A 112,705-nucleotide genomic window follows, 5' to 3' on the forward strand; every position below is an offset into this window, starting at 1 on the left:
TCTTAACTTGTTGTGCAATATGGCAATAAGTTAAGACTTCAATTTTGAAAATTTAACTATGAAATTTATTTCAAAAATGGCTTTTTTATGCGGAATAGGATGGGGAGTAATGATGCATAGCCAAACCGTAAACCAATTGATAAATGAAAAAGGAGCATTCAGAAAAGACACCATATTCATCATTAAAAGTGATTTAAAGGAAACTTATTTACCTGTTACTATTATTAAAGGAAAAGAAAAAGGCCCCGTTTTCAGTATTGTTGCTGGGGTTCACGGGTACGAATATCCACCAATCATTGCAGTTCAGGAATTACTAAAGGAAATCAAACAAGAAAATGTAAAAGGAACTTTAATTATTGTTCCAATTGCTAATGTTGAAGCTTTTCAAAAAAGAACGCCTTTCATCAATCCTTTAGATCAGAAAAATCTAAATACAGCTTTTCCAGGTTCGGCAAATGGCACGGTTACAGATCAGATAGCGAATATTATCACGAAAGAAATTATTTCAAATTCAACTATATTTTTAGATATTCATGGAGGGGATGCAAACGAAGATTTGTTACCCTTTGTTTGTTATTACAACAGAAAAGATATACCTGAAAATACCAAATTGGCTCATGATTTATCTGCTCAGTCACAAATCAATTATATTGTTTCCTATCCATATAATATTACACAAGCAGAGCCTGCAAAATATGCTTTCAAGCAGGCGACTCAACAAGGGGTTACGGCATTGAGTATTGAAGCCGGAAAACTAGGAACTGTTCAAAAAGAAAATGTAGAAATGATTAAAAATGCTGTTTACAACATGCTTGAATATTCCGGGAACTATGTGAAAAGTAAAGCAAAAATTAAAAATAACAATAAACCAATACTTCTTAATCAGCAGGATTACATAAAGGTTCCTGTAGAAGGGATTTTCTACAGTGATTTTAAAAGTGGTGACCCAGTAAAGAAAAACCAAGTTGTAGGATTTATTACCGATGAATTTGGAAAGAAAAAGGAAGATATTATTTCCAATTCAGACGGAATCATTTTATATAAAGTAGGTACTCCGCCTGTGAATAAAGGAGAAACGTTATTTTGTATTGGCTACACTCAACAATAATTATTGATCAGAGAAAAAGGAAATCTTAGAATAACTAAAATTTTCGTTCTCCATAATTATGTTTTTGTTTACTTTAGACTTCTTAAAATGAAATTTTAAAACAACAGATTTCGTAATAATTTAAATATGAAAAAAACAACTATACTTTACGTAATTATCCTTTTCCTAATAGGATTTACAGGAATTTCAGCACAATCAAAAGAAGTGAAATTTGAAAAAGATAAAGTGCAGATCAATGCCATGCTTGATGGTTTTAATGTAGCTGCGGCAAAGGCTGATTTCAATACGTATTTTAATTATTTTGCTGATGAATCTACATTCATCGGAACAGATGCTACCGAAGTTTGGAATAAAAAGGAATTTATGGTTTGGGCAAAACCATATTTCGACAAAAAGAAAACGTGGAATTTCACTTCATTAAAAAGAAATATCTCTTTCAGTAAAGATGGAAAGCTGGCTTGGTTTGATGAGGTATTGGATACTCAAATGAAGATCTGCCGTGGTTCCGGAGTGGTAGAAAAAATAAACGGTGATTGGAAAGTAAAACAATACGTTCTTTCTATGACGATTCCCAATGAGGTTTCGGATAAAGTGATCGCTGAAAAAGCAGCTATTGAAGATGTTTTGATCCAACAACTGAAAAAATAAAACTTTAACTATTCAAGCCATGATTTTTAGCGAAAGATTCCAGTCTTGAACTTTTGGTACTTTTGCTTCAAGGTAAAAGGACAGAGCTAAAAATATATTCAACTTTTGAACCTGACTCATGAGATATCAAAAAAATCATCAGATACATTTACAAAATTTATCATAATTATAGCAAACCATCCATCATCGGATGGTTTTTTATTTATATAATCAATTGAAAATTAATTTTTTATTAAGCTACCCCTAATTTTTAATCTCTAATTTAGATAGATCAAATTAAAAAATATGTACGACATCATCATTATAGGAAGTGGGGCAGGAGGTGCAACAATGGCTTATCAATTAGCCGATAGCGGAAAAAAAATTCTCGTTATTGAAAGAGGCGATTATGTACCTGTAGAAAAAGAAAATTGGGATTCGGTAGAAGTTTTTGAAAAAAACAGATATACCACAACAGAACTGTGGCTCGATAAAAATAATAAACCTTTTCGTCCGGGAATGCATTATAATGTAGGAGGGAATACCAAGTTTTATGGGGCTGCTTTGTTTCGTTTAAGAGAAGAAGATTTTAAAGAAATACAGCATTATGGCGGAACTTCACCTGCATGGCCTATTCAATATGAAGATTTAAAAGGCTATTACCTTGAAGCAGAAAAACTATTTCATGTTCATGGTAAAAGAGGATCAGATCCTACCGAGCCTTTTGATGCAGAGCCTTATCCAAATCCGGCTTTGCCGCATGAACCAAGAATTCAGGAAGTGGTTGATGAACTATTTAATTATGGATGGCATCCGTTTAACTTGCCAATCGGGGTTAATTTTAAACCTCACGAAAGCGCTAATGCGCCTTACACTTTAGACCGTTTTGATGGCTTTCCCGATGCTGCTGAAAGAAAAGGAGATGCGCATCTTTGTTCATTGGCAAAAGCATTGGAATCTCCAAATGTTGAATTGATGGTCAATACAAAAGTGTTGAGACTGAATACAAATGAAGAAGGAACCAAGGTCACTGAAATTGTGGTAGAACAAAACGGCGAAACAAAGACATTGACTTCTGATATCGTTATTCTTTCCGCAGGCACAATCAATTCCGCGGCACTTCTGTTAGAAAGTAAAAGTGATAAATTTCCCAATGGACTTGCCAATTCTTCAGATCAGGTAGGAAGAAATTATATGTTTCATCAAAATACAGCATTGGTGGCATTGTACACCGAATCCAATCATACAAAATTTGGAAAAACATTTGGAATTAATGATTTCTACCATGCAAACAAAGGCTATGAATTTCCTTTAGGGCATATCCAGATGTTGGGGAAATCAGATGAACATCAGATTAAGGCAGATAGTCCTGTTGCGGCGCCAGGTTTTACATTTGAATTAATGGCGGAGCATGCGGTTGATTTTTGGTTAACCTCAGAAGATTTACCCAATCCTGAAAATAGAGTGACGGTAGAAAATGGACAAATAAAGATTAGTTATAGCTCAAATAATGAAAAAGGACATGAATTGTTGAAATCGGAACTGATTAAAGCATTAAAAGCTTCCGGCAAGTTTGAATCATTTCTTTTTAAAGGAATTTATTTCAGCAAAGGAATGGATATCGCTTCACCTGCTCATCAAAACGGCACAACAAAAATGGGACTGGATCCTAAAACATCGGTGGTTGATACCAACTGTAAAGCACATGATCTTGAAAATCTATATATTGTTGACGGTGGATTTTTCGTTTCAAGTGGGGCAGTGAATCCTGCGCTGACAATTATTGCCATGGCGTTGAGAGTCGGAAACTATTTGAAAAATAAGGTTCTGACATCATGAATTCAAGAACAATCCAAATCACCATCATCTTTTTATTAGCTTTTTTTACAGGAGTTAATTTTGTGGTATTTCCTGCATTGGGAAACGCTTTTACAGATCCTTCGGTGTTTGGTCTTTCATCATCACAATTTGGAAATTTGTTTATTCCGCAGGTGATTTGTATTATCGTTTCGTGTTTAGGGGCTCCGTTTTTAGTGAATAAAGTAGGTCCTAAAATTGTTTTGGTAACCGGATTATTATTAATGATAGCATCAACGGGGATCTTATGGATGCTTCAGTTTTTTATGAAGGATACTTCTTTGCTATTTCCTGTATTAATGGTTTTGGTGGCATTCACAGGTTCAGGTTTCGGACTTTCGATTACTACTTTAAATCCTTTAGCAGCAAGCTTATTTGAAAACAATAAATCTTCCGCCATCTTAATATTGCAGTTTTTGGTGGGCTTGGGAACTTCAACTTCTCCATTAATGATGAATTTGATAGGGAATGTAAACAATTGGATGTATGTTCCGGCAAGCATCTTTGTTTTAGTTACCATCATTTTTATCCTGTTTTTATTTTTAAAACTGGAAAAAGGAACATTTTTCGAACTTCCCAATCACTTTAAAATTCCTTCCAAATTATGGATATTTTTTATTGCCATTGTTTTGTATGGATTTATTGAAGGGACTTTCGGAAGTTTTGGAGCGATCATTCTTAAAAATCAAGGATTGGATAATAATAAAGCCAGTTTAGGACTCTCTTTATTTTGGGGCGGTATTGCTTTAAATCGTTTATTGTTCGGGATTTTTTCAAAAAATAATGATCTCTCTTATGTATTCCTTTTCTCCCCTTTGGTTGTTGCAGGATTACTTCTTTTATTATTGGTTTATCCAAATATCAATATCATCATATTCATGTTATTTCTGGTCGGATTTTTCATGGGAAGTATATTTCCGGGATCTATTGGTTGGGGAACGGTAGAATTTCCAACGTTGTCCGTTTTGGTATCTGGTTTTTTAATGGCAGCCAATCAAATTGGAACAGGAATTATTACCAATGTTTTAGGGAATTTCTCTAATCAAACCAATATCATTTTTCAATTTCTTATCGGTTGTATGATTCTCATTTGCGCTTTACTTTTCTATTTAAAGCGAAATTCTAAAATCAAAGAAGCCTTTTGAAATAACAAAAGCGGATCAATTCAAATCCGCTTTTTAATTTACTATAATCAGATTGGCTTTAGCCCAAACTTAATAATCTTAACAATTTAATTCAATCTTAATGTTTAAGTTTTATCATTGATTTTAATTAAACCAATTCTGCAATTTTCGCCACCGTTTTCGCTAAATTTTCATCCTTCAACTGAGGGACCATCATTCCCTGAGATTGGAAAACTTCCACATCCGTAATCCCGATGAAACCGAACAGAGTCTTTAGATAATATTCCATGTTTTCAATCAGTCCATTATCATAAACGCCACCCACTGCAAAATTTAAATATAATTTTTTGCCTTTAATAAGACCTTTTGGAGTTCCGTCAGCATAAGAGAATGTTTTTCCGGGAATGGCAATACTATCGATCCATGATTTTAAGGTTGATGGAAAAGTGAAGTTATAAAAAGGAACACCAATCACGATAATATCTGCTTCCTGAATATCTTTCAAGGCTTGATCAGAATGTTTTGATGCTTCTTTTTGTTGTTCATTTTTTTCATCATCAGGAATAACAAAAGATGCAGAATGCTGAATTTCTAAATGCGGAATCGGGTTTGCTGCCAGATCACGAGTAACAACTTTACTGCCAGGATTCTTTTCTAATAGTTGATTGATAACAGCCTGAGAAAGTTTGTTACTTACAGAGTTTTCTCCGCTGATACTGGTTTGGATATTTAAAATGTTTGCCATTTTGTTTAAAATTTTTAGTTTTTGATACTGACAAAATTATTGTAAATTTACTTTCCAAAGTATAGTAGTTACCTAAAGGAAAGTGAAAAAATGGAAAAACAACATAATCATAAAGATTGTATGCAGGCGTTAAAGCCGGTTCGTGATACATTAGACGTCATTAATGGAAAGTGGAAACTACAGATCATCATTTCTCTAGATGCGGGAAATAAACGTTTTACGGAAATAGAAAGAAGTATTCCTAAATTGACCTCAAAAGTTTTAGCCAAAGAATTGAAAGAATTAGAACAAAATGGTTTGGTTAAAAGAGTAGTCAAAGACACGTATCCGGTAAGTATAGAATATTTTCCTACAGAACATACAAAAACTCTAGGACCTGTTGTGGAGTCGCTGAAAGATTGGGGCGAAAATCACCGCAAACATATTTTTGGAAACCCTACAGAAATAGAGAAAGGCGAATAGAAAATATTACTCATTTTTTAGGAGCCATTTCCCGCTTTTCGTTACAATCTTTTTTTTCAAAAAAGGATTTTCTCTGCAATCGGGGCTAGGGTTGTAGTCGTTTCATCAACCTAACCCCAACATTCAACACTCTGTTTGTCATCCTGAAAGGATCTCAACAACGCAATAAAAAGCTTAATCTAGATTCTTTCAGGATGACAAACACGATGTTAAACATAAACACGATAACATAAAACTAGAGCTCAAAACTCTTATTTTCTTTCTTATCCTACGTCAACATTTCTCCAACCCGCAAGCCGTAAATTTGTCCTATAAATAATCACAATATGAAAACAGTATATCATAAAGCAGATTCAAGAGGCCACGCAGATCATGGGTGGTTGAACAGCTATCATACATTCAGTTTTGCCAACTATCAAAATAATGAAAGAAGCAATTTTGGAGTGTTGAGAGTATTGAATGACGACACTGTTTCTCAGGGAATGGGCTTCGGAACGCATCCTCACAAAAACATGGAAATTATTTCAATTCCGTTGGAAGGAGATTTGGAGCATAAAGATTCTATGGGAACAACTGCTGTTATTAAGAAAGGAGAAATTCAGGTGATGAGTGCCGGAACAGGCGTAATGCACAGCGAATACAATAAAAATAAAGATGAAGCGGTGAAGTTTTTACAGATCTGGATTTTCCCGAGAGAAGTAGATGTTGAACCGAGATATAATCAGAAAAGTATTAAAGAAGGAGAAAAGATCAACGGTTTTCAACAGATTTTATCACCAAACAAAAATGATGATGGCGTTTGGATTCACCAGGATGCTTGGTTCAACTTGGCCAACTTTACCAAAGGAAATGGTAAAAATTATATGCTGAACAAAAAAGGAAATGGCGTTTATGCTTTTGTATTAAAAGGAAGCGCAAAAGTAGGCGACAGAATCTTAAACGAAAGAGACGGTTTAGGAATTTGGGATACCCAAAGTTTCAACATCGAAGCAATAGATGATTCAGAAATCCTTTTAATGGAAGTTCCAATGGAATTGCCTTCTTATCTTAAATAATACCTAAATTTGCAAACTTTAAACAGAAAAAAATATAATGAAAATTTTAGCAGTAGCAGGAAGTAATTCTGATGTATCAATCAATAGACAATTGGTAACGTATGCCACAACATTATTCGAAAACGTAGAAGTAGAAATTGTTGACATGAACGATTTTGAAATGCCAATTTACAAACATCAAAGAGAAGTAGAAAGCGGAATTCCTCAGCAAGCGCAAGATTTTGCATCGAAAATTGACAGTGCAGATGTTCTTTTGGTTGCCCTTTCTGAGCATAACGGAACGTATTCTACAGCATTTAAAAATGTGTTCGACTGGACTTCAAGAATCAAACCAAGAACAGTTTGGAACGAAGTTCCAATGTTATTGATGGCTACAGCTCCAGGAGGAAGAGGTGGATTAGGTGTTTTGGAAGCAGCAGAAAAACGTTTTCCGTCACATGGAGGAAATATCGTTGATACCTTCACACTTCCTTTCTTTAATGATAATTTTGACAAATCGGCTCAGAAGATTTCCAATGAAGAGAAAGACAGCGAATTAAGAGAAAAAATTCAGAAGATTTCGGCTATTGAATCGATCCTTGAAAAATAGGTTTGAATATTAATTTAAAATTAATATCTTTGCAAAAAGAAAAAAGATGAAAATTCAGTCTACCTTCAAAGAATGTTTCTCCATAAAAGGAAAAACTGTGGGCACTGAAATTCTGAGATAAAATAACGGCCGATAATCTACCAAGATTGTCGGCTTTTTTATTTTCTAAAATTGATATAAAAAGTATATAAATAAAAGACAAAAAGACATCGGACGTCAGATACCAGACTAATGGTCTGAAATCTGAAATCTAACATCTAATATCTAAATAAAACATGAGCAACACGTACAAATCAGCAGGAGTAGACAAAGAAGAAGGATACAAAACCGTTGACAAGATCAAAAAAGCGGTTGGTGAAACCCACAATTCCAATGTATTGAATCATTTGGGAAGTTTTGGTGCTTTCTACGAGATTGGAGGATACAAAAATCCTGTTTTGGTTTCAGGAACTGATGGAGTAGGAACGAAGCTTAAAGTAGCTTTAGATTCTAAAAAATACGATTCTATCGGGGTAGATTGTTTTGCAATGTGTGCGAATGACATTCTTTGTCACGGTGCAAAACCATTGTTCTTTTTAGATTATTTGGCTTGCGGAAAATTAGATTCTGAAATCGCTGCTGAGATTGTTTTAGGAATGGTAGCAGCTTGTAAAGACAATAACTGTGCATTGATTGGTGGTGAAACTGCTGAAATGCCGGGAATGTACAAGCCGGGAGATTATGATGTTGCAGGATTCTGTGTAGGAATTGTTGAAAAAGATCAGATTATCGACGGTTCTAAAATCAAACCGGGTGACAAAATCATTGCATTGCCAAGTTCAGGATTTCACTCAAACGGATTCTCTTTAGTAAGAAAAGTATTCCCTGATTTCAACGAAGAATTTGAGGGGAAACCTTTATATGAAACACTTTTAGTTCCAACAAGATTATATTATAAAGATATTCACAAAGTGATTGAAGAAGTACAGGTTGCCGGTATTGCTCACATCACAGGAGGTGGATTGTACGAAAACATTCCGAGAATTATCGGTGATGGATTATGTGCGACTATTGATGCTTCAACAATCAAGATTCCAAGTATTATGCTGGAATTGGAAAAAAGAGGTGGTGTAGCGCGTGAAGAAATGTTTGGAACATTCAATATGGGTGTTGGAATGATCGTTGTGGTTGATCCGGAACATGCAGAAAAAGTATTACACCTTCTGGATGATGCTTACGAAATCGGAGAAATTACAGAAGGAAGTGAAAAAATAGATTTAAAATTTTAGGAGCTTAATCCCGCTTTCCACTGTATCTTTTTTATTACGGCCTCCGCTTCGCTCCGGCCGCAACAAAAAAGGAGGCCGTTGCAATCGGGGCTAGTAAATAATATAGAAAGCTTTGTCAAGGTTTCGAATCTTGACAAGGCTCACAAAATAAACATGAAAAACATAGTTATACTTGTTTCAGGTTCAGGATCCAATCTTCAAAGAATTATTGATACCATTGATAATGGAGAAATCCAGAATGCAAAAGTATCTTTAGTTGTTGCCGACAGAGAATGTTACGGACTGGAAAGAGCTAAAAATCACAATATAGAAACCGTTCTGATTCCGAGAGGAAAAAACTTCAGCAGCGAATTGAGTACTATTATTCCTGAAAATACAGACTTAATTGTATTGGCAGGATTTTTATCCATTCTAAAACCTGAGTTTTGTGAAAACTGGAGCGGAAAAATAGTCAATATCCATCCTGCTTTGCTTCCAAAATTCGGAGGAAAAGGAATGTGGGGACATCATGTTCACCATGCGGTTATTGAAGCTAAAGAAAAAGAAAGTGGAGCAACGGTACATTTTGTAACTCCGGGAATTGATGAAGGAGAAGCTATTCTTCAAAAATCATTCGCAGTAACAGAAGACGATACTCCCGAAACGGTGGCTGAAAAAGTTCATTTAGTTGAATATGAAATTTTCCCAATAGCGATTAATAAAGTATTAGGAAACTAATTAAACCTTTACTGAGTCAAAAGCCTTTGCGAACTTAAAAATATTCAGTATTAAAAGAAAGCCTAGTGCTATTTGCGTTAAAAAAATATCATACTGTTTGTTATTCCGGAGGAATCTAAGTATAGTTGAGATGCTTTCAGCATGATAACAGGACGTAAAAAAGCAAAAATATTTAGTATTAAAGCTGTCATGCTGAGCGAAGTCGAAGCATCTCTTTAATCCAATTAAAAAACACATTTAGATTTAAAATATTTCGAAAAAAAAGCAAAAATCTAAGTAAAATAAAGTAAAATCGGAGGTGAAAGACCCGGTTTACAGTTTGAAATAGCTGTGAAAAGTAAAAAATTGAAAGTAAAATGAGTAAAAAGAGAGTTTTAATCAGTGTTTCTGACAAAGGCGGATTGATAGAATTTGCACAGTTTTTGGAAGCCCAGAATTATGAATTGATTTCTACAGGAGGGACATTCAAACATTTGAAAGATGCTGGTTTAAATCCAATTCAGATTGATGAAGTTACTAATTTCCCTGAAATGTTGGATGGTAGAGTAAAAACTTTACACCCGAAAGTTCACGGAGGTTTGTTGGCTGTTCGTTCAAATGAAGAACACATGCAGACGGTTCAGGAACATGGAATTGATTTGATTGACATGGTAATTGTAAATCTTTATCCTTTCTTTGAAAATGTTAACAAAGACATTTCATTACACGAAAAGGTAGAGTTTATTGATATCGGAGGTCCGTCAATGCTTCGTTCGGCAGCTAAGAATTTTGATTCTGTAACAGTAATTACTGATGTTGAAGATTACGCAACAGTAAAAATTGAAATGGAGCAGAATGGTGACACATACATTGAAACGCGTAAAAAATTAGCGGGTAAAGTATTCAATCTTACTTCTGCTTATGATGCGGCTATTTCAAGAATGCTTTTAGAAGAAGATTATCCAACTTATCTGAATGCATCTTACAAAAAAGTTGCTGACCTGAGATATGGTGAAAACCCACATCAGACAGCTGCTTACTATGTTTCTACTTTCGAGAACGGAGCAATGAAAGATTTCGAACAACTGGGAGGTAAAGAATTATCTTTCAATAATCTTCGTGATATGGATCTTTGTTGGAAAGTGGTAACAGAATTCAAAGAAGAAATGGCTTGTTGTGCTGTGAAACATTCTACACCTTGTGGAGTGGCAATCGGAACTTCGGCATTGGAAACGTATCAAAAAACATTTGAGTGTGATCCTATTTCTATCTTTGGCGGAATTGTTGCTACCAACTACAAAGTTGACGCTGCAACAGCTGAAGAATTAAATAAAACTTTCCTTGAAATTGTTATGGCTCCTGATTTTGATGAGGATGCTTTAGAAATTTTAAGAAAAAAGAAGAATTTAAGAATTATAAAAATCGTTAACCCTGTTTCCGACAAGCAGACTTGGGTGAAGGTTGATGGCGGAATATTGGTTCAGGATAACGATAGTATCTTCTCTGATGATATTAAAGTGGTTACTGAAACTCAGCCAACAGAAGAGCAGAAGAAAGCTTTGCTTTTCTCTCAGAGAGTTGTGAAATACGTTAAATCAAACGCAATTGTTGTTTCTAACGGAATTCAGGCTTTTGGAATCGGTGGCGGACAGGTGAACAGAATCTGGGCTACTCAACAGGCTATTGAAAGAGCGAAAGAAAAATTCACAGGAGATCTAGTATTGGCTTCTGATGCATTTTTCCCTTTCCGTGATGTGGTAGATTTCTGCCATCAGGAAGGTATTACCGCTATTATTCAGCCAGGAGGAAGTGTAAAAGACCAAGACAGCATCGAAGCAGCAAATGAGCACGGCATTCCGATGATGTTTACTGGTGTTAGACATTTTTTCCATTAATTAAAATAGAATTAAATTATAATTTTGGATTGTTTTTATACCATCCAAAATTATATATTTGTAATATTATAGACTAGTTAATTAAATAAAGTATGAGAATATTAATCATAGGTGAAGGTGGAAGAGAGTCTGCTTTGGCAGCTAAACTTCAGAATGACTCTAGAGTTACTAAAATGTTTTTTGCAAACGGAAATGCTACTACCGATGTAATAGGGGAAAATGTTCATTTATCAGAGATTGAGGAACTTAGAGATTTTGCTATTAAAGAAAGAGTAGATCTTACGATCGTAGGTCCTGAAGCTCCGCTTGTAGCTGGATTAAGGGATGAGTTTAAGAAGCATGATCTTAAGGTTTTTGGTCCAAATCAAAAAGTAGCAAGTCTTGAAGGAAGTAAGGCTTTCTCTAAAAAATTCATGCAGACCTATGATATCAAGACAGCAAAAGCTGTGGTATTTGATTCATATAACGACGCTAAAGAATATGTACAAACTCATGAATATCCTTTAGTAATCAAAGCGAGTGGTTTAGCAGGTGGAAAAGGTGTTGTTATTTGCGACACGTTGGAAGAAGCTGAAGCTACAATCCACGATTTCATGATCAGAAGGATTTATGGAGACGCTGGAATCCGTTTGGTTATTGAAGAATTCTTACAAGGTTTTGAGGCTTCAATTATTGCATTCTCAAACGGTGAAAAACTATTCCCATGTATTGCTGCAAAAGATTACAAAAAAGCTGGAAACGGTGATACAGGTCCAAACACAGGAGGTATGGGTTCAGTGGCACCAAGCCCGGAATTTACAGCAGAACATGCTGCAGACTTTGAACAAAATATTTTAGAACCTACTGTAAAAGGTCTTAAGGCTGAAGGTTTCAGTTTCAAAGGAATTATCTTCTTCGGATTGATGGTTACTAAGAATGGAACATATCTTCTTGAGTACAACATGAGATTCGGAGATCCTGAAACTCAGGTATTGATGGCTTTAATGGAAAACAATCTGTTAGACGTTATCAACGACTGTATGGATGGAAAAGATATCGAACTTACATTTAAAGATGAGAAAGCAGTTTGTCTTGTAATGTGTTCAGGAGGTTATCCTAGAAACATAGAGACAGGTTTTGAAATTGTAGGTGAAGATAAAGTAAAATATAGCCAACTATTATATGCAGGAGCTGTTAAAAAAGGCGATAAAGTAGTTTCCAATGGTGGTAGAGTGCTAAACATTGTGGCTACAGGAGCAACTTACGATGATGCCCGCAAGAAAGTATACGAAGATGCAGGACATGTACACTTCGACTATAGTTTCTACAGAGAAGACATCGGGAAGTTTTAATAAAAATCAAAAAAAAGATTTGGAACATTTCCAAGTCTTTTTTTGTAAAGCGTTTCATCAATAAGGTCTGGCTAAATAAGCAAGATATCAAGACAGTTAAGGTGAGCCCTGAAGGGGCGAAACTATAATAGCTCCGGGTGAAGCCCGGATAAAATAATTCAACAATAATTTATCAATTCAAAAAATGAATAACGGTATTATCATATTAGATTTCGGATCTCAGTACAACCAGCTTATTGGAAGAAGAATCCGTGAGATGGGAGTATATTCTGAAATTTTACCTTTCAATACACCTTTAGAAACTATTTTAGAAAAACAACCAAGAGGAATTATCCTTTCAGGTGGTCCAAGTTCTGTGAATGCAGAAAATGCTCATTTAGTTGAAAAAGAATTATACGAGCAGGGAATTCCTGTATTGGGAATTTGCTACGGAATGCAGTTAACGGCACACCTTTTAGGGGGAAAAGTAAATAAAGGTGAAAAAGGAGAGTACGGAAAAGCTCATTTAGATATCATTAAAGAAAGCTCTTTATTAAAAGGGGTTACTCAAAACTCTGTAGTTTGGATGAGTCACTTTGATGAAGTTGGAGAATTGCCAACAGGTTTTGAGTTAAATGCAAAATCTGGGGTTATTGCTTCTATTTCTAATGAAGACAAAAAAATCTATTGTGTACAGTTCCACCCTGAGGTTTCTCACACGGAAGAAGGAGGTAAGATGTTGGAGAATTTCGTTTTCTCAATCTGTGATGCAGAGAAAAACTGGAAACTAACCAATTATATCGAAAAAACAGTTGCAGAAATTAAAGAAAGAGTAGGAGAGAATAAAGTGATCCTAGGTCTTTCAGGAGGAGTAGATTCTTCTGTAGCAGCCGTTCTAATTCACAAAGCAATCGGTGATCAGTTGCAGTGTATCTTTGTTGATACAGGTTTATTGAGAAAGAATGAAGACGTAAAAGTAATGGAAAATTACGGTGAGCATTTTAATATGAATATTAAATTGGTTGACGCTTCAGAAAGATTTCTTACAAAACTAGCCGGAGTAGACGATCCTGAACAAAAAAGAAAGATTATCGGAAACGAATTTATTCATGTTTTTGATGAAGAGTCTCATAAAATTGAAGGGGCTAAATTCTTGGCACAAGGAACAATTTATCCTGACGTTATCGAAAGTCAGTCAGTAAACGGACCATCAGCAGTAATCAAGTCTCACCACAACGTTGGTGGACTTCCGGAAGAAATGGAATTTGAGCTGTTAGAGCCTTTAAGAGAGCTTTTCAAGGACGAAGTAAGAAAGGTTGGGGAAGAATTAGGGATTCCTCATCATTTGGTGCACAGACACCCTTTCCCTGGTCCAGGTTTAGGAATCAGAATTTTGGGAGCTGTAGATGCTGAAAAAGTGAAAATCCTTCAGGAAGCTGATGATATTTTCATTGAAGAATTATATAAAAATGATCTTTACGAGAAAGTTTCTCAGGCATTCGTAGTTTTACTTCCTGTAAAATCTGTTGGCGTAATGGGTGATGAAAGAACATATGAATATACTGCGGTTGTTCGTTCTGCCAACACCATCGACTTTATGACAGCAACTTGGAGCAGACTTCCTTACGAGTTTTTAGATACTGTTTCAAGCAGAATTATTAACGAAGTAAGAGGAATCAACAGAGTAGCTTACGATATTTCAAGCAAACCACCTGCAACTATTGAGTGGGAATAATCTTGATTTAATTTAAAATATAAATCCTGTTCTTATGAACAGGATTTTTTTTGTTGTTGAACTTATTTGAACTGTTACTTTAATGAAAAATAAAACAGATACTGAAGGTTTTCATTTACGACCTAGGAAAATGTAACGTTAAGAAAATTTTTTTGGTGAACGTTAAAAAAATTCTACTGTTTGAGTGCGGGGCAAATATCGTAATGAAAGAAAACAATACATCCGCACGAGTTTTAGAATTTTTAGAGAATCAAAATCATTTTTAGTGAAAGTTTCCAGTCTTGACTTTTTGTTTCTTTTTGTGTTAAGACAAAAGAAAAATTAAAGTATTAAAAATAACGATAATAAAAGGTTTAATGTTTAATGGAAAAGCATCGGTTCAAAAGCATGATAATACCCATTCTCTTTCCAAAGGAATTTTGTGGATATTTCGTCATTATCCAAAAAGTCTCTTAGTGAATATTCATCATCCTGAAAGAAAATTTCATCAACACGATCACTTTCATTATAAGTAAATTTAATATTGGGAATTGTTTCATTTTCAAATTCATAATCAAATACAGAAGAATCACCATAAAAGTTTTTAAATTTATCAGTCTTCATTCCTGTGAGGAGATCTATTGAACATCCGGCTAATTTTCTATAATTAACATCAAATACAGTAATGGCTTTACCCTGCAAATTGCCATTACGATACAAGATAGAATCCCATTGAGTTTCTCCTTTATCGTTAGTTTCTTTATTGTAATAAAAAATCCAAGGCTTGCCAAATGTTCCAATATCTATATGATTGGTAATTACTTCGGCTAAATCATCTTCCGAAGAAAGATAAACTTCTCCACCTAATTGCTCAACTTCCTTTGTTCTGTAGTTTTTTGAAAACCGCTCTATTTTTTTAAGTTCGTGGGTTGTACCGTCATAGATCAGACTGTTAAATTCTGAAAACCGATGAAGTTGTTCCTGCATGATTTCGTTGTTATTTTCATCGGTATATTTTATATAAGTATCTGCGCCCATTATATTTTTTAGGTAATTTTCCTTAAATTTAGGTAAAATTACATCAAATGCAAATAGAAACACGACCCCTGACTGTTCAGGATTACGATGAATTGGTAGTGACAATGAAGCGGGCCTACCCGCAGATGTCTGAATCCATCTGGTCAAAAAAGAGTATAGAAAAACTGACTAAAATATTTCCACAAGGTCAAATTTGTATCACCGTAGATGAGAAGTTGGCTGCGGTTGCCCTTTCTATTATCGTTAATTATAATGAATTTGGTGATGATCATACCTACGTTGATATCACAGGGAATTATACTTTCAATACCCATCTGTCAACGGGAGATGTATTGTATGGAATAGAAGTCTTTGTAGATCCTGAATATCGTGAATTACGTTTAGGAAGAAGGTTGTATGATGCCCGAAAAGAACTTTGTGAACTGCTGAATCTGAAATCTATTATTCTTGGTGGTAGAATCCCCAATTACCATAAATACAGCCATGAACTTTCAGCAAGAGATTACATCAGAAAAGTAAGAGATAAAGAGATTTATGATCCTGTGTTATCTTTTCAGTTATCCAATAATTTTCTACCGATCAGGATATTGAAAAAATATCTTCCGGAGGATGAATCTTCCAGAGAAAACGCCGTATTGTTGCAATGGAATAACGTTTATTACAGCAAGAAGCCCAATACGATGCAGGACAGTATTATTCGTCTTGGGTTGGTACAGTGGCAGATGAGGCATTTCAAAGATATCAATGCTTTTTATGAACAGGTAGAATTTTTTGTGAATGTAATGGGAGATTACAAATCGGATTTTGTTCTTTTTCCTGAACTCTTTAACACTCCTTTATTGGCGCCATTCAATAAACTTTCAGAAAGAGATAGTATGATAGAGTTGGCGAAATTATCAGAGGATATCAAAAATAAAATATCAGAATTAGCCATCAGTTATAATGTAAATATTATCTCTGGAAGTATGCCGGTTTTTGAAAATAATGATCTGTATAATGTGAGCTATCTTCTCCATAGAGATGGAAGGATTGATGAGTACCGAAAGATTCATATTACCCCAAACGAAAGAAAGTATTACGGAATGAAAGGAGGGAACGAAATAAAGGTTTTCGATACCGACTGTGGGAAAATTGGACTCGTAATTTGCTACGATGTAGAATTTCCTGAGCTTCCAAGAATACTAGCCGATCAGGGAATGAAAATCTTATTTGTGCCTTACCTTACCGATACGCAGAATGCTTACATCAGAGTACGTCATTGTGCAGCGGCAAGAGCCATAGAAAATGAATGTTATGTAGCGATTGCAGGTTGTGTAGGAAATCTTCCCGGAGTAAATAATATGGATATCCAGTTCGGGCAGGCTGCTGTATTTACGCCTTCGGACTTTGCGTTTCCATCCAATGCTGTTAAAGGGGAAGCAACTCCTAATACGGAAATGACATTAATTGTAGATGTAGATTTAAATTTATTGAAAGACCTTCATTATAACGGTTCTGTTCAGGTTATGAAAGACAGAAGAACAGATCTCTATGAAACCTATCTTAAATAAATCATTTTAGTTTATCATATCATAGTCCTGCTTTTTATAAGTGGGATTTTTTTGTTTAAAATTTAAATATTTCTCTTACTTATTACTACAAAAAAATAAGCTCCCATTTCTGAGAGCTTATTGTATGATAAAAATAATGTACTATTATTCTTTGATGAATTTCTTCTGAGCAGTGCCCTTAATATCTTCGATGTCTATTACATAAATTCCGTTGATCAATTGACTTACATTGATCTTGTTATTTAAGATAATTCCACTAGATACAATTTGTCCTGCTGCATTATAGATTTTGTATTTAGATCTTGTACTGATGTTTTTTACATTCAATACAGTACTTACCGGGTTAGGGAAGATCATGATATCATCTTGGTTAATTGCATTAGGAACTGCTGTCTTAGAAATTCTTACAGTGTAATCTTCAACTTCACCGTTCGCAAAACCTGTACAGTTTACAGGGATACCATCTCTTTGCATCGCTACTCTCATGACAACATATTTGTAATCAGTTAAGCTAACAAAGGCATCCGTTGGTACACTGAATGTTCCTTTAATAGGAGTTGTTGTGCTTGGTGCTGAAGCAAGGATTCTTTCATTAATATCGAAAGTACCGTTTCTGTCAAAGTCAATCCATACAGCAATACCTTCATTGTTATTAGCCCCTAACCAAGATTTTTCAATAGCAATCTCATTACCTGTAGAACCTTGAATTAATTCGATGAACTTAGCAGGATTACCCGTATAATCTGTGTATGTAGATGCCAATGAAGGATTATCCATTGTTGGTTTACCGTTTGGTTTCACCGTTACTTTTGAAATAAATTCATTTGCTGCACTTACTGAAGCCATTGGGCAATGGGTTACGGTAGGTGTTGTAAATAAATAGGGTACAGTAAATGTTCCTGGAGTACCAGTACATACATTCGCAACCATCATTTCATATTTCGTTAATTCTAATAGCCCTGTTAATGTAATTGTATTTGTTGATACAGCTACAGTGGTCCAACCTGGAATACCTACTTTTCTATATTTCAAGATATAAGTTGCTCCTGGGAATGGATCCCAAACTACAACCGCAGAAGTAGGGTTAAGTTGTGTAATCGTTAATCCCGGAGGAGCTAGATTACATGTTCTGTCTGTTGTAAATACTTTAGAGCTAGACCAAGGGTTAAGAACATTACCAGGTCCATCACATTTATTAGCTATCTGTACTTCATATGAAGTGTATACATCTAAATTTTGAAGTGTATACGTATTTGCAGGAGCTAATGGTAAAGGTATTTCAGCATTAGGCCATCCTGTTGTACCTACTTTTCTCCATCTTAATGTATATGATGAACTTAACGCAAGCGGATTCCAAGTAATCAATGCAGATGTTGTCGTAATATTACTTATTGTAACGTTTGGAGGAGTAGGATCACATTTTGTAGTAAATTGATTATGTGAGAATCCACCAGGTGTACTGTTACAAACCGCTGCTACTTCCACTTCATATAACGTCGCAGCTAATAAGTTGGTTAAGTTATATGTATTTGTTGGAGTAGTTACTGCGCCTACATTTGCTGTAAGCCAACCTGTGGTAGAACCTACTGGTCTGTATCTGATCTGATAAGTAGCACCACCAATATCTTGAGGCCAAGTAATTGTTGTAGTATTGTACGTTATTGAAGTTGGTATTACAGTTACTACTGGTGTCACGTTACTACAGATACGCAATACAATGTTATCAATAGCCACAGGAGGTTGGGTACCACCACTACCATCATTTGTCCATTCGAATACAATACGCATTGGTGTAGGACCTGCAAAACTGCTGATATTTAAAGTGGCATTAGAATATGACTGCCAAGTAGCTTGCTGATTATAGTTAGCTCCTAGTTGAATTCTTCCAGCACCTGCTGTAATTTGAGCGCCGGCAACTGGCATATACGTTGCCGGAACCAACCAAACTCTTAAATAGTCCCAAGTACTTTCACCAACTGCTTTCCAGTCGAAAGAGAAGCCTGCAGTCGTAGTTCCGGTAGGAACAGCTATATCTCTATATGCGTGAACAATACTAGAAGCACCAGAAATAGTGTATGCATTCGTTACGCCATTATCATTTGAAATGTAAATAGATTTCCCAGGGTTTCCTGTAGCAGTACCTTGAACCCATTTGTTTACTTGCCCAACACTTGTAAATCCGAAGTCATTAGCTCCTGTGAAATCCTGAAGATATGGAATCGTAGCAGGAATCTGTGTTGTTGTAAAACTAGGACCAGCAACCCAAATACTACGATCTGTAGTACTACAAACAGAACGTACCCACCAGTAATAAGTGGTATTTGGTGTTAATGGAGTTAGAACTGCTGTATTCGTAGCAGATGCTCCTGTAGCCGGAGTTCCAGCTGTAGGAGGAGTACTTGATGTACTTAAATAATATTGATATCCATTTCCAGGAACCTGAGTTGGAGGAGTCCAACCAATTGTAGCCGTTGTAGCACCTACAGAAGGTACATTCATTGCGGTAGGAACAAAACAAGTAGGAATAAATAAGTTAATATTATCAATAGCTATAGGAGGTTGAGTACCACCACTGCCATCATTTATCCATTCGAATACAAGACGTACTGTTCCAGATGCAACAAAGCTGCTTAGAACTAAGTTGGTATTAAGATAATTTTGCCAAGTTGTTTGTTGGTTAAAATTACCACCTACTTGGATTCTTCCGGCTCCAGCAGTAATTCCAGTTCCGGCAGCTGGCATATAAGATGTAGGGACTAGCCATACTCTTAAATAATCCCAAGTACTTTCACCAACACCTTTCCAATCGAATGTGAAAGTAGAAATAGTAGTTCCTGCAGGAACTGTAATATCTCTATATGCATGAACCGTACTTATAGCCCCTGAAATGGTGTATGCATTTGAAACCCCATTATCATTAGAAATATAAACAGATTTACCTGCATTACCTGTTGCAGAACCATACGCCCATTTATTAGTCTGTCCAGCACTTGTAAATCCTAAATCATTAGTCGTGTTGAAGTCCTGAAAATAAGGAAGAGGAGCTGGTATTTGTCCTGTTGTGAAACTAGGTCCAGCAACCCAAAGACTATTATCAGTAGGGCTACATACAGAACGTACCCACCAGTAATAAGTAGTATTAGGTGTTAATAGAGTTAAGTTAGCAGTAGTTACACCAGCTGCAGTTGTTCCTGTTGGTAGAGTACCGGCAACAGGTGGAACATTTGATGTCGTTACGTAATAAGCATATCCATTACCTGGAGCAGGTGTTGGAGCTGTCCAGTTTATGCTAGCTGTTGAAGATCCTACAGTTCCGATTCCCATTGCGGTAGGCACAAAACAAGTAGGAATATACAAGTTAATGTTATCAATGGCAATAGGAGGCTGATTACCGCCGCTTCCATCATTTCTCCATTCAAATACTAAACGCATTGTTCCCACAAAGCTGCTTAGGTTTACATTGGTATTAAGGTAATTTTGCCAAGTTGTTTGTTGGTTGAAATTACCACCTACCTGAACTCTTCCGGCTCCGGCAGTAATACCAGTTCCTGCAACAGGCATATAAGATGCAGGTACTAGCCAAACTCTTAAAAGGTCAGTAGCCCCTTCTCCATCACCTTTCCAATCGAATGTGAAAGTAGAAAGAGTAGTTCCTGCAGGGACTGTAATATCTCTGTAGGCATGAACTATACTAGTAGCACCAGCAATGGTATACGCATTTGCAGTTCCATTATTATTAGATATGTAAACAGAATTACCTGTATTACCCGTAGCAGAACCATACGTCCATCTATTAGTTTGTCCAACACTTGTAAATCCTAAATCATTACTTGTATTGAAATTTTGTGTATATGGAAGTGTTGTAGCTATTTGTCCTGTTGTAAAACTTGTACCGGTAGCCCAAATACTATTATCAGTAGCACTACATACAGAACGTATCCACCAATAATAAGTGGTATTAGGGGTTAAAGGAGTTAAGTTGATAGTAGTTACACCAGCTGCAGTTGTTCCTGTTGGTATAGTACCCGCCGTAGGAGGTACATTTGATGTGCTTAGGTAATAAGCATATCCATTGGCAGGGGCAGGAGTTGGAGCAGTCCAGCTGATAATAGCCGTCGTAGTAGCTACTGAAGATGGTGCTAATGGTGTTGGTACAAAACAAGTAGGAATAAACAAGTTAATGTTATCAATAGCAACAGGAGGTTGAGTACCGCCACTGCCATCATTTGTCCATTCGAATACTAAACGCATTTTTCCGGCTGCGGCAAAGGTGCTTATATTCAAGTTGGTATTAAGATAATTTTGCCACCCTCCTTGTTGGTTATAATTACCACCTACCTGAATTCTTCCGGCTGCGGCAGTAATTGCAGTTCCGGCAGTTGGTGTATAAGTGTCTGGTACTAGCCAAACTCTTAAATAGTCCCAAGTACTCTCTCCATTCGCTTTCCAATCAAATGCCAAAGTGGCAATGGTAGATCCGGCAGGTATAATTACTTCTTTATAAGCATGAACGATACTACTGGCACCCGCAATAGTGTAACCATTAGTAACCCCATTGTCATTTGAGATATAAAGTGAATTAGCTGGATTACCTACTGCAGATCCATAAGCCCATTTGTTGACTGCAGATCCGTTTATCAACGTAAGATCATTTGCCGTTGAAAAATTTTGAGTGTAGGGAAGCGCTACGGCCTGTCCATAGAGTTTCGATAAGAAACCTATATTAACCAGACACAGAAGAAGTACTAAAAAAGTAGAAAGTTTCTTCATAAATTATTGTTATTAATATTAATTATGCAAATCTAAATCGTTTTTTAATATATATAGTATATAATACAATGTTTTTTATAAAAAATGTATAAAAAAGAGGCAGATTTAAGGGGTGAAAATTATTATATACTTACATATTGATGAATAAACGAACAGAGTGTTGTTTTATTATTGAATTTTAAAATAAAATACAATAATTCTACTTTTTATATTTCTATTATACATTTTTAAATAACTTTTGATAGGGACTTAAATTGATGAAAAGGAATTTTTTCTAAATTAAATTCACTTGAAATATTTTGAGTGTAAAATTCTGTAGAGATTATAAAACATTATTTGGTGGAAATAGTAAGTATTAGGAATAATTTTTGGAGTTACTTTGTAACTCATTATTTTTATAAAATGTTTGATAAGCAACAAAGAAAGTTTAAAAGATCAGCAAGATTAATTTCCGTATTAAGCAAATATGGTTTTAAGGATATGCTTGCCAGAATGAACGGGAATAATAAACAGGAAGAAGATTCTGCAAATTCAGATGAAATCATATCAAAAGGCACAGTATATGAAAGGATAAGATTGGTTTTGGAAGAGCTTGGGCCTACTTTTGTGAAGCTTGGTCAGACATTCAGTAACAGGGAAGATCTTCTGCCACCGGAATTGATACAAGAGCTTCAAAAGCTTCAAGACAAGGTGGATATGGTAGAAATGAATGTAAAGGAAATTCTTGAAAATGAATTTAATATTTCCGTTAAAGACTATTTTCTTGAAGTTCAGGAAAAACCTTTGGCTACGGCTTCAATTGCACAGGTGTATAAAGCTACATTACTGAACGGTGATGAGGTAATCTTAAAAATTAAAAAAGCAGACGTACAAACCGTTATTGAAGATGATATTCTTTTGATTAAAGATTTGGAAAAATTAATTTCATCTTATTCTGAAATAGGAGAGAAGCTTAATATGAAACAGGCAATCTCTACTTTTGAAAGATCGTTACTGGAGGAAGTTTCTCTAATTAATGAAAAGAATAATATTCTACAGTTTTCCAGAAACTTTAAAAATAATAAAGAGACTTATGTTCCTAAAGTCTATGAAGAATTTTGTAATAACAATGTTCTTTGTATGGAGTTTATTGACGGAATAAAAGTAACAGATAAAGCCGGACTTTTAGCCAATAATATAGATCCTGTAAAAATTTCAGAAGTTGGTTTGAGGTTATTTGTATCTCAGATTTTAGATTACGGGTTTTTCCATGCTGATCCGCATGCCGGAAATATTTTAGTAAAAAAAGATGGCAAAGTTGTCTTTATTGATTTCGGTGCAGTCGGAAAAATTCAGGCTAATGATAAAGAAATTCTTGAAAATTTAATTGTAAGCTTCGTTGCGAAAAATGCCCATAAGATTGTAAGATCTCTCAAGAAAATGGCAATAAGCTACGAGATTCCTGATGAAAGAAGATTTGAAAACGATGTAGATGATATTCTGAATTTTGTACACAGTACTTCTTTAAAAGAGATTGATCCGCAGGCGATTATTAATAAAATGAAAGATGTTTTGAAAGATAACCGTCTTTACATGCCGGACTATTTTTATCTTTTATTCAAAGGAATTGGCTTGATTGAAGGAGTAGGGCGTACCATCAACCCAGATCTGGATATTGTTAAAAGTCTAAATCCGTACACCAAAAAAATTCTTACTAAGAAAATCAGTCCAAAGAATATTCTTAAAAACGGAATGGATAAAATGATGAATTTCACCGATAATGTAGATGAGATTCCAAAAGAACTTCGTTCTGTTCTTCAAAAATTAGATGAAAATAAATTCACTGTTTCCAGTGAAATCAAGAATATTGAAAAGACCAATCAAATTATCAAATCAAGTATTGTTAATTTGATTTTAGCCATGATTTTAGGAGCTAATATTATTGCAACAGCCATTGTTTTTGTTTCAGAATCCGGACCAAGAATTGGTGAAATATCTTTAGTTGCTTTGCTAGGATTTATTTTTTCGATATTGTTGGTAATTATTATTTTATTGAGAATTACACGTAAATAGTTTTGATAATCTACCCGTCTAAACAAGTAAATCTTAACCACAAAAGGGACAAAAGACAGAAGTTACCTTTTACTATTTTTGTTATTGAGAACACAAAGATTACAAAAAAAATCAAAGATTTTTAAAAACTGATGTGCTCTTAATTGCGTTCTAATGATTAGCTTAAGATAAACTGATGTATTAATCTTTTGCCTCTTTTGCGGTTAAATAAAAAATTACAGTGAAACAATGAAAATAGTAATATCATTCGTCCTTACATTTTACAGTTGTTTATTTTGAATTGAAGGTGGCAATTAGTGGACTTAATTAAATAGGTTAATTTTTAAAAACGTCCTTTCAATTTCTAGCTTTCATTTTCCTGTTTTTATCCTTAATATATAAATAAATTAATTGCCTATCTTTGCAAAATGGATAAAATAACTTTTGCAGATTTTGATTTACCGGTTAAAGTTCTAGATGTTTTAGCAGACCTAGAATTGTTTGAACCAACGCCTATTCAGGAAAAGAGTATAGGACCTATACTTTCCGGAAGAGATGTAATGGGAATTGCACAAACGGGTACCGGAAAAACATTAGCTTATCTGCTGCCTGTTCTTAAAACTTGGAAGTATAACAAAACTGGCAATCCAACAGTTGTTGTTTTAGTTCCTACAAGAGAATTAGTAGTTCAGGTAACTGAAATTGTTGAAAAATTAACGGAAAATCTTACTGCAAGAGTTATCGGAATTTACGGGGGGAAAAATATCAATACGCAGAAGCTTTTATTTAATAACGGCTGTGATATTTTAGTAGGTACTCCGGGAAGGATTATGGATTTAGCGATTGATAATGCGATTTCACTGAAAGAAGTTCAGAAGTTGATTATCGATGAGTTTGATGAAATGCTTAATTTAGGTTTCAGACCGCAGTTAACGCATATTTTCGAAATGATGAGGGATAAGAGACAAAATATATTGTTCTCTGCAACTATGACGGATGCTGTAGATGAAATGCTGGCGCAGTATTTTGCAGGTCCTATTGAGATCTCATTAGCGAAATCTGGAACACCACTTGAAAAAATCAATCAAACGGCTTATAAAGTTGAAAACTTCAATACGAAGATTAACTTACTTGAACATTTATTGAAATCAGACGCAGATATGTCTAAAGTCTTGATTTTTGCAAATAATAAAAAGCACTCAGATTTATTGTTTACTAAAATTGATGAACTTTTCCCTGAACAGTTTGATGTAATTCACTCTAATAAATCTCAAAACTACAGATTGAAGGCTATGAAACGCTTTGAGAATGAAGAAATCAGAGGTTTAATCACGACAGACGTAATGGCGAGAGGTTTGGATATTTCAAACATTACACATGTAATTAACTTTGAAATTTCAGAAGTTCCGGAACAGTATATTCATAGAATTGGTAGAACGGGTAGAGCAGACAAAGATGGTAAAGCTGTTTCTTTTGTTTCTAAAAAAGAAGAACGTCCAGTATTAGACATCGAATTATTGATGGATAAAGAATTAAAATTTGTTGATTTTCCTGAAGGTGTTAAAATTAATCCTAAAAAGATTGCTTCAGAAGAAGATCTTATTGTCATGAAAAATCCGGCGCAGGCAAAACTGTTTGACGGTGGAGGAGCTTTCCATGAGAAAAAAGATAAAAACAAAAAAGAAAACTGGGGAGGACCATCAAAAAGAAAAGAACCTAAAAAATTTGGAGCCAACAGAGCGCAACAAAAAGCAATCTCGAAGTCTAAAAGAAAGAAATAAAAAAAGCTCCCAATTTTGGGAGCTTTTATTTTTATTCAGAACCTATATTATTGTTTTTCAGAATTTCTTTAAATTTTTCAGTTTTACCTTTTTCTTTCATACTTTTATAAATAGAAGCAATCATAGATTCTGCATCAGATCTATAAGGAGATTTTTGATTATTATAAATTCTATAAGCTTTGCAGAGGTAGTCTAGCCCTTTTTCATCATTTTTTAAACCATTAAAATATACATTCCCGATTCCGTAATATACTTCTGGATCTCCAGGATATACTTTATCCAAATCCATATAGGAATCAATTGCTTTTTGGAATTCTTTTTTATAAATATATACGATTGGGATATTCTGTAAAGCCATTTTTCCTTTTGGATCTAGCTTTAATGATGTTTCATATGCAGAAACTGCTTTATCAAACTCTTCATTTCTTCTATAGTTTATTCCTAGAGCATCCCATGCGTAAATGAATTTCGGATCTTTTTTTACTGCTTTTTCATAATTTTCAATAGCTCCTTTCCAATCCTTCTTTTCCGTTAACTCTCGTCCTGTATGATAAAAATTCATTGCTTCTTTATCATCTGAAAATCCTTCGTCATTAGTTTCAGAAACTACTGCAATATTTTTAACACTGGCACAGTTCTTCATTAAATATCGTTCAAGTTCATTATAACTCTCTATATATTGTTTAGAATCTTTATTGGTGTCAAAGTTCAAAGCTATTTGCTTTTTGCCATTTACAACTGGTGCATTTCTTTCTAAAGTTTCTACACTTCCAAATAAGATACCCATTTGTAAACCTCCTGTTTGTTCATCAATACAATGATGTACATCTTTTAAAATATCACTTTTATTTCTATTAAGTAAACTAATTGAATCTGCACATTTACAGGCATTATCAGAAAGTTCTTGAATGAGTTTTTCTTTGTCTAATCCATCTTTCTTTTTCTGAGCAAAAAATATAGAAAAAAGAAAAATAGGAGTTAAAATGGTTAGTTGTTTTTTTATCATGGTTGAAAATATTATTTCATATAAGGGTTCATCACCTTCGCCCAGATCTGATATCCTTCCGGAGTTATATGAAGCATATCTTCCACAAAAAGATCTTTTCTAACCTTTCCGGAAGCATCTTCCATTGCTTTGGTAATATCAATGAATTCTGCATTCTTTTCTTTCTTCATGAAAGCGGCAATTTGTTGATTCGTTTCTTTCATCTGAGGCCAAAGATTTTCTCTGCTTGGCGAGTATTTTATTGAAATATAATCAACCTCAATATTCGGAAACTTGTCACGGATTTTTTTGTAGAACGTTTTGTATCGGCTGACAACTTCTTTTACTTTTAATTGAGGATTGTCTGCAAAATCATTGTCGCCGCAATAGATGATGATCTGTTTGGGTTGATAAGGGGCAAGGAGATCTTGAGCATAATAATTAAGATCGGTTAATCTAGATCCTCCAAAACCTCTGTTAATAATTGTTTTACCGGGGAAATAATCGGCAACATCAGTCCATTTTGTGAAAGATGAACTTCCGACTAAAAGAATAGCATTTTTGGGAGGGGTATTTTCCTGATCCAGCTTTTTGAAATTTTGAATGTCTTGCCAGAACATCGGTTTTTTTTCTTGCGAAAAGAAAAAGGCAAAGGTCAGCAATAGGAATGCTGATAACATCTTCTTCATTTTTAAATAATTTTTAGTTAATTAAATTTCGTTCTCATAAAAAACTCCCGAAAGAATCGAGAGTTTATGTTTTATCTTTTATAAGTAATGTATGATAAATCCTTTACACCATCTCCGTTATAATCTATGATGCTAGGAACTTCCAGCAGTTTCAATTCTGAACTGGAAAGTACGATTACTCTGTAGCTTATTTTAGTATTGTCATCGTAGGTTACTACCATATCTTTGGTGTCTGCATCATAAGTAAATTTACCATCATGTTTAGCCGTAATTTGGCAATCAGCTCCTACACCTCCGTATTCAGTGTAAGATGTGAAATAATCTGTTCTGAAAAGAGTAGTATTTTTTACTGCACACCCTGAAGGAGTATCACTATAAAGTACCGTTTTATTGTCTTTTCCAGAAATGATTTCTGATTTACTGTTTTTCCATTCTCCTCTTAGAGTATCCAGGTCATATCCCAGAACATTATCATCATCTTTACAAGAAGAAAGGGCTAAAGCGGAAAAGGCAAATAAAAGTAGTTGTTTTTTCATTTTCACAAATTTAAGAATATGCTAAAATATAAATAAATTTGAAATATTTGTAATGAAATTCAGCTTTTTTAAACGAATGTTTGTAAAAAAGATAATTTGAGGGAAGGGTTTAGGGCTTAGGTTTTAGGAATTAGTTTTTTAAAATGAAATTAATCGTAAAATTTTCATTTAAAATTCTTCTCAATATTAAAAACTAAAACCTAATTCCTATTTATCTAAGCCCTTGATTTTAATAACTCATTTCTACAATCTTGTAGGCATCCTGAGGTGTCAGTTTTTTATGTTCACCTAAGCCAACCCATTTTCTTTCTGTAAAGGCTTTTTCTACTCTTTCGGCAGTCCCTTTATAGTCTTCTGTATATTCTGAAAGTTTAGTTTTAATATCTAAGCTATGGAAAAATTCTTCCAGTTTTTTAATTCCTAATTCAGCTTTTTCTTCAAGAGTTCCTTCTGTGATTCCCCAAACTCTTTCTGCATATTGCGCTAACTTTCCTTTTTTGGAATCAAAATTATAACGGTAATGAGATGGTGCAATCACGGCTAATGTTCTTGCGTGATCAATTCCGTAATAAGCGGTTAATTCGTGTCCCATAGCATGAACTGCCCAGTCTGTAATCACTCCTTTCTGAATTAAACCGTTCAATGCCATTGTACAGCACCACATAAAGTTTCCTGCAGCATCATAATCGAAATTTTCTGCTAAAACTTTTGGGGCAGTTTCCTGTAAACTGATCAGAATGCTTTCTGCAATTCTTTCCTGTAAATCAGCAGAAGATGGAGCTGTCATGGATTGTTCTAAAACATGAGTGTAAGCATCTGTTAATCCGTTAACGATTTGTCTTTTGGGAATAGATCTTACCACTTCCGGGTCTAAAACAGAGAATTCAGGGAAAAGTCCGGGGCCTCCTGAAGATAATTTTTCGTTCGTTTCTCTTCTTGAAATCACATATCCTGAATTCATTTCAGAACCTGTTGCAGGTAAGGTTAAAATAGAACCGAAAGGCATTCCTTCTCCTTCAAAAGTTCTAACAGGTTTTGTCAAAATTTCCCAAGGCTCTCCTTCATAATTGGCAGCAGCAGAGAGGAATTTTGTTCCGTCAATCACAGAACCACCACCAACAGCCAGAAGATAGGTGATTTTTTTTTCTTTGATTACTTTTAAAGCCTCTATTAAAACTTCATATTCAGGATTGGCAGGAACTCCACCGAATTCATGTACATCATGAGCTTTTAAAGCTTCTTTTACTTGGTCGTAAACACCATTACTTTTGATGCTTCCGCCACCGTAGATCATTAATATTTTAGCATCTTGAGGGATTTCTTTTGAGATTTTAGCGATCTCACCTTTCCCGAAAAGTATTTTTGTTGGATTCTTAAATTCGAAATTAAGCATTGTTCTTAAATTTTTTGTAAATCAAATTTACGCAATGCAAAGTAAAAACTGAGTTAAGAAAGGTTTAAAATTCGTATGATTATATTTAATTTAAACTATCGAAATTTGATGTATTTATTAATCAATAACGTGTAATCAATAATATGCACGGTCATTCAGAACGAAACGAAGTATAGTGAAGAATCTCAACTTAATATTCTTAATTACTTCATCCAAGCTTAGAATCTGTTTAAATTTCTAAATTTGATTTTTTGTATACCCTTCAAATCTTTATCTAAATCATATTTATTAAGGATTTTTTGATTAAAAAAGATAATGTACTGATGACGTGTTTCTCTAACGCAAAGCTTTAGCTTCATTATGCCTATTTTCAGGGAGCAAAGGATAGAATCAACAAAGTTGATTCGTCGAAGCGTATGGATATGCATACAGCTTCATCAGTGACGAAGTCGCATCACTTTGCCCACTTAAAATAAAGCAAAATTATTCATCAACTTTGCGTTAATGTTTTTAATCAAAAAATAATTTCAAACATGATCTATTGAGTTTTGTTGGTGAAAGTGTTTGGAAGTTAGGTGTATATAAATCTCTGAGTGAAATTTACACAGGCTCTAATGGTTAAAATTAAAACATATTAGATTCTTCCTTCGTCAGAATGACAAATGCAGTCTAAATTAGTAAATTCCATTACTTTTCGCTTCTAATTTCCCTGTCTTTTTATTAACCTTCACTAAAAACGATTCTTTTTGAGTCGCATTTTTCTGTTTTGAAATATACATCGAAATATATTGGTCATCCGTTTTATAAGAACCACCTAATGGATTGGTTGAGTCAAATGTAAAACCATAAGTTTTGGCAATGAGAAGCGCTTCCGGTAAATTGTCTACAGATCCTATGAAATCTCTTAATTGTTGTTCATTATTAAAATATTCAGTCTTATTATTTTTACAGGCTAAAATATAAGAGAAACAATCACTTGTTGTACATTGCTGAAAGAAACCTTTTTCCGGAACAGGATCATTGAGTGTCATAAAATCGGGCATCTGGCTTTCGTAGATGATTGATTTATCAGGATCAGGATCTTCGATGTTGCGAAGAACGGACCAATATTGATATTTTTTATCAGGCTTGATAAAAGGGTATAGGAGATCTGTATTATCTAATATTTCGGGGATTTTTTTATAATCCGCAGAAACTGTTTTTTGCGAAAATAATAAACTTGGTAGTAAAAAAGAAATGATTAAAATAATTTTCATACTTATTATTTTATGGAATGAGATGTTACACCTGATAAGGCACTTTTTTAATACGAGCTATTTTTATTCCAATATAATTTTATAGTATCCTTTTTCATCTTTTACATCAATACCAATTCCTTTAAATGTTAATTTATTAATCTGGTAACCATCACAACCTCCTTTAAATTCAGAGGATTGAATTGAAAAATTGAAATTTTTAACATTAGAATTAAAAATATAATTTTTTGTACCATTATAAGCACCCACATTTTCTAAAATGACCTTATTATCTGATGTTTTTGTAAGTTGTATTCCCGATTGATTTTCTTCACTCACTGAAAAATTACTAAGTGTTCCATTTGTGATTAGATTTTCATCATTAGCATTAACGAATTCAAAAGCGATCGTTTGAGGAGCATTATAACAATCGTCACCACAGGCTGTAAAAATAAAAGCCATAAAAAGGAATAAAAATATTTTTTTCATTGGATGCGGATTAATTACTGTTAAAGGTAAAATTAATCATTAATGTGTTGTATTCAAAATTATTATAAACTCGAATTACTATAACGAACCCTAAATATTTTTAAAACCTGTGAAAGCTGATAATCTGTGATATCCATTTCTGATTTTATGAAAGGGTAATAATGATTTCTAGAGTCTAGTATTTTATTTGTGACAAAAAATTAATAAATAGTTCCTGACTATAAAGTTAGTTTCATCCCCAATATTTCTAAATGATTTACAAGCCTTTTCTTGATCTTTCATAACTAAATATGATATTCCTAGATTAATATAAATTTCATTTGTTATATATCGAATTCTTTCATTTGTTAAGACAGAACTATTTAAATTATTTATTTCGGTATAACTATTAGCAGCATTTTGAAAGTCATTGATTTCAAAATATTTATTTCCTTCCTGTGAGATTTTGTATAATTTTTTTTCATCCTTATTAATAAAACTATTGAACATTTTAAAGAAATTGAATTGTTGCTCAACCAGTAAATCTAACCCTGAATCATTTATGAAATATTTTTCAGCTGATAATAATGATTTTGTAAATTCTTTGTCAAAACTTTTTGAAATACTGTTTATTACTTTGATATCTGTAATTTTATTATTCTTTGTTAATATAAATTGTGCTTTAAAAATATTATTATTACTTGAATTTTCAGAATAACTGGGAATGTTTTTCATAAAATAAGCGTCAGTTCCTCCATTATAATTAAATATTGGTTTGATTACTTCATTTGAAATAAAAACTATATTATTCTCAAAATTAATTTCTTTGGGTTGGAATTCAGGATATTTTTTTAAGAACAAATTTTTAGATAAGAAATAATAATTTTTGTCGTCACCTTCTTCATTTGTTATCAGATAATCTTCTTGAAATTTGTAATTGATTTTTCTAAAATCTGTATTAATTGTTTTAGAATCAATAGAAGCTTTAAAAATCTGATTGTTAATTTTAAAATTATTCCCAATAAAAACATACTCCATAAATGATGAAAACATTTTCTGATTAACTTCTAAAGGATTACCATTTTGATATGTGATTTTATCTAATATCCAAGATCCTTGTAGTTTATTAATTTGACTAAACGAAAAAAATGATAGTAATAAAAAAGTAATAGATAATTTTTTTTTCATTTGAGATAGCTTTATTTTTTAATTAGGACCTTAATATTAAATTGAGCCCAAATTTATAGAATTATTTATATTACTTTTAAATAAATGAAACCAAAATCCATTACATTTGTTATATGATACACGACCAACGCGCAGAAAAATTCAGGCAGATCGTGGAAAATAAATTCCAGATCTACAACTCGTTATTTATGAGTTTGCCTTATGATAAAATGACAAATATCGGGATGTTACTTCCGTTTTTGTATGAAGAAAGTAAGAACGGCTACGAAGCGGGAAAGACTCCTGAAGAGATTGTCGAAGACTTCTTTAAAAGCCATACGGATCTACAATCGGAGGAGCAAAAAACCGAGCTTCTTTTCAAGATTATTCAATATATTGAAAGGCAGGTTGTTTTGTTTGACAGTATCGAAGATGCTGCTTTTCCAAGTTTGCATTCAGAAAGTGACAGCGGAACGGTAACCAATCTTTTTGAGCGTTCTCTTCAAGATCATAAACTGGAGAAAGTGCGTGAAAAGTTAAAAGACTTTACCGTAAAAGTTGTTTTCACAGCGCATCCAACACAGTTTTATCCGAGTTCGGTTCAGAGAATTATTCAGGATTTAAGAACGGCAATTACAACAGATTCTGTAACTAATATTGATACCTTGCTTCAACAGCTGGGAAAAACACCTTTCGTTAATAAACAGAAACCTACTCCAATTGACGAAGCATTAAGTATTATTTCGTATTTGAGATATGTATATTACGACACGATTGGTGAGCTATTTACAAAAATAAGAAAGACTTTTGGAAGTGATCATTTTCACCTTCACCAAGATATTATTCAGCTAGGTTTCTGGCCGGGTGGTGACAGAGATGGAAATCCTTTTGTGACGGCTGATGTTACTAAAAGAGTATCAGAAGAACTTCGTTCAGCTATTTTAAAATCGTATTACAGTCACTTAAAATTTATCAGAAGAAGATTAAGTTTCAGAGGCGTTTCAGAAGTTTTACAGCAGTTGAATGACGAGTTATATGGTGCTATTTTCAATAATGAACAGATCACGACAGAGGATATTTTGAAAAAAGCCAATGAAGCAGAAAAGATCTTGGTAGAACATCATAATTCTTTGTTTTTGGAGCTTTTACTAAACTTTAGAGATCGTGTGAAAATCTTCGGAACTCACTTTGCGACGTTGGATATTCGACAAGACAGTAGAATTCACCAACAGGTAATTAATGAAGTGTATGCTAAAGTCTACGGTGCAGAGGAGGCGAGTAATGAGGCGAAGTTTAAACGATTAATTGAAGTTTCAGATAAGGTAAACGCTGATGATTTTGAAGGAATTGTAAAAGATACTTTATTGACGGTTTCTCAAATCACAGGAATTCAACAATCGAACGGATTGAGAGGAATGAACCGTTATATTATCTCTAATTCTGATGCTGTAAAAGATGTGATGAATGTGTATGCATTTTTCAAAGTTTGCGGGTACAAAGATGAAGAGATTGATATGGATATTGTTCCCCTTTTCGAAACCATGGAAGGTCTTGCGAATGCTGAAAATGTGATGAATGAATTGTACCAAAATCCTATCTATAAAAAGCATTTGGCGAAAAGAGGAAATCAACAAACGATTATGTTGGGCTTTTCAGACGGGACAAAAGACGGTGGTTATTTAAAAGCCAACTGGGAGATTTACAAAGCAAAAGAAACCCTAACGAAACTGTCTGAAGAAAGTGGAATTAAAGTAGTATTCTTCGATGGTAGAGGTGGGCCTCCCGCAAGAGGTGGTGGGAAAACACATGATTTCTATGCTTCTCAAGGAAATACAATTGCGAATAATAAGATCGAATTAACCATTCAGGGACAGACGATCACAAGTATTTTTGGAAATAAAGAACAGGCAAAATACAACTTTGAACAGTTGCTAACGGCTGGCGTTGAAAATGATGTTTTCAAGAATTCTAAAAAAGATTTAACAGGAAAAGAGAGAAAGCTGATTATTGAATTGGCAGATATCAGTTATAAAAAATATTCAGATCTAAAGGCACATCCTATGTTCGTTCCGTATTTGCGGGAAATGAGTACATTGGAATATTACGGTAAGACAAATATCGGAAGCCGCCCATCAAAACGTGGAGGCGACAGCGAATTGAGATTTGAGGATCTAAGAGCGATACCATTTGTGGGATCATGGTCTCAATTGAAACAAAATGTGCCTGGGTTCTTCGGATTCGGATTTGCTATGGAAGAAATGAAAAAGCAAGGAAGATTTGAAGAGGTAAGAGATTTATATAAAGGTTCAGACTTCTTTAAAACTTTAGTTTTGAACTCGATGATGAGTATGAACAAATCTTATTTCCCCTTAACATATTACATTAAAAGCAATCCAAAATTCGGAGCTTTCTGGAATGTTCTTTTTGAAGAATATAATCTTTCAAAAGATATCATGTTGGAATTAACCGGCTTTAAAATGCTTCAGGAAGAGGATCCTTTATCAAGAAAATCGGTGAAAATTCGTGAAAAAATTGTTCTTCCGTTATTAAGTATTCAGCAATATGCTTTAATGAAAATTCAAAAAAGAGAAGGCAATAAAGAAGCGTATGAAAAATTGGTAACGCGTTCGTTGTTCGGGAATATTAATGCGAGTAGGAATTCGGCGTAATAAGGTGTGATGAAAAAGAGTTTTCTTATAGCAATGTTCACATTTTTAGCATTGTCGAGTTGTAAAAAAGAAGAAAAAGCTAAACCCATTTCTGAGAAAAATGATGTAATTGCTACAACTAATCCAACTGAAAATGAAGAGGTAGTAAAGGTTGATCGCATAACAAAGAAAAATCCGAAAGATTTTATCCCAAAAGGCTTTGTGTTTTTTGAGGAAGTTTATGGAGATCTGAATAAAGATGGACTGAAAGACTGTATTTTAATTATCAAAGGAACTGATAAAGATAAATTTGTTGTAGATGAAAGTCGTGGAAAATTAGATCGTAATCGTAGAGGAATTATTGTTCTTTTTAAAACTAAAAACAATGATTATGAATTAATTACTGAAAATAACACTTGCTTCTCTTCTGAAAATGAAGAAGGCGGAGCATATTATGCTCCTGAATTGATGGTGTATGAGGAAAAGGGTAATTTATTTGTTCATTATGCTCATGGCAGGTATGGATATTGGAAATATACGTTTAGATTAAAAGATTCCGATTTTCAGCTTATTGGTTATGATTCAAGTGATAATACAGGACCACGAGTTAACAACGAAACCAGTATTAATTATTTAACAATGAAAAGGCAGGATAAAACAAATATGAATAACGATGCAGAAAGCGGAGATGAAGTGTTTGAAGAAAAATGGAGTACAATTAAAGTGCAAAAGCCTATCATGCTTTCTGAAATTAAAGATTTTGATGAATTAGACAGTTCTATTTAAAATATAAGCCTCTCCATTCGAGAGGCTTTTTTTGTTATTAATCTCTGTAAACTAAATGTTTAGTAGTAATAATTTCAGGCAGCAAGCTTTTAATTAAATAATATTTCTTTACAAAATAAAAAATAAGATTCATCCTCACTCTTGGATTATCATAGATTCTAAAGAATGCCTGAATTGGATTTTAAAACATTTTAATCAATAAAAAAGAGCTGCTTAATGAGTTAGGCAGCTTTTTTTTAATTTATTCTTTTATGAATTTTTCATAATACATTTTATCTTTCGTCTGAATTTTCAGATAATAGGTTCCTTTTGGGAAATCTTCTACTTTGATAGATTTTTGATTGTTGTTTTTAGTAACCCATCTTCCTAAATTATCATAGACTTCCAATGAAAGAACATTGCTTTCTGAAGCTATATTCAAGATGCTTTTTACAGGATTTGGGAAAATAGCAACTTGTTTTTGTTTTACAATTTCGGAAGTATTTAGTGTTCCATTATAGAAGCTTCCAAAATTTAAAATTCCATATCCCATTTGATCGGTGTGGTTGGGAGATAGGGAAGCGGTTTGTTTTAATTTGCTTCTCATTTGATCCCTTCCCATTGTAGGAAAAGCCTGAAGTAAACAGGCAACTCCTCCTGCAGCAATTGGCGTTGCAATGGAAGTCCCGGAAACTGTAGTTGTAGAATTATTATTAACAGTAAAAGCTCCACTTCCTCTTGTGCTTCCATCAGGTTTTACAGCGCCAACAGAATTGGGACCATACGATGAAAACCCGGAAGAAGCTCCGGCAGAATCAACCGATCCAATCGTGAAAACTTTAGTATTATCAGCAGGCGTTGTGATATAATGCCATGCTTGTTGTCCGGAGTTTCCCACAGAAGCAAGAAGGAAAATTCCTTTGTTAACGGCAATTTCAGAACCTCTTGCGATGAAAGAAGTGGTTCCGTTCATATTGGCATAAGTATAATTGTATCTTGAATCATCAAACGTATTGTATCCTAATGAAGTTGTAATAAGATCAACACCTTTTCTGTCTGCCTCTTCAGCAGCTTCTATCCAATAGATTTCCTCTTCAGGAATTTCAACGGTTGCATTTTCACTTCGGTATAAATAAAAATTGGCATCGGGTGCAGAGCCTACAAAAGTATTTTCGATAAATCCTCCAATAGCTCCTAAAACTACAGTACCATGAGCATTCAGGGAAGGGTTATAAATATCGGTACTTTTTGCCGCAAAATCATAACCGCCTTTTATTTGATTATTGGTCCATAACCGTGCATAAGCTGAGCCTGTATCTACAGTCGGAAACCCACTGTCGATCACGGCAATCGTAACTCCGGTTCCTGTATAACCTGCAAGGTGAAGTTGCCTTAGATTGATCTGATCAATTTGGTCTGAACCTGAACCATAATCAAAGGTTGTTAATGTTTTGTTGGTAGAACTAGTTGAATTTATTTCAGGCCATTTATTAACGTTTGGTGTTTTAGGAATGCCAGATGAGTTTCGTGCAAAGCTTTCCACCGAGCCAACATAAGGCTGAGACTGAAGTGTGGTAATTTGTGAGGGAGTAGCATTTACAGCAACACCATTTAACCATTTAGAATAATCGGTTACGGTAAATCCCAGATTTTGAATGTTTTGAATGTATGATTGTTCAATGGGAGCATCCTGGTCATTCAGTGAAATACCTAATGCTGTACGTCTGTTGAGGGACTTTTGTGTTAGTTCTGATAACGGATTGGCGTAAAATGCGGCCTTATTCGGTTTGTCATTAAAATAAACAAAAACGAGCTGTGTTTGTGCAAAAACGGTGGAGTAACCCGTTAAGATACAAAAGAGTAAAAGTTTTTTCATGTATTTATTTTGTATAAAGATAAAACAAAATCAATAAAATTTTTGACAGGATTTTAAATTCCTTATTTTTACACAAATATTTATTTATGAAAAGAATTCAGATGGTTGACTTACAAAGTCAGTATTACAAAATAAAGAATGATGTAGATAATGCAGTTTTAAATGTAATGGATTCGGCGGCTTTCATCAACGGCCCCGAGGTAAAGTCTTTCCAGAATGAATTGGAGTCTTATTTAGACGTAAATCATGTGATTCCTTGTGCAAACGGAACAGATGCTTTACAGATTGCTTTGATGGCTTTAGACCTGAAAGAAGGGGATGAGGTGATCACAGCTGATTTTACTTTTGCAGCTACTGTAGAGGTTATTCATTTGCTTAAACTTAAATCTGTTTTGGTAGATGTAGATTACGATACCTTCACGATTTCAACAGAGCAAATCAGAAAAGCAATCACTCCAAAAACAAAAGCAATCATTCCTGTACATATTTTCGGACAATGTGCGAATATGGAAGAGATTTTAAAAATTGCTGAAGAGCATAATTTATATGTGATTGAAGACAATGCACAGGCAATTGGTGCAGAATTTACTTTCTCAGACGGAACAGTAAAGCAGGCAGGAACAATGTCTACAGTAGGAACAACTTCGTTCTTCCCTTCAAAAAACCTTGGATGCTACGGAGATGGTGGTGCAATTTGTACTAATAATGATGAATTAGCACATCGTTTAAGAGGAATCGTTAACCACGGAATGTACGAAAGATATTACCATGATGAGGTTGGAGTGAACTCTCGTTTAGACAGTATTCAGGCTGCCATTTTAAGAAAAAAACTTCCTAATTTGGATTCTTACAATGAGTCTAGAAGAAAAGCAGCTGATTATTATGATGAAGCTTTTGCAGGAAATGAAAATATCTTGACTCCAAAAAGAGCAGAAAATTCTACTCACGTATTTCACCAATATACGTTAAGAATTTTAAATGGAAAACGTAATGATCTTCAAAAATTCTTAACTGAAAAAGAAATTCCTGCTATGATTTATTATCCTGTGGCGTTGAGAAAACAAAAAGCGTATTTCCAGGAAAGTAACGATGCAGATTTTGTGAATACAGATAAGTTGTTGGACCAGGTTATTTCGCTTCCAATGCATACAGAATTAGATGAAGAACAGTTGAAGTATATTACGGATGCTGTGTTGGAGTTTATGGGGTAAATGAGAAAAAAAATATTTAAATATAGACTTGTATATTATTTAGCTATAATAACGAGTTTAATATTTTTTATAATATCAGTATTTTCTATTTTTGGATTATTTAAAGATTTCAATATATTAAGTTTAATATTTATATGTTGTTCTATTACAATAAACTCCTTTGCATTTGTTAATTTGGTTGAAAAATATGATAAAGCGGTTTTATTTTTAAACTTAGGTTTGTTTTTGTTTATATTTTCCTCAGGTTATCATGTTCTATTTGGGTTTTTAAGTAAAGGATTTTATGCAATATTATATTATAATCAGTTTAAATTTTTGATGTTATTTATTATAGTTTTGATAATTGTAAATAAATTTAAAATTAAAAAAGAGAATTTTGAAAACGAAATAGAAGAAATAGGAAAACACGAATAAAAATTTATTACAAAAAAAATGGCAATACTCGTAACGGGAGGTCTTGGATATATAGGTTCACATACAGTTGTAGAACTTTTAAATAACAATTTTGAAGTTGTTATTGTAGATGATTTATCCAATTCTGAAAAATTTATATTAAAAAATATTGAGGAAATTACAGGTAAAAAACCTGCTTTTTATCCTTTTGACTTAAAGAGAAAGGAACTTTTAACGCAAGTTTTTGATGCATATTCTATTGAGGGGTGTATCAATTTTGCGGCCTATAAAGCGGTTGGAGAAAGCCAGGAAAAGCCTATTGATTATTATGAAAATAATCTGTTTTCTCTAATCAATATCCTTCAGGAATTTAAAACAAGAGGATTGTCTAATTTTATTTTCAGTTCGTCTTGTACAGTGTATGGACAGGCAGATGAAATGCCAATTGACGAAAATACACCTTTGAAAATGCCTGAAAGTGTTTATGGGAAGACAAAGCAAATGGGAGAGGAAATTTTAATCGATTTTGCAAAAGCATATAATAGAAAAGTCTCTTTGTTGAGGTATTTCAATCCAATTGGAGCGCACCCATCTTCGAAATTAGGAGAACTGCCAATTGGTGTTCCTAATAACTTAGTTCCTTATGTGATGCAAACTGCAGCCGGAATCCGCGAAAAACTAAGTGTTTGGGGTAATGATTATCCAACGGTAGATGGAACAGCAGTTCGTGACTATATTTATGTTGTAGATTTGGCGAAAGCGCACGTTGCTGCTTTAAAAAGATTATTAAGTAATCAATCTGAAGAATCTACAATTGACATCTATAACTTGGGAACAGGAACAGGATCATCTGTATTAGAAGTTGTAAAAGCTTTTGAAACAGCAAATAATGTAGAGGTACCATACAAAATTTGTGATAGGAGAGAAGGTGATATTACGGTTGCTTACGCCAATGCCAATAAAGCAGAAAAAGAGCTTAATTGGAAGTCGGAAACGAGTTTGGAAGAAGCCTTAAGAACCACTTGGGAGTGGCAAAAATATTTGAACTCAAGAAATAATTAGACTTATAATAAATTAAAAAAATAACCTAAAATTAAAATAATACCTTTTGTGAATTTATGGGTTCTTATCCCTTTTTAAAAGAATTTTTAAATCAGCGAAATGTTAAATACACATTATGAAAACAGAAAGAATAGGCATTACATTTTCTTCATTTGATTTACTGCATGCCGGTCACATTAAAATGTTAGAAGAAGCAAAAACAGTTTGCGACTATTTAATCGTTGGTCTTCAGATTGACCCATCTCATGATCGTCCGACTAAAAATAAACCAACACAAACTATTGTTGAGCGTTATATTCAGTTGAAAGCAGTAAATGCTGTGGACGAAATTATTCCTTACTACACGGAACAGGATTTAGAAGATATTCTAAAATCTTTTGTGATTGATGTAAGAATCATTGGTGATGATTATATAGACAAAGACTTTACAGGTAAAAAATACTGCGAAGACAAAGGCATTGAAATTTTTTATAATAAAAGAGATCATAGGTTTTCCTCCAGTGATTTAAGAAAAAGAATTTTTGAAGCTGAAATCGCAAAAACTCAAAAATAAAAAAATCCCGAAAATATAATATTTTCGGGATTTTTTGTAATTATATTTTGTCTTACATTGGACCTTGTTCATCTCCACCTGTAGCATTGGCGTTGACGTCTTTTTTCCTTTTTGGTTGTTCTACTTTTTCTCCTTGTTTGAATCTGTAGGTTAAAGAAACTGAAACTTGTCTTGGTTGCCACTGCATATAAGAATCTCTTACACTATTTGCTGTATATGTTGTAGATCTCATAGCTCTGGTATTGAAAATGTCCTGAACATTGAAAGCTAAGGTTCCATCTCCTTTCCAGATAGTTTTTGAAGCACCTAAGCTTATAGCATACATATCTTTTCTGTCCTGGTAAGCTGTTTTTTGACCTCCTCTGTAAAATCCTTGTACTTGGAAGCTAAATGTTTTATCAACTTTAACCGTAGAAGAAAGTCTTGCTCTTGTTGAGAAACCTTTACCATTAAAGTCAGCAACAGCCTGAATAGGATTTCCATCTTTATCAAAAGTATCATATAGAGTACTTCCTTTTGTATTGTATCCAAATAAATCTACATTTCCTAGGAATTTTAACCAACTTGTTGCATCCCAGTTGAAGTTTAAATCTAGACCGAAACGATCATCAGTACCCAAGTTGATAGGTTTTGTGTGAGATTCTATACGTTTTGGATTAATAATATCTCCAGCGTCGTCTGTGGCTAAGATATTATATACCAACATTTTTGTATCATCAGTTTGATGTCTGTAGTATAAGGTAGGGTTTAGTGTGAATTTCTTTTTAGAGATACTATATCCAAATTCAAAAGAGTCAACATAAGAAGGGTTTAGATCTATATTTCCGTCAAAGATATTTTGATTATCGCTATAATTAGGGTTAGGAATCATAAAGAATGATCTTGGGCGGTCTATTCTTCTGGTATAGTTTAATAGAAGTTGATTATCTTTTGCAAATTCATAACTTAAGTAGACGCTAGGAAATAAATTATTATAATTTTTAGTAGTTACAAGTGCATTCTTCTTAGGGTCAAGACTTAGATAATTAATGTCTACATTCGACAATTCATCTCTTACCCCCACCTGATAACCTAATTTTCCGATTTTACTTTTGAATTGCAAATAGAAAGCGTTGAAAGTTTCTTTATAAGTTGCATCATAAGTATATGGCTTAAGGAAGTCTAATGGTTTTGTTGCGGTGCTTTCGCGAACATCATTACTGTAATCATTAGTATTGATATCAATTCTGTAACCTGCTTCTAATTTTGAATTTTCACCAATAGGCAATTCATAATCAACCTTACCAATAACAGATTTGTTGATTGTACTTTGATTGATGAAATCTTTCAAATCATTAATGCTATCATCAATATTGGTATCATTGTATGATCGGCTTCTTTGTAAGCTTAATGATAATGATAAATTTTGCCCTTTGTCATCAAATTTATGATCTAATCCAAAATCACCTTGAAAAGCCAGATTGTTATTTGTACCGAATGTAGTTCTGTTTGATGTATAAAAAGGGTTTTTTAAAGGAGTGTAGCTATAATCAATCTTACCGAAATTTTCACTGTCAAATGTTCTTACTGTACCAGATGCATTTACCGATGTTTTTTCATTTATGTCGTATACTATTCCGGCAGAAGCATTATAGTTATTGTTTTTACTTTTAGTTTCAGAGTTAGTATCTCTTTGTACCAAATCATCATTTAATATAGCATTGTTGAAATAATCATTATTTCTACTGGTGTTTTTTGATTCTCTGTAACCTCCGCCGCCATTTAGAAACCACGTGAAATTACCTTTTCTCCAGTTAAGATTAGCATTCAGATTGGTTTGAGGAAGGTATCCTAAAGTTCCTATAACACTACCATTAAAACCTGTTTTCTTACTTTTCTTTAAAATAATGTTCAAAATACCAGCGGTACCAGAAGCTTCAAATTTTGAAGATGGATTGGTAATAACTTCAATTTTCTCGATCTGATCAGCAGGAATACTTTGTAAAGCATTAGCTCCATCATCAATTCCTAATAAGGCAGATGGTTTACCATTGATTAAAAATTTCACATTGCTACTTCCTCTCATAGAAACAGTTCCATCAGTATCCACAGAAACGGAAGGAACATTAGTAAGTACATCCTGAAGATTTCCACCTTTACTCACAATATCCTGCGATGGATCATATGTTCTTTTATCTAATTCTACTTTATAAGGTTTTGTAGAAGGAGCTGTCAGTACAATACCTTCAATATCTTTAGTCTTGACATTGGTAGAACTTTTTTCTGGTTCTATAGATAAGGCGCCGATATTTCCTGCTGAAGTAATTTGTTTATTGATAACAACTTTCTTGTAGTCGATTGCTTCAATTGTAATATCGTAATTCCCAGGAGTAAGGTCTAGCTTATACTGACCTTTTTCATCAGTAAGGGTAGCGTCACTAAATAATTTATTGGCTTTATTACTGAAAGTCACTGAAGCATAAGGTACAGGTTGGTTACTTTTATTAACCACCGTTCCTGAAATACCTGCTTTTTCCTGTCCAAAGGCGAGCGCTGCTGCCGAAAGCACAAAAGTAAGCCCTAAAGTTCTTTTTGTGAAAATGTTGATAATTTCCGTCTGATTCATAAGGTATTGTTTGTGTAAAATCGTGAAAAATCTTTCTTAATATTGTGAAATTGTTAATTGGGTAAATTTCAAAATATTAAGGTTAATTTATTATTTATAAAGTATATGTCGCTATTTAAACCTGAATGTTAATTGTTGGATTGTTAAAATAAAGTTAAATTTATTTATTATTTTATATTTTTAGAATTCAGCCAATCCTGATACGCTTTTGCATTGATAGCATGCTCTTCAGCACTTGCTGTAAATTTATGATATCCAAATCTTGAAGGGTCTGCACACATAAAGATAAAGTTGTTATTTTCTGCATTGAGAACAGCATCTACAGAGTTTTTATCTACCACACAAATGGGTCCCGGAGGAATTCCTTTATTAGCATAGGTATTGTAAGGAGAAGGAGTTGATAAATATTTATAGAAAACCCTTTTGATAGGATTTTTAAAATTAGACTGTATATTCATTGCATAAATTACCGTTGGGTCAGATTGTAGTTTCATCCCTTTTCTGTAACGGTTTAAATACAATCCTGCAATTGTTTTCATTTCATCCTTCTTGCCTCCAGATTCTTTATAAACAATAGAAGCTAATGCATAAATTTGTTCTCTTGTTAAGCCTGATTGTTGCTCTTTAGCTTTTCTTTCACTATTCCAGAATTCGTTGTATTGACTTTCAAATTTGGTAAAGAACTCTTTTGGTGTTACCGTCCAGAAAAAGTTGTATGTATCAATAAAGAAATATTTCTTTAGATCTTCTGCGCTGTTATAGCCTTTTTCTGTTGCGATCTTATTAAAATCATTCACAAATTGTAAAGAATCAAGTTCTGTTTTCTTTGTTACTTTACCAACCATTTGATAAACATCTCCAAAATCTCCAATTCTAAAAGTATTTTCAGCTTGATTTCCCGCCTTAATCATATTGACTAAGTTGGTGTTCCCTGTTCCATTTTGAATGTGGTAACGACCTGCTTTTAAAGATTTGTCAAGATCTTTATCTTTAGCCACAGCTTCGAAAGATTCCTTATTTTTAATATACGGCGCAATAGAATCTAATACCTGTTTAAAACTTGCATTATGGGGTATCAAAAGATATCCTTCTTTTTCTACGTTGTTTCCGTAATATGTAGTATAAAATCTAAAACCAAAAAATCCTGCCACCACGATAATGAGCAGAATGATAATGAGAATAGCTTTTTTCATTATTAAAATTGATTAAAAGTTTTTTGTTTTTTTAAATAAGATCTACTTTTCCTCTGAAAACCTGTTTTGCAGGACCTTCTAGCCATATGTTCTGAAAAGAGTCTCCATTTTTTTCGGCATAAACTTTAAGGTTTCCTCCTAAAGTTTTAACTTTTACAGAGATTAGATTGTGTTTTTGTAGAAAAGTTAAAGCAGAAGCTGTAACTCCTGTTCCGCAACTGAAAGTTTCATCCTCAACGCCTCGTTCATAGGTTCTTACGAATATTTCATTATCCGTAATTTTTTCAACAAAATTTACATTGATCCCTTTTTCTTTGTAATTTTCAGAATTTCTGATGCCATTTCCTTCTGCAAAAACATTGTAATTCACTAGATCTTCAACATATTTTACATAATGAGGTGAACCTGTATTCATCACGGTATCTTCTCCGTCATTGGAAACAGTTTTTACGTCAATCATTTTTAGTTTAATAATTCCATTGTGTATTTCTGCTTCATGTTCTCCATCAATGGCAATGAATTTACATTTGTCTTCAAAAATATCAAGAAAAAAAGCAAAAGCTACCAAGCATCTCCCGCCGTTTCCACACATGGTGCTTTCTCCACCGTCAGAATTGTAGTATACCATTTTAAAATTGAAACCGTCTTCGTTTTCTAATAAAATAAGACCATCAGCTCCAATTCCGAAACGTCTGTCACATAGTTTTTCAATAGTTTTTTGATCTTTAGGAAACTGTAGATCACGATTATCAATCATTACAAAATCATTTCCTGTTCCTTGATATTTATAAAATTCCATAGCTTTCTTTGTGTAAAAATAAACATGCAAAATTAGTATATTTAAAATGAAAAACGAACAGTGTTAGCTGTCCGTTTTCTTATTTATAATTGTTTTATCTAAATCCGCCACTGCTGTTTGATTCTCTAGCAGGAGGGGTGCTTGGCTGAGGACTACTGTTCTGTGAACCAGAGCTGTTTCTGAATCCGCCTCCATTACTGTCATTTCTGAATCCACTATTGTTATTTTGTGGTGCAGGTGAGGTTTGTTGCTGATTTCTAAATCCTCCGCTATTGTTAGATGCGGGTGGGGTATTGTTTCTGAAACCTCCGCTATTGTTTTGGTTACTTCCAGAGTTAGAATTTCTGAAGCCTCCACCGTTATTATTGCTGTTGTAACTTCCGTTATTGTTTCTAAATCCGTTTCCGTTACTTCCTGTAGGATTGCCTCTGAATCCATTATTAGGTCTTTGTGTAGTAGTTGTATTTCTTCTTTCTACGTACACTTTTCTTCTGTTATTTCCGTAATAATAAGGTACACCACCATCATAATAGTAATTGATATCATTTCTGTAATAATATCCGTCATTACCATAATATCCGCCACCGCCATAATAGCCTTGTGGAGCATAATAATTACCATTGTTGTAATATGGGTCTCCGTAGCCATTATTTGCATATCCGTCTGAATAAGCAAGACAAGATGTTAAACTTGTTATAACGAAAATACTGAACGTTATTTTTAATAAATTTTTCATGACTTTATGATACTTTTTTCTTTAAAACTTTTTTTCCAACTGACGTATCCTAAGATCGCCATTATAGTAAATACCAAATATTGAACCGAAGTGATACCTAGACCCTTAAAAATCATCATTGGCATGCAAATAAAATCTCCAACGATCCAAAATATCCAGTTTTCAATGCGTTGTTTGGCCATAAACCACATTCCAACTAGGAATATTGAGGTAGTAACTACATCCAGCCAATTAGCCCAATCCAAGTGATACAAACCTAAGCTTGTCCCTTTCATTGAGAATTGATTATCGATATAAGGTTTATAATAATATATAATAGTAACGAATACTAAACTTATTATAAAAAGAAAACTTGCAAAGATCCATTCTTTTTTTGTAGCCCAACTTACATCAACATGAATATGATCCTTTGAATTCTTCGACCATAAGATCCATCCGTAAATACTCATCGCGGTATAATATACATTAATCATACAATCTCCGAATAAACCGAAATTGAAAAGAATATAAACATAAATTAAAGTAGAAATAATTCCGGTAGGATAGACCCAAATATTTTTTTTAATGGAAAAATAAACACTTAAAATTCCAAAAATTGTTCCGCTTATTTCTAATAGAATTTGTAAATCTGTATAGCTCTCATACGGTTTTACGAAAAGATCGTATAAATTCATGCGTCCAAAAATAAGCAAAAAATAAGAATTTATGAAAAATGATTTGGATTATATGAAAATCAGTTTTTTATGTTTCTAAATTTAATCTTAATGACGAAAGTTTATCAATAAACGTTGAGGTTCCTTATTTTTTTTATATTTTCGTAAATCTTAATAAATAGTAAAATATGTCTAAAATTTGGGTTAAAAAGCCACTGAGTGCCTATGAGGCTGATATGCGAAAAAGTGAGCTGAAAAAAGTTCTTGGTAAATGGAGCTTGACGGCAATAGGAGTTGGGGCTATCATTGGAGGTGGAATATTTGTTCTTACCGGAACCGGAGCTTATTATCATGCGGGCCCGGCACTTGCTATTTCTTTTATTGTAGCAGGTATTGCTTGTATTTTTGCAGCATTGTGTTACGCAGAGTTTGCTTCTATTATTCCTGTTGAAGGTTCTGCATATGCTTATGCGTATGGAACAGTAGGTGAAATTTTTGCATGGGCAATGGGCTGGTGCCTTATTTTAGAGTATGCCATGGCGAGTATGGCTGTTTCGGTCAGCTGGTCCGGATATTTTACCAAATTTTTAAAAATCTTTGGAATTCATTTACCTTCTTATCTCACATCAGATCCTGCAAGTTATACAGGAGAAGGGTTTTCGATGAACTTACCTGCATTTATTCTTGTTTTACTAATTACCGCATTGTTGGTGAAAGGGACTAAGGAAGCAGCAAGTGCCAATAACCTTATTGTTGTTATGAAGACTTGTGCAGTTGTGTTTGTAATTATAGCAGGAGCTTATATTATTTTTTCTAGCTCAGATCTTTATACTGCTGCTGATGGGGTTAAAAACTGGAAACCCTTTATCCCAGATCAGACAATGATTAAAAATTCTGAAGGGGAGATGGTCTCCGCATATGGAGTTAAGGGAATTATTTCAGGAGCAGCGGCAATCTTTTTTGCTTATATCGGTTTCGATGCTGTTTCTACTCAGGCAGGTGAAGCTATTAATCCTAAAAAAGACGTACCGTTTGCTATTATCACTTCACTATTAGTATGTACAGCTTTATATATTTGTGTATCACTTGTGTTAACAGGAATGATTCACTATTCTGATTTTAATCCTGAAGGAAAGTTTCCAGATGCTATTAAAGCTCCGGTAGCGTATGCTTTTGAGATTGCAGGAAAACATTGGGCGAGTAATATTGTGACGATTGCTGCTACTGTAGGATTGATTTCTGTAGTAATGGTAATGATGATGGGACAGTCTAGAATTTTTATTGGAATGGCAAAAGATGGATTGATTCCTAAATTCTTTGGTGATCTTCATCCAAAAACAAAAACGCCTTATAAAGGAATTATTTTGTTGGGAGTTGTAGTTGCTTTTATTGCTGCATTGACGCCTATTTCTACATTGGCAGATATGACGAGCTTTGGAACTCTGTTTGCGTTTACCCTAGTTTGTATTGCAGTTTGGGTAATGAGAAAAAGAGAACCTAATTTGGCAAGACCTTTCAAGGTTCCGGCTTATAAAATAATTGTTGCGCTAGGAGTTATTATCAATGTATACTTAATATTAAACTTAAGTACTCATGCGTTGGAGCTTTCTGGTATTTGGTTATTATTGGGAGGATTGGTGTATGTATTGTACGGAAGATCTAATGGTAAACTAAACAATCCTGAAAAATATCAGGACAATGAATAATATGATAAAATAATGATTAATATATAACCCGCTTTTGCGGGTTATTTTTATTTTTGCCTCTATGAAAAAGCTTTTACTATTTTTATTTTCCTTGTTAGGGATATTCTCATTTTCTCAACAAGTAGAAAGTCTTACAACCATTTTAAATGATAAAATAAGCATTCGCGCACTAGAACTTTATGATGGAAAAGTCTGGTATAGCGGAACAGATTCAAAGTTTGGTTTTGTTGATTTAAAAAATCCTAAGGATCAAAAACAGATTAAACTATCTGAAAAGAAGCTTCAGTTTAGAACATTGGCTCAAAATAAAGAATCTTTTTTTGCCATTAATATTGAAAGTCCGGCTTACTTTTTTAAGATTGATAAGAAAGATTTGACCTACAAGATTGTGCATACAGACACGGTAAAAACTGCATTTTATGATGCCCTTCACTTTGTAAATGAAAAACTGGCTTTTACATTCAGTGATACGGATGATAATAGATTGAAGTTGATGATGTATAAAAATGGGCAATGGCGTTTTTTTGAGAATAAAGTGAAACTCAATCAAGGTGAAGCCGCATTTGCAGCCAGTAATACTAATATTGCTTCAACTCAAAATTATTTATGGATTGCAACAGGTGGAAAAGCTTCGCGAATTTTAAGATTAAGTTTTAAAGATGAAAAATTTGAGATATTTAATACACCATTTATCCAAGGAGAATCTTCTCAGGGAATGTATTCAATAGATTTTGCTAATGATAAATTCGGAGTTGCGGTTGGTGGAGATTATACCAAACAAGATGCTAACGTTAACAATATTGCCACAACAAATGATGGTGGAGAAACATGGCAGATTCAGGCTTCCGGAAAAAATGCAGGTTACACGACTTGTGTGAAGATTAAACCAAGCTCTAAAGGAAGAGAACTTATTTCAGTTGGTGATCAACACATCAGCTATTCTTCAGACTTTGGGAAAACTTGGAAGAAAATTTCCGAGGAGAAAGGGTTTTTTGTCTGCCAATGGGTAGATGCAAATACGGTCGTTTTAGCTGGAAAGGATAAGATTTCTTTGTTAAAATTAAAATTTTAGTTAAGATAAAGTATTGATGAATCAAATCATCGTGACATTATTAATCAATGACCTTCCTATTATCATAAATAAAAAGTAAGATCCGGGAAGGAATTAATTATATGAATGTCGACTAATAGGGGATTTACTCTCATATACTTGCGAAAATTTTTCAGGAATGATAAAAATGTTGCAATTATCCACTACAAGAAAAAATACAATCTAAAAATGACTTATTGTATTGTTTTAGTGTTAGTTATAATTATTTTAAATGAAAGTTTCCAGAAATGGTATTTAGACTCATTATAAATTTCAAATAGAAACCCTAATATAATTCATGATTTAAAATTCATAAGTTATATTTAATTTTGCAATATGAAATTCCTTTTGGAGTTCCATTTTTAAAATTTACATTTTCAATGAATTCTTTAATAGACAAATATAATATTCCGGGACCTCGTTATACATCTTATCCTACCGTTCCTTATTGGGACGAGAGTACTTTTTCACCTGAAAAATGGAAGGAGAGCGTTATAAGGTCATTTAAGGAAAGTAATGCAGAGGAAGGAATTTCTATTTACATCCATTTGCCTTTCTGTGAAGCATTGTGTACATTTTGTGCGTGTCATAAGCGTATTACAAAACAACATAGCGTTGAAACACCATATTTGGAAAGTGTTTTAAAAGAATGGAAATTGTATCTGGATCTTTTTAATGAAAAACCGAAATTAAAAGAACTTCATTTAGGTGGAGGAACTCCTACTTTTTTCTCGCCTAAAAATCTAAGAACCTTATTGGAAGGTATTTTTGAAAGTGTTGAGATTGCAGAACATCCTGAGTTTTCTTTCGAAGGCCATCCAAATAATACAACTAAAGATCATCTTCAAACGTTGTATGATTTAGGGTTTAGAAGAGTGAGTTTTGGCGTTCAGGATTATGATCCTAAAGTGCAGAAAGCGATCAATAGAATTCAGCCTTTTGAAAATGTAAAAAATGTGACGGAATGGGCTAAAGAAATTGGCTACAGAGGAATTAGTCACGATTTGGTTTTCGGACTTCCGCACCAAAGTTGGGAAGCAATGGAATACACGATTCGTAAAACAATGGAATTGAAACCAGACAGGCTTGCTTTCTATTCTTACGCACACGTTCCATGGGTGAAAGGAGTTGGGCAAAGAGGTTTTGATGAAAATGATTTGCCAAGCGGAGAAGAGAAACGCCGTTTATATGAAGATGGTAAAAAGTTGTTGGAAGATTTAGGATATATTGAGGTGGGAATGGATCATTTTTCTTTGGAACATGATGATTTGTATCAATCATTAATTCAGAAAAAGCTTCACAGAAACTTTATGGGATATACTTCGAGCAACACTCAATTAATGGTTGGTCTTGGGATGTCTTCTATTTCCGATTCTTGGTATGCTTTTGCTCAGAATGTAAAAACAGTGGAAGAGTATCAAAAGATGGTTGAAGAAGGTGAAATTCCTGTAGTAAAAGGCCATATCTTAAATGAAGAAGATCTGATTGTAAGAAGACATATTTTGAATTTAATGTGTCAGCTTGAAACCACTTTTGATGTTCAGAATTCTTTCCCTGAGCTGGAAAATGCATTCGAAATGCTGAAAGAAATGGAGAAAGATGAGTTGGTTGAAATTCATGATAATCAAATTAAGATTACCGAAAAAGGAAGAGCCTTTACGAGAAATGTAGCGATGGTATTTGATCTTAGAATGATGAGGAATAAACCGGAGACAAGAATTTTCTCAATGACGATATAGTCTATGAAAGGGAAGGTTCTGCTTGCTTTATTATATTTTTATGCACTGATTTTTAGTGTTCTAAAAACTATTCGATTTCCGAATGATTGGTCTGAGGCACATTGGATGCTTGATTATCGATTCGGATTTATTAAGAGAGGTCTTGCAGGACAAATATTTGGTTTCTTTTTCGAAAAAAATGAATTTAGTATTCTGTTGGTTTCAGCAGTAATACTATTGATTCTTTATAGCTGTGTATATTTTATTGTCTTAAAGCAGACGAATGATTCTTCGCGGAATATCTATCGGGTAACATTTTATTTGATTTTCTTTCTTTCCCAATATATTGTTTTAAGTGCCCATATTATTGGGTATTTTGATCATATTATTTTTTTATTTACCATATTGATCATTTATTTAATAAGAAGAAATCTGATTTTTCTTTCATCAATATTGGTTTGTATAAGTTTGTTAATTCATGAAATAACTTTTTTCTTGACAATTCCTATTTCTCTTTTTGCTATAATTATAGCTGAGATGCCCAATGAAAAATTTTCTTTTAAAGAAGTTTTAAATTTAAAATTACTAAAGAAAAGTTTTTTGTTTCTGGCTTTTCCTGTTGCGATGATGTTTTTTTTATCATACTATCAGGAAATTTATGGAAAGGATAATTATTTAGATTTATTTAATTACCTTCATGGTTTAGCGTTTATTACAACAGATATTGCAGATCTGGTAGCAACTTCATACACTGAAAAGTTCACATACTATTTAGAAACAGAAAGTAAAGGTTTTTTTATAAAAATGCTTTACCATAAATGTTTCGCTTTTAGCATTCCGATTTTGTTTTTGTTGTTTATTGTTTATAAAGAATATCAAAGAATAGGGTTGCCTTTATTTTTAATATTTACTATTGCTGTTTTAGCACCATTATTACTACATTTTGTTGCTTGGGATGTCTATAGAATTTGGGCTTTTCCTTATATGACGATGTTTTTGGGATATTGGATCTTGAACTTGAAATTTAAAAATAATACAGATCAACCTAAACAATTTCCTGTTTCATTAATAATAATTTCAACCTTGGTAATGTTTTTTTTGGCAATAAATCAACCCGATTTATTTGATTTTGAGGTCGCAAGATTTACTTTAATTGAAAGAATATTAATGGTAATGCCAATCCTCGTAGGATTTATATTTTATATAAAAGCCCCAAAAAGAATATTCTGAGGCTTTTGCTTTTTTATTTAATAATCAATTTCTGGCTGTAAGATTTCAATTCTCCTGATTTCAAATTAATATAATAAACTCCTGCAGGAATTCCTGTAATATCAATGCTGTTATCACTTTTGATATTTGCATTTTCCAATACCTTTCTTCCTTCAGAGCTTATAATTTCGGCGGAAACATTTTTATCTTTCAATCCATCAATGAAAACCTTTTTAGAAGCAGGATTCGGATAAATTTTAATTTGCTTAAGGTTATTGTTTTCTTGCGTAGATAAGGTTGCATTTGTTTTAATTTTATAAATTTTTCCATTATTAACAGCGGCTACGTAAAGTTCTTTTTGGCTGTCTTCTCCAAAAGTTGAAAAATTATTACCTGCAAATGGTGTTGTCCAAGTTATAGCGTTTCCGGAATCTAACATTCCTATTTGTGGAGTACAATAATCTGTGAAAAAATATTTTCCTTGTAAAGCAGGATAAAGGCTGCCTCGGTAAACGTAGCCTCCGGTTATGGAGCATCTTCCGCCTGAATGATCATATACCGCCACAGGAAAAGTCATTGTAGAAGCATTCGCACATCCTGCTGTATTGTAAGCTGTATTTCCTTCATAGCAACGCCATCCGTAATTGATTCCTGCTTGGTTAAGTGGCACTTTGTTGATTTCTTCAATTTGACCTTGTCCAACATCTGCAATCATAGCATTTCCTGTGGTGAGGTCAAAAGACCATTTCCAACCATTTCTAAGTCCGTATGCCCAGATTTCATCAGCACCATCAACCGCTGAGCCTATAAAAGGATTTCCTGTCGGAATATTATAAGGTCCTGTTGAGTTAACATCAATTCTCAACATTTTTCCTAACAAAGAATTTTTGTTTTGAGCATTGTTGCCTGGGTCTCCGCCACTTCCGCCGTCTCCGGTAATAATCCATAAGTTTCCATCAGGTGCAAAATGAATGCTTCCACCATTGTGATTATCGAATGGTTTTGGAATATTCAATACAATCTTTTCAGAATTAGGGTCTGCAACATTAGAATCTGAGGTACTCACGGTATATCTTGCTACGATAATATTTCCATTGGAATTGTTATTATAATACACAAAAAAATACCCGTTGGTAGAGTATTGTGGGTGAAACGCCAATCCTAAAAGTCCTCTTTCTCCACCATAAAGAATTTTAGAACCAATATTTAAAAAATTCGTCGCATTAATAGTCCCATTAGGTTGAATAATTTTAATAATTCCATTCTGTTGTACAACAAAAAGCCGACTGTCGTTAGCGTTTGTGATTTCGACCGGAGCCGTAAGTCCGGTGGCAAATTCTTCCAAAATAATGCTTTGAGAATTAAGGATTAAGGAAGGAAAAATACCTGCCATAAAAAGTAGTTTTTTCATAATATTTTGATATTTAGTGTGTTAAATTGAATGAGTGAAAATACCGTACCAACAAAAATTTAAAATATCATTAAAATACAATAAAAAAATTGATAAATCTTAAATAGAAGTAAGGCAACCGATATATCTGAAAATAAACGATTTCTGTTCTTAAAAATTCATAAAATATCAAGAAAATCATTATATTTGCCGACTTAATTTAACGTAGTTATAACAAAATGCAAGGAAAAGGACTTATTACAATTGTTGCTATTGTACTAGGGTTAATTTGCTTAAATGAGCTATTACCAACTTGGTACGCCAGCAAAATTGAAAGGCAGGCGACTGCTGTTGCAGGAGACAATCCGGAAAAGTATCAGAAAGAGATTACAAGGCTTTCTAAAGATACTTTGAACTTAGGATTCACAAAACTTTATTATTCTAAAGCCAAAGACAAGGAAATGAAACTTGGTCTTGACTTGAAAGGAGGGATTAACGTTCTTTTGGAGATCAACCAAAGAGATTTGGTGAATGATCTTACAAATTATTCTACAAACCCTGTTCTTATCGAGGCTTTAAACAAGACTGATGAAGCGCAAAAGAATTCTACAAAATCTTACATCGACAATTTCTTTGATCAGTTTGATGCTGTAAACAAAGCAAAAGGAACAAATCTTAAACTTGCAGATCCGGAACTTTTCGGAAATACAAATTTATCTGAGATTAAATACAATACTTCTGATGAGCAGGTAAAAAGCATCATTAAGAGAAGAATTGATCTTTCTGTAGGAACAGCTTTTGAGGTAATCAGAACCAGAATCGATAAAATGGGTGCGGTGCAGCCAAACGTTCAGAGAGTACCGGGTACAGCAAGAATTTCTGTTGAAATGCCAGGTATGAAAGATATCGATAAGGTGAAGAAAATGCTTCAGACTTCTGCAAAACTTCAGTTCTGGGAAGTACAACAAGTTCCTGAAATTGCGCCTTACTTCCAAACATTGACTACAATGGTGGCTGTAAAAGGTGATTCTATGGGAGTTGCGAAGAATGTAAACTTCATGAATCTTTTACACCTAGACAAACTAAGAACTAATGGTGTTGCAAGCGTAAAACTTTCAGATACAGCTGTTGTAAATAAGATTTTAAACAGCAAAGTAGGTCAGTCTTTACGTCCTTCAAACATTAAATATACTCAGTTCATGTGGGGTTACAAACCTGAATCTACAGATACTGAAAGTTTAGTATTGTACGCAATCAGAGGTAACATTAACCAAAAAGCTCCTGTAGATGGTGCTGTTGAAACTGCTAACATTAGCTATGATGAGCTAAGTAGAGTAATAGTAGACATGCAGATGGATTCTAAAGGTGCTAAAGAATGGAAAACACTAACAGAGAAAAACGTAGGTAAACCAGTTGCTGTAACCTTAGATGGTAGAGTATATACGGCGCCAAACGTTGTTAACGCAATTCCTAACGGTAGAACTCAAATCTCTGGTAACTTCTCTCAGGAAGAAGCTAAAGAATTGGTTGACGTTTTAGGAGCAGGTAAATTACCTGCAGGTGCAAAAGTGGTTCAGGCTACTGTTGTAGGACCTTCATTAGGACAAGAGTCTATTGACGCGGGTGTTATTTCATTTGCTATTGCATTCTTAATTATTATCGTTTATATCATTTTCTATTACGGTGGTGCAGGAGTATACGCTGTAATTGCAATGATTATTAACTTATTCTATATTTTCGGAATCATGGATTCTGGAGACTTTACATTAACACTTCCTGGGATCGCGGGTATTGTTCTTACGATGGCCATGGCCGTGGATACGAACGTAATTATCTACGAAAGAACGAAGGAAGAATTATTTGCAGGTAAGAGCATTTTAGAAGCTTATAAAGATGGTTTCAAACATGCATTAAGTGCAATTGTTGATGGTCACTTAACAACGTTATTAACGGCGGGTGTACTATTCTTATTCGGAACAGGTCCTATTAAAGGATTTGCTTTAACGTTAGGAATTGGTATCTTAATGACATTCTTTACTTCAGTATTACTTTCAAGAGTAATGATCTTCTCTAGATTGAATAAAGGAAAACACCTTTCTGTTTGGACGGCTCCAACGAAAAACCTATTCAGAAATACTTGGATCGATTTTATCGGAAAAAGAAAATATGCATATATCGTTTCTGCTGTATTAACAGTTGTTTGTATTGCTTCAATCGCAATTCACGGATTTAAATACGGAATCGACTTTACAGGTGGTAGAAACTATGTTGTAAGATTTGATAAAGCAGTAAATGCTGAAGATATTGAGCATAACTTAATCAAAGTTTTCAAAACTGAAGATGGGAAAAACTCTTCTGTTGAAGCTAAAACTTTTGGAAACGACAAGCAATTAAAGATCTCTACAGATTACCTTATCGAAGATGAATCTTTAAAAGCTGACCAGACTGTTGAACAAAAATTATATGAAGGTTTAAAATCAAGCTTACCGGCTAATGTAACATTACATGATTTCAAATCTGCAGATAAAGAACATGCAGGAATTGTTTCTTCTGAAAAAGTAGGACCTACGGTTGCAGATGATATTAAAACGCATGGTATTCTTGCAGTAGTAGCTGCATTGGGAGGTATTTTCTTATACATCTTATTAAGATTTAGAAAATGGCAATTCTCATTGGGTGCTGTTGCAGCATTGTTCCATGATGCGGTTATTATCTTAGGAGCGTATTCATTGCTTCACAAGTATATGCCTTTCAACATGGAGATCAATCAGGATTTCGTTGCGGCGATTCTTACAGTATTGGGTTATTCAATTAACGATACCGTGATTATCTTCGATAGAATTAGAGAGTATTTAAGAGAGAAGAAAGCTTTAACATTAGCTGGATTATTTGATGACTCTATTTCTAGTACATTAGGTAGAACATTCAACACTTCATTTACAACGATCCTTGTAATTTTAGCGATCTTCATCTTCGGAGGAGATAACTTAAGAGGATTTATGTTTGCGATGTTGATCGGTATTGGATTCGGTACGTATTCATCCATATTCATTGCATCAGCAATTGCGTATGACTTCCTGAAATCAGGAAAAGAAGATGAAGTACACGGAAAAACTACTTCTACAAAAGAAGTACTTGCTTCAAAATAAGTATTACTACAATAAATAAGAAAAAGCCTTTCAATTTGAAAGGCTTTTTTTGTGGCTTAAAGGTGAATTTGTTGATGGCATTAGGTGTTAAGGTTTTATCATTATTAGAAACTTTATCAACAATTATTTATCAAGTTTCCAATCTTTTATTTGAAGCTATTTCCAGCTTTCCACTGTATCTTTTTTGTTACGGGCTCCGCTTCGCTTCGCCCGCAACAAAAAAGGATGTCGTTTCAATCGGGGCTAGTTTTAAGGTTTTTAAATTACTGATTAATAGTTGATTGGTAATTTTTACTCCCGAATTAGTTCCCGACTCTAAATATTTTAATCATTTTGAACCTATCTGAATCTAAGTGAATGCTAAGATCCGAAATAATGACCGTTAGACTCAAAATAATCATACATAATGTTTCTTGCGGTAGCTTCCCAATCAATTACCACAAAGTTAGGTAAATTGAACGGTATATCATTTTCATATAATTCCTGTACGAAATCTTCATCGCTTGAAAACTCGCCGTAATAAAAATTGTTTACATATTCATAAATGCTTTGAAACTCCATTTTTCCCAAACAATCCAAACACGCTTCGTAAACCTCTAAGTCATATTCCGACTCATTTATTTGCTCCGCAATCTCATAAATTTCAGGAGATAAAAAACTCTCTCCAATCAATCCGAGTTTTTCAAACAGTTCGCAGTTTTCGTAATCTGGGAACATGAACTCTGCGTCAGGTTCATCTTTGTGGAGCTCTCGCATTACTTCCTGTAGCTCTTCATAGCTTGAATAGTCTGAAAGATTCAGCCATTTGCCATAAAGGCTTAAATTATTGTACTTGTGATAAGTCCCACAATAAACGGAACAATTGTCGAGACAATTTTGTAAATTTGCCATGTTGATAAGTTTTAGATACGTTAAAATTTATTGATTCGCCTAGCAGTACACCAATACTTCTAGGCATTTTTGTTTTTTCTGGAACCTTGTACACATAGAAACAAGGTAGTAAGTCGCTCATAAAAGCAGTATAAATATACAACAAAAACCTGATAACCACCAGCTTTGCAAGCACTTTTTAACCAAAATATCAACCATTGTTAAAAACTTTTTAACCACTCGAAGCGCAAGAAAGTAAAAAACAGTCTGAGAAAAACGAAACCCGAGCATAGGGGGTATAGCAAAGATTTACGTAATAGGTACGCCAAAATTTTAATAGTACCCTTTGAAACGATACCTATTTAAAAATTTTGAGATTGGGTACAGGGGGAAGTTTTTACAGTGAAAATTTGATACGGTGGGTAATTGGGTCAATATATATAATATTACCTGACAGTAACCCCACAGCAAAAAAAATAAAAGTACTCACAACACCCATTCAGTGTACCATTATTTGGAAGAGTAACTAAATATTTTGGGGTAATATATTAACAAAAATAGTCAAATGTAAAAACACTAAATATTTTCAAGAGTAAAAATATAAATTCCCAATAGTATACACTTAAAAAAGGAAAAAGAAAAACTCATCACTGATATTTTGCCGAGAGATTTCCCTATTTTAACAGCCAAAAAAACCTCTATCAAGTTTGATAAAGGTTAATATTACAATTTTAATAATATTTTAGTTTAAATGATTAAAATTTCTGTTAATATTTTTCACATTAGTTATTTTTACTGATGCTTTAAAAGGCTCATCGTATTTAATCTTAATATAATCAATTATTTTATTATCAATATTATCATCGAACTTTCGAGCAAAAAGATGATTTCCCGTTTGGAGAAAATCTAAATCGATTTTAGTGAAAGTCTTGGGACGTAATTTGATGTCTCCGTCAGGAATCCAAATAATTGCTCTTTTGTCATCATTTACTAAAGTACCCTTAAATGAAGTATTCATTAAAACAGTTTGAAAGAAAGATTCATCAGCAATTAATGTGTTTAAATAATAATCTTCAAATTTTTTGACCTCAACATTACTATTTACAAATTCACAGCAATCCCTTGTTAAAATCATCCATTGTCCACCGATATAAGGTGTTACATCTTTCATGAAATCTCTTTTATGAGTTTTATCAGAAATACTGTCTTCCAATTCTTCAAAATAATTCTCAATTCTATTCATGGTTTCAGGTCTTATTTTTTCCTGATTGTCAATTTTGATATAACTTTTACCATTATTTTTCGATAAAAACTCTTTGATGATTTTTTGTGATTTTAATGGATAATCTTGTCCGCTTAGATTTATAAAATAATCCCATTGTGCATTCATGTCCAAAAGGTATTTCATCCCATCCAGTTCAGCCTGAACCATACTATATCCACCCCAAATAACATTTTCACTATTAAGGATATGTACGTTTGGATATTGTTTTAAAAAGCTTTTTACATCCTTACCAATTTCTTGATTTGCCTTTTTGTCAATATGTATAAGGTAGAAATTTGTAGAATCATAGATAGCTTTAAAAAGTTTTTTGAATTGATTCGGTAAGCGGTGTACTAAAATTAAGTATGCTATACTGATTGATTTCATCGGAGTTTCACCAATGCTATGTCCATTGCTTTCGCTTACATAAACATTATTCATTTTATTTTATTTAAAAATTACTAATGTTTACAACTTATTTCATAAAGTATTAATAGACATTTTTATAAATATACGAAATTTAAACTATTTTTATTGAAAATAATAAAATCTCATTTATAATTCATGAAAAAAAATATGAAATATTAGTTTTAGAATAGATAGAAGTAAATTATTAGAGAAATAAATATTTAGTAGTGTATTGATACTATGTTGCAGAAACTTCGCTAACACATATATTCATAGTGGTTTACAAAGATCAGTAGAGTATTTGGGGTTAATAGAGAGATAATATATTGGCAAAATCACATCTTTTCAAATCAATGATTTTTTATTCCCGTCCAAAATCATAGAGATCTACTACTACATAAAACCCGAAGATATTGATTTTACATGCTCGAAGTCAGAGATTAAAAGTTTTTTTTCCGTCACAGTGTATACCTATTAAAGTATTATCTTTAATGATAGTGTCACGGAAAAAACTAAGTTCTACTGCTGCACCCACCACTTATGCAGTTCTTTTTTCACCCGCCGCTACTTTATAGAGATTGTGCACTCAGCTCACATCTAGTCAGCCACCCGAATTACGCTCTATCGCACATCTAGTCTATCCGCCAACTACACGGGTAGGGAGGTGCTATGTACCAGCTAGATGCATACTATATCATTATATGTTAGCAGAATCTCTGTGAAAGCCCTGTATCAAGTAGATAGCAAGTTTCAGAGGTGATAAATTTATTACAGTAAGATCTTTAAGCTCGAAAGCTTCAAATAAGCTTGATTTAGCCATTTTGTATTCAAAATAACACCTAAAATACTAAAACACTAAGAAAGTCGAAATTTGACGACTTAAAAACACTTGCATCAACGTGGTAAGCTTAAACCAATACATCTACTTATGTTTTATAGTTTAAATAACATGATTTAACCCCTAATTACATCATATATATCGCCTTTATGCCAAAATAGAAAGAAAGTCAAAATTTAACACCTTAAAACACGTGTATTGAAGCACTGTATCCTAATCAATATCATGTTTTAAAAAGATCGGGATAAAAACAAGCTTATTTCATCATCATTCAACAATAATAAATTTTTAAATCCAGTATCAGGAAAAATTTATATTTTTGTAGTCAATACATTTTCGATAACGAAAAAGCGTTAATAATTATTCTGCTGGCAGGAATCTGGTAAATTCAAAAGTAGTGCAGGGTGATAAGTTGAACGCTCACGTCCATATTTTACGGGACGTGGGTTTCGCTTATTTACACTACAAGGCTTACCAGAGCCTCTGCCAGTAAATAAGAGTTACGAGCCTGCGTCCTTTTTCTATTATACAACCAAAACAAAACCGCACTTTAGGCTCGAGTGATACAAAGTCACTTATGAAAAAGGTCTTTATTTCTACTATGTTGCTCGTGGCAGTGAGCGCATTTTCTCAAGAAAAATTTGATTGCAACAATCTTTCTAAAACAGATTACCTGAATAAGTATCAGGAACTCAAAAGCTATGGGCTTGATAAAATCACGCTCAAAGACGGTACGGAAGTCTTACCGCTAGTCATATCAAAAGTTTATGACGAAAACAGCCTGAGACAGGTTTGTATCAATTCAGCTTATGCAGACCATAGATACGGCACAGAAGCACATTACGAAATGTATCGTAAAAACATCTACAGCATATCTCGGGAAACATTCATGAAAAATTCAGATTACTTTGAGATATTCCTAGAAATGATTGCACAACTTAAAAACCAATAATATTGATGGAAAAGAAAATAATTCAAGTTGACAAAAACATCCCAAAATCAGTGTTGACAGGTTTTGTATTGGCTTTTTTATCAGTTTTTGCAGTCGAGCATTACAGCACATTCTCATATATTCCAAATTTAAACACGCCAAGTGTTGATAATGAGGGAAAACTTATTATAAGCGGTGAATACGATACCCGAACAACTCCCTTAGGTGCATTATACCAAACAACGCCTTTCGGAACAAAGATAGATTTACCCACAAACGGCATGATGTGCAGTGAACTACTGTATGATTCGGATTTCAAAAAATATTCTAACAAAGGTGTGTTGTATGCAAAATCTGTATTCAATGATTACAAATATCTTTTACTGTTTTGGTTAATATACACGCTAATCGTACTGTTTTTCAAAAGATACCGTCTAAAGATTTTGATTCTGATTCTACCAATCTCAATACTGAGCTGTAATAAGACCCAAAAAGAGGTAATAGAAGACTGTATGACGCACAAGAGCACGGCAAAAACCGACTCAACCAATAAATACAATAAAGCATTCCAAGAATCTGATACAACAGCTGTAAAGCACTTATTTTAAACAAAAATTTTTAAAAATTTATCAATATGAAAAAATTATTTTTTACGCTATTATTAGCAACGACACCAGTATTATTTTTTGCGCAGGAAGAAAAACCAAAAGAAACGGCAAAAGAGTGCGATTTATCTAAAGACTTCAAAGAACCAATCAAGAACAACCGATTAAAAAAGTTCGTAGCAATTGAAAACGGAGTTGAGGAAAAAGAAGTAATCATTATCCGAGCTCAAAACGGATTCGGAAGTGGAATTTATACAGCCTGTGTAAAAGGTCAGCCAATCAAATACCAAAAGATGGGTACAGTTTTTATGAGAGAAGGAAATAACCCATTTGGAAAGTAATTATTATGAAAAAGATTTTATTAACAATGGTTTTTGTGTGTGTGTTTCTACCTATGGTTATTCTCAATATAGAGACCCTCAGCAATTAGATATTTCAGGCTTGGGAAATGCAATGACAACAAAGCAAAACAGATATAACAATAATGTCGCAAAAGTTCAAAATACTGTAAATAAGATTGCAGACTATTTAAGAAACTTGCAAATATCCGACGAAAGAAAACAAAATTTGTTCAATTCTTTTGATGAAAAATGTATGAAACAAATGCCAAGTATCAATTATAGTTCCGATGAACAAGCAGATTCTTTAGTAAAGTTTTTGTATGACTGTATCAATTATCAACTTAAAAATAATTAAGATTAGTATGAAGAGTACATTCTTAACTGGATTATGACTTACAGTACAATGGAGAGATAACAAAAATGGATCTTAGGTTGATTTGGTAAAATTATAATGCAGAAACTTAAGCCTTGACCTACGACGGGTTGAGGCTTGTGTTTTTTTTACTGCAAACACTTATTAACACAAGGGTTAACAAAGAATCTGCTACATAGTACCTATATATACTAAAATTTATATCAAATATTATCCTACTCTAATCACTTTCAAACCTATCTAATCATTCCAAAAGGGAAAATTAAGGATAGCCACGCGAATTTAAAAAAAAAAAAATCAATTATAACACGACATGATTTGTCGCTTGGTAGAAATATCTTTGCAATAGATAAAATACTAATACGTGATAAAGTTCATGTTAAATCTCATTAATGGGATTTCAGAAACTATTAATAAATGTTAAATTTGCGGAATCATAATAATAAAAACTAACATTAACTTTTAAACACATAAAAATAGATGAGAAAACTCTACTTGAGTGCATTTACTATGTGCACAATCCTGACTTTATCAGCGCAGGAAGTGATTTGGCAAAAGGATATTAAATCCAATACACAGGATTTTCTAAGTCAGGTGATTACAACAATCGATGGACAGTATTTAATTACTGGAAGCTCCATTCAATCTAAGAAACTTTCTACGGATAACAAACAAAACAACGGCTATGATCTGCATTTGGTTAAACTTAATCAACAAGGCGAAGAAGTTTGGGAAAAGTTCTTTGTCGGAAGTAATCATGATTTCCTTTCAGCAACTGTATCAACCCAAGATGGTGGATTTTTAGTAGCATCAACCTCTTATTCATGCAAAAGTCTGGACAAAAAAGACGATTCCAAGGGAGGTTCAGATTTCTGGTTGATCCGTTTAAATGAATTTGGAGACGAGCTTTGGCAAAAAACTTTAGGTAGCAGTTCAGATGAAGAAGCAAGATCGGTAATTCAAACGACAGATCTGGGATTCTTTGTTGCTGGAAATGTACAAAACTCAGCTAAAGGTTATGGATCTAAAGATGTTTTGATTATCAAACTAGATAAAAACGGAAAAGAGCTATCACAATCTATTTTAGGTGGAAAAGGATTAGATGAAGTTGAGAAAATGATTCCGACTAAAGACGGAGGTGCTTTGCTTGGGATATACTCCAGAAGTGGTATGGGTGGTTCAAAGAAAACTGAAAACTTTGGCGAAGGAGATTATTGGATTATAAAACTTAATAAAGAAGGCAAAGTTGAATGGGAAAAGAACTTCGGAGGAAAAGGTGATGATCATTTGAGAACATTAGTATTGACATCAGAAGGATTCTTAATCGGTGGTGAGTCAAGATCAGAACGATCAGGAAATAAAACAGTTGGAATTGAAGAGGGTACGGATCTGTGGTTGATTTCATTCAATGACAGAGGAGATGAAATCTGGCAGAAATCTTACAATTTCAAAAACAGAGATGTTTTGATGGGAATGAGTGTTTTACATAGTTCAGATGATAAAACATCAAAAGGTATTTTGTTAGGTGGATATACGCAGGCTGAAGGTAGAATACAAACTGATGATGAAACATTTTGGATGCTGTATTTGGATCAAAATGGGAATGAACAGTGGAGAAAACATGTCAAAGGAGAATCCAGCAAGAAAGAAGAAAGATTATCTGATATCAAACTTAACAGAGATGGTTCAATCATTTTAGCAGGCACCAGTGCCGAAGAACTTGGAAAAGAAAACTGGAAGATCATTAAGCTTGGAGACAAACAAATTGATCAGTTGATTGTAAAACAAGATATCAAGATTTATCCGAACCCTGTTTCAGATTATGCGTATGTGGAAATAGGTTTTGATTTCAAAGAAGCTGATATTTCTTTGTATGATATGAGTGGAAGACAACTTCAAAGTTTGAAAACCAGAAACAATGTAACCAAAATCAATACTCAGAATTTGATTCAGGGAGCTTATTTGATTACGATTAAAACGGATACGAATAAAACAGCTAACGCTAAATTGATTAAAAAATAAACACAACTTATGAAGAAGCAACTTAATAAAAATCGTAAAATAACATTATCAATATTGTGTTTATTTGGAGTATCATTTTATTCAGGTCAAAATATACCTATAATAAAATCTCCACAAACTTATAATATCGAAAAATTTGGAAATATTCCTGTTAGTATGAATACAGGAAGCATCTCCTATGATGTCAATCTTTTTAATTATGGAGATATTTACAATGGAAATGGATATAATATTGGATTGAGATATTATGGAACAGGATTTATTCCCGCAAAAAAATCTAACTATGTAGGGTTAGATTGGTCATTAGATATAGGAGGAGCAATTACTAGAGAAGTAAGAGGGTTACCTGATGATTTCTTTTCAGATTGGCCAAAAAAACAAGGTTTATATGGATATTTAGAAGGTGTTAAAACATCCAATAAAACAAGTAATGATATATATAACCAAAATTACAATCAATTTCCTGATGGAGGTGGTGGGATAGGTATTAAAACAGGAGCATTTGGTTTTGAAATTGAACCTGATAAGTTTAGTTTTAACTTTATGGGAAATAGTGGATACTTCTTCATTGGAAATGATATGAAACCAATTATTATTTCCGATAATAAAAACCTGAAAATTGATGTTTCAGGACTTTCATCTAAACAGCCCCTTGATCCGATACAAATAAATGGTTCTCAATGTTTGACTAAACCTACAACCATTACAATTACGGATGAAAAAGGTATAAAATATTATTTTGGAGGAAATTATGAAAATTTGGAGATTTCATATAATTTATTACCAAATGCCGAGTCAGAAAATCCTTTTACTATCACCTCATGGAATTTATTCAAAATTGAATATCCTAATTCCAATATATTAGAAATTAAGTATCGTACAGTCACACCTAGTATAACTGACAGAAACTTTTGCAGATCTAATCCAGGAAATATTAGGAACTTGCAAGAGCCTTTCTTACTAATGTTTGACCATAATACTATCTTTAAACAAGAAATTAAAGCTACAAATGGAAATTATAATACAAGCAGTGGAAGTTTATTATATGATGGAACTATTTATTGGGGTGGTAGCACTACATCTAGTGATGGTAGCAATACATCATACTCTGCTACTAAAAAAAGCTTTCCAGATTCAATTTTATTAAATGGGAAAACAATAGTCTTCTTTGATTTCGAAAGATTTGATCAATATTTAGGATATACAATTCCTTCTTTAAAGTTAAAAAACATTATCTTTTACAGTACATCTGGAAATCAAATAGTTAAACAAATAAATTTAGACTATTACAGATACAAAGATTACTTCTTTTTAGATAAGGTTAAGATGTATAAAAAAGATCGAATCTCATCAGATTATTTACAAGAATATAGTTTTGATTATTATAATAAAAATACATTACCAGATGAGAATACAGCATTAATTGATTATTGGGGTTATTTTAATAATAAGCCCAGGATGAATATGATTCCAAATTTCACACTAAATAAAAATACTGGAGACTATGTAATTACAGATAATACACAAGAAGCAGATCCTACATTATCTTCAATAGGACTAATGAAAACAATAACCTACCCTACCAAAGGAAAAAGTGAATTCATTTATGAGCCTCATAAATATAGTGAAAAAATAGACAGGAATTCCTCATCACAATTTAAAAATATATTAATTCAATCAGAAGGAATTGTAAGTGGAGGACGAATTAATAAAATCATTAATTATTCTAATGACGGAACTCAAATAGGTACTAAAGACTATAAATATGTTAGCAATTATTCTCCAAATGGAGCAAGCATTAAATCAAGTGGAATTCTATCTAACTTTTATCGTAATTTAACGTATGTAAGAGTACAAACTCCTTTTAGTACTTATGAGGAACTGAATGCTTATTCAGATAATTTTATTGAAACTTCTATGAATTCGTTTCCTGTACTATATTCTGAAGTTACAGAAATTGAAAACAATAAAGGATATACAAAATATTATTTTACAGATTACAAAATGTATCCTGACAGCCAAGATAATAAAGCAGTTGATAATAATACAAGTAATTTGGATGTAAATTATTATCCTGCTAATATAACGAATATCAACCTTCCTTACCGTTCAAATAACTATAAAAGAGGAAAATTATATAAACAGGAAATATATGATCAGAACTTTAATAAATTAAAATCCTCCAATACCGAATTTATAGATGTTTCGGAAGTTATCTCAAATAATTTTGCTACTTATGTTACAGATAGATTAAGAACTAAATATTTCTTTAAATTATTTGGAGGATCATTCTCACCTAGCAAAACCATTTCTGATGATATTTTAAACAATAATTTGTTATCCTCTAAATCAGAATATTTTTATCAGTCTGCCAATGGCATGAATATTTCAAAGATTAAAAGTACAAATACAGATGGGAAAATTACAGAAACCAATTATCAATATGCCCATGAAAAGGGAAATCAAAAATTGATCAATACGAATATTGTAGATACTCCTTTAGAAATATCTGTACTAGAAAAGCAGAATATAAGTGATGCTGGAAAATTAGTTTCTAAATCCGAAGTTAAGTATGATAATCCCGCAAATGTATATCCTACTATGGCATTATCCTATGATTTGCAAAACGGGACTCCATCCACCGAAGCTACTTATGATCTTTATGATGGGAAAGGTAATTTACAACAATACACCACAAAAGATGGTGTTTCTACAACAATAATCTGGGGTTATAACAATACTCAGCCCATTGCAAAAATAGAGGGTGCAAAACTATCTGATATTCAGCAATCTTTTATTGACAGTATTGTTAATGCTTCCGATACTGATGCTTTAGCAATTTCAAATAGTGATGAAGCTTCATTTTTATCTGTTCTCAATACATTTAGAAATAATCTTCTAAATTATCAAATCTCAACGTACACTTATGATCCATCGATCGGTATAAGAAGTATCACTCCACCAACAGGAATCAGAGAGGTTTATATCTATGATAGAGCCAACAGAATAAAAGAGATCAGGCAAGATAATGCAACAGGAAAAATTCTGAAAGAACTCAAGTACAACTATAAAAACTAATACACAATGAAAAAGATACTTATTCTAATTTGGGGGTTACTCTTGGGAAGCACGCTTCATGCACAAAATTTACCTACTACAGAAAATTATATTGAAACCAGAACTTATCTTGACTCTGTAACCATAAGCAGTTCAACTGCAAAACAAATCCATACAGTTCAGTATTTTGATGGTTTAGGACGACCAAAACAGGTTGTTAATGTAAAAGCTTCACCACTGGGAAGAGATGTTGTCAGTCACATTGAATATGACGGATTTGGAAGACAAACTAAAGATTTTTTACCTATTCCACAGTCACAAACGCTAAATGGAGCAATTGCTCCGACTCCTTTAGCCAATGCAACTTCCGTTTATGGTTTAGAAAAAATCTATGCAGAGAAAATCTTAGAAAACTCACCATTAGACAGAATTCAGCAACAGATTCAGGTAGGAACTGATTGGGCTTCTAAGCCTGTGAAATTTGAGTATGATACCAATAACAATGGAGATTATGTAAGAAAATATGAAACTACCACAACATGGGATCCAGTTGGTAAAATGATGTTGACTTCTGTTCAGCTATTGCAATATTTTCCAATTGCTCAGCTATATAAAAATACAATCATTGATGAAGATGGGAACCGAACCATTGAATTTAAAAATGGTAAGGGACAAACTTTATTGGTGAGAAAAGTAATAAACCCTACTGAAAACGCTGATACGTATTATGTTTATAATGAGTATGATGTCTTGGCTTATGTGATCCCACCATTGGCTTCAGCGCCCACCGTTGAGCCTGCTACTGTGGAAAACCTTTATTATCAATATCGCTATGATGGCAGAAAGAGACTGGTAGAAAAAAAAGTTCCTGGTAAGGGTTGGGAATATATGCTTTATGATAAACAGGATCGTTTAGTAGCCACACAGGACACTGCTTTGAAACAAAAAGGACAGTGGATATATACAAAATATGATCAGTTCGGAAGGGTTGCTATTACGGGAATCGGTACTGGCTCAGAAAGAATCACTGAGCAAAATATGGTTGATGGTTTAGGATCAAATAATGTCAACAGACTCAGTACTCCTCTTTTTGAAAGACAGGGAATGGATGTATATTATGGAAATCAAGATTCAACTTATCCGAATTCAACAAAATGGATAACATTGTTATCATTGAATTATTACGATACCTATCCAAATTACAGCTTCAATCCTTCATTTCCAACAAGTATTTTCGGACCCACTTTAACAGATAATCCTACAGCAACTGGTAAAAGTACGAAAGGACTTTCTGTTATGAGTCTGGTTAAAAACATCGAAGATGATAATTGGACAAAGAATTACTCATATTATGATACCCGAGGAAGAGTTGTCGGAACGTATTCTATCAATCATTTGGGAGGATTTACAGAGACAAAATCTGAACTTGATTTTGCAGGAGCTCCGAAACAAAATATCACCAGACATAAAAGAGTGAATACGGATACTGAAAAAGTAATCATAGAAACCTTTGAATATGATCATCAAAATAGGTTACTTGTCCACAAACATAAAATAGACAACAATACGGAAGAGATCTTAGCTCAGAATAAATACAATGAGCTTTCTCAGCTGGAATCTAAAAAAGTCGGAGGAATCAATATTTCAACTCCTCTTCAAACTATTGATTATAAATACAACATACATGGTTGGATGACCAAGATCAATGATCCTGTTAATCTTAACGGAAAATTGTTCGGTTATGAACTTAAATACCATAATCCAGTCAATACTACTTTTGCTATGGCAAAGTATAACGGAAATATTGCAGAAGTTGATTGGAAGACTTCAAATGATGATGTACTAAAAAGATATTCTTATAATTATGATAAATTAAACAGACTTAACTTCGGACATTATTCTGAGCCTAATAGTACCGTGCCACTGGAAGATCATTTCGGGGAATCTATAGAATATGATTTGAACGGGAATATCACCCGATTATATCGAAATGCTAAAAATATAACCAACGGAATGGCAATGCAAATCGATAATCTAACGTATAGCTATGCAGGTAATAGGCTGTTAAATGTAACAGATGCTTCCCAGAATTATTTAGGATATGTTGGAGGAGGAAATACTATTGGCTATGACTTGAACGGAAATATGACGAGTCATGTGGATAAGGGAATTACAAGCATTCAATATAATTTCCTGAACCTTCCTTCTACCCTTATCAAGAACAATAATAAGAGTCCTTTCGGTGGTGCTATATCTCATCTTTATGGAGCTGATGGAAGAAAGCTTAAAAAAGCATATTCATATTATAAAAGAGATTGGCAGGGAAATACAAATCTTGCCTTAACTACTACGGAATATTTAGATAGTTTTCAATATGTACTTGAAAGCAATGGATTTGGATGTATTGATTGTCCCCCTCCTTCCCCTAATTTACAGTTTGTACCTACTTCGGAAGGTTATTTTGATTTTGTAAAAAATAAGTATATTTACAATTATACAGATCATTTGGGGAATATCCGTCTGAGCTATTTTAATAATGGAAACAGTATAGAAGTTCTTGAAGAGAATAATTATTATCCGTTTGGGTTGAAGCATGAGGGAGTAAATGTATTGACAGGAAACACTGCCTATCAATACAAATATAATGGCAAGGAGTATCAACAAGAGATCGGAATGACTGACTTTGGAGCTAGAATGTATATGAATGATCTAGGGAGATGGGGTGTAATTGATCCTTTAAGTGAATTACAATTTGCTTATAGTCCATATTCTTATGTTTACGGAAATCCTATTAGATTCAATGATCCAACAGGTATGATTGGAGAAGATCCTGATCCTAAAAAAATATACGGTCCTAAAGGAGGACATCCAATAGAAGAAGTTGTAATAACAGGTGTTTCTAAGGCAAAACAAATGGATCGTTCCCTTTCATTTATGGGAATCCAAAGTTTAAATTCTTTCCATGCTTCGGAAGATAGATTTGCAGCAGGAATTAGAGGAAGTAAAGCGGCTCTTGCCACTGAAAAATTTGAAAAAAACTTTGCTTTTGCAATAGGAACTTTCGGAATGGGAGGAACTAATTTATTTGCTTCAGCTGCTTGGGCTACTTTTGACACTTATATGAGTTATCAAGATGAAGAAACTCAGGATGCAGTTGGAACAATACAGTTAATGGCAATTATAGCACAAGTATCACATGGGAATGCCTCAGGAGTAAATAAGTTGATCAATATTGGCAAGCAAGGGAAACATATAATTGGACATAACAATTATATAATAGGTAAGAGTATTTTAAAAGAGGATGCTCAATTATTATTAGATGCCTTTCATTCAGGGAATATTAAATCATCGAGAGTGATTAATGAAGCAAAAGTAAGTGTAGATTTTGGTAAAGTTATTGGAGATTTTGTCCAAGATGGAGTTCCTACTCCAACAAGTGTAGGAACAGTGATTAACAGTAAAACAGGAGTACATATTGTTCCTGCTAACCCTATACAATATTAGAATTTATGGAAAATGAAAAATATATAGAATTAAGAAGGGATGTTTTAATTTCAATCCAAAGAGCATTATGGGGAATGATATATCCTTCAATTAGAGCTATTGCAGTAGGATTTGAAGAAACAAAAAAGCTTACTGTTATTTATTATTTGGATAAAGAACCTGAAGATGAGGATTATGAAAATATAAGTGAAGTTACTGGTGAGGTTTGTTCAGATATTGATTTTTCTACAGTAGAAGAACTTTGTATTTATACTAATCAACCTTTTTCTGAATTAGATAATTTAGTTTCGTGGGTTTATATTAGAAAAGAAGAATAAGATATTTTGATTTTATTCAAAAAATGATTTTGTCAAGTTTAATTTCTGATTTTATAGATAATCCTAAGGGCTAGTTAAATAAAAATTTAGATCATGCAAGAATTATTTATGAAAAATATTGGAGTAAAGAAGATGTATGGTTTTATTTACATTTCCAAGATGGAAAAGCTGTAAGACAGATTGAAGTAAATTCTAAAGGAAAGGTTTTTCTAACTTTAGAAAATCCACAACAAGACGAATCAACGCTATGCGATCAGTCACTAGAAGATCTGGATTTGGAACCATCAGATTTTATTACTAAAACAGAATTTGATCAGATCTGGAATAACCGATAAAATTTAAAGCCTCACAATATAGTGGGGCTTTATTATTGAGCGTCTGGATATCAACCTTGTACCTTTGTGTATAAGGCTAAGCACTCAAAGAATAGCTTAAAAACAGCTCCTGCATCATAATATTAGATATTATCACAATCTGGAATATCATCAGGATTACCTTTAAAATACTCATACACCATAGTTTTTTTAAGTCCTGTCAGGTTTATTACTTTTTTAGGAGTAATCTTACCATCTGTATGGCAATCCCAATTACAGAATAATTCTGATATCAGATTTTTCTTTTCCTGAGTTTTTTGTCTTTTTTCTTGGTTCAGAACTTCTAAGCATTTTCTACTTTTTTCAACAGGAGTCAAAGTCACATCTTGGAAAAAGAATCTTTTTGTTTTATTGACTCGTGGAGCTTGGCGATCATTGAACGCTTTATCAATTATATTCCGAACCTCTTTCGTGTCTAATGGAGTCAGAAGATTAAGCATATTAGCTGTATATATAAGTTTAGAGAGCGTTTCTTTGTCTAGATCATGGTTTAGATGTACCAGGCGTTTAGCGTACAAACTAAGAGTTTTTTCGCGGTTGCCATCTTTTACCCGTTTAGGCATAAAAGCACTGTGGTATTTTATTTTATCCTCACCGCAATCATGAATGCCTTGATCGTTATATTCAAAACTAAGATCTTGGGTGGCTTCATCGAGATTGTGGTATCTTATTTTTCCGTCACGGTGTATACCTATTAAAGTATTTTCTTTAATGATAGTGTCACGGAAAAACTGAGTTCCAGTGCTACTATGTTCTACTGCTACATCTAAACCAGCTAATAAATCAGCAACAGGAAATACTTCTACATTATCATTATAGTAAGCATTCTGGTCATACGGCAATATAGTAAGTCGATCAATTGATACCGCCTGTGGATCATAAGGAATCTTCAACACATTAGCTATCTCTCGGGTAGCAGCTTTAAAGTTATAGGGTGTCAATCCGTCTACCTTTACTATAAGCGTAAGACCTGTATCAGACAAACTACGCCAGTAGGCACATGTATAAGTTGTATTGATCTCAAAATCCTGCTCAGTCTTACAGTCAACATCAATATATAGATATCCTGTAGGTTCTGCTATATTCTTTCCTATAATATATCCATCTGAAAAGTTAAAGTTAATACTGATGGCAGATAGCTTATTGATCTTAATTTCTTTATACTCGGCAGAACTTCTTTCCAAAGTTCGGGCATACTCGACTAGTTTTACATGCTCCTGCGGAGGAGATCTTATAAATTCTATTACTTCTTGAATGTCTTGGAATGAATCCGTTATGGTTCTGTTGGTACAATGTGATATTTTGTTTATCATAATTTCTGGGTTAAAAAAAGGGATGGCAAGGGCTATACATATTTGTTTTACTATGCCTTTAGAGATTGTTTGTAAAAGTTTTAGTTAGTTTTTCGGGAGCTTATAAAGTTTTTATAATATGCGCACGCAATGTTGTGCGGTATAATAAGAAAAAGATCTTCTTATCTAGCATTATCCCGTATTTATAAGGTTATCGTGGTAATTGTCTTATTTGAAAATGAGAATCCCACTCATCAATATCTCCGCCATGTCTGTCTTTGAGCTTTAATAGCTTAGATTGGTAAGTTCCCAGCTGTTTTACGAAACACTTCACATTATTACCTTGAGCATTTTTGACCAATTTTTCTGCCCATTCCAATTCCATAGGTCTGTATCTATATCTTCCTGTATCATTACCGCTCTCCCCGCCGATAATACACCAGTCCAAAAGATTCATATTTTCATCCCAGTCAATTTCTCCAATCAGAGGTTCAAAACTCGCAAAAGTGATACACGGCAGATCATTCAGATATGCAATTCGTCCTACCTGCTGTTGACTTTCAACGGAAACTCCGATCCATACATTTTGTAGTTCATTGAAAAAGTCAGGAAGATGATCTTTGATTCTTTCAGGTCTTTTGGTCAATATTTGATAAGTGTGTTGCGGAGTTTCTCGAATAATTTCCCACGCTTCATCTCTCCATTGATCAGCTTCCTCAATAAACCAATCGCTCCACGAACAAGTAAAGATAACCTTAGGTTCTTTCCATTTCAGAGGCTGTTTAAACATAGTTTTTGATCTCAGAACTGTTGTTGCATCTTGACCGTATCTTTCCTTATCTCTGTACATATAACAGAATTTGCAACCAGGTGATACTTTTTGACAGCCGTGCCACGGATTCCATGTAGCTTCTGTCCATTGAATTTTACTATTTTCCATAATTTATTTTTTGAAATAACACAAAGAGACACCCACACAGTACTCAGCCTATGTCTTGATTAAATATTGAAAGTGTGGATTTTTGAATGGATCGGGATTATCTAGAATGTCCCGAATGAGAGCAGATTGCTAAGAAGCAGATCTTAATTTTGTTTGAATCTCTTCTCGGGTATAATACACCCTGCCTTCGAAGCTAATAGGAATCAAAGTTCCTTTCTTTGCCCAGTTGTGCAATGTTCCAAACGAAACACCGAAATAATCCGCTGTTTCCTGTCGGGTCAAAAGTTCTTTATCTGCTACATGATTACCTTTTGTACCCAAAAGGCGGTCTAAGGATTTATTAATTTTTTGATCAATCATTCCCATAAACTCTTCTATTGAGATCTGGGAAATTTGAAATGTTCTACTGTTGTCCATAAATTCTGTTTTTTATTTCTGGTACAAAAGTAAAATATCTGTTATTCGGGAGCTATTCGGACTTATTCGGATTTATCTTGCAGGTAAATATTTATAAGTTGACTTACTTTTGATTCATGTCTGCCAGGTTCAGACATTTTAGTGTTATTTTTAATTGAATTTGGGAAAACAGAATTGATAAAACCGATGTAATCTTTCAGTAAAAGTTCATACTTAAATATTTCTTCTTTACAGTCTGGATTGCTGTAAATAGCATTCAGCTTTGCATTAAATCCATTTTTTTCAGGACTGATACTCATTGTTTCCAGTGTAGTCATAAACCATTTTTCTGCTTTTTCAGAAATAAAAACATCTGGATATTGGTATTGGTCTTTTACTGACTTGGTACTAACTGACGAAGTTGATGATGGTTTAAAAAAATAATTAGCCACGTAAGGAACCAGATCCGAAAACTCAGATGTAATATATTCAGGCTTTCTTTGGTTTTCTTTCAGCAGGTTTTTAACAATCCTCAGTTGCAATTTGTTGATATTTCCGCTGTCCAAAAGGCTTTTATAGTAATCCGTAGACTCTTCTATAACTTTAAGAATGTTTTTAAAAAAATAATCTTTGTTGCCGATCTCAGTTTTTTTATAAGCATCTACAATGGCATGTTCAAACTCAACAAAAAGATATTCCATATAAGTGCCGATTGTTCTGGAGAAATCTTTAGATTGCATGATTTCGTCCTGTAATTCGTAATTTAAAGTTTGATATTTATAAGATCTTTCCGATTTGTATTCTTCTTCACTTAGTTCAATAAGTCCAAAATCATCATCGTACTTATAATACTTCCGTGAAAATTCTGGAAACATATTAATGATAAGCTGATGCAGCATTTGTTCTGATTCAAAAAAATGATTTTGGTATTTAAATTCCGTATAATCTCTCATTTTTCAAATTTACCTATTTACTTTTGATTTTTTTTCTTTTCTTCCTGCTGTTCCCAATACTGCTCCAACTTTTCAGCATGTTCTCGTTTTGAGGTTTTCACATAATCTAAAAATGTACTGTGTGATTTATGCCCTGTAATAGCCATAACGGTCTTATCGTCCAATTTGCCGTAATGATTCGAAACAAATGAGCGACGGCAAGTGTGAGAAGAAATTAGCTTAAATTTTGGATAATAACTTTTTTCCTTTCGGTTGGTTTCAGGATTTTTTAATCCTCCCAGAATAACCTCAGTAATTCCCGCTAATTCACAGAGCTTTTTAACCTGTATATTGAATTTTTGTCTAATCATGGTAGGTAACACACCGTTTCTTTTTTCTATGATCTGTTTTAAGTGTGTGTGTATCGGTATTTCAACAAAACTGCCTGTCTTCTCGAGTTCAATAATTTTGATTCTGTTATTGGAAATGTCAAAACTGTTAATGCGCTTCAAATCTGAGATTCTGAGCCCTGTCCAGAGTCCTGTAATAAACAAATCACGAATCTCAGCTAATTCTTCGTTGTCTGATAAGTCATAATTAAAGATTAGATCTATCTCTTCCTCGTTCAGGTAAGTGTCAATAGTTTCTTCTTTTTTGATAGCAAAGTTTTTACTTTTGATCTCGGGATTTATTTTATATCCTTTCTGTTCGGCTTCTCTGACATACTGTTTGATAGTGGTTAACTGTTTATCTATCGTTGTATTACTGTATGATGTGCAGACTTCTTTCAGATAATACACAAACTTATTATGAAAGTCCAGACCAATATCTGTAATTCTCAGTTTTAGACCTGCATACTCCTGAAAATCTTTGATAAGCCCGAGAGTGTAATTATGCCTTGTAATGGTTTTGTGATCTAATAAAGTACCTGTTCTAGGATTGATTTTAGTTTCTGATTCTTTGATAAACTGTTTGGCGAACGGATAAAAATAATATCTCGGATCATCTTCTCCCTCTGGTCTTTCATGGAAGTCGTTAATGATTTTGATCAGCCAATCCGAATCAATCTTGTTTCCTTTGGGAAAATCTTCAATAAATCGGTCAAATACATTTCTTTTGAGTTTATCTGTCTTTTTTCTGACATCTACATTGATAATATCAACACTCCGAGCACTCTTTTTTCCTTTGGAGATTTTCTTGAACTTGAAATCTGAATCAAAAATAAAGATGTTGGTTTTTGCATTAATATCGATTTTATTGTGATAAAACCGTATATTTAGATTCACAGGAACTTTTTTGCTATAAACTCCCAATTCTATATTTGCCATAAAATACTCATTTTAGGTATATGTAAAGATAATTAATTTTTCCGATTTACTCCCGACTTGATTCTATATGTAGTTGTATTCAATTATACTCAGTTGTATTTAATTAGATACAAACCCCTGTAAATACAAGGGTTTATCATACAGTAAGATTCAAGTAAATTCAATGGCTAGTCCAATCTGGGCTAGGGTATTTGCCCGAATTTCATTTCTTGTCGAAAAATCAACTTTCAGTTTGTCATGCCGTAGGGATCCGGATTCGAATCTTTCCATACTATAAATCTAAACCTAACAGGTTTTCAAAACCTGTTAGGTTTGTTTTAATATTTCTAAAAATGATGTTTCATATACCTCTTAATCTCAGAACAAGCGAACGATTGCTAACAAGTCATAAAATCTTAAAAGCATCATTAAAAGGAACAATATTTTTAGTTCACAATTTATTAATCATTACCAATAAATTATTACTCATAATTTAGAATCATTATTTTTCTCAATTTGATTATTTTTGCAGGATTATGGAAAATTCAAGGAAAAAAGCAGCCATAGGCTTTATATTTATAACGCTGTTGATTGATATTACAGGATGGGGGATTATTATCCCTGTTGTTCCTAAGTTAATCGAAGAGCTGATTCATGCAGATATAAGTGAAGCCGCTAAGTATGGAGGTTGGCTAGGATTCGCATATGCTTTTACTCAGTTTATATTTTCACCCGTGGTAGGAAATTTGAGTGATAAGTACGGAAGAAGACCTATTATTTTGATCTCCCTTTTTGGTTTTGCTATAGATTATATTTTCCTTGCATTGGCCCCGACAATCTGGTGGCTCTTTTTAGGGCGAATTATTGCTGGAATTACAGGTGCCAGCGTCACAACGGCCAGCGCCTATATTGCAGATATTTCTACAGATGAAGATCGTGCGAAAAACTTTGGTTTAATTGGAGCTGCCTTTGGCTTAGGCTTCATTATTGGACCTGTTCTTGGTGGTGTTTTAGGACATTATGGAGCGAGAGTTCCTTTCTATGCGGCGGCAGGTTTATGTTTGCTTAATTTCCTTTATGGATATTTCATTCTTCCGGAAAGTTTGGATAAAGATAAGCGTAGAGAGTTTGATTGGAAACGCGCAAATCCTGTAGGTTCATTTAAATTTTTAGGGAAGCATCCGGAGATTTCAGGATTGATCGTTGCTTTAATTTTAATTTATATTGCCGGACACGCAGTACAGAGCAATTGGAGCTTCTTTACAATGTACAAATTCAGCTGGACAGAAAGAATGGTGGGGATTTCTCTCGGGGTAGTCGGGTTATTGGTCGGATTGGTTCAGGGAGTTTTAATACGATGGACAACCCCAAGATTGGGAGAACATAAAAGTATCTATTACGGATTGGCATTATACGCACTCGGAATGTTGTTATTTGCATTTGCTACAGAAGGCTGGATGATGTTTGCTTTCTTAATACCTTATTGTTTAGGAGGAATTTGTGGTCCGGCTCTTCAGTCAGTGATTACGAAAAGTGTTCCGGCAAATGAGCAGGGTGAACTTCAGGGTGCATTAACGAGTTTAATGAGTGCGACTTCAATTGTAGGTCCTCCCATGATGACGAATCTATTTTATTATTTTACACACGATGAAGCCCCGTTTAAATTCTCAGGAGCACCATTTTTCTTGGCATTTCTATTGATGACAGCCAGTGTTGTGGCTACGTATTATGCTTTTCAAAAAAATAAAATTAAAAAGTAAAACAATTTAGATAAATAGAGCAGGGAATCAATAGTTGGTTCCCTGTTTCGTTTGAATAATAAGAGAAAAAGATAGGTTTAGAATTAGCTCAGTTCATGAATTATAAATTAACCATAATCTCAAATTATGGTCTGTGAGAAAATACAAAACTTAAAATTTGTTTAAAATATACCATAACTGTATTTACATATGTATAATCTTTCGTAATTTTGTATTATGGAATTAAGCTTTGGAGAAATGGCATTGATCGCAGTGGCGATTGTTGTATTATTCGGACCGGATAAACTTCCTTCGATAGCGCGTGACCTAGGGGCAGGCGTAAGAAAAATGCGTGGAGCAGTGGAAGATATTAAAACGGAAATAATGAAGGAAACAGATAATCCTGTTTCTGAAATAAAGCGTGAGATAGAGAAGGTGAAAGATGCCGCAAAAGAGTTCAACCCGATGAATGATATGCACAAAGATTTCTTACCAAATCCAACTGCATCTAATGAACCACCTAAGCCAAAGCCTGCCGATGACGAAACTCACGAAGGGCCGGTAAGCAGATAATCCATGGAAGAAATTATTCAGGAAGATAAGAAGGTCTTTTTGTTTCTCAATAATTTGGGAGATTCTTCTTTTGATCAGTTTTGGATGTTGATCTCCAGTACTTGGATTTGGGTTCCCCTTTACATTATATTTCTTTATTTTTTATATAAAAATTACAAACTAAGATCTTTAGTTTTTATTCTCATATTTATAGCCATTGGAGTTACGGTTTCAGATCAGTTAGCAAGTGTGTTCAAGTATGGTGTGGCGAGGCTAAGACCCTGTCATGATCCCACACTGGAACATCACATGAGAATTGTGAAATGTGGCGGACAGTTCGGATTTTATTCCGCACATGCTTCTAACACCTTTTTCTTAGCCACTTATTTAAGCATTTTATTAAGAAAGAAGCTCAGTTGGTTTCCTTATGCTATATTTGTATGGGCTGTAGTAGTAGCATATAGTCGAATTTATTTAGGAGTGCATTTCCCGATAGATATTTTGGTGGGGGCGTTTGTTGGACTTTTATTGGGAGTGATATTTGGTGCACTTGCCAAAAAAGTGATCAATAAACAAAATATAACCTCATGAAAAAACATTTATTACTTGTAGCATTAGCTTTTACCTCACTCCAATTTTACGCTCAGGACAAAAAAACTGCAGAAGAATGCTTTAAGAAAGCAGATTACAAATGTGCTGAAGAGCAATATTCGAAGTTAGCAGAGAAAGAGCAGATCCAAAAATTTCAGGCAGAATATTACGATAACCTAGGAACCGCTCAAAGGAGGCTAGGGAAGACTGCTTTAGCTTTTAAATCGTATGAATCGGCTTTAAAGGCTAATCCTCTATCAGTTTCTGTATATGCTAATCTGGCTTCTCTACATAGTCAGAAAGGTAATAAAGCAAAGGCATTGGAGTATATTGCAAGAGGACTTCAGGTAGATGCCGAAAATCCCGACTTGTATTTAACCCGCTCCAAAATTTACGACAGTCAGGGTAAAAAAGATTTAGCTCTAAAAGATTTAAATCAAATCCTAACCTTTGCGCCCGATAACATTTATGCAAAAACGGGATTGGCAACGCTGAAGAAAAATAACGGCGATTTAGAAGGGGCTTTAAAAGATTATAATCAACTGATTTCAGAGAAACCTGAATCTTTGTTATACAATGGAAGAGCTGATGTTTATTTCAAAATGAAAAAATATAAAGAAGCCCTTGTTGATATTAATAAAGCAATCTCTATTGATCCAAAATTTTCCCAATCCTACGTTACAAAAGCTTTAATACTTTTTGATACTGCTAAAACAAAAGAAGCGTGTACTACTTTGGATAAAGCAGTAAGTGTAGGATACGAAAAAGCTGTATTGGCAGATTATTATGCTAAATGTACAGCAAAATAAATAAGGTTTTCTCTGTAAAACCATAAAGAATAGATATGTTAAACATTGTTCTCGTAGAACCCGAAATACCGAATAACACAGGTAACATCGGACGGTTATGTGTAGGTACAGAAAGTAGATTACACTTAATTCATCCCTTTGGATTTATAATTAATGATAAAAACCTGAAACGTTCCGGTTTAGATTATTGGGTACATCTTGATGTTACAGAATATGCGAATGTTGATGAATGGATTCAACAGATTCATGATACATCCCGTGTCTTTTTAATGAGTTCACATGCCGAAAAATCGTATTTAGAAACTGATTTTCAAGATGGAGACTGGCTGGTTTTTGGTAAAGAAAGTGTTGGATTGAGTAAAGATGTTTTATCTCGTTTTGAGAATCATTTAACGATCCCAATGTCCAATTTAATCCGAAGTTTTAATATCGCAAATTCCGTAGCTTTTGTGGTTGGCGAAGGGAAAAGACAGATTGGTTTAAAAGGTAAAATATAAAGTTTCAACCACAAAAGAGACAAAAGTTCTTATTTGATGGATAAAGCTTAGTTACTGAGAAAGTAAAGATTTACAAAAGAATAAAAATCTTTGATTTTTAAAACCTTATATGTTCTTATTTGCTATTCAATAATAAACTTAAAATAGCTCAAGTGTTAATCTTTTGTTTCTTTTGCGGTTTTGAAATAAAATAGTTTAAATATAGTTTTAATCGTTATGATAAGGCTTCCCTTGTAAGATCTGATCTGCACGATACAACTGTTCAACAATAAATAACCGGATCATCTGGTGCGTAAATGTCATTTTAGATAATGACATTTTTTCGTTTGTTCTACTGTATATTTCATCTGAAAAACCATAAGCTCCTCCAATCAAAATATGAATTTTTTTCACTGAAGAATTCATCCATATGTCTATTTTTTGAGAAAATTCTCTGCTTGTAAATTGTTTTCCTTTTTCGTCTAAAATCACAACCAGATCATTTTTGTCGATATGATTAGAAAATAACTTGGCTTCTTCTTTTTTTAATAAATCTGGAGAAAGGTTTTTGGCATTTTTTACATCCGGAATTTCTATGATGTCAAAATTCCAGTGTTTTGGAAGACGAATAAGGTAATAATTGATTAAAGAAGTTATTTCTTTGTCATCCGTTTTGCCAATGCAGAGTAAATTGATACGCATTTCTTATCTTTGTTAGGCGCAAATATACTTTATGAATTTTAAAATTCCCAGATTCCTCTTAAAAATTCAAAAATTCTTTGATGATATACATATTCCTGTGTTGGGAATTTCGCTTTGGGAGATGTTTCAAATCTATATTACGGGGATTTTTAAAGGAAAGATAGGAAGAAAAGCAGCAGCAATTTCTTGGAGTTTTACCATCAGTTTGTTTCCGTTTTTACTTTTCTTATTGTCTGTTTTACCTTATATGCCGCATTATGACAAGCTTCAGTTTTATATTTTTGAGGTATTGATTCATAATGTTTTTCCTTCCAATATGGAAAATGATGTGAGGGGGTATATTGAGAATAATATCATACCTAATATGAAGGGAATTAGTAATTTAACAATTGTGTTGGCATTGGTTTTTGCCACCAACGGAACTTTTTCTTTAATCAATGGATTTAATGAAAATTCTGAGGAAAAATTATCTGATGTAAAAGAATTTATCCTTTCGTTTTTTATCACCATCGGCTTTATTACTATTGTTTTTCTGGCTCTTTTCGGAGTGTATTATGTGGAAGTTGTAATGAAACTGTATACACCGGCTTATGATATTTCATGGTTGGTGAAAAACCTTTCAAGTATTATTGGGTTTGTTTCTTTTCCGTTATTCTATTTTATTCTTTTGGCGTTATTTTACTGGTTGGGAACAGTGAAAATTGCGAGGTTCAGACAAGCAGTTCCTGGCGCTATTTTAACCACTGTTTTATTTGTGGTTACCACTTACTTCTTTGCGCTTTATGTAAAGAATATAGCGAGATACAACGTATTGTACGGATCCATCGGAAGTATGATCTTATTAATGGTTTGGGTGAATGTAAATGTATATCTTCTCTTATTCGGAAATGAATTGAATATGGCAATCAGAAAAATAAGAATGGAAAAATTATTATCTGATGAACTTAAAAAAGAAGAGTTACGTTGCTATTCTAATGGCAATGAATCTTGATACTGAATAATAAAATAAATGAAAAAACGATAACTTATGAAACTACGAATTAAACATCTACTCCTTATATTCCCATTATTATTGGTCTTTTCATGCGAGCATCTTGATGAAATAGAACGAAATAAACAACAGGAAAATATTACCTCACCTTACATGGGGAAATGGAGTGGAAGTTACTCAGGAGATCAAAGCGGAACTTTAATTTTAAATGTAGGTAAAAGCGGAACCATAGAAGGAATAAAAACTTCCCAAGGTCAGCAGGAGACTTTTTATTCGGGGCTTATTGGTTCTTCTATCAATAGCGCAGCAACATCTGGTTCAGGATTCATTTTATATGGGAACTTACAAAGTAAATCCGGGACATGGAAAATGGGCAGCCTAAATGGAACGTGGTCTGTTACCAAAAACTAATTCTCTATAACCTCCTTCTTTTTAGATCCTATATTTAATATCATATATCCTAAAAAGGCAGCTAAGAAAGAAGCAATTAAGATTGCAAATTTAGCTTGATCCTGAATCTCAATTTCTCCTTTGAAGGAAAGAAGTGCGATGAAAATAGACATCGTAAAACCAATTCCTGCTAGAAATCCAACGCCAATCATTTGCGTCCAAGAACTGTTTTGAGGAAGAGTACTTAGCTTTAATTTTATTGCAATAAAAGAGAATAAATTAATTCCTATTAATTTACCTATAATCAAACCACCAATGATACCTAAGCCTAAAGTACTGGTAAGACCTTCAACCATTCCTTTATTAAAAGCAATATTGGTATTGGTTAAGGCAAATATCGGCATGATTAAGAAGCTTACCGGAAAATGGAGGGTATGTTCTAATTTTTCTAAAGGTGAAATTTCTACATGGGAAGCATTTGTTGGAATTGAAAACGCCAATAAGACCCCTGCAATGGTAGCATGAATTCCTGAATGGTGTAAGAAATACCATAAAAATAAACCCGGAATGATATAGAAAATAATCTTTGTCACCTTTAAATAATTCAATAAAAATAACAAAGCCGTTACTCCAAAAGACAACAATAAATACGTCCAGTGGATTTGTTCGGTATAAAAAATAGCAATTACTAAAATAGCTCCTAAGTCATCAACAATAGCTAAGGCAGCAAGAAATATTTTAATAGAATTCGGGATCTTACTTCCCAACATTGAAATAATAGCTAAAGAGAAAGCAATATCTGTCGCCATAGGAATTCCCCAGCCATTGGCATAAGGAGTTCCTGCATTGAATGCACTGTAAATAATAGCAGGAATAGCCATTCCTCCAATAGCGGCGAAAATAGGAAGTGATGCATTTTTAAAAGATGAAAGTTCACCTTCTACCATTTCTCTTTTTATTTCAAGACCAACCAAAAGGAAAAATATTGCCATTAGCCCATCATTGATCCAAATGCTGATAGGGTATTTTAAATGAAAAAGGTTAACACCTATTTCATGATCCAAAAAATGTTGAAAGCTTTCGCCTGCAGATGAATTAGCAATCAATAAAGAGACTAATACACAAAAAATAAGCAGTATTCCCGATGATTGATTGTTGTTGAAAAATTTTTTAAAATATACAGATAAATTCATGCTATGATTGTAAACGTCTCACTTTTGAAACTCCGTTAATATCTTTTAGTTTTTTAAATGTTTCTTCAAGTTGGCTCTTGTTTTTAACCTCAAGATTGATGTTTCCTGTAAAAATTCCGTTATTGGATTCAATAGACATACTTTTCATATCCATTTCCATAGAACTACTGATAACGGTCGTAATATCGTTGATCATTCCCATTCTGTCAAGACCTTCAATCTCGATCTTCACTCTGTTTTGGAAGCTTTCGGCATTTACCCATTTGGCAGGAATTACTCGATAATCGTATTGAGCTCTAAGGTTGATTGCATTAGGACAATTGTCGCTATGAACTTTAATACCGTCTGAAATAGTGATGAATCCAAAGATTTTATCTCCTGGAATTACCGTACAGCATTTTGCATAACTATAATTCAGTTTTTCTTCATCTTTTCCAAAGACAATCATGTCAAGATTCAGCTCTTTCGGTTCTATGTAAGCCGTATTTTTTGTCGGAGATTTTCTGAATCTGGAAAGTAAATTATTAAATACATTTTTACTTTCTATATATTTTCTTAAGCTGCTAACGTCTAGTTCGTTGCTTTGGAACTTAAGGAATAATTCTTGAGATGTTTTTAGGTTAAAGAATTTTTGAAGTTTATTAATCTCCTCATCATTAAAATTGATTTTTGCATGACGAAGTTTTCTTTGTAAAATCTCTCTTCCTTCTTCTACCAATTGGTTTTTCTGAGAATTCAGATACCCTTTGATTTTTGATTTGGCTTTGGAAGTAACAACAAATTCTAGCCAGTCGAATTTTGGTTTCTGATTTTGAGAAGAAAGAATATCAACCTGATCTCCATTTTGAAGAACATATGAAATAGGAACTAATTTTCCATTAATCTTTGCTCCCAAACATTTCATCCCCAAATCAGAGTGAACAGAAAATGCAAAGTCTAAAGCAGTGGCATTCGTAGGCAAAATTTTAATCTCTCCTTTTGGAGTGAACACGAATACCTCTTTTGAATATAAATTAAGTTTAATATTATCTAAAAGCTCAGAGGTTGAAAGATCTTGCTGTTGTTCAAGAACATCGCGGATTTCCGTTACCCATCTTTCAAAATTCTTATCATCAGAACTTTGTTTGTAGCCTTCTTTGTATTTGTAATGGGCAGCGACCCCTTTTTCTGCAATTTCATCCATTCTTTCGGAACGGATCTGCACTTCGATCCATTTCTTATCCGGACCAAGAACAGTCAAATGTAAACTTTCATATCCTGTAGAACGAGGTTGGGTGATCCAGTCACGCATTCTTGATGGATTACTGTGATAAACGTCGGTTACAATAGAATAAATTTTCCAGGCTAAGAATTTCTCATTTTTAGCATCTGATTTATAAATAATTCTAATCGCATAATTATCAAATACTTCTTCGAAAGAAACGCCCTGTTTCAGCATTTTTCTGTAGATAGAAGAAACTGCTTTTGCACGGCCTTTTATGGTGAAATGTAATCCTTCTTCCTTTAATTTTTCGGAAGCTTCTTTTTTGAATTCTTCAATATATCTTTCACGGTTCTCTTTTGCGAGCTCTAATTTTTCCGTAATTTCATTAAAAACTTCAGGATTGTTATATTTTAAAGATAGATCTTCAAGTTCAGATTTAATGTTATACAAGCCTAAACGGTGTGCCATTGGAGCGTAAATATAGACCGTTTCAGAAGCAATTTTTTTCTGCTTATCAGGCACCATACTTTCCAACGTTCGCATATTGTGAAGTCGGTCTGCAATTTTGATCAAAATAACCCTGAAATCTTCAGATAATGTCAACAAAAGTTTCCTGTAGTTTTCAGACTGTACGGAGATATTTTGATGATTCATGATGGATATTTTGGTTAATCCATTCACGATATTGGCTATCTTTTCTCCAAAAATCTTTTTAAGATCTTCATAAGTATAATCTGAATCTTCAATAACATCGTGTAACAACGCACAGGCAATAGAAGTTGCTCCCAAGCCAATCTCTGTTGCTACAATTTTGGCCACAGCAATAGGATGGTAAATGTATGGTTCGCCAGATTTTCTTCTTTGATCTTTGTGAGCATCTAATGCAATATCGAATGCCTTTCGGATAAGTTTATTATTTTCCTCATCCAAAGTTCTGTAGGTATTCGAAATCAGATCCTTATATCTTGCAAGGATCTCTTTGTTTTCCTGTTCTAAGTCGTAACTCATTTGTGTAAAAGCCTATATTTAAACGAAAATACGAAAATTTTTCCACTTTCAAACTACAAAAAATCCGCAGATAATTCCACGGATTCTTGGTTATTAGAATTTGTAATTACTAAAATTTTACTTCGGAGTCCATACCATTGGTTGACCCCTTTATTTTGACATCCGGGCTGTTGTGAATCTCAGCTTTACTTCGGGCATCAATTAGTTTTTTAATATTTTGATAATCAGCTTGCTCTATGCTCATGTTATCAAATGAGTATGTCTTTAAAACAGAGTTTTGGCTGAATACATTTTGGGCATTGCTTGCTTGTTCGCTATCTTTTATAGCAACGCTGGCTAGATATTGAGGGGTATTGTGGGAATCATCAACATAGACAATGTATTCTGAATTTCCAAAACCTGAAGTTTCTAAATCTTTTTCAAGTTTTTTGTAATTATTTTGAGAATTAAATAATCCTGCTAATATTTTTGACATAATAATGTGTTTTAAATTTGTACTTAAAGATAGTAAATAAATTTTAAATAAGTTGTAATTATTTCAATGAAATTGTGTGATTTTTATTTTATCTATATGTAAATGTTAAAATGATTAAGGATTTTTGTTAAATGAGCGTTTAAGTTTATGCTGATTTATATTAAGTAATAGTTAATCAATTGGCTGTTAAAAAGGAGAACGGACTAAAAGCCCGTTCCCAATGTATATGTAATGATAATTCTAGGTTTTAATTAATATTAACTTAAAAAAAACTCAAAGATTAACTTTAATTTATAGTCTTTCATTTTTAATTTCTTCCACAATTTCAGGATTTAACAATGTTGAAATATCTCCAAAGCTATTAAAATCCCCTTCAGCAATTTTTCTCAAAATTCTACGCATAATCTTTCCTGAACGAGTCTTTGGAAGCCCTGAAACAAACTGTACTTTATCCAACTTAGCAATCGGACCGATTTGATCTGAAATAAGCTGATTGATCTCTTTTTTAAGATTTTCTCGCTGGCGACTTTCTCCTGTTTCTTTTAAAACAACATATCCATACAAGGCATTTCCTTTGATGTCATGAGGATAGCCAACAATGGCGGATTCGGCAACGGCAGGGTGTTGGTTAATGCTGTCTTCAATGGGAGCAGTTCCCAAGTTGTGTCCTGAAACAATGATAACATCATCTACACGGCCTGTAATTCTGTAATACCCAACTTCATCTCTCAAAGCGCCGTCCCCAGTGAAATATTTCCCTGGAAAAGCGGTAAAATAAGTTTCTTTATATCTCTGATGATCGCCCCAAATTGTTCTTGCAATTCCCGGCCACGGAAAACGGATGCATAGATTGCCTGTTACCTGATTTCCTGTAATTTCATTGCGTTTATCATCCATTAAAACAGGTTGTATTCCCGGAAGCGGTAGAGTAGCGTAAGTAGGTTTTGTTGGGGTAATAAAAGGAAGCGGTGAGATCATAATTCCGCCTGTCTCTGTTTGCCACCAAGTATCTACGATGGGACATTTTTTTCTTCCAACATGATCATTAAACCAATGCCAAGCTTCATCATTGATAGGTTCTCCAACGGAGCCTATTACTTTTAATGAACTCAGATCATGCTTATCAACCCATTCTGCACTTTCTTTCGCTAATGAACGAATAGCGGTTGGGGCCGTATAGAATTGTGTGATTTTATGTTTTTCAATAACTTCCCAAAAACGATCCGGTTCAGGATAAGTGGGAACGCCTTCAAAAATTACGGTAGTGGCTCCGTTACAAAGCGGTCCGTAAAGAATATAGGAGTGTCCGGTGATCCAGCCAATATCTGCAGTACACCAATAAATATCATTTTCCTGATAATTAAAAATGTTTTTAAAAGTATAGGCGGTGTAAACCATATATCCGGCGCAAGTATGTAGCATTCCTTTCGGTTTTCCGGTAGATCCAGATGTGTATAAAATAAAAAGTGGATCTTCTGCATCCATGATTACGGTTACGAAATCAGCAGAAGCTTTTTCATACAGGTCAGCCATCCAATGATCTCTGCCTTCTTTCATTTTGATCTCGTTTTTCGTTCTTTTTACTACTAGAACAGATTCAATGGTAGGCGTTTTTTCTAGTGCTTCATCCACAATGCTTTTTAGATCTAACACTTTGCTGCCTCTGTAACTTCCGTCTGATGTAATGATCATTTTGGCTTCACAATCATTAATTCTTGATGCCACAGCAGAGGCCGAGAAACCTGCGAAAATTACGGAATGTACTGCACCTAATTTTGCACAAGCCAACATCGTAACTGCCAATTCAGGAATCATGGGAAGATAGATGCACACTCTGTCACCTTTTTCGATGCCCATCTCTCTTAGGATATTGGCTGTTTTGTTGACGCGAGTGTATAATTCGTTGTAAGAAATGTGTTGTGCTGCTTCCTTTGGATCGTTAGGTTCCCAGATGATGGCGGTTTTTTCGCCTCTTTCATTTAAGTGCCTGTCGATACAATTTTTAGTGATATTTAATTTAGCATTTTTAAACCAAGTGATTCTTGCTTCATTCATATCGTACTTAACAACCTTGCTCCATCTTTGGTACCACACGAAGTTCTGATCTGCTATTTTGTCCCAGAATTTTTTAGGATTTTTAATAGATTTTTTATACTCTTCAAAATAATGTGGTAAATCTTCTATTAAGTAATTTCTCATATCCCTTTCGTTTTTGAAATTTGAATTTATTTATAATTTAAATTTATGTTTAATTTATGGTTTATAGCCTATAATCATTAATTTTTTGCTGAATTTCTTCAATGATTTTTTCATCATCAATTGTTGATGGAATCTGAAATTCCTTTCCATCTAGTAAGGTTCTGATCAACTTTCTTAGAGTTTTTCCTGACCGTGTTTTAGGCAAACGTTTGACAACCATCGCGTTCTTCAAAAATGCGACTGCGCCAATTTTCTCTCGAACCATCTGAATGACATTTTTTTCTAAATCTTCCTCAGAAATCGTTGCTCCATTTTTTAAAACCATGGTAGCAAAAGGAATCTGTCCTTTTAATTCATCATCAATTCCCACCACAGCACACTCTGCAACATCGGGATGGGATGAAACGATTTCTTCCATCTCTGACGTTGAAAGGCGATGTCCTGCAACATTAATGACGTCATCCACTCTTCCTGTGATAAAAACATAACCGTCTTCGTCTTTTATTGCTCCGTCTCCGGAGAAATAATAGCCTTTATATTGTGATAGATAGCTGCTTTGAAACCGCTCATAATCATTCCATATTCCCAATAATGAACCTGGCGGAAGTGGAAGTTTTATAATTAAATAGCCTTCCTGATGCGCATCCAATTCGTATCCGTTTTCATCGAAAATTTTAATGTCATATCCCGGAATTGGTTTTCCGGCAGCCGCTCTTTTGATTTTATAATTATCGTCAAAGGTCATTAAACCCAACATTGGCCAACCGGATTCTGTCTGCCACCAATGATCGATTGCGGGAACTCCGATATGTTTTTCAAACCAATCCAACGTGGCAACATCACATCTTTCGCCTGCTAAAAACTGTTTTTTGAAATGGCTTAAATCATATTTTTTAACCAATTCTCCGTTTGGATCTTCCTTTTTTATCGCTCGAATGGCTGTTGGAGCTGTAAACATTGCAGAAACTTTATATTCTGAAATGATTCTCCAAAATGTTCCTGCATCGGGCGTCATGATGGGTTTTCCTTCAAAAATAATGGTGGTATTTCTGTTAATTAAAGGTCCGTACACCGAAAAGCTGTGACCGACTGCCCAGCCAAAATCTGAAGCTGCCCAAAAAGTGTCCCCTTGTTCAATTCCATAAATATATTTCATGGAAAATTTCAAAGCGGTGGCATAGCCTCCTGTGTCGCGGGTAATCCCTTTGGGTTTTCCTGTCGTTCCTGAGGTGTACAGCAAATAAAGTGGGTGGGTAGATTCAACAGAAATACAGTCAGCAGGTTCTGATTGTTGAACCAATTCTTCATAATCAATTAATCCGTCAAACATTTCATCTTGATTATCAACTAATTTTCTGTTATAAACGATAATGTTTTCAACTTTGTCCTGAGCGAGTTCAATCGCTTTTTTAACCAATGGTAAATAAGGAATCCTTTTGGCTATTTCTACTCCGGCTGTTGCTGTAATTAATGCTTTAGGTTTGCAGTCATCAATTCTAATCACCAATTCGTTAGGGGCAAAACCACCAAAAACAACATTGTGAATGACCCCGATTCTTGCACAGGCCAACATCGTAAAAAGCGTCTGTGGAATCATCGGCATATAAATAACGGCTGTGTCTCCTTTTTTTAATCCTAAAGAAACCAAGCCTCCTGCCAGTTTTGAAATTTCTTCTTTCGCCTGATTGAAGGTGTACTGTATTTTTTGATTGGTAACCGGAGAATCGTAAACAATGGCGATTTGCTCTCCGAAACCGTCTTCAATATGTTTATCGATACATAAATAGCACATATTCAGTTTGCCATCGGAGTACCATTGGGTGTAATCATTTTGATCTTTGGAAAGAATTTGGGTAGGAAACTCAAGCCAATCGATTTCCTGAGCCTGTTCCTTCCAGAAATTTTCTTTGTCTTCTATGCTTCTTTTAGATAAATTATCTGTATTCATATTAATTTTTTGTGTTTGGGAGTATTTTGGGTTTCGTTTCTATGTGTTTTATTATTTCAACGAAGAAAAGGTCAGCTGTAATGATATAGATTGTTCTCACACTGAGAAAAAAACTTGATATGTTTCAATTTTTCTATCTTGTTGAGTTGTATTTAAGTTGTTGTAAATGTATGTGTTGTGTGTTTTGGTGTTGAGGGTCGCTATATCGGATGTAATGATTTTTCATCTTCGTATTGCTGCATTTTAGATAAGTGTTTTCCATGTCCAGTATTTTAGTAAAAGTATAATAATTTAGCAAAATTATATTTTTCAATAAAGATAATATTACCTGTTTATTTTGTTTAAACAAAAATAATATCTTTTTTATTTGCTTTTTAAAGTTATAATGTTTTAAATTTGTCAAAAAATTCAGATAAATAAATGGAAATACAAATTTCCTCATGCGAACATTTAATGTATGTGAGTGAAATACAGCAGGAAATGTATGATTCTGCGCAGCGAAGAGGGACGGGCATCGCAAAACGTTCCATAGAATATTTAAGTAAAAAGATTTCAGATGGTAATGCTGTAATAGCTACTGAAAACGGTGAATGGGTGGGTTTCTGCTATATAGAGACTTGGTCACATGGTCAGTTTGTGGCTAACTCAGGGTTGATTGTTTCTCCCAATTTTAGAAATAGAGGAGTGGCGACTTTAATAAAGAATAAAGTTTTTGAATTATCCAGAGAAAAATATCCAAGTGCAAAAATATTTGGTCTTACAACAGGTCTTGCGGTAATGAAAATTAACAGTGACTTGGGATATAAGCCTGTTATATATTCTGAATTAACACAAGATGAAGAATTTTGGAGTGGTTGCAAGAATTGTGTGAATTATGAAATTTTAATGAAAAAGGAACGTAAGAACTGTCTTTGTACAGCAATGCTTTTTGTTCCCGGAAATGATAAAGTAAATGAGGTTGGAAATAAACAACCTGAAAATAAATATAATAATGAGTAAGAAAGTAATCTTAGCGTTTAGCGGAGGTCTAGACACCTCTTACTGTGCTAAATATCTTAGTGAAACACTAGGGTATGAAGTGTATGCAGTAACTGTAAATACCGGTGGCTTTTCTAAAGAAGAGGAAAATGAATTGGAGAAAAAAGCCTTTAATCTTGGAGTTAAAGAATACAGGTGCGTTGATGCTCAGGAAGATTATTATAATTCTTGCGTAAAGTATTTGATCTTTGGGAATGTGTTGAAAAATAACACCTATCCTTTATCTGTAAGTGCTGAACGTACAATCCAAGCGCAGGAGATTGCAAAATATGCCATTGAAATGGGTGCGGATGCCATTGCTCACGGAAGCACTGGTGCTGGAAACGATCAGGTTCGTTTTGATTTAATTTTTCAGGTGATGTGTCCGAATGTGGAAATCATTACTCCAATTCGTGATATGGCACTCTCTCGTGAAGAAGAAATTGAGTTTTTGAAAAATCACGGTTATGAAATGGAATTCCATAAAGCACAATATTCGGTGAATAAAGGACTTTGGGGAACTTCAGTAGGAGGAAAAGAAACGCTGACTTCAAGAAATTATTTACCTGAAGAAGCTTTCCCTTCACAAATTAAAGTAACGCAGCCTTCAGAATTGGAAATTGAATTTAAAAAGGGTGAAGTTGTAGCGGTAAATGGAGAAAGTTTTGAACATTCGGTATATGCCATTCAGAAAATTGAAGAATTAGCTTCTGCTTATGGAATCGGTCGTGATATTCATGTTGGAGATACCATTGTTGGTATTAAAGGTAGAGTAGGATTTGAAGCTGCTGCGGCATCGGTGATTATTAAGGCGCATCATTTATTAGAAAAACATACGCTTTCAAAATATCAGCAGATGATGAAATCTCAGCTATCAGACTGGTACGGAAACTGGCTTCATGAAGCACTTTTCTTAGATCCTGTAATGAGAAATATTGAGTCTTTCTTAATTGATTCTCAGAAAACAGTAAGCGGAAAAGTATTTGTAACCCTTCATCCATACAGATTTATTTTAAATGGAATTGAATCTAAGCATGATTTAATGTCTGATAAATTCGGAAGTTACGGCGAAGCAAACAGAGCATGGACAGGAGAAGATGTGAAAGGATATACGAAGATCTTGAGTAATTCATTAAATATATATCATCAGATAAATAAATAAGATTTGGGCAGCTTTATCCGCCTTCCGCTCCCAATCTTTTGTTCGTCGTTCCTTCTCACAAAAGGATTTCCGCTCAAGTCGGGCTGCGAAATATTGGATGAATCAATGAACCCGAAGGGGTTCAATAATAATAGCCATAGGTGAAACCTATGGAGGGGAGAGATAAATTGGACGAAGAATAAACCCGAAGGGTTCAATAATAATAGCCATGGGTGCAACCTGTGGAAAAAAGAAAAATGATTGAGATTAATCAAAAAGAAATGAAAACAGCAGGAATCATCGGAGCCAACGGTTATACAGGAAGCGAATTGGTACGTCTGCTGGCTTTTCATCCCAATGTGACTTTGAGTTTTTTATATAGTCGTTCGAATTCGGGGACAAAGATTTCAGATTTGTACCCGGATTTAGCGACGGTTTGTGATATGGTTTTAACCGATAAACCAGAAGAAGTAGATATTCTTTTTCTATGTCTTCCTCATAAAGAAAGCCAAAATTGGCTGACTCAAAATGCTGCAAAAGCAGAAACATTGGTAATTGATTTAGGAAATGATTTTCGTTTAGATGGAAATTTTGAAAATAGAAATTTTATCTATGGTTTACCGGAAATCAATAAAAAAAATCTTTTAGGAGCAAAAAGTATTGCAAATCCGGGATGTTTCGCAACAGCGATTCAATTGGCTTTGCTTCCATTAGCTGAAAAAGGGTTGTTGAATGAAGTGTATACTACAGGAATCACAGGTTCAACGGGTGCGGGGCAGTCTTTACAGGCGACAACGCATTTTACCTGGAGGAATGATAATATTTCAGCCTATAAAACTTTAACCCATCAGCATGTAGATGAGATTCTACAGCAGTTAGTTTCTTTTAATAGTAATGAAATCAGTCTGAATTTTGTTCCATGGAGAGGAGATTTTGCAAGAGGGATTTTTACGAGTTCCACGGTGAAAACAGATTTAGAACTTTCAGATATTAATCAATTGTATCAGGATTTTTATGCAGATGAACCTTTTGTAAAGGTAAGCGAGAAAGCAATTGATTTAAAACAAGTTGTCAATACGAATCGCTGTGTGATTCATATAGAAAAGAGTGGAAATGTTGCGGTTATTCATTCAGCGATTGACAATTTGCTAAAAGGAGCTTCCGGACAGGCGGTTCAGAATATGAATATTGCAATGGGTTGGGAAGAAAATTTAGGATTGAACTTGAAGCCTGTAGCGTTTTAATGTCAATTGTCAATAAGTCAATAGTGAATTTTTAAACTCAAAATAAAATCGACCTAGGAAAATGGAGCGTTAAGAAAAATAGTTTTGTGAACGTTAAGCAAAATCTATTTCGCGCAAGTTTTAGAACACAAAAACATTTTTTAGCGAAAGTTTCCAGTCTTGAACTTTTGTTTATTTGTTTTCAAAACAAAAGAAAATATAATAAAGATGAAGTTGCAAAACCAGCAACTATCAACCAATAACAATCAACAAGAAGATGAATTTATTCAACGTATATCCATTATTTAACATCAATCCGGTAAAAGCTCAAGGTTCATTTCTTTGGGACGATAAAGGAGAAAAATATCTTGATTTTTACGGAGGTCATGCAGTAATTTCTATTGGGCACAATCATCCGCATTATCAAACTCAACTAAAAGAGCAGTTAGATAAAATATCTTTTTATTCAAATTCTGTTCAAAACGAATTGCAAACTGAATTAGCAGATAAATTAGGAAAGCTTTCAGGTTTGGAAAATTATAATTTGTTTCTATGCAATTCAGGAGCGGAAGCGAATGAAAATGCCTTAAAACTTGCTTCTTTCCATAATGGAAAAAGTAAAGTGTTGTATTTTTCTGGTTCATTTCACGGAAGAACTTCCGCGGCAGTTTCTGTAACCGATAATCCTAAAATTGTAGCTCCTGTTAATTATTCTGAAAGATTTATTAAATCTGAATGGAATGATATTGAACAATTGGAGGCAATTTTTGAAGCACAGGGAAATGATATTTCATCTGTAATTATTGAAGGAATTCAAGGTGTTGGTGGGATTATGATTCCAACGGTTGAATTTTTGACTAAAATTAAAGAATTGTGTGAAAAGCATAATACAGTTTTGATTTTAGATGAGGTTCAATCAGGATACGGAAGAAGCGGATATTTCTTTGCGTACCAGGAATTTGGTATTGAAGCAGATATTGTTACAACAGCAAAAGGAATGGGAAATGGTTTTCCTGTTGGCGGTGTTTTAATTCATCCAAAATTTCAGGCAAGCAATGGTTTGCTAGGAACAACTTTTGGAGGAAATCATTTAGCTTGTGTGGCGGCAATTGCGGTTCTGGATGTGATGAAAAATGAAAATCTTATTGAAAATGCTCAGAAAATGGGCGAGTATATTGAAAATGAAATTAAAGATTTTCCACATATTAAATCTATCCGAAGGAAAGGTTTGATGATTGGGATTGAACTTGATAGGGATTGCTCAGAAGTAAGGAGCAACCTGTTATACAATCATCATATTTTCACAGGAAATTCTAATGATAAAGCTGTGTTGAGAATTCTTCCGGCATTAAACATTAGAAAAGAAGAAACCGATCTATTCATCGGTGCTCTGAAAACTGTTTTAGAAAATCTCTAAATTTTAATTAACCACAAAAGTCACAAAAGTTTTTAATATTATAATTAAAGAAAATGTAAATCTGTGATAAGAGCAAAAAAGAACTGCTGGTAATCAAAGATTTTAGCTTATGTGAACTTATATTTTCAAAGTATTAAACTTTAAAATAGATAATAATCTTTTGTGACTTTTGTGGTAAAAAAATCAATTCAAAATGAAAAAATTCACCTCTGTAAGTGATATTGAAAACTTACAGGAAATTATAAAAAAAGCTTTAGAAATTAAAGAAAATCCTCTTTCGGAAACCGAGAAAGGAAAAGGAAAAACCATTGGACTTGTCTTTTTAAATTCAAGTTTGAGAACTCGTTTAAGCAGTCAGATCGCTGCGCAAAATTTAGGATTAAATGTTTTAACGTTAAATGCTGCGCAAGAAGCTTGGAATCTGGAATTCGCAGATGGAGCAGTAATGAATGGTGATACGGTTGAGCATATTAAAGATGCTATTGAAGTACTAAATCAATATTGTGATATCATCGCAGTTCGTTGTTTTGCAGGAATGAAAAGCAAGGAGGATGATGTTAATGAAAGTATCTTAAGTCAGTTTGAGCAGCATGCAAAAGTTCCGGTTATTTCTCTGGAATCTGCAACGCGTCATCCTTTGCAAAGTTTGGCAGATTGTATTACGATTACCGAAAACTGGAAGGAAGAACGCAAACCCAAAGTGGTGCTTACTTGGGCTCCTCACATCAAACCGATTGCCCATGCGGTAGGAAATTCTTTCGCAGAATGGATGCAGGAGATGGATGTTGAATTGGTAATCGCTAATCCTGAAGGGTATGATTTAGATAAGAAATTCACGAAGGATGTAAAAGTAATTCATAACCAAGATGAAGCATTGAAAGATGCAGATTTTGTGTATGTTAAAAACTGGTCATCTTTTGATGATTATGCTGCAATGCCTGAAGTAAAAGAAAACTGGATGTTGACGAATGAAAAATTAGCCAATACCAATCACGGAAAAGTGATGCACTGTCTTCCGGTTCGTCGTAATGTAGAATTGAGTGATGAGGTAATGGATGGTGGAAACTCTATCATTTATCAACAGGCAAAAAACCGAATTTTCTCTGCGCAAGCAGTATTCAGTGAAATTTTGGATGAAATCAATTCAAAATAATGAGAACCTATCCTTGTCAAGGTTTTAAACCTTGACAAGGATTCACGCTGAATCAATACAGTCTCAGAGGGACGATTCAAATCAGAATAGGATGCAATCTTATTAAATGGTTAAAAAATGAAAGAAAAATTATACGTCATAAAAATCGGCGGTGCTTTAATTGATGATGAGGAATTATTGAACGAATTTCTGGAGCAGTTTTCTGAAATTAAGGAAAAGAAAATTTTAGTTCATGGAGGCGGAAAATTAGCAACTACATTGGCTGATAAATTAGGTGTTGAACAAAAAATGATTAACGGACGAAGAATCACGGATAAAGATACGTTAGATATTGTAGCGATGGTTTATGCGGGAAGTATCAATAAAAATATTGTGGCAAAACTTCAGCAGAGAAAATGCAAAGCAATAGGTTTTTCGGGAGCTGATGCTAATTTAATTAAAGCTAAAAAAAGAGAACACGCAGAAATAGATTTCGGATTTGTAGGAGATATTGAAAAGAAAAGTGTGAATAAGAAATTAATTTCAAAATTGATTAAACTTAAACTTGTTCCAGTATTTTCGGCAATTACCCACGACAAAAAAGGAAATCTTTTCAATACCAATGCAGATACAATTGCTTCGGTGATTGCGCAGGCCTTGTCTTCAAAATATGATGTTGAATTGTTATATTGCTTTGATAAAGAAGGTGTTTTGGAAAATGTAGATGATCCTGAATCTGTCATAAAAAACATTTCTGAGGAAGAGTTTTCTACATTGAAAAATGAAGGAAAACTTCACAAAGGAATTTTGCCGAAATTAGAAAATGCTCTTGGAGCAGTAAAGAATAATGTAAATAAGGTATTCTTAATTAAGGAAACCCAACTAAAAAACCATATAGAAAATCATCATGCAGGAACTGAAATTTGTTTATAGTAAAGAAGAATTGCTAAGCAATGCGGTTGAATTATTAAAGAAACTGATTGAGATTCCTTCATTCAGCAAGGATGAATATAATACGTCTGTAGAGATTGAGAATTTTTTCAAAAAACATCACATTCCTACCAAACGTTTTAAAAATAACATTTGGGCGGTGAACAAAAATTTCGATGTTTTCAAACCTTCAGTTTTACTAAATACACATCATGATACGGTAAAACCCAATAAAGCATACACTTTAGATCCGTTTTTACCGATTGAAAAAGACGGGAAACTTTTTGGATTGGGAAGTAATGATGCCGGAGCTTCTTTAGTTTCTATGGCGCAGGTTTTTTTACATTTTTATGATAAAGAAGATTTACAGTATAATTTAGTTATTGCCTTAACGGCTGAGGAGGAGATTTCAGGTTTTGACGGAATTGAAGCTTTATTTCCCCAACTACCCAACATCGAGTTTGCCATTGTAGGAGAACCAACGCAGATGAATCTGGCGATCGCGGAAAAAGGACTTTTAGTTATTGATGGGGAAATGAAAGGTACTCCTTCTCACGCCGCTCACCCGAATAATGATAATTCGATCGTGAAATGTATGGAAGATTTACAACAAATTTTGAACTTTAAATTTCCAAAGGTTTCGGACTATTTGGGTGAAGTTAAAGTTACGTTGTCTGGAATTCATGCCGGTGTTCAACATAACGTAGTTCCTGAATCATGTGCTTTCACGTTAGATGTTAGGGTTACAGATGAGTATTCTAATGAAGAAGTGTTTGAAATCATTCAATCTCAGATGAAATCAACTTTAACAGCAAGGTCATTTAGATTGAATTCTTCCAAAATAGAAATGGAACATCCGTTTGTACAGGCGGGGCTTGAAATCGGAAGGACAACATACGGTTCGCCAACTTCGTCTGATCAGGCAATTATTCCGTGTACATCTGTGAAAATGGGTCCTGGAGACAGTAGGCGCTCTCACACTGCGGATGAATATATCTATATTGATGAAATAAAAGAAGGAATTGATGTTTACATCCAAATTTTAGAAAAGGTTTTATAAGTTAGGGCTGTAAGGGAGATGATGGAGGTATAATAGAATCGAAGAACCAATATTCAATTCGCACGAGTTTTGGGATTTTTAGAGAATAAAAATATTTTTTAGCAGAAGTTTCCAGTCTTGAATTTTTGTTTCTTTTGTTTGACTAAGTCGAATCTTCGATTTCAAGACAAAAGAAAATTAGATATAAATAAAAATAATTTCAGTTAGTTTTTACTGTTTTAATTACACTCAGCAGGCAATGAAGTTTGAATATTTTTAATAAAGATTTATGCAAAAATTGAATTAAAAATGAAAGACTTTAACATGTGGAAATGTTTAAAGCTTGTACAAAATAATAAGGGTGTCCTGCTGGGTGGTTAAAACAAACTCAATTTTTAAAGAAAAAAATATGAAAAAGATATGGCAGAAGGATAACCTTGCCACCAATATATTAGTCAACAAATTTACAGTCGGGAAAGATCTTGATTTTGATGAGCGTTTAGCAAAATACGATGTTAAAGGTTCCATGGCGCATTGTAAAATGTTGGCAGAAGTTGGAATTATTTCCAACGAAGAATCAAAGCAGATGCTATCTGTTTTGGAAGAGATTTTAGAAGATATCGAGAACGGAACTTTTGAAATAGATAAGCAGGCAGAGGATATTCATTCTCAGGTAGAGTCTATTTTGATTGAAAAGTTAGGCGATACAGGAAAGAAAATTCATACGGCAAGATCAAGAAATGATCAGGTTTTATTGGATATTAAATTATACTTATTGGATGAGATCCGTGAGATAACGGCTTTAACAGATGAGTTTTTCCAGATTTTAATCAAGCTGGCAGATCAGCATAAAAATGTTTTACTTCCCGGATATACGCATTTGCAAATTGCGATGCCTTCATCGTTTGGATTATGGCTTGGAGCTTATGCAGAAGCCTTGTTAGATGATGTTGAAATGTTATTTTCGGTGAAGAATATCATTAATAAAAATCCTTTAGGTTCAGCTGCGGGATATGGTTCTTCTTTTCCGATTGATCGTGAGAGTACGACGTATCATTTAGGTTTTCAATCGATGAATTATAATTCGGTGTATGCTCAAATGACGCGTGGAAAGTCTGAGAAAATGTTGTCGATGGCGATGGCGACCTTAGCGGGAACGTTGGGGAAATTTGCCTATGATGTTTGTTTATATCTAAGTCAGAATTTTAATTTTATAAGTTTTCCAAAGGAATTTACTACAGGAAGCAGTATTATGCCCCACAAGAAAAATCCTGATATTTTTGAATTGGTAAGAGCTCGATGTAATCGAATTCAGTCATTACCGAATGAATTGATTTTGTTAACGAATAATCTTCCGTCTGGCTATCACCGAGATGTACAGTTGACGAAAGAAATTCTCTTCCCTGCAATTGATTCTCTAAAAGAATGCCTTGAAATCTTGAGCTATACATTGCCTAATATTGAGGTGAGAGATGGTATTTTGGAAGATGAAAAGTATAAGTATCTTTTCAGTGTAGAGAAGATTAATGAAGAGGTTAAAAATGGAAGTTCATTCCGTGATGCTTATGTAAAAGTGGGGCAGGAGATTGAAAATAATGAGTTTGATTTTGAAATAGGAAACCTAAACCATACCCATCAGGGAAGTATTGGGAATCTTTGTTTGGATAAAATAGAATATCAATTTAATAAATTGAAAAACAAATTATTGGGTTGATTGTTTGATTTAAACCATTAAGCTAATGGAAGGAATTAAGAATAGTTAGATTTTCTTAATTAAACTTAACTTCTTCAATCAACTTAATGGTTCAATTTTAAATATTTTACCCTAAATCAATCTTAAACTTGGTTGATTTTTTAACCTCGTGAAGAACGATTGAGCTGTGATATTGTCCGATATTGGGAATGTTTGAAATAATATTGACTGCAAATTCATTATAAGAATTAATATCCTTAGCAATGATTTTTAGCATATAGTCGTATTCACCTGAAAGACTGATGATTTCTTGAACTTCATCATGTTTTTCAATGTTTTTCTCAAAGGTTTCAAGCACTTTCTGTGACTGTTCCTTGAGGCGGACATTGCAATACACAACAATATTTAAGCCTAGTTTTTCACGGTTCAAAAGACCGACATATTTCTCAATAATCCCTTGTTTTTCCAGCTGTTTGATTCGTTCATACGTAGGAGTAAAGGTAAGACCGATTTTTTCGGAAATTTCTTTCACAGAAAAAGTAGAGTCTTCCTGAATAATACTGAGAATCATTTTGTCTTTAGCATCCATAGAATCAATTTGAGAGGTAACAAAAATATTAAGAAAAAATGGAAATAAATAATACTTAAGGTTTTTAATTTTTTTAGACTTTTAGTTTTGTCAATTCGTCAAAATACTATATCTTTGCACCTAATGAATAAAAAAGTATTTATATCATTAGAATTACCGGGCGACAACGCCCTTTACGATATTTATTGTTATTAAGCGAAGATTTTTGTCTTCGCTTTTTTTATGTAAAAAATTAAGATATTATGTTTACAATTACAGAACTAAGTACGGAGAGAATCAGCAGTATACTTACAGAAGCGCTTGCTTTTGCCAATGGGAAAACTGCTAAAATTGAAGGAGAAGTTTTTTGCTCAAATCTCTTTTTCGAAGACAGTACAAGAACAAAAACGAGCTTTGACATTGCTGAAAGAAAATTGGGTTTACAGGTCGTTCCTTTCGATGCTTCTCACAGTTCTGTAAATAAAGGTGAAAGTTTATACGATACCATAAAAACAATTGAAAGTATTGGTGTAAATTTAGTAGTTGTCAGAGATAAGAAAGACCGCTATTTTGAAGAATTAAAAGAGATTAAGATTCCCGTAATTAATGGAGGAGACGGAACGGGAAATCACCCTTCACAATGTATGCTGGATCTAATGACGATTTATCAGGAATTCGGAAAGTTTGAAGGATTGAAAGTAGGAATCGTTGGAGATGTAAAACACAGCCGAGTGGCGAATTCAAATGCAGAGGCATTAAGAAGGCTAGGGGCTAAAGTATATTTTTCAGGACCGGAAGATTGGTTTGATGAAGGAGCTTTAATTAATGGAACATACTTATCTGTAGATGAAATGATTAAGGATGTTGACGTTTTAATGTTATTAAGAATTCAACATGAAAGACATGATGCGAAAATGAGTTTCTCTGCATCAGATTACCATAGAAAATATGGTTTGACGAAAGAAAGAGAACAAGCGATGAAAAAAGAAGCGATCATCATGCATCCTGCGCCAATCAACAGAGGAGTGGAGATTGATACAGATTTGGTAGAATGTGAACGTTCAAGGATATTCAAGCAGATGCAGAATGGAGTTTTTGCAAGAATGGCAATCCTTAAAGAATCTTTGGAGGCACAAGGATATACATTTAAATAAAAAGAACAAAGTTAAAAGTTATATAAGCCTCTAAGGGGCGAAATATTAATAGCGATGGATGAAATCCATGGTAAAGAAAGTATAAAAAGAAAATCTAAATAAAAAAATGAAGAAAAAATTAATACTGGAGTCCGGTGAAGTATTTCATGGAGAAGGTTTCGGAGCAGAATTGGAAACTGCAGGAGAGGTGGTTTTCAATACAGGAATGACAGGTTATCAGGAATTGATTTCTGATCCTTCATACTGCGGTCAGATTGTTTGCATGACATATCCGCTTATCGGAAACTATGGGATTAATAGAGATGACTATGAAAGTATCGAGCCTGCCATTAAAGGTCTTATTGTAAAGGAAGTTTGCGATTTACCGTCTAATTTCCGTACGCAAATGACGTTGGATGAGTTATTCAAAAAGAAAAACCTTTCAGGAATTTCAGGAATTGATACAAGAAGATTGACAAGAATTCTTCGTAATTATGGAGTGGTGAAAGGAAAAATCGTTAATGATGATACGGATGAAAATTCAGTAGTTAGCGAATTGAAATCAACAACTTTCCCAACCAATCAAGTAGAAATGGTTTCTACAAAAACACCTTATGCAAACCCGGGAAGAGGTTTCAAGGTTGTTTTGGTAGATTTTGGTTCTAAATTAGGAATTATCAGAGAGCTGTCTCAAAGAAACTGTGACATCATCGTAGTTTCGCAAGATACAACAGCAGAAGAAATTTTATTAATGGATCCGGATGGGATTATGCTTTCAAACGGTCCTGGTGACCCGGAAGACAATCAGCATGCATTAGAAATGATCCGTGGATTACTAGGAAAAGTTCCAATTTTCGGAATTTGTTTAGGACACCAACTAATAGGTTTGGCTTGTGGTGCAAAAACGTTCAAGTTAAAATTCGGTCACAGAGGAGGAAATCACCCAGTGTTAGATTTAGAGAAAAATAAAGTGGCTATCACTTCTCAAAATCATGGATATGCAGTAGATCAGGAAAGTTTAAAAGGAACAGACCTAATCGAAACACATATTGCATTAAATGACCGAACCAACGAAGGATTGAAACACAAAATTCACCCTTGTTTCTCAGTTCAATATCACCCGGAAGCAAGCCCAGGTCCTGAAGATGCAAATTATTTATTTGATGATTTCATTCACTTAATGGAAGATTTTAAGAATAAGAAGAATCAATAAATTACAAGATTGTTTAAATAAAAATGTCAACTTTTCGCCAGATATATTATCAGATTGTATTTAGTACGAAGCACAGAAATCCTGTGCTAAATATGGAGAATGAAGATCAATTATATAAATACATTTGGGGAATTGTTAAAAATAAGAAGTGTACACTTTATAGGATTAATGGAATGCCGGATCATATTCATTTATTTACAGATTTACATCCATCGGTTTCCTTAAGCAGTTTTGTAAAAGACATAAAGGTTTCAAGTAACTTATGGATAAAGCAAAGCGGATTATTTCCTGATTTTGAAGAATGGCAAAGTGGTTATGGTGCATTTACTTATTCGGAAAGAGAAAAAGATATGATCATTAATTATATTAAAAACCAAAAAGAACATCATGAAAATGAATCTTTTGAGGTTGAATATAAAAATTTGCTGAAATCTAATGGAGTTGAATTTGATGAAAAATATCTGTGGTAAATACGATTCAACCCATTTCATGGGTTGTGTGAAATATGATTTAACTATCAAATCCATAGGTTTCACCTACGGCTATTGAAATTCAGACGATAGGTTTCACCTAACGCTATTAAAATTCAGCCACTTCGTGGCTGCCCAACAAAAAAATGAATCAGAACCATGAAATGGTTCAATAATAATAGCCACGGATGAAATCCATGGAATAATAAAAAAAGAAAAAAATGAAAAGAAACGATATAAAAACAATTTTAGTAATCGGTTCAGGACCTATCATCATTGGTCAGGCAGCAGAATTTGATTACGCAGGAACGCAGGCTTGTTTGTCTTTGAGAGAAGAAGGCTACAAGGTTATTTTGATCAACTCAAACCCTGCAACGATTATGACGGATGTGGAGATTGCTGATAAAGTATATATCGAGCCGATCTCTCTTCAGTTTGTAAGTCACATCATCAGAAAAGAGCGTCCAGATGCACTTTTACCAACTCTTGGTGGACAAACAGGGTTGAACATGGCGGTAGAATTGGAGAAATCAGGAATTCTTGAAGAATGTAAAGTTGAGGTTTTGGGAACGACGCTTTCTGCAATCAACAGAGCGGAAGACAGAGATTTGTTCCGTGAATTGATGAGAGAATTGAACGAACCGGTTCCTGAATCTGATATCGTAACGACAGTGGAAGGAGCTATTGATTTTGCTAATGAAATTGGTTATCCGGTAATTGTTCGTCCTGCCTTCACGATGGGTGGAACAGGAGGTGGAATTGCTTCTACTGAAGCTGAATTGAAGGAAATTGCAGAACTAGGACTAAAATACAGCCCGGTTACGCAGTGTCTTATCGAAAGATCAATTGCAGGTTTCAAGGAAATTGAATACGAAGTAATGCGTGATGCAAACGACAACGCGATTGTAGTTTGTAACATGGAAAATATAGATCCTGTTGGAGTTCACACAGGAGATTCTATTGTTGTGGCGCCTTCTCAGACGCTTTCAGACAGAGAATACCAGTTATTGAGAAATGCTTCTCTTAAGATCATCAGAGCACTGGGAATTGAAGGAGGATGTAACGTACAGTTGGCTTTAGATCCGCATTCATTCGAATATTATATCATCGAAGTTAACCCAAGAGTTTCTCGTTCTTCAGCTTTAGCATCAAAAGCGACAGGATATCCGATCGCTAAAATTGCAGCTAAAATTGCAGTTGGATTAACGTTAGACGAGATCATGAATCCTGTTACAGGTAAAACATACGCTTGTTTTGAACCAGCTTTGGATTATGTGGTAACGAAGTTCCCAAGATTTCCATTCGATAAATTCGAAACAGCAGACAGAAGATTGTCTACTCAGATGAAAGCTACTGGAGAAGTAATGGCCATCGGAAGAAATTTCGAAGAGTCTTTACAGAAAGCAGTTCGTTCTTTGGAAACAGGATTGAGACATTTAGGTTTAAAAACAAAACAGGCAGCAGCATTGACAGACGAAGATATCGAAAGAAGAATCAGAGTTTGTGATGACGAAAGATTGTTTATCATCTGTGATGCTTTAAGAAGAGGGTACGACTGGGAACAAATCGTAGAATGGAGTAAGATTGATAAATTCTTCATCTGGAAATTAAAGAAATTAGTTGATTTCGAAAAAGTAATTGCTGCTCATAAATTCGACAAAGAAATTTTAATTCAAGCTAAAAAATTAGGTTTCTCAGATCAGAATATTGCTCACTTATGGGAATCTACTCAAAGAGAAGTATATAACTTCAGAAAAGAGAATGGTGTAATACCGGTTTACAAAATGGTAGACACGTGTGCTGCTGAGTTTGAAAGTGAAACACCATATTTCTACGGAACTTATGAAGAAGAAAATGAGAGTGTAGTTTCGGATAAACAAAAAGTAATTGTTTTAGGTTCAGGACCTATCAGAATTGGTCAGGGTGTTGAGTTTGATTATGCTACGGTACATTCGGTTTGGGCAATCAAAGAATTGGGTTACGAAGCAATTATCATCAATAATAACCCGGAAACAGTTTCTACAGACTTCTCGATCTCAGATAAATTATACTTCGAACCATTGACGGAAGAAGATGTAATGAGCATCATTGATCTTGAAAAACCAATGGGAGTAGTGGTTCAGTTCGGAGGTCAGACAGCAATTAACTTGGCGGATAAATTGGCAAGCTACGGAGTGAAAATCTTAGGAACTTCACTGGAAGATCTTGACAGAGCTGAAAACAGAGATAAGTTTGAAAAAGCACTTCAGGAAATGGGGATTCCTCAGCCTTTAGGAAAAACATCAACTTCAAAAGAAGAAGCGATAAAAATTGCTAACGAAATCGGATATCCGGTATTAGTTCGTCCAAGCTACGTGCTAGGAGGTAGAGCAATGGAAATTGTGTATACGGAAAGCGAATTGGCACATTATATGGAGTTTGCGGTAGACGCAAGTCCTGATCAGCCGGTTTTAGTAGACCGCTATATCACAGGTAAAGAAGTTGAAGTAGACGCAATCTGCGACGGTGAAACGGTAGTGATTCCAGGAATTATGGAGCATATCGAAAGAGCCGGGGTTCACTCAGGAGACTCAATTGCAGTATATCCACCACAAAATGTTACTCAGGAGGAACTGGATATTTTAGTAGATTACACTGAAAGATTAGCTAAAGGGTTGAATGTGATTGGATTGATGAATATTCAATATGTTTTACTTGATGGGAATGTTTATGTGATCGAAGTAAATCCACGTTCATCAAGAACGGTTCCTTTCTTATCTAAAATTACGGAAGTTCCGATGGCAAATCTAGCGACAAAAGCTATTTTGGGTCAAAAACTGAAAGATTTAGGTTACAAAAACGGACTGGTTCCGAACAAAGAAGGAGTCTTTGTAAAAGTTCCTGTGTTCTCTTTCTCTAAACTAACGAAAGTTGATATCTCTCTAGGACCAGAAATGAAGTCTACAGGAGAGGTTATGGGGAAAGATACGACTTTGGAAAAAGCACTTTACAAAGGGTTGATTGCTGCAGGAAGAAAAGTTCCGATGCACGGTTCAATCTTGTTTACGGTAGCTGATAAACACAAGCAGGAAGCAGCTGATTTAGCAGCAAGGTTCCATGAAGTTGGTTTCAGAATTTGGGCAACTGAAGGAACAGCTAAATTCTTTGCTGAACAAGGAATTCCTTGTAAAATAGGATACAAAATCGGAGAAGAAAGTGTAAATCTGATCGATTTAATCCAGAAAGGAAAAGTACAATATGTTGTTAACACCATGACAAAAGGAAAACAAGTTGAAAGAGACGGTTTCCAAATCAGAAGAATGAGTGTTGAAAACGGTGTTCCTTGTTTAACATCAATGGATACGGTTGAAGCAATTCTAAAAGTAATTGAAAGTATGAGTTTCAAAATGGAAACGATGTAATTTCGAACTAAAATATAAGTTTAATCCTCGTAAGTTTTCTTGCGAGGATTTTTTGTTTGAAGGTGTATAGAAATTTATAGACTTTAAGAAAAATAATAAACCTGAATATATTATATTTGAACATTAGTTCTAACACTAATAAAAACTATAACCTAATGAAACATCTATTTTTCTATTGTATTGCTTTCAGTGTATTTGGAAGTATGACTTTATTTTCACAAACTAAAAGTAATATTGAAATTTATCAGGAAGCAAACACTTTACTCCAAAAAGATAAAGTAGAAGATGCTTACAAACTTTATAAAGAGCTATATTCTAAAGTCAGTGAAAAGGATACGTTGAAAAGCTATGTAACTTGGTATTATTTAAATACTTCTACTGCCTTAGAAAAAGAGAATGGGATGAATCAAAAGTTTGATAAATCATTAGATTATAGTTTGGAAAGTTTGAAGCTTATACAAGAAAACAAGAAATATTTTGATGAAAAATTTGCACAAAGAGAACCTTGGATGATTAAAAACGTTATTCTATCATACTCAGGATTAAATAATTTGACAAAAGCAAAAGAATATAAGTCAGTTTTATATAAACTTTATAAAGAGAATAAACTTCCAGAAGGAATTGATGAATATTTTAATTTTGATTTTTTCAAACTTGGAGACAAAAATATTTGGGGGTATGAATGGTACCCTGAATTACCTGAAAACAGATCTTCCTCGAGTTTTACAAAAGTGGTATATTATATTTACAATACAAATTCAGATGGTTCTGATAAAGATCAACTATACAGATTTCATGTATTGATGTATCATCAAGATCCTAAAAATGCAAAGTTTGATTATATTTTAGAAAGACAGATTGAAACCGATGACGCAACGGTAAGTGGTTCTTATTATCAATATACTTATCAAAAAGAAATTGATTACAAGAAACTTAGAAATGATATCATTGAAATTGTAAGCCAGAATATTGAACCAAGTAGTAAAAGAATAATGCCAAAAAGAAAATAGTAATAATTTTCTGAACTTAATTGTTGATCATTTATGAGGATCAATAAAGGTTTACATATTATTTATGCTTTTTAACACTTCTTTTTTATGAAAAACTATATGAAACCCAAATTATTACTATTTTTTATATTCATTTTTATAACATGCTCAAGTCAATCTATAGCTGATATTCATAATATTGATACAGATTTGATTATTACCAAAATTATTGAAAGTAATAGAGCCAAAGTTCAAAAAAATGATGCTAATAAAATTGTGCAACAATTCAAAAAAATTGAGAGGTCTTTAACCACCAATACAACTCCAAATGAATTTGAGGGCTTGTTCGTTTCCATGGGAGTTGATGGGATGCCAAATTTTAAATTAAAGAAAATAATTACAAAAGACGATTATGAATATTTTTTATTGCAATCTCAGAATACTGATCCAACAGAAATTAGTGATGCTTTAAAAAAGAAATATAATTTTGATTTGCTAGAAAACGTTTTGGGTGACAGAGAGAAAGAGAAACGGTATGAATATTACCAATTTACAAAACCTTACTTTTCAAAAGACCATCAAAAAGCATATATTGAAGTAGAGTATTATTCTGCTGGAATTTATGGTGATGGGATGGCATATATTTTGGAAAAAATTAATGGCGAGTGGGTAATCGTAAGAGGATTGAACTTATGGATTACGTAAAGAGAAATTTTTCTCCAAGATTACTAAGAATATATAGACCATTAAAATAAGAGTTCTTAAAAGTGTAACCCTAATTATTTTTTAAAGTGTAGCCCTGTTTTTTTTCAAGTTTTAAATAATTTCGTTCTCTGAAAATTAAAATATAAATAAAAATGTGGTTTAAAGAAGTGATTTTAGAGACGGATCGTGTAAAACTTGTTCCGATTAGTGAAACTCATAAAAATGATCTTATTGCAGCTTCGGAAGACGGAGATTTATCAGACCTTTGGTTTACTTCAATCCCTCAAAAAGATAATTTTGACAGCTATATAGCCAAGGCAATTGATGATTTTAAGCAGGATAAAGGACTGGCGTTTGTGGTGATTGATAAAAAAAATAATAAGATTATCGGGACGACAAGATATATCAATGCTACCCCGGAACACAGAAGATTGGAAATAGGATTTACCTGGTACGCAAAATCTTATCAGAAAACGTATGTGAATACAGAATGCAAATTATTGTTACTTACCCACGCATTTGAAGTCCTAAAAGCTGTTGCGGTAGAATTCAGAACAAATTGGTACAATTTCCAATCGAGGAATGCTATTGCGAGGTTGGGGGCAAAGCAGGACGGAGTTCTTCGAAACCACCAAATCATGCCGGATGGTTCTTTGCGTGATACGGTAGTTTTTTCAATTCTTGAAAGTGAATGGCTTGCGTGTAAGTGTTCATTATATTACAAAATAGATCAAATGAACAAAATCTAAATTTAAATAATCAATATTAAAATACTTATCCTTTCTTGCGATTATAGCGGAGAGGATTTTTTATGAGCTAAATTTTAGAATATAAAACATTTAGAGCTTGTTTAACTCTATTGAGTAATCATCAGTAAAAATGCAATCTTATTTTTATTAATATTGGCTACACTTACCATGGCTGTCAACAAAATCATTTTACCTCACAACGTGCCTCTTGATTCCTTTTACTTCTTTATATCCAAATAAGGTAAAAGGCTTCATTGGCAGATTATTTTTTAATAGTATTTACCTTTTATTGTGTCGCCAATGAATAAACTTACTGGTTGATTCCGGATCGCTTTTAAACCAAAGATCCATATCCTTTAAAAGTTCTGCGTTTTCCTTGGATACGATCACATTATCTTTAAGAAGTTGTTGTTTATATTCCTTTTTTATTTCTGTCTTAGTTTCTGCAGTTTTGGAATAAACAAAAAAGAATACAGAAAAACTTAGTACAAGCATTACAAAAGAAGATAGCCAAACATATAAACTTAATTTTGGTATTTTTAATCTCGAATTTAGACGATTTATATTTTCTTCTGTTTTTTCTTTATAGAAAGAATTTAAATAACTCAAGTCAGGCTCTATGCGCATAGTTTTGAGTTCTTCAATTTTATGTTCAAGTTGTGTTATAGCCTGTTCAATTTCAGCGGATAATGATTTCGATAATTCCTGATTGTTATAATCTATCATTTTAAATATTTAAGATGATAAATTTAGAATTTATTCTCTTATATAATTTTTTTTTTTTTGACATTAAAGACAACTATGGTTTTTTAGAAATCTTTTTATACTTATGCAAACATAAGTAATATAGGTATTTAACATAAAAAAATAATTCCCACACAAAAGGATTTATTTTATATTTTTGAAGTCAGTTTTTAAATTAATAAATAATCATTAAAACAACAATTATGAAAAAAACATTATTAGTAGGAGCTTTATTAGTAGCTGGAGTAGTTAGCGCTTTCCCTTTCAGAACTTCTTGTGGAAAAGTTCTTCAAATTAGCCAATCGATAGCTGATCATATGAATAATTCGCAATTAGCAGGTTATCTAACAGATGTAAATAGCGGAGCATGCCCTCAACATGCAGGTTCTACAGTTATCACTACTATTTATTCTCACTAAGATTAAAAGAATAATTTTAGACCGTCATTAATAGTGGCGGTCTTTTTACATTTAACGTATAAATTTATTTAATGAAGAAATTTATAATATTTATTAATTTATTAATTGTAACAACAATATTTTCTCAAAAAAAGTTTGATGTTCTTTATGAAGCGGATTATAAATTAAATTACAAACTTTATAATAATAGTAATTTTAAAAAAGAAACAACTTTTGCTCTTCTTATGAATAAATCTTCATCATATTTTAAAAATATGAATAAGTACATTGGAGACTCGCTTGAAGCAGAAAAAAAAATGAAAGATGTTAAGCAAGCTATGCAATATGTTACAGATTTTAACGAAACAATTGGTACAACAGATGCGAGGCTATTTGTAACTACTGAAATTAACTATGTTTCCTATGATTATGAAGAAGCTAACAGTATTAGTTGGAAAATTAAAAATGAATTTAAAACAGTTTTAGGTTATAAATCTCAAAAAGCTGAAACAATTAAATATGGTAGAACTTGGATAGCTTGGTTTGCAACTGATATTCCATTTCAATACGGCCCATATAAGTTTAACGGCTTACCAGGTTTAATTACTGAGCTATACGATACTAAAGATGATTATCATTATACTCTTTATACATTTAGAAAAAGAAAATATACTTGTAAATCAGCTAATATAGCAGTTAATTCAAAAAAAACAACTAAGGAAAAAGTAATTGATGTTTTTAAAAATAGGGTTGCAAATAGAATGAGAATACATGAGCAATATCTTGAAGATAAAAACGATATTGAAATGATAAGGAGAAACTCTGAAGAAGCTGAAAAATCATTTAATCCAATTGAACTTAGTATTAACTAAATTATAAAAAAGCGCTTTATAGTAGCGCTTTTTTTATATCATAATCTTGGAGCCTGTTTAAATTTAGAAATTTAAATAGATTCTAATTACTTTAAAAAGAAAACCATGTAAGAAAGTAGCTGTTTCAATTGTCTTATAATAAAATTAAGCATGAAATTCAGGTTACCATTCATCGCAATACTTTTTTCTGTGTATTGTTTATCTCAGAATATAGTGTCAAATGTTGATGCTATTGTCAATACCGAAATGAAAGAAAGGAAAATTCCCGGAATGCAGATTGCAGTTGTTCAAAATGGAAAAATTGTTTTAAATAAATCATATGGTGTGGCCAGTATCCAGAATGATCTTCCGGTAAAAAACACTTCGATTTTCCCTATCAATTCTACGACAAAAGTCTTTACGGCGGTGGCGGTGATGCAATTGGTAGAGCAAGGGAAGATTGGTTTAAGTGAACCAATTTCAAAGTATTTAGAAAACTTGCCTTCCGAATGGCAAAAAATTACCGTAGAGCAGTTAATGACTCATATTTCTGGACTTCCTGATATTCTAAGTGTTCTTGATCCCGCAACAGGAAGTCTTGGAGCAATGAGAACTGAGAATGTGATGTGGGAGAAAATTAAACTAGCACCTTTGAATTTTAAAACAGGAGAACGGTTGAGTTACAATCAAACCAATTATTATTTATTAGGAAAAATCATTGAAAAAGTAAGTGGAGATTCGTTTGTTAATTTCGTTACCCAAAACCAATTCAATAGGGTAGGAATGAAGAATACACAGTTTGGGGATTCTAGATCAATTATTCCAAATTATGCACCTACTTATCGTGGATCAGTCTCAAAAGTTGGGGAGAAAATAAAAAATGCTATTTTTGTATAATGCTAAATGATGCCGAACTGCTTAAATTATTTTTACCTGAACTGTTGATTGAATATTTTGAGATTGTAAAATTTGAAGAAGAAAACCAAATTCTACAT

91 protein-coding genes are annotated in these 112,705 nt (G+C 33.6%); 59 read left to right on the plus strand and 32 right to left on the minus strand.

Annotated features, from left to right (window positions below):
- Positions 1-58: 58 nt before the first annotated feature.
- The 4 genes from BUB80_RS01825 to BUB80_RS01840 all read left to right on the plus strand — a co-directional run bounded on the left by BUB80_RS01825 (position 59) and on the right by BUB80_RS01840 (position 4,737).
- A complete protein-coding gene (locus BUB80_RS01825; protein ID WP_073290368.1) occupies positions 59-1,108 on the plus strand; it encodes a succinylglutamate desuccinylase/aspartoacylase family protein in 1,050 nt (349 codons plus the stop codon).
- A gap of 126 nt (positions 1,109-1,234) precedes the next feature.
- Positions 1,235-1,756 (plus strand): nuclear transport factor 2 family protein, encoded by a 522-nt coding sequence (locus BUB80_RS01830; RefSeq protein WP_073290370.1) that lies wholly within the window; start codon positions 1,235-1,237, stop codon positions 1,754-1,756.
- A gap of 285 nt (positions 1,757-2,041) precedes the next feature.
- Positions 2,042-3,574 carry a GMC oxidoreductase gene (locus BUB80_RS01835; protein WP_073290372.1) on the plus strand — a complete coding sequence of 511 codons (1,533 nt, stop codon included), beginning with the start codon at positions 2,042-2,044 and terminating at the stop codon, positions 3,572-3,574.
- Positions 3,571-4,737 carry an MFS transporter gene (locus BUB80_RS01840; RefSeq protein ID WP_073290373.1) on the plus strand — a complete coding sequence of 389 codons (1,167 nt, stop codon included), beginning with the start codon at positions 3,571-3,573 and terminating at the stop codon, positions 4,735-4,737. Before BUB80_RS01835 ends, BUB80_RS01840 begins: the two co-directional genes overlap by 4 nt.
- Positions 4,738-4,864: 127 nt before the next feature.
- On the opposite strand, the gene BUB80_RS01845 is transcribed toward BUB80_RS01840, so the two are convergent.
- Positions 4,865-5,461: an FMN-dependent NADH-azoreductase gene (locus tag BUB80_RS01845; protein ID WP_073290375.1), complete on the minus strand. Its 597-nt coding sequence runs from the start codon at positions 5,459-5,461 to the stop codon at positions 4,865-4,867.
- A gap of 90 nt (positions 5,462-5,551) precedes the next feature.
- On the opposite strand from BUB80_RS01845, the gene BUB80_RS01850 reads away from it, so the two are divergent.
- From BUB80_RS01850 to guaA, 8 genes are all read left to right on the plus strand, one after another.
- Positions 5,552-5,923 (plus strand): winged helix-turn-helix transcriptional regulator, encoded by a 372-nt coding sequence (locus BUB80_RS01850; RefSeq protein WP_073290377.1) that lies wholly within the window; start codon positions 5,552-5,554, stop codon positions 5,921-5,923.
- A gap of 326 nt (positions 5,924-6,249) precedes the next feature.
- A complete protein-coding gene (locus BUB80_RS01855) occupies positions 6,250-6,978 on the plus strand; it encodes a pirin family protein (RefSeq protein ID WP_073290379.1) in 729 nt (242 codons plus the stop codon).
- 37 nt (positions 6,979-7,015) lie between these two features.
- Positions 7,016-7,567 (plus strand): NADPH-dependent FMN reductase, encoded by a 552-nt coding sequence (locus BUB80_RS01860; protein ID WP_073290380.1) that lies wholly within the window; start codon positions 7,016-7,018, stop codon positions 7,565-7,567.
- A gap of 275 nt (positions 7,568-7,842) precedes the next feature.
- The gene (gene purM / locus BUB80_RS01865; RefSeq protein ID WP_073290382.1) at positions 7,843-8,835 is read left to right on the plus strand and encodes a phosphoribosylformylglycinamidine cyclo-ligase; all 993 of its coding nucleotides are present in this window, start codon (positions 7,843-7,845) and stop codon (positions 8,833-8,835) included.
- 153 nt (positions 8,836-8,988) lie between these two features.
- Complete coding sequence (gene purN / locus BUB80_RS01870; protein ID WP_073290384.1) at positions 8,989-9,552, plus strand: phosphoribosylglycinamide formyltransferase; 564 nt, start codon at positions 8,989-8,991, stop codon at positions 9,550-9,552.
- A 356-nt stretch (positions 9,553-9,908) separates the two neighbouring features.
- A complete protein-coding gene (gene purH, locus BUB80_RS01875; RefSeq protein WP_073290386.1) occupies positions 9,909-11,426 on the plus strand; it encodes a bifunctional phosphoribosylaminoimidazolecarboxamide formyltransferase/IMP cyclohydrolase in 1,518 nt (505 codons plus the stop codon).
- A 92-nt stretch (positions 11,427-11,518) separates the two neighbouring features.
- Positions 11,519-12,757, plus strand: coding sequence for a phosphoribosylamine--glycine ligase (purD, locus tag BUB80_RS01880; protein WP_073290388.1), 1,239 nt, complete (start codon positions 11,519-11,521; stop codon positions 12,755-12,757).
- A 184-nt stretch (positions 12,758-12,941) separates the two neighbouring features.
- Positions 12,942-14,471 carry a glutamine-hydrolyzing GMP synthase gene (gene guaA / locus BUB80_RS01885; protein WP_073290390.1) on the plus strand — a complete coding sequence of 510 codons (1,530 nt, stop codon included), beginning with the start codon at positions 12,942-12,944 and terminating at the stop codon, positions 14,469-14,471.
- Between the two features lie 360 nt (positions 14,472-14,831).
- Here guaA and BUB80_RS01890 read toward each other — a convergent pair whose 3' ends face one another.
- Positions 14,832-15,488 carry a hypothetical protein gene (locus BUB80_RS01890; RefSeq protein ID WP_073290392.1) on the minus strand — a complete coding sequence of 219 codons (657 nt, stop codon included), beginning with the start codon at positions 15,486-15,488 and terminating at the stop codon, positions 14,832-14,834.
- A gap of 47 nt (positions 15,489-15,535) precedes the next feature.
- On the opposite strand from BUB80_RS01890, the gene BUB80_RS01895 reads away from it, so the two are divergent.
- Positions 15,536-17,038, plus strand: coding sequence for a carbon-nitrogen hydrolase family protein (locus BUB80_RS01895; protein ID WP_073290393.1), 1,503 nt, complete (start codon positions 15,536-15,538; stop codon positions 17,036-17,038).
- Positions 17,039-17,182: 144 nt separating this feature from the next.
- Here the strand turns inward: BUB80_RS01895 and BUB80_RS01900 are convergent, their stop codons facing one another.
- A complete protein-coding gene (locus BUB80_RS01900; protein ID WP_073290395.1) occupies positions 17,183-21,808 on the minus strand; it encodes a fibronectin type III domain-containing protein in 4,626 nt (1,541 codons plus the stop codon).
- 402 nt (positions 21,809-22,210) lie between these two features.
- On the opposite strand from BUB80_RS01900, the gene BUB80_RS01905 reads away from it, so the two are divergent.
- Both BUB80_RS01905 and BUB80_RS01910 read left to right on the plus strand, forming a co-directional pair.
- Positions 22,211-23,860: an ABC1 kinase family protein gene (locus BUB80_RS01905; protein ID WP_073290397.1), complete on the plus strand. Its 1,650-nt coding sequence runs from the start codon at positions 22,211-22,213 to the stop codon at positions 23,858-23,860.
- 407 nt (positions 23,861-24,267) lie between these two features.
- On the plus strand, positions 24,268-25,620 hold the full coding sequence (locus BUB80_RS01910; RefSeq protein ID WP_073290399.1) for a DEAD/DEAH box helicase: 1,353 nt from the start codon (positions 24,268-24,270) through the stop codon (positions 25,618-25,620).
- Positions 25,621-25,651: 31 nt separating this feature from the next.
- Here BUB80_RS01910 and BUB80_RS01915 read toward each other — a convergent pair whose 3' ends face one another.
- The 7 genes from BUB80_RS01915 to BUB80_RS01945 form a co-directional block, all read right to left on the minus strand.
- Positions 25,652-26,626, minus strand: a complete 975-nt coding sequence (locus BUB80_RS01915; protein WP_073290400.1) for a tetratricopeptide repeat protein — start codon at positions 26,624-26,626, stop codon at positions 25,652-25,654.
- Between the two features lie 11 nt (positions 26,627-26,637).
- Positions 26,638-27,294 carry a GDSL-type esterase/lipase family protein gene (locus BUB80_RS01920; protein ID WP_073290402.1) on the minus strand — a complete coding sequence of 219 codons (657 nt, stop codon included), beginning with the start codon at positions 27,292-27,294 and terminating at the stop codon, positions 26,638-26,640.
- Positions 27,295-27,365: 71 nt separating this feature from the next.
- Positions 27,366-27,830 carry a lipocalin-like domain-containing protein gene (locus BUB80_RS01925; RefSeq protein WP_073290403.1) on the minus strand — a complete coding sequence of 155 codons (465 nt, stop codon included), beginning with the start codon at positions 27,828-27,830 and terminating at the stop codon, positions 27,366-27,368.
- Positions 27,831-28,059: 229 nt separating this feature from the next.
- Positions 28,060-29,223: an iron-containing alcohol dehydrogenase gene (locus BUB80_RS01930; protein ID WP_073290405.1), complete on the minus strand. Its 1,164-nt coding sequence runs from the start codon at positions 29,221-29,223 to the stop codon at positions 28,060-28,062.
- Between the two features lie 674 nt (positions 29,224-29,897).
- The gene (locus tag BUB80_RS01935; RefSeq protein ID WP_073290406.1) at positions 29,898-30,479 is read right to left on the minus strand and encodes a hypothetical protein; all 582 of its coding nucleotides are present in this window, start codon (positions 30,477-30,479) and stop codon (positions 29,898-29,900) included.
- Positions 30,480-30,542: 63 nt separating this feature from the next.
- Positions 30,543-30,947, minus strand: coding sequence for a hypothetical protein (locus BUB80_RS01940; protein WP_073290408.1), 405 nt, complete (start codon positions 30,945-30,947; stop codon positions 30,543-30,545).
- Between the two features lie 183 nt (positions 30,948-31,130).
- Positions 31,131-32,114: a hypothetical protein gene (locus BUB80_RS01945; protein ID WP_073290409.1), complete on the minus strand. Its 984-nt coding sequence runs from the start codon at positions 32,112-32,114 to the stop codon at positions 31,131-31,133.
- Between the two features lie 113 nt (positions 32,115-32,227).
- Between BUB80_RS01945 and BUB80_RS01950 the strand changes: the two genes are divergently transcribed.
- Both BUB80_RS01950 and BUB80_RS01955 read left to right on the plus strand, forming a co-directional pair.
- On the plus strand, positions 32,228-34,762 hold the full coding sequence (locus BUB80_RS01950; RefSeq protein WP_073290411.1) for a phosphoenolpyruvate carboxylase: 2,535 nt from the start codon (positions 32,228-32,230) through the stop codon (positions 34,760-34,762).
- 9 nt (positions 34,763-34,771) lie between these two features.
- A complete protein-coding gene (locus tag BUB80_RS01955) occupies positions 34,772-35,527 on the plus strand; it encodes a hypothetical protein (protein WP_073290413.1) in 756 nt (251 codons plus the stop codon).
- 241 nt (positions 35,528-35,768) lie between these two features.
- On the opposite strand, the gene BUB80_RS01960 is transcribed toward BUB80_RS01955, so the two are convergent.
- On the minus strand, positions 35,769-37,382 hold the full coding sequence (locus BUB80_RS01960) for a S8/S53 family peptidase (protein WP_073290415.1): 1,614 nt from the start codon (positions 37,380-37,382) through the stop codon (positions 35,769-35,771).
- A gap of 86 nt (positions 37,383-37,468) precedes the next feature.
- Between BUB80_RS01960 and BUB80_RS01965 the strand changes: the two genes are divergently transcribed.
- From BUB80_RS01965 to BUB80_RS01980, 4 genes are all read left to right on the plus strand, one after another.
- Positions 37,469-38,593, plus strand: coding sequence for a DegT/DnrJ/EryC1/StrS family aminotransferase (locus BUB80_RS01965; protein WP_073290417.1), 1,125 nt, complete (start codon positions 37,469-37,471; stop codon positions 38,591-38,593).
- The gene (locus BUB80_RS01970) at positions 38,594-39,007 is read left to right on the plus strand and encodes a hypothetical protein (protein WP_073290419.1); all 414 of its coding nucleotides are present in this window, start codon (positions 38,594-38,596) and stop codon (positions 39,005-39,007) included. It begins immediately after the preceding gene.
- An 18-nt stretch (positions 39,008-39,025) separates the two neighbouring features.
- A complete protein-coding gene (galE, locus tag BUB80_RS01975) occupies positions 39,026-40,048 on the plus strand; it encodes a UDP-glucose 4-epimerase GalE (RefSeq protein ID WP_073290420.1) in 1,023 nt (340 codons plus the stop codon).
- A 115-nt stretch (positions 40,049-40,163) separates the two neighbouring features.
- The gene (locus tag BUB80_RS01980; protein ID WP_073290422.1) at positions 40,164-40,601 is read left to right on the plus strand and encodes an adenylyltransferase/cytidyltransferase family protein; all 438 of its coding nucleotides are present in this window, start codon (positions 40,164-40,166) and stop codon (positions 40,599-40,601) included.
- Positions 40,602-40,653: 52 nt separating this feature from the next.
- On the opposite strand, the gene BUB80_RS01985 is transcribed toward BUB80_RS01980, so the two are convergent.
- The 5 genes from BUB80_RS01985 to pnuC all read right to left on the minus strand — a co-directional run bounded on the left by BUB80_RS01985 (position 40,654) and on the right by pnuC (position 46,608).
- Positions 40,654-43,206 (minus strand): TonB-dependent receptor domain-containing protein, encoded by a 2,553-nt coding sequence (locus tag BUB80_RS01985; RefSeq protein WP_073290424.1) that lies wholly within the window; start codon positions 43,204-43,206, stop codon positions 40,654-40,656.
- A 167-nt stretch (positions 43,207-43,373) separates the two neighbouring features.
- Positions 43,374-44,399, minus strand: coding sequence for an endolytic transglycosylase MltG (gene mltG / locus BUB80_RS01990; RefSeq protein WP_073290426.1), 1,026 nt, complete (start codon positions 44,397-44,399; stop codon positions 43,374-43,376).
- Between the two features lie 31 nt (positions 44,400-44,430).
- Positions 44,431-45,198 (minus strand): diaminopimelate epimerase, encoded by a 768-nt coding sequence (dapF, locus tag BUB80_RS01995; protein ID WP_073290428.1) that lies wholly within the window; start codon positions 45,196-45,198, stop codon positions 44,431-44,433.
- Between the two features lie 94 nt (positions 45,199-45,292).
- Entirely contained in the window at positions 45,293-45,934 is a 642-nt protein-coding gene (locus BUB80_RS02000; protein ID WP_073290430.1) for a hypothetical protein, read from the minus strand.
- On the minus strand, positions 45,931-46,608 hold the full coding sequence (gene pnuC / locus BUB80_RS02005) for a nicotinamide riboside transporter PnuC (RefSeq protein ID WP_073290432.1): 678 nt from the start codon (positions 46,606-46,608) through the stop codon (positions 45,931-45,933). Before pnuC ends, BUB80_RS02000 begins: the two co-directional genes overlap by 4 nt.
- Before the next feature lie 167 nt (positions 46,609-46,775).
- Between pnuC and BUB80_RS02010 the strand changes: the two genes are divergently transcribed.
- The 4 genes from BUB80_RS02010 to BUB80_RS23335 all read left to right on the plus strand — a co-directional run bounded on the left by BUB80_RS02010 (position 46,776) and on the right by BUB80_RS23335 (position 52,331).
- A complete protein-coding gene (locus BUB80_RS02010; protein WP_073290434.1) occupies positions 46,776-48,293 on the plus strand; it encodes an amino acid permease in 1,518 nt (505 codons plus the stop codon).
- 61 nt (positions 48,294-48,354) lie between these two features.
- Positions 48,355-49,365, plus strand: coding sequence for a WD40/YVTN/BNR-like repeat-containing protein (locus BUB80_RS02015; RefSeq protein ID WP_073290436.1), 1,011 nt, complete (start codon positions 48,355-48,357; stop codon positions 49,363-49,365).
- A 398-nt stretch (positions 49,366-49,763) separates the two neighbouring features.
- Positions 49,764-51,122 (plus strand): oxygen-independent coproporphyrinogen III oxidase, encoded by a 1,359-nt coding sequence (hemN, locus tag BUB80_RS02020; RefSeq protein ID WP_073290533.1) that lies wholly within the window; start codon positions 49,764-49,766, stop codon positions 51,120-51,122.
- 516 nt (positions 51,123-51,638) lie between these two features.
- Entirely contained in the window at positions 51,639-52,331 is a 693-nt protein-coding gene (locus BUB80_RS23335; protein WP_139262485.1) for a hypothetical protein, read from the plus strand.
- Positions 52,332-52,344: 13 nt separating this feature from the next.
- Here the strand turns inward: BUB80_RS23335 and BUB80_RS02030 are convergent, their stop codons facing one another.
- Entirely contained in the window at positions 52,345-53,721 is a 1,377-nt protein-coding gene (locus tag BUB80_RS02030) for a PQQ-dependent sugar dehydrogenase (RefSeq protein WP_073290439.1), read from the minus strand.
- 218 nt (positions 53,722-53,939) lie between these two features.
- Here BUB80_RS02030 and secD point away from each other — a divergent pair, with 218 nt between their 5' ends.
- The gene (secD, locus tag BUB80_RS02035) at positions 53,940-56,849 is read left to right on the plus strand and encodes a protein translocase subunit SecD (RefSeq protein ID WP_073290441.1); all 2,910 of its coding nucleotides are present in this window, start codon (positions 53,940-53,942) and stop codon (positions 56,847-56,849) included.
- 360 nt (positions 56,850-57,209) lie between these two features.
- On the opposite strand, the gene BUB80_RS02045 is transcribed toward secD, so the two are convergent.
- Together BUB80_RS02045 and BUB80_RS02050 are read right to left on the minus strand one after the other, a co-directional pair.
- Positions 57,210-57,740: an antirestriction protein ArdA gene (locus BUB80_RS02045; RefSeq protein WP_073290445.1), complete on the minus strand. Its 531-nt coding sequence runs from the start codon at positions 57,738-57,740 to the stop codon at positions 57,210-57,212.
- A 721-nt stretch (positions 57,741-58,461) separates the two neighbouring features.
- On the minus strand, positions 58,462-59,424 hold the full coding sequence (locus BUB80_RS02050) for a beta-1,6-N-acetylglucosaminyltransferase (protein WP_228433634.1): 963 nt from the start codon (positions 59,422-59,424) through the stop codon (positions 58,462-58,464).
- Positions 59,425-60,806: 1,382 nt separating this feature from the next.
- Between BUB80_RS02050 and BUB80_RS02055 the strand changes: the two genes are divergently transcribed.
- The 8 genes from BUB80_RS02055 to BUB80_RS02090 all read left to right on the plus strand — a co-directional run bounded on the left by BUB80_RS02055 (position 60,807) and on the right by BUB80_RS02090 (position 71,379).
- Positions 60,807-61,181: a hypothetical protein gene (locus BUB80_RS02055; protein WP_073290447.1), complete on the plus strand. Its 375-nt coding sequence runs from the start codon at positions 60,807-60,809 to the stop codon at positions 61,179-61,181.
- 5 nt (positions 61,182-61,186) lie between these two features.
- A complete protein-coding gene (locus BUB80_RS02060) occupies positions 61,187-61,768 on the plus strand; it encodes a hypothetical protein (RefSeq protein ID WP_073290449.1) in 582 nt (193 codons plus the stop codon).
- 26 nt (positions 61,769-61,794) lie between these two features.
- On the plus strand, positions 61,795-62,106 hold the full coding sequence (locus tag BUB80_RS02065) for a hypothetical protein (RefSeq protein WP_073290450.1): 312 nt from the start codon (positions 61,795-61,797) through the stop codon (positions 62,104-62,106).
- Positions 62,096-62,461 carry a hypothetical protein gene (locus BUB80_RS02070; protein WP_073290452.1) on the plus strand — a complete coding sequence of 122 codons (366 nt, stop codon included), beginning with the start codon at positions 62,096-62,098 and terminating at the stop codon, positions 62,459-62,461. Before BUB80_RS02065 ends, BUB80_RS02070 begins: the two co-directional genes overlap by 11 nt.
- Before the next feature lie 498 nt (positions 62,462-62,959).
- Entirely contained in the window at positions 62,960-64,501 is a 1,542-nt protein-coding gene (locus BUB80_RS02075) for a T9SS type A sorting domain-containing protein (protein WP_073290454.1), read from the plus strand.
- 9 nt (positions 64,502-64,510) lie between these two features.
- Positions 64,511-67,579 carry a hypothetical protein gene (locus BUB80_RS02080; protein WP_139262487.1) on the plus strand — a complete coding sequence of 1,023 codons (3,069 nt, stop codon included), beginning with the start codon at positions 64,511-64,513 and terminating at the stop codon, positions 67,577-67,579.
- Between the two features lie 6 nt (positions 67,580-67,585).
- Entirely contained in the window at positions 67,586-71,062 is a 3,477-nt protein-coding gene (locus BUB80_RS02085; protein WP_073290457.1) for a DUF6443 domain-containing protein, read from the plus strand.
- A 5-nt stretch (positions 71,063-71,067) separates the two neighbouring features.
- Entirely contained in the window at positions 71,068-71,379 is a 312-nt protein-coding gene (locus BUB80_RS02090) for a MafI2 family immunity protein (protein ID WP_073290459.1), read from the plus strand.
- A gap of 457 nt (positions 71,380-71,836) precedes the next feature.
- Here BUB80_RS02090 and BUB80_RS02100 read toward each other — a convergent pair whose 3' ends face one another.
- The 5 genes from BUB80_RS02100 to BUB80_RS02120 all read right to left on the minus strand — a co-directional run bounded on the left by BUB80_RS02100 (position 71,837) and on the right by BUB80_RS02120 (position 76,641).
- Positions 71,837-73,066: a hypothetical protein gene (locus tag BUB80_RS02100; RefSeq protein WP_073290461.1), complete on the minus strand. Its 1,230-nt coding sequence runs from the start codon at positions 73,064-73,066 to the stop codon at positions 71,837-71,839.
- 190 nt (positions 73,067-73,256) lie between these two features.
- A complete protein-coding gene (locus BUB80_RS02105) occupies positions 73,257-73,985 on the minus strand; it encodes a DUF5131 family protein (RefSeq protein ID WP_073290463.1) in 729 nt (242 codons plus the stop codon).
- A gap of 129 nt (positions 73,986-74,114) precedes the next feature.
- A complete protein-coding gene (locus BUB80_RS02110) occupies positions 74,115-74,402 on the minus strand; it encodes a helix-turn-helix domain-containing protein (protein WP_073290464.1) in 288 nt (95 codons plus the stop codon).
- A gap of 62 nt (positions 74,403-74,464) precedes the next feature.
- On the minus strand, positions 74,465-75,334 hold the full coding sequence (locus BUB80_RS02115) for a hypothetical protein (RefSeq protein WP_073290466.1): 870 nt from the start codon (positions 75,332-75,334) through the stop codon (positions 74,465-74,467).
- 17 nt (positions 75,335-75,351) lie between these two features.
- On the minus strand, positions 75,352-76,641 hold the full coding sequence (locus BUB80_RS02120; protein ID WP_073290468.1) for a tyrosine-type recombinase/integrase: 1,290 nt from the start codon (positions 76,639-76,641) through the stop codon (positions 75,352-75,354).
- Between the two features lie 515 nt (positions 76,642-77,156).
- Between BUB80_RS02120 and BUB80_RS02125 the strand changes: the two genes are divergently transcribed.
- From BUB80_RS02125 to BUB80_RS02145, 5 genes are all read left to right on the plus strand, one after another.
- On the plus strand, positions 77,157-78,380 hold the full coding sequence (locus tag BUB80_RS02125) for a TCR/Tet family MFS transporter (RefSeq protein WP_073290470.1): 1,224 nt from the start codon (positions 77,157-77,159) through the stop codon (positions 78,378-78,380).
- A 216-nt stretch (positions 78,381-78,596) separates the two neighbouring features.
- Positions 78,597-78,932: a Sec-independent protein translocase subunit TatA/TatB gene (locus tag BUB80_RS02130; RefSeq protein ID WP_054510813.1), complete on the plus strand. Its 336-nt coding sequence runs from the start codon at positions 78,597-78,599 to the stop codon at positions 78,930-78,932.
- A 3-nt stretch (positions 78,933-78,935) separates the two neighbouring features.
- Entirely contained in the window at positions 78,936-79,502 is a 567-nt protein-coding gene (locus BUB80_RS02135; protein ID WP_073290472.1) for a phosphatase PAP2 family protein, read from the plus strand.
- Entirely contained in the window at positions 79,499-80,311 is an 813-nt protein-coding gene (locus BUB80_RS02140) for a tetratricopeptide repeat protein (protein ID WP_073290474.1), read from the plus strand. Before BUB80_RS02135 ends, BUB80_RS02140 begins: the two co-directional genes overlap by 4 nt.
- A 35-nt stretch (positions 80,312-80,346) precedes the next feature.
- Positions 80,347-80,808: a tRNA (cytidine(34)-2'-O)-methyltransferase gene (locus tag BUB80_RS02145; protein ID WP_073290476.1), complete on the plus strand. Its 462-nt coding sequence runs from the start codon at positions 80,347-80,349 to the stop codon at positions 80,806-80,808.
- Between the two features lie 207 nt (positions 80,809-81,015).
- Here the strand turns inward: BUB80_RS02145 and BUB80_RS02150 are convergent, their stop codons facing one another.
- On the minus strand, positions 81,016-81,489 hold the full coding sequence (locus tag BUB80_RS02150) for a 23S rRNA (pseudouridine(1915)-N(3))-methyltransferase RlmH (protein ID WP_073290478.1): 474 nt from the start codon (positions 81,487-81,489) through the stop codon (positions 81,016-81,018).
- A gap of 31 nt (positions 81,490-81,520) precedes the next feature.
- Between BUB80_RS02150 and BUB80_RS02155 the strand changes: the two genes are divergently transcribed.
- Positions 81,521-82,480 carry a YihY/virulence factor BrkB family protein gene (locus BUB80_RS02155; protein WP_054510818.1) on the plus strand — a complete coding sequence of 320 codons (960 nt, stop codon included), beginning with the start codon at positions 81,521-81,523 and terminating at the stop codon, positions 82,478-82,480.
- Between the two features lie 36 nt (positions 82,481-82,516).
- Complete coding sequence (locus tag BUB80_RS02160; RefSeq protein WP_073290480.1) at positions 82,517-82,891, plus strand: hypothetical protein; 375 nt, start codon at positions 82,517-82,519, stop codon at positions 82,889-82,891.
- Here the strand turns inward: BUB80_RS02160 and nhaA are convergent.
- The 5 genes from nhaA to BUB80_RS02185 all read right to left on the minus strand — a co-directional run bounded on the left by nhaA (position 82,888) and on the right by BUB80_RS02185 (position 90,897).
- A complete protein-coding gene (nhaA, locus tag BUB80_RS02165) occupies positions 82,888-84,063 on the minus strand; it encodes a Na+/H+ antiporter NhaA (RefSeq protein ID WP_073290482.1) in 1,176 nt (391 codons plus the stop codon). The genes BUB80_RS02160 and nhaA overlap by 4 nt on opposite strands.
- A gap of 1 nt (position 84,064) precedes the next feature.
- Positions 84,065-86,275, minus strand: coding sequence for a RelA/SpoT family protein (locus BUB80_RS02170; protein WP_073290484.1), 2,211 nt, complete (start codon positions 86,273-86,275; stop codon positions 84,065-84,067).
- Positions 86,276-86,384: 109 nt separating this feature from the next.
- Positions 86,385-86,750 (minus strand): hypothetical protein, encoded by a 366-nt coding sequence (locus tag BUB80_RS02175; RefSeq protein ID WP_073290485.1) that lies wholly within the window; start codon positions 86,748-86,750, stop codon positions 86,385-86,387.
- A 291-nt stretch (positions 86,751-87,041) separates the two neighbouring features.
- Complete coding sequence (gene acs, locus BUB80_RS02180) at positions 87,042-88,979, minus strand: acetate--CoA ligase (RefSeq protein WP_228433640.1); 1,938 nt, start codon at positions 88,977-88,979, stop codon at positions 87,042-87,044.
- A gap of 31 nt (positions 88,980-89,010) precedes the next feature.
- On the minus strand, positions 89,011-90,897 hold the full coding sequence (locus BUB80_RS02185) for an AMP-binding protein (RefSeq protein ID WP_073290489.1): 1,887 nt from the start codon (positions 90,895-90,897) through the stop codon (positions 89,011-89,013).
- A 420-nt stretch (positions 90,898-91,317) separates the two neighbouring features.
- Between BUB80_RS02185 and BUB80_RS02190 the strand changes: the two genes are divergently transcribed.
- The 8 genes from BUB80_RS02190 (at position 91,318) to argH (ending at position 100,510) form a co-directional block, all read left to right on the plus strand.
- Complete coding sequence (locus BUB80_RS02190; protein ID WP_083546987.1) at positions 91,318-91,896, plus strand: GNAT family N-acetyltransferase; 579 nt, start codon at positions 91,318-91,320, stop codon at positions 91,894-91,896.
- Complete coding sequence (gene argG / locus BUB80_RS02195) at positions 91,889-93,076, plus strand: argininosuccinate synthase (RefSeq protein WP_073290539.1); 1,188 nt, start codon at positions 91,889-91,891, stop codon at positions 93,074-93,076. Before BUB80_RS02190 ends, argG begins: the two co-directional genes overlap by 8 nt.
- Before the next feature lie 260 nt (positions 93,077-93,336).
- Positions 93,337-94,299: an N-acetyl-gamma-glutamyl-phosphate reductase gene (gene argC / locus BUB80_RS02200; protein ID WP_073290541.1), complete on the plus strand. Its 963-nt coding sequence runs from the start codon at positions 93,337-93,339 to the stop codon at positions 94,297-94,299.
- Between the two features lie 256 nt (positions 94,300-94,555).
- Positions 94,556-95,695, plus strand: coding sequence for an aspartate aminotransferase family protein (locus BUB80_RS02205; RefSeq protein ID WP_073290490.1), 1,140 nt, complete (start codon positions 94,556-94,558; stop codon positions 95,693-95,695).
- A 193-nt stretch (positions 95,696-95,888) separates the two neighbouring features.
- On the plus strand, positions 95,889-96,848 hold the full coding sequence (locus BUB80_RS02210) for an N-acetylornithine carbamoyltransferase (RefSeq protein WP_073290492.1): 960 nt from the start codon (positions 95,889-95,891) through the stop codon (positions 96,846-96,848).
- A gap of 117 nt (positions 96,849-96,965) precedes the next feature.
- Entirely contained in the window at positions 96,966-97,760 is a 795-nt protein-coding gene (argB, locus tag BUB80_RS02215) for an acetylglutamate kinase (RefSeq protein ID WP_073290493.1), read from the plus strand.
- Entirely contained in the window at positions 97,735-98,817 is a 1,083-nt protein-coding gene (locus BUB80_RS02220; RefSeq protein ID WP_073290495.1) for a M20 family metallo-hydrolase, read from the plus strand. Before argB ends, BUB80_RS02220 begins: the two co-directional genes overlap by 26 nt.
- A 388-nt stretch (positions 98,818-99,205) precedes the next feature.
- Positions 99,206-100,510, plus strand: a complete 1,305-nt coding sequence (argH, locus tag BUB80_RS02225) for an argininosuccinate lyase (protein WP_073290542.1) — start codon at positions 99,206-99,208, stop codon at positions 100,508-100,510.
- A 106-nt stretch (positions 100,511-100,616) separates the two neighbouring features.
- On the opposite strand, the gene BUB80_RS02230 is transcribed toward argH, so the two are convergent.
- Entirely contained in the window at positions 100,617-101,078 is a 462-nt protein-coding gene (locus BUB80_RS02230; protein WP_054510837.1) for an Lrp/AsnC family transcriptional regulator, read from the minus strand.
- Positions 101,079-101,320: 242 nt separating this feature from the next.
- On the opposite strand from BUB80_RS02230, the gene BUB80_RS02235 reads away from it, so the two are divergent.
- The 7 genes from BUB80_RS02235 to BUB80_RS02265 all read left to right on the plus strand — a co-directional run bounded on the left by BUB80_RS02235 (position 101,321) and on the right by BUB80_RS02265 (position 109,717).
- A complete protein-coding gene (locus tag BUB80_RS02235) occupies positions 101,321-102,211 on the plus strand; it encodes an aspartate carbamoyltransferase catalytic subunit (protein ID WP_073290496.1) in 891 nt (296 codons plus the stop codon).
- Positions 102,212-102,317: 106 nt separating this feature from the next.
- A complete protein-coding gene (locus tag BUB80_RS02240) occupies positions 102,318-103,403 on the plus strand; it encodes a carbamoyl phosphate synthase small subunit (RefSeq protein ID WP_073290498.1) in 1,086 nt (361 codons plus the stop codon).
- A gap of 23 nt (positions 103,404-103,426) precedes the next feature.
- The gene (gene tnpA / locus BUB80_RS02245; protein ID WP_073290500.1) at positions 103,427-103,873 is read left to right on the plus strand and encodes an IS200/IS605 family transposase; all 447 of its coding nucleotides are present in this window, start codon (positions 103,427-103,429) and stop codon (positions 103,871-103,873) included.
- Between the two features lie 221 nt (positions 103,874-104,094).
- The gene (gene carB / locus BUB80_RS02250; RefSeq protein ID WP_073290502.1) at positions 104,095-107,274 is read left to right on the plus strand and encodes a carbamoyl-phosphate synthase large subunit; all 3,180 of its coding nucleotides are present in this window, start codon (positions 104,095-104,097) and stop codon (positions 107,272-107,274) included.
- 155 nt (positions 107,275-107,429) lie between these two features.
- Entirely contained in the window at positions 107,430-108,284 is an 855-nt protein-coding gene (locus BUB80_RS02255) for a hypothetical protein (protein ID WP_073290504.1), read from the plus strand.
- 99 nt (positions 108,285-108,383) lie between these two features.
- On the plus strand, positions 108,384-108,968 hold the full coding sequence (locus BUB80_RS02260; RefSeq protein ID WP_228433636.1) for a hypothetical protein: 585 nt from the start codon (positions 108,384-108,386) through the stop codon (positions 108,966-108,968).
- 152 nt (positions 108,969-109,120) lie between these two features.
- Positions 109,121-109,717 (plus strand): GNAT family N-acetyltransferase, encoded by a 597-nt coding sequence (locus BUB80_RS02265; RefSeq protein WP_073290508.1) that lies wholly within the window; start codon positions 109,121-109,123, stop codon positions 109,715-109,717.
- A gap of 279 nt (positions 109,718-109,996) precedes the next feature.
- Here BUB80_RS02265 and BUB80_RS02270 read toward each other — a convergent pair whose 3' ends face one another.
- Complete coding sequence (locus BUB80_RS02270; RefSeq protein ID WP_073290510.1) at positions 109,997-110,443, minus strand: hypothetical protein; 447 nt, start codon at positions 110,441-110,443, stop codon at positions 109,997-109,999.
- A gap of 221 nt (positions 110,444-110,664) precedes the next feature.
- On the opposite strand from BUB80_RS02270, the gene BUB80_RS02275 reads away from it, so the two are divergent.
- The 3 genes from BUB80_RS02275 to BUB80_RS02285 all read left to right on the plus strand — a co-directional run bounded on the left by BUB80_RS02275 (position 110,665) and on the right by BUB80_RS02285 (position 112,607).
- Entirely contained in the window at positions 110,665-110,880 is a 216-nt protein-coding gene (locus BUB80_RS02275) for a hypothetical protein (RefSeq protein WP_073290511.1), read from the plus strand.
- Positions 110,881-110,951: 71 nt separating this feature from the next.
- Positions 110,952-111,731: a GLPGLI family protein gene (locus BUB80_RS02280; RefSeq protein WP_073290513.1), complete on the plus strand. Its 780-nt coding sequence runs from the start codon at positions 110,952-110,954 to the stop codon at positions 111,729-111,731.
- A 150-nt stretch (positions 111,732-111,881) separates the two neighbouring features.
- Positions 111,882-112,607, plus strand: coding sequence for a serine hydrolase domain-containing protein (locus tag BUB80_RS02285; RefSeq protein ID WP_083546989.1), 726 nt, complete (start codon positions 111,882-111,884; stop codon positions 112,605-112,607).
- The last annotated feature ends 98 nt before the right edge of the window (positions 112,608-112,705 follow it).

This window comes from Chryseobacterium polytrichastri, assembly GCF_900142445.1.
GTDB classification, from domain to species: Bacteria; Bacteroidota; Bacteroidia; order Flavobacteriales; family Weeksellaceae; genus Chryseobacterium; species Chryseobacterium polytrichastri.

Coding starts and splice junctions, on each gene's coding strand:
- BUB80_RS01960 (WP_073290415.1), bottom strand. CDS start 37,382: ATGAAAAAACTTTTACTCTTTTGTATCTTAACGGGTTACTCCACCGTT.
- BUB80_RS01905 (WP_073290397.1), top strand. CDS start 22,211: ATGTTTGATAAGCAACAAAGAAAGTTTAAAAGATCAGCAAGATTAATT.
- BUB80_RS02135 (WP_073290472.1), top strand. CDS start 78,936: ATGGAAGAAATTATTCAGGAAGATAAGAAGGTCTTTTTGTTTCTCAAT.
- argG (WP_073290539.1), top strand. CDS start 91,889: ATGAGTAAGAAAGTAATCTTAGCGTTTAGCGGAGGTCTAGACACCTCT.
- BUB80_RS01945 (WP_073290409.1), bottom strand. CDS start 32,114: ATGAAAAAAAAATTATCTATTACTTTTTTATTACTATCATTTTTTTCG.
- BUB80_RS02285 (WP_083546989.1), top strand. CDS start 111,882: ATGAAATTCAGGTTACCATTCATCGCAATACTTTTTTCTGTGTATTGT.
- BUB80_RS02085 (WP_073290457.1), top strand. CDS start 67,586: ATGAAAAAGATACTTATTCTAATTTGGGGGTTACTCTTGGGAAGCACG.
- tnpA (WP_073290500.1), top strand. CDS start 103,427: ATGTCAACTTTTCGCCAGATATATTATCAGATTGTATTTAGTACGAAG.
- BUB80_RS01940 (WP_073290408.1), bottom strand. CDS start 30,947: ATGAAAAAAATATTTTTATTCCTTTTTATGGCTTTTATTTTTACAGCC.
- BUB80_RS01980 (WP_073290422.1), top strand. CDS start 40,164: ATGAAAACAGAAAGAATAGGCATTACATTTTCTTCATTTGATTTACTG.
- BUB80_RS01910 (WP_073290399.1), top strand. CDS start 24,268: ATGGATAAAATAACTTTTGCAGATTTTGATTTACCGGTTAAAGTTCTA.
- BUB80_RS02100 (WP_073290461.1), bottom strand. CDS start 73,066: ATGATAAACAAAATATCACATTGTACCAACAGAACCATAACGGATTCA.
- BUB80_RS01840 (WP_073290373.1), top strand. CDS start 3,571: ATGAATTCAAGAACAATCCAAATCACCATCATCTTTTTATTAGCTTTT.
- BUB80_RS01900 (WP_073290395.1), bottom strand. CDS start 21,808: ATGAAGAAACTTTCTACTTTTTTAGTACTTCTTCTGTGTCTGGTTAAT.
- carB (WP_073290502.1), top strand. CDS start 104,095: ATGAAAAGAAACGATATAAAAACAATTTTAGTAATCGGTTCAGGACCT.
- BUB80_RS02230 (WP_054510837.1), bottom strand. CDS start 101,078: ATGGATGCTAAAGACAAAATGATTCTCAGTATTATTCAGGAAGACTCT.
- pnuC (WP_073290432.1), bottom strand. CDS start 46,608: ATGAATTTATACGATCTTTTCGTAAAACCGTATGAGAGCTATACAGAT.
- BUB80_RS02000 (WP_073290430.1), bottom strand. CDS start 45,934: ATGAAAAATTTATTAAAAATAACGTTCAGTATTTTCGTTATAACAAGT.
- BUB80_RS02010 (WP_073290434.1), top strand. CDS start 46,776: ATGTCTAAAATTTGGGTTAAAAAGCCACTGAGTGCCTATGAGGCTGAT.
- BUB80_RS01970 (WP_073290419.1), top strand. CDS start 38,594: ATGAGAAAAAAAATATTTAAATATAGACTTGTATATTATTTAGCTATA.
- BUB80_RS02275 (WP_073290511.1), top strand. CDS start 110,665: ATGAAAAAAACATTATTAGTAGGAGCTTTATTAGTAGCTGGAGTAGTT.
- BUB80_RS02055 (WP_073290447.1), top strand. CDS start 60,807: ATGAAAAAGGTCTTTATTTCTACTATGTTGCTCGTGGCAGTGAGCGCA.
- BUB80_RS02015 (WP_073290436.1), top strand. CDS start 48,355: ATGAAAAAGCTTTTACTATTTTTATTTTCCTTGTTAGGGATATTCTCA.
- BUB80_RS01890 (WP_073290392.1), bottom strand. CDS start 15,488: ATGGGCGCAGATACTTATATAAAATATACCGATGAAAATAACAACGAA.
- BUB80_RS02220 (WP_073290495.1), top strand. CDS start 97,735: ATGCAGGAACTGAAATTTGTTTATAGTAAAGAAGAATTGCTAAGCAAT.
- purN (WP_073290384.1), top strand. CDS start 8,989: ATGAAAAACATAGTTATACTTGTTTCAGGTTCAGGATCCAATCTTCAA.
- BUB80_RS01965 (WP_073290417.1), top strand. CDS start 37,469: ATGAAAAGAATTCAGATGGTTGACTTACAAAGTCAGTATTACAAAATA.
- BUB80_RS02260 (WP_228433636.1), top strand. CDS start 108,384: ATGAAACCCAAATTATTACTATTTTTTATATTCATTTTTATAACATGC.
- argH (WP_073290542.1), top strand. CDS start 99,206: ATGAAAAAGATATGGCAGAAGGATAACCTTGCCACCAATATATTAGTC.
- BUB80_RS01845 (WP_073290375.1), bottom strand. CDS start 5,461: ATGGCAAACATTTTAAATATCCAAACCAGTATCAGCGGAGAAAACTCT.
- BUB80_RS02145 (WP_073290476.1), top strand. CDS start 80,347: ATGTTAAACATTGTTCTCGTAGAACCCGAAATACCGAATAACACAGGT.
- BUB80_RS02060 (WP_073290449.1), top strand. CDS start 61,187: ATGGAAAAGAAAATAATTCAAGTTGACAAAAACATCCCAAAATCAGTG.
- BUB80_RS01920 (WP_073290402.1), bottom strand. CDS start 27,294: ATGAAGAAGATGTTATCAGCATTCCTATTGCTGACCTTTGCCTTTTTC.
- argB (WP_073290493.1), top strand. CDS start 96,966: ATGAAAGAAAAATTATACGTCATAAAAATCGGCGGTGCTTTAATTGAT.
- BUB80_RS02065 (WP_073290450.1), top strand. CDS start 61,795: ATGAAAAAATTATTTTTTACGCTATTATTAGCAACGACACCAGTATTA.
- purH (WP_073290386.1), top strand. CDS start 9,909: ATGAGTAAAAAGAGAGTTTTAATCAGTGTTTCTGACAAAGGCGGATTG.
- BUB80_RS02115 (WP_073290466.1), bottom strand. CDS start 75,334: ATGAGAGATTATACGGAATTTAAATACCAAAATCATTTTTTTGAATCA.
- BUB80_RS01950 (WP_073290411.1), top strand. CDS start 32,228: ATGATACACGACCAACGCGCAGAAAAATTCAGGCAGATCGTGGAAAAT.
- BUB80_RS01985 (WP_073290424.1), bottom strand. CDS start 43,206: ATGAATCAGACGGAAATTATCAACATTTTCACAAAAAGAACTTTAGGG.
- BUB80_RS02280 (WP_073290513.1), top strand. CDS start 110,952: ATGAAGAAATTTATAATATTTATTAATTTATTAATTGTAACAACAATA.
- BUB80_RS02150 (WP_073290478.1), bottom strand. CDS start 81,489: ATGCGTATCAATTTACTCTGCATTGGCAAAACGGATGACAAAGAAATA.
- guaA (WP_073290390.1), top strand. CDS start 12,942: ATGAATAACGGTATTATCATATTAGATTTCGGATCTCAGTACAACCAG.
- BUB80_RS02210 (WP_073290492.1), top strand. CDS start 95,889: ATGAAAAAATTCACCTCTGTAAGTGATATTGAAAACTTACAGGAAATT.
- BUB80_RS01930 (WP_073290405.1), bottom strand. CDS start 29,223: ATGCTTAATTTCGAATTTAAGAATCCAACAAAAATACTTTTCGGGAAA.
- BUB80_RS23335 (WP_139262485.1), top strand. CDS start 51,639: ATGCCCAATGAAAAATTTTCTTTTAAAGAAGTTTTAAATTTAAAATTA.
- BUB80_RS02170 (WP_073290484.1), bottom strand. CDS start 86,275: ATGAGTTACGACTTAGAACAGGAAAACAAAGAGATCCTTGCAAGATAT.
- BUB80_RS02130 (WP_054510813.1), top strand. CDS start 78,597: ATGGAATTAAGCTTTGGAGAAATGGCATTGATCGCAGTGGCGATTGTT.
- BUB80_RS01855 (WP_073290379.1), top strand. CDS start 6,250: ATGAAAACAGTATATCATAAAGCAGATTCAAGAGGCCACGCAGATCAT.
- mltG (WP_073290426.1), bottom strand. CDS start 44,399: ATGAAAAAAGCTATTCTCATTATCATTCTGCTCATTATCGTGGTGGCA.
- BUB80_RS02110 (WP_073290464.1), bottom strand. CDS start 74,402: ATGGACAACAGTAGAACATTTCAAATTTCCCAGATCTCAATAGAAGAG.
- BUB80_RS02120 (WP_073290468.1), bottom strand. CDS start 76,641: ATGGCAAATATAGAATTGGGAGTTTATAGCAAAAAAGTTCCTGTGAAT.
- BUB80_RS02075 (WP_073290454.1), top strand. CDS start 62,960: ATGAGAAAACTCTACTTGAGTGCATTTACTATGTGCACAATCCTGACT.
- BUB80_RS02205 (WP_073290490.1), top strand. CDS start 94,556: ATGAATTTATTCAACGTATATCCATTATTTAACATCAATCCGGTAAAA.
- purD (WP_073290388.1), top strand. CDS start 11,519: ATGAGAATATTAATCATAGGTGAAGGTGGAAGAGAGTCTGCTTTGGCA.
- BUB80_RS02190 (WP_083546987.1), top strand. CDS start 91,318: ATGGAAATACAAATTTCCTCATGCGAACATTTAATGTATGTGAGTGAA.
- BUB80_RS02105 (WP_073290463.1), bottom strand. CDS start 73,985: ATGGAAAATAGTAAAATTCAATGGACAGAAGCTACATGGAATCCGTGG.
- BUB80_RS01915 (WP_073290400.1), bottom strand. CDS start 26,626: ATGATAAAAAAACAACTAACCATTTTAACTCCTATTTTTCTTTTTTCT.
- argC (WP_073290541.1), top strand. CDS start 93,337: ATGAAAACAGCAGGAATCATCGGAGCCAACGGTTATACAGGAAGCGAA.
- BUB80_RS02045 (WP_073290445.1), bottom strand. CDS start 57,740: ATGGCAAATTTACAAAATTGTCTCGACAATTGTTCCGTTTATTGTGGG.
- BUB80_RS02255 (WP_073290504.1), top strand. CDS start 107,430: ATGAAACATCTATTTTTCTATTGTATTGCTTTCAGTGTATTTGGAAGT.
- nhaA (WP_073290482.1), bottom strand. CDS start 84,063: ATGAATTTATCTGTATATTTTAAAAAATTTTTCAACAACAATCAATCA.
- BUB80_RS02185 (WP_073290489.1), bottom strand. CDS start 90,897: ATGAATACAGATAATTTATCTAAAAGAAGCATAGAAGACAAAGAAAAT.
- purM (WP_073290382.1), top strand. CDS start 7,843: ATGAGCAACACGTACAAATCAGCAGGAGTAGACAAAGAAGAAGGATAC.
- BUB80_RS01835 (WP_073290372.1), top strand. CDS start 2,042: ATGTACGACATCATCATTATAGGAAGTGGGGCAGGAGGTGCAACAATG.
- BUB80_RS02030 (WP_073290439.1), bottom strand. CDS start 53,721: ATGAAAAAACTACTTTTTATGGCAGGTATTTTTCCTTCCTTAATCCTT.
- BUB80_RS01935 (WP_073290406.1), bottom strand. CDS start 30,479: ATGAAAATTATTTTAATCATTTCTTTTTTACTACCAAGTTTATTATTT.
- BUB80_RS02050 (WP_228433634.1), bottom strand. CDS start 59,424: ATGAATAATGTTTATGTAAGCGAAAGCAATGGACATAGCATTGGTGAA.
- BUB80_RS01825 (WP_073290368.1), top strand. CDS start 59: ATGAAATTTATTTCAAAAATGGCTTTTTTATGCGGAATAGGATGGGGA.
- BUB80_RS01850 (WP_073290377.1), top strand. CDS start 5,552: ATGGAAAAACAACATAATCATAAAGATTGTATGCAGGCGTTAAAGCCG.
- BUB80_RS02140 (WP_073290474.1), top strand. CDS start 79,499: ATGAAAAAACATTTATTACTTGTAGCATTAGCTTTTACCTCACTCCAA.
- hemN (WP_073290533.1), top strand. CDS start 49,764: ATGAATTCTTTAATAGACAAATATAATATTCCGGGACCTCGTTATACA.
- BUB80_RS02080 (WP_139262487.1), top strand. CDS start 64,511: ATGAAGAAGCAACTTAATAAAAATCGTAAAATAACATTATCAATATTG.
- BUB80_RS02090 (WP_073290459.1), top strand. CDS start 71,068: ATGGAAAATGAAAAATATATAGAATTAAGAAGGGATGTTTTAATTTCA.
- secD (WP_073290441.1), top strand. CDS start 53,940: ATGCAAGGAAAAGGACTTATTACAATTGTTGCTATTGTACTAGGGTTA.
- BUB80_RS02125 (WP_073290470.1), top strand. CDS start 77,157: ATGGAAAATTCAAGGAAAAAAGCAGCCATAGGCTTTATATTTATAACG.
- BUB80_RS02175 (WP_073290485.1), bottom strand. CDS start 86,750: ATGTCAAAAATATTAGCAGGATTATTTAATTCTCAAAATAATTACAAA.
- dapF (WP_073290428.1), bottom strand. CDS start 45,198: ATGGAATTTTATAAATATCAAGGAACAGGAAATGATTTTGTAATGATT.
- BUB80_RS01955 (WP_073290413.1), top strand. CDS start 34,772: ATGAAAAAGAGTTTTCTTATAGCAATGTTCACATTTTTAGCATTGTCG.
- BUB80_RS01830 (WP_073290370.1), top strand. CDS start 1,235: ATGAAAAAAACAACTATACTTTACGTAATTATCCTTTTCCTAATAGGA.
- BUB80_RS02155 (WP_054510818.1), top strand. CDS start 81,521: ATGAATTTTAAAATTCCCAGATTCCTCTTAAAAATTCAAAAATTCTTT.
- BUB80_RS02265 (WP_073290508.1), top strand. CDS start 109,121: ATGTGGTTTAAAGAAGTGATTTTAGAGACGGATCGTGTAAAACTTGTT.
- BUB80_RS02240 (WP_073290498.1), top strand. CDS start 102,318: ATGAAGAAAAAATTAATACTGGAGTCCGGTGAAGTATTTCATGGAGAA.
- BUB80_RS01860 (WP_073290380.1), top strand. CDS start 7,016: ATGAAAATTTTAGCAGTAGCAGGAAGTAATTCTGATGTATCAATCAAT.
- BUB80_RS01895 (WP_073290393.1), top strand. CDS start 15,536: ATGCAAATAGAAACACGACCCCTGACTGTTCAGGATTACGATGAATTG.
- BUB80_RS02235 (WP_073290496.1), top strand. CDS start 101,321: ATGTTTACAATTACAGAACTAAGTACGGAGAGAATCAGCAGTATACTT.
- BUB80_RS02270 (WP_073290510.1), bottom strand. CDS start 110,443: ATGATAGATTATAACAATCAGGAATTATCGAAATCATTATCCGCTGAA.
- BUB80_RS02160 (WP_073290480.1), top strand. CDS start 82,517: ATGAAACTACGAATTAAACATCTACTCCTTATATTCCCATTATTATTG.
- galE (WP_073290420.1), top strand. CDS start 39,026: ATGGCAATACTCGTAACGGGAGGTCTTGGATATATAGGTTCACATACA.
- BUB80_RS01925 (WP_073290403.1), bottom strand. CDS start 27,830: ATGAAAAAACAACTACTTTTATTTGCCTTTTCCGCTTTAGCCCTTTCT.